Annotated in this window: 109 protein-coding genes and 1 pseudogene (2 of these 110 running past the window's edge); 62 read left to right on the top strand and 48 right to left on the bottom strand. The window is 60.1% G+C overall.

Annotated elements, in window-relative coordinates:
* The 3 genes from gcvT to gcvP all read left to right on the top strand — a co-directional run.
* Positions 1–307, top strand: the final stretch of a protein-coding gene (gene gcvT / locus AC07ZE_RS28570; protein ID WP_207267677.1) for a glycine cleavage system aminomethyltransferase GcvT. The gene continues 776 nt to the left of window position 1, outside the view; only the last 307 of its 1083 coding nucleotides appear in the window; its start codon lies off the left edge, out of view; its stop codon occupies positions 305–307.
* Between the two features lie 49 nt (positions 308–356).
* Positions 357–740, top strand: coding sequence for a glycine cleavage system protein GcvH (gene gcvH / locus AC07ZE_RS28565; RefSeq protein WP_207267676.1), 384 nt, complete (start codon positions 357–359; stop codon positions 738–740).
* A 167-nt stretch (positions 741–907) separates the two neighbouring features.
* Complete coding sequence (gcvP, locus tag AC07ZE_RS28560; RefSeq protein ID WP_207267675.1) at positions 908–3781, top strand: aminomethyl-transferring glycine dehydrogenase; 2874 nt, start codon at positions 908–910, stop codon at positions 3779–3781.
* A gap of 115 nt (positions 3782–3896) precedes the next feature.
* Here the strand turns inward: gcvP and AC07ZE_RS28555 are convergent, their stop codons facing one another.
* The 3 genes from AC07ZE_RS28555 to AC07ZE_RS28545 all read right to left on the bottom strand — a co-directional run bounded on the left by AC07ZE_RS28555 (position 3897) and on the right by AC07ZE_RS28545 (position 6491).
* Positions 3897–4214: a DUF2388 domain-containing protein gene (locus AC07ZE_RS28555; RefSeq protein ID WP_207267674.1), complete on the bottom strand. Its 318-nt coding sequence runs from the start codon at positions 4212–4214 to the stop codon at positions 3897–3899.
* 72 nt (positions 4215–4286) lie between these two features.
* On the bottom strand, positions 4287–6071 hold the full coding sequence (gene tfpB, locus AC07ZE_RS28550; RefSeq protein WP_207267673.1) for a type IV pilus assembly ATPase TfpB: 1785 nt from the start codon (positions 6069–6071) through the stop codon (positions 4287–4289).
* Positions 6072–6161: 90 nt separating this feature from the next.
* Positions 6162–6491 carry an ACT-like domain-containing protein gene (locus AC07ZE_RS28545; protein ID WP_207267672.1) on the bottom strand — a complete coding sequence of 110 codons (330 nt, stop codon included), beginning with the start codon at positions 6489–6491 and terminating at the stop codon, positions 6162–6164.
* Between the two features lie 126 nt (positions 6492–6617).
* On the opposite strand from AC07ZE_RS28545, the gene AC07ZE_RS28540 reads away from it, so the two are divergent.
* Positions 6618–7082 carry an Lrp/AsnC family transcriptional regulator gene (locus tag AC07ZE_RS28540; RefSeq protein ID WP_095196284.1) on the top strand — a complete coding sequence of 155 codons (465 nt, stop codon included), beginning with the start codon at positions 6618–6620 and terminating at the stop codon, positions 7080–7082.
* 108 nt (positions 7083–7190) lie between these two features.
* Here the strand turns inward: AC07ZE_RS28540 and AC07ZE_RS28535 are convergent, their stop codons facing one another.
* Positions 7191–8558: a CYTH domain-containing protein gene (locus tag AC07ZE_RS28535; protein ID WP_207267671.1), complete on the bottom strand. Its 1368-nt coding sequence runs from the start codon at positions 8556–8558 to the stop codon at positions 7191–7193.
* A gap of 157 nt (positions 8559–8715) precedes the next feature.
* Between AC07ZE_RS28535 and argE the strand changes: the two genes are divergently transcribed.
* The 11 genes from argE to AC07ZE_RS28480 all read left to right on the top strand — a co-directional run bounded on the left by argE (position 8716) and on the right by AC07ZE_RS28480 (position 20885).
* A complete protein-coding gene (argE, locus tag AC07ZE_RS28530) occupies positions 8716–9873 on the top strand; it encodes an acetylornithine deacetylase (RefSeq protein WP_207267670.1) in 1158 nt (385 codons plus the stop codon).
* A gap of 204 nt (positions 9874–10077) precedes the next feature.
* Complete coding sequence (gene argA / locus AC07ZE_RS28525; RefSeq protein ID WP_095196287.1) at positions 10078–11376, top strand: amino-acid N-acetyltransferase; 1299 nt, start codon at positions 10078–10080, stop codon at positions 11374–11376.
* 478 nt (positions 11377–11854) lie between these two features.
* Positions 11855–13180: an OprD family porin gene (locus AC07ZE_RS28520; RefSeq protein WP_207267669.1), complete on the top strand. Its 1326-nt coding sequence runs from the start codon at positions 11855–11857 to the stop codon at positions 13178–13180.
* Positions 13181–13564: 384 nt separating this feature from the next.
* Complete coding sequence (locus tag AC07ZE_RS28515; protein ID WP_207267668.1) at positions 13565–14902, top strand: OprD family porin; 1338 nt, start codon at positions 13565–13567, stop codon at positions 14900–14902.
* Between the two features lie 339 nt (positions 14903–15241).
* Positions 15242–15880 (top strand): peroxiredoxin, encoded by a 639-nt coding sequence (locus AC07ZE_RS28510; protein ID WP_207267667.1) that lies wholly within the window; start codon positions 15242–15244, stop codon positions 15878–15880.
* Between the two features lie 296 nt (positions 15881–16176).
* On the top strand, positions 16177–16770 hold the full coding sequence (ssuE, locus tag AC07ZE_RS28505) for an NADPH-dependent FMN reductase (protein ID WP_207267666.1): 594 nt from the start codon (positions 16177–16179) through the stop codon (positions 16768–16770).
* Positions 16771–16875: 105 nt separating this feature from the next.
* A complete protein-coding gene (locus AC07ZE_RS28500; RefSeq protein WP_207267665.1) occupies positions 16876–17841 on the top strand; it encodes a sulfonate ABC transporter substrate-binding protein in 966 nt (321 codons plus the stop codon).
* 53 nt (positions 17842–17894) lie between these two features.
* A complete protein-coding gene (gene ssuD, locus AC07ZE_RS28495; protein WP_207267664.1) occupies positions 17895–19043 on the top strand; it encodes an FMNH2-dependent alkanesulfonate monooxygenase in 1149 nt (382 codons plus the stop codon).
* 8 nt (positions 19044–19051) lie between these two features.
* On the top strand, positions 19052–19834 hold the full coding sequence (gene ssuC / locus AC07ZE_RS28490; protein WP_207267663.1) for an aliphatic sulfonate ABC transporter permease SsuC: 783 nt from the start codon (positions 19052–19054) through the stop codon (positions 19832–19834).
* Entirely contained in the window at positions 19831–20637 is an 807-nt protein-coding gene (gene ssuB / locus AC07ZE_RS28485; RefSeq protein ID WP_207267662.1) for an aliphatic sulfonates ABC transporter ATP-binding protein, read from the top strand. The genes ssuC and ssuB overlap by 4 nt, the downstream gene beginning before the upstream one ends.
* A gap of 32 nt (positions 20638–20669) precedes the next feature.
* On the top strand, positions 20670–20885 hold the full coding sequence (locus AC07ZE_RS28480; protein WP_007967989.1) for a TOBE domain-containing protein: 216 nt from the start codon (positions 20670–20672) through the stop codon (positions 20883–20885).
* Positions 20886–21059: 174 nt separating this feature from the next.
* Here AC07ZE_RS28480 and AC07ZE_RS28475 read toward each other — a convergent pair whose 3' ends face one another.
* Together AC07ZE_RS28475 and AC07ZE_RS28470 are read right to left on the bottom strand one after the other, a co-directional pair.
* Positions 21060–21698 (bottom strand): TetR/AcrR family transcriptional regulator, encoded by a 639-nt coding sequence (locus tag AC07ZE_RS28475; RefSeq protein ID WP_207267661.1) that lies wholly within the window; start codon positions 21696–21698, stop codon positions 21060–21062.
* A gap of 226 nt (positions 21699–21924) precedes the next feature.
* Positions 21925–23301: a glutamine synthetase family protein gene (locus AC07ZE_RS28470; RefSeq protein ID WP_207267660.1), complete on the bottom strand. Its 1377-nt coding sequence runs from the start codon at positions 23299–23301 to the stop codon at positions 21925–21927.
* A 278-nt stretch (positions 23302–23579) separates the two neighbouring features.
* On the opposite strand from AC07ZE_RS28470, the gene AC07ZE_RS28465 reads away from it, so the two are divergent.
* From AC07ZE_RS28465 to AC07ZE_RS28430, 8 genes are all read left to right on the top strand, one after another.
* Positions 23580–23888 (top strand): glutamine amidotransferase, encoded by a 309-nt coding sequence (locus tag AC07ZE_RS28465; protein WP_207267659.1) that lies wholly within the window; start codon positions 23580–23582, stop codon positions 23886–23888.
* Positions 23889–23979: 91 nt separating this feature from the next.
* Positions 23980–25338 (top strand): glutamine synthetase family protein, encoded by a 1359-nt coding sequence (locus AC07ZE_RS28460; protein ID WP_095196299.1) that lies wholly within the window; start codon positions 23980–23982, stop codon positions 25336–25338.
* 60 nt (positions 25339–25398) lie between these two features.
* Positions 25399–26763 (top strand): aspartate aminotransferase family protein, encoded by a 1365-nt coding sequence (locus tag AC07ZE_RS28455; RefSeq protein WP_207267658.1) that lies wholly within the window; start codon positions 25399–25401, stop codon positions 26761–26763.
* A 168-nt stretch (positions 26764–26931) separates the two neighbouring features.
* Entirely contained in the window at positions 26932–28044 is a 1113-nt protein-coding gene (locus tag AC07ZE_RS28450) for a polyamine ABC transporter substrate-binding protein (protein WP_207267657.1), read from the top strand.
* 188 nt (positions 28045–28232) lie between these two features.
* The gene (locus tag AC07ZE_RS28445; RefSeq protein WP_207267656.1) at positions 28233–29330 is read left to right on the top strand and encodes a polyamine ABC transporter substrate-binding protein; all 1098 of its coding nucleotides are present in this window, start codon (positions 28233–28235) and stop codon (positions 29328–29330) included.
* Between the two features lie 71 nt (positions 29331–29401).
* Positions 29402–30544, top strand: a complete 1143-nt coding sequence (locus AC07ZE_RS28440) for an ABC transporter ATP-binding protein (protein WP_207267655.1) — start codon at positions 29402–29404, stop codon at positions 30542–30544.
* Between the two features lie 35 nt (positions 30545–30579).
* On the top strand, positions 30580–31461 hold the full coding sequence (locus AC07ZE_RS28435) for an ABC transporter permease subunit (RefSeq protein ID WP_207267903.1): 882 nt from the start codon (positions 30580–30582) through the stop codon (positions 31459–31461).
* The gene (locus tag AC07ZE_RS28430) at positions 31458–32348 is read left to right on the top strand and encodes an ABC transporter permease subunit (protein WP_137807416.1); all 891 of its coding nucleotides are present in this window, start codon (positions 31458–31460) and stop codon (positions 32346–32348) included. The genes AC07ZE_RS28435 and AC07ZE_RS28430 overlap by 4 nt, the downstream gene beginning before the upstream one ends.
* A 53-nt stretch (positions 32349–32401) precedes the next feature.
* Here the strand turns inward: AC07ZE_RS28430 and AC07ZE_RS28425 are convergent, their stop codons facing one another.
* The gene (locus AC07ZE_RS28425) at positions 32402–33043 is read right to left on the bottom strand and encodes an HD domain-containing protein (protein ID WP_207267654.1); all 642 of its coding nucleotides are present in this window, start codon (positions 33041–33043) and stop codon (positions 32402–32404) included.
* Between the two features lie 276 nt (positions 33044–33319).
* Between AC07ZE_RS28425 and AC07ZE_RS28420 the strand changes: the two genes are divergently transcribed.
* Entirely contained in the window at positions 33320–34285 is a 966-nt protein-coding gene (locus tag AC07ZE_RS28420) for a GlxA family transcriptional regulator (protein ID WP_207267653.1), read from the top strand.
* A gap of 75 nt (positions 34286–34360) precedes the next feature.
* Here AC07ZE_RS28420 and AC07ZE_RS28415 read toward each other — a convergent pair whose 3' ends face one another.
* Positions 34361–36763 carry a penicillin acylase family protein gene (locus AC07ZE_RS28415; RefSeq protein WP_207267652.1) on the bottom strand — a complete coding sequence of 801 codons (2403 nt, stop codon included), beginning with the start codon at positions 36761–36763 and terminating at the stop codon, positions 34361–34363.
* A 110-nt stretch (positions 36764–36873) separates the two neighbouring features.
* Positions 36874–37455: a DUF6436 domain-containing protein gene (locus AC07ZE_RS28410; protein WP_207267651.1), complete on the bottom strand. Its 582-nt coding sequence runs from the start codon at positions 37453–37455 to the stop codon at positions 36874–36876.
* Between the two features lie 96 nt (positions 37456–37551).
* Here AC07ZE_RS28410 and bipL point away from each other — a divergent pair, with 96 nt between their 5' ends.
* Positions 37552–38499, top strand: a complete 948-nt coding sequence (bipL, locus tag AC07ZE_RS28405) for a phospholipase BipL (RefSeq protein ID WP_207267650.1) — start codon at positions 37552–37554, stop codon at positions 38497–38499.
* 88 nt (positions 38500–38587) lie between these two features.
* On the opposite strand, the gene AC07ZE_RS28400 is transcribed toward bipL, so the two are convergent.
* Positions 38588–39340, bottom strand: coding sequence for a DUF2059 domain-containing protein (locus tag AC07ZE_RS28400; RefSeq protein WP_095196311.1), 753 nt, complete (start codon positions 39338–39340; stop codon positions 38588–38590).
* Positions 39341–39448: 108 nt separating this feature from the next.
* Here AC07ZE_RS28400 and AC07ZE_RS28395 point away from each other — a divergent pair, with 108 nt between their 5' ends.
* Together AC07ZE_RS28395 and AC07ZE_RS28390 are read left to right on the top strand one after the other, a co-directional pair.
* Positions 39449–40081, top strand: a complete 633-nt coding sequence (locus AC07ZE_RS28395; protein WP_207267649.1) for a 2OG-Fe(II) oxygenase — start codon at positions 39449–39451, stop codon at positions 40079–40081.
* Positions 40082–40083: 2 nt separating this feature from the next.
* A complete protein-coding gene (locus AC07ZE_RS28390; protein ID WP_207267648.1) occupies positions 40084–40569 on the top strand; it encodes a 2-thiouracil desulfurase family protein in 486 nt (161 codons plus the stop codon).
* 60 nt (positions 40570–40629) lie between these two features.
* Here AC07ZE_RS28390 and AC07ZE_RS28385 read toward each other — a convergent pair whose 3' ends face one another.
* Positions 40630–41217 carry a transporter substrate-binding domain-containing protein gene (locus tag AC07ZE_RS28385; RefSeq protein WP_207267647.1) on the bottom strand — a complete coding sequence of 196 codons (588 nt, stop codon included), beginning with the start codon at positions 41215–41217 and terminating at the stop codon, positions 40630–40632.
* Between the two features lie 135 nt (positions 41218–41352).
* Here AC07ZE_RS28385 and AC07ZE_RS28380 point away from each other — a divergent pair, with 135 nt between their 5' ends.
* A complete protein-coding gene (locus AC07ZE_RS28380; protein ID WP_207267646.1) occupies positions 41353–41778 on the top strand; it encodes a DUF4399 domain-containing protein in 426 nt (141 codons plus the stop codon).
* A gap of 117 nt (positions 41779–41895) precedes the next feature.
* Here AC07ZE_RS28380 and serA read toward each other — a convergent pair whose 3' ends face one another.
* A complete protein-coding gene (gene serA / locus AC07ZE_RS28375; RefSeq protein WP_095196316.1) occupies positions 41896–43125 on the bottom strand; it encodes a phosphoglycerate dehydrogenase in 1230 nt (409 codons plus the stop codon).
* 204 nt (positions 43126–43329) lie between these two features.
* Between serA and AC07ZE_RS28370 the strand changes: the two genes are divergently transcribed.
* From AC07ZE_RS28370 to AC07ZE_RS28355, 4 genes are all read left to right on the top strand, one after another.
* Entirely contained in the window at positions 43330–44724 is a 1395-nt protein-coding gene (locus tag AC07ZE_RS28370; protein WP_137807406.1) for an FAD-binding oxidoreductase, read from the top strand.
* 36 nt (positions 44725–44760) lie between these two features.
* Entirely contained in the window at positions 44761–45426 is a 666-nt protein-coding gene (locus tag AC07ZE_RS28365) for a fumarylacetoacetate hydrolase family protein (protein ID WP_207267645.1), read from the top strand.
* Between the two features lie 268 nt (positions 45427–45694).
* Positions 45695–46621, top strand: coding sequence for an SdiA-regulated domain-containing protein (locus AC07ZE_RS28360; RefSeq protein ID WP_207267644.1), 927 nt, complete (start codon positions 45695–45697; stop codon positions 46619–46621).
* Between the two features lie 116 nt (positions 46622–46737).
* Positions 46738–47655 carry an SdiA-regulated domain-containing protein gene (locus AC07ZE_RS28355; RefSeq protein ID WP_207267643.1) on the top strand — a complete coding sequence of 306 codons (918 nt, stop codon included), beginning with the start codon at positions 46738–46740 and terminating at the stop codon, positions 47653–47655.
* Positions 47656–47784: 129 nt separating this feature from the next.
* On the opposite strand, the gene rpiA is transcribed toward AC07ZE_RS28355, so the two are convergent.
* Positions 47785–48459: a ribose-5-phosphate isomerase RpiA gene (gene rpiA, locus AC07ZE_RS28350; protein ID WP_207267642.1), complete on the bottom strand. Its 675-nt coding sequence runs from the start codon at positions 48457–48459 to the stop codon at positions 47785–47787.
* A gap of 148 nt (positions 48460–48607) precedes the next feature.
* On the opposite strand from rpiA, the gene ilvA reads away from it, so the two are divergent.
* Complete coding sequence (gene ilvA, locus AC07ZE_RS28345; protein ID WP_121104196.1) at positions 48608–50122, top strand: threonine ammonia-lyase, biosynthetic; 1515 nt, start codon at positions 48608–48610, stop codon at positions 50120–50122.
* A 39-nt stretch (positions 50123–50161) separates the two neighbouring features.
* Entirely contained in the window at positions 50162–50587 is a 426-nt protein-coding gene (locus tag AC07ZE_RS28340) for a DUF2269 domain-containing protein (RefSeq protein WP_207267641.1), read from the top strand.
* Positions 50588–50692: 105 nt separating this feature from the next.
* Here AC07ZE_RS28340 and AC07ZE_RS28335 read toward each other — a convergent pair whose 3' ends face one another.
* Positions 50693–51349 carry a histidinol-phosphatase gene (locus AC07ZE_RS28335; protein ID WP_207267640.1) on the bottom strand — a complete coding sequence of 219 codons (657 nt, stop codon included), beginning with the start codon at positions 51347–51349 and terminating at the stop codon, positions 50693–50695.
* A gap of 143 nt (positions 51350–51492) precedes the next feature.
* Here AC07ZE_RS28335 and AC07ZE_RS28330 point away from each other — a divergent pair, with 143 nt between their 5' ends.
* Complete coding sequence (locus tag AC07ZE_RS28330) at positions 51493–51972, top strand: RNA pyrophosphohydrolase (protein ID WP_007897732.1); 480 nt, start codon at positions 51493–51495, stop codon at positions 51970–51972.
* Positions 51973–51994: 22 nt separating this feature from the next.
* A complete protein-coding gene (gene ptsP, locus AC07ZE_RS28325; protein ID WP_207267639.1) occupies positions 51995–54274 on the top strand; it encodes a phosphoenolpyruvate--protein phosphotransferase in 2280 nt (759 codons plus the stop codon).
* A gap of 131 nt (positions 54275–54405) precedes the next feature.
* Here ptsP and AC07ZE_RS28320 read toward each other — a convergent pair whose 3' ends face one another.
* A complete protein-coding gene (locus AC07ZE_RS28320) occupies positions 54406–55152 on the bottom strand; it encodes an NRDE family protein (RefSeq protein ID WP_207267638.1) in 747 nt (248 codons plus the stop codon).
* Positions 55153–55275: 123 nt separating this feature from the next.
* Between AC07ZE_RS28320 and AC07ZE_RS28315 the strand changes: the two genes are divergently transcribed.
* From AC07ZE_RS28315 to AC07ZE_RS28305, 3 genes are all read left to right on the top strand, one after another.
* Entirely contained in the window at positions 55276–56058 is a 783-nt protein-coding gene (locus tag AC07ZE_RS28315; protein WP_207267637.1) for a sulfite exporter TauE/SafE family protein, read from the top strand.
* A 96-nt stretch (positions 56059–56154) separates the two neighbouring features.
* A complete protein-coding gene (gene lgt, locus AC07ZE_RS28310) occupies positions 56155–56967 on the top strand; it encodes a prolipoprotein diacylglyceryl transferase (RefSeq protein ID WP_095196328.1) in 813 nt (270 codons plus the stop codon).
* Positions 56968–57015: 48 nt separating this feature from the next.
* Entirely contained in the window at positions 57016–57987 is a 972-nt protein-coding gene (locus AC07ZE_RS28305) for a thymidylate synthase (RefSeq protein WP_207267636.1), read from the top strand.
* Positions 57988–58049: 62 nt separating this feature from the next.
* Here AC07ZE_RS28305 and cadR read toward each other — a convergent pair whose 3' ends face one another.
* Positions 58050–58499, bottom strand: coding sequence for a Cd(II)/Pb(II)-responsive transcriptional regulator (gene cadR / locus AC07ZE_RS28300; protein ID WP_007987649.1), 450 nt, complete (start codon positions 58497–58499; stop codon positions 58050–58052).
* Positions 58500–58584: 85 nt separating this feature from the next.
* Here cadR and AC07ZE_RS28295 point away from each other — a divergent pair, with 85 nt between their 5' ends.
* From AC07ZE_RS28295 to AC07ZE_RS28270, 6 genes are all read left to right on the top strand, one after another.
* The gene (locus AC07ZE_RS28295) at positions 58585–60840 is read left to right on the top strand and encodes a heavy metal translocating P-type ATPase (protein ID WP_207267635.1); all 2256 of its coding nucleotides are present in this window, start codon (positions 58585–58587) and stop codon (positions 60838–60840) included.
* A gap of 13 nt (positions 60841–60853) precedes the next feature.
* The gene (locus AC07ZE_RS28290; RefSeq protein WP_207267902.1) at positions 60854–61717 is read left to right on the top strand and encodes a LysR family transcriptional regulator; all 864 of its coding nucleotides are present in this window, start codon (positions 60854–60856) and stop codon (positions 61715–61717) included.
* A gap of 155 nt (positions 61718–61872) precedes the next feature.
* Positions 61873–62949 (top strand): putative 2-aminoethylphosphonate ABC transporter ATP-binding protein, encoded by a 1077-nt coding sequence (locus tag AC07ZE_RS28285; RefSeq protein WP_207267634.1) that lies wholly within the window; start codon positions 61873–61875, stop codon positions 62947–62949.
* Complete coding sequence (locus AC07ZE_RS28280; RefSeq protein ID WP_207267633.1) at positions 62949–64673, top strand: putative 2-aminoethylphosphonate ABC transporter permease subunit; 1725 nt, start codon at positions 62949–62951, stop codon at positions 64671–64673. Before AC07ZE_RS28285 ends, AC07ZE_RS28280 begins: the two co-directional genes overlap by 1 nt.
* Before the next feature lie 40 nt (positions 64674–64713).
* The gene (locus AC07ZE_RS28275) at positions 64714–65739 is read left to right on the top strand and encodes a putative 2-aminoethylphosphonate ABC transporter substrate-binding protein (RefSeq protein WP_207267632.1); all 1026 of its coding nucleotides are present in this window, start codon (positions 64714–64716) and stop codon (positions 65737–65739) included.
* Between the two features lie 132 nt (positions 65740–65871).
* A complete protein-coding gene (locus AC07ZE_RS28270) occupies positions 65872–66429 on the top strand; it encodes a phosphonate degradation HD-domain oxygenase (RefSeq protein ID WP_207267631.1) in 558 nt (185 codons plus the stop codon).
* A gap of 68 nt (positions 66430–66497) precedes the next feature.
* Here AC07ZE_RS28270 and AC07ZE_RS28265 read toward each other — a convergent pair whose 3' ends face one another.
* Both AC07ZE_RS28265 and AC07ZE_RS28260 read right to left on the bottom strand, forming a co-directional pair.
* Complete coding sequence (locus tag AC07ZE_RS28265; protein WP_207267630.1) at positions 66498–67874, bottom strand: GTPase/DUF3482 domain-containing protein; 1377 nt, start codon at positions 67872–67874, stop codon at positions 66498–66500.
* Positions 67867–69237, bottom strand: coding sequence for a DUF2868 domain-containing protein (locus tag AC07ZE_RS28260; RefSeq protein ID WP_207267629.1), 1371 nt, complete (start codon positions 69235–69237; stop codon positions 67867–67869). The genes AC07ZE_RS28265 and AC07ZE_RS28260 overlap by 8 nt, the downstream gene beginning before the upstream one ends.
* Positions 69238–69322: 85 nt before the next feature.
* Between AC07ZE_RS28260 and AC07ZE_RS28255 the strand changes: the two genes are divergently transcribed.
* Positions 69323–69835 (top strand): dihydrofolate reductase, encoded by a 513-nt coding sequence (locus AC07ZE_RS28255; RefSeq protein ID WP_207267628.1) that lies wholly within the window; start codon positions 69323–69325, stop codon positions 69833–69835.
* 122 nt (positions 69836–69957) lie between these two features.
* Here the strand turns inward: AC07ZE_RS28255 and AC07ZE_RS28250 are convergent, their stop codons facing one another.
* Positions 69958–71349 (bottom strand): L-cystine transporter, encoded by a 1392-nt coding sequence (locus AC07ZE_RS28250; protein WP_207267627.1) that lies wholly within the window; start codon positions 71347–71349, stop codon positions 69958–69960.
* Positions 71350–71588: 239 nt separating this feature from the next.
* On the opposite strand from AC07ZE_RS28250, the gene AC07ZE_RS28245 reads away from it, so the two are divergent.
* Positions 71589–72644, top strand: coding sequence for an HAD family hydrolase (locus tag AC07ZE_RS28245; protein WP_207267626.1), 1056 nt, complete (start codon positions 71589–71591; stop codon positions 72642–72644).
* A gap of 179 nt (positions 72645–72823) precedes the next feature.
* Here AC07ZE_RS28245 and ilvD read toward each other — a convergent pair whose 3' ends face one another.
* From ilvD to AC07ZE_RS28230, 3 genes are all read right to left on the bottom strand, one after another.
* On the bottom strand, positions 72824–74665 hold the full coding sequence (ilvD, locus tag AC07ZE_RS28240) for a dihydroxy-acid dehydratase (protein WP_175387394.1): 1842 nt from the start codon (positions 74663–74665) through the stop codon (positions 72824–72826).
* A 258-nt stretch (positions 74666–74923) separates the two neighbouring features.
* The gene (locus AC07ZE_RS28235; RefSeq protein ID WP_207267625.1) at positions 74924–76123 is read right to left on the bottom strand and encodes an MFS transporter; all 1200 of its coding nucleotides are present in this window, start codon (positions 76121–76123) and stop codon (positions 74924–74926) included.
* Between the two features lie 131 nt (positions 76124–76254).
* Positions 76255–77451 carry a class I SAM-dependent rRNA methyltransferase gene (locus AC07ZE_RS28230; RefSeq protein WP_137807381.1) on the bottom strand — a complete coding sequence of 399 codons (1197 nt, stop codon included), beginning with the start codon at positions 77449–77451 and terminating at the stop codon, positions 76255–76257.
* Positions 77452–77683: 232 nt separating this feature from the next.
* On the opposite strand from AC07ZE_RS28230, the gene AC07ZE_RS28225 reads away from it, so the two are divergent.
* The 3 genes and pseudogenes from AC07ZE_RS28225 to AC07ZE_RS28215 form a co-directional block, all read left to right on the top strand.
* Positions 77684–78493, top strand: coding sequence for an HDOD domain-containing protein (locus tag AC07ZE_RS28225; protein ID WP_171017128.1), 810 nt, complete (start codon positions 77684–77686; stop codon positions 78491–78493).
* Positions 78486–79298 carry a bifunctional DNA-formamidopyrimidine glycosylase/DNA-(apurinic or apyrimidinic site) lyase gene (mutM, locus tag AC07ZE_RS28220; protein WP_207267624.1) on the top strand — a complete coding sequence of 271 codons (813 nt, stop codon included), beginning with the start codon at positions 78486–78488 and terminating at the stop codon, positions 79296–79298. Before AC07ZE_RS28225 ends, mutM begins: the two co-directional genes overlap by 8 nt.
* Before the next feature lie 29 nt (positions 79299–79327).
* A pseudogene (locus AC07ZE_RS28215) lies at positions 79328–79420 on the top strand (multidrug transporter); the annotation flags it as partial.
* An 18-nt stretch (positions 79421–79438) separates the two neighbouring features.
* Here the strand turns inward: AC07ZE_RS28215 and AC07ZE_RS28210 are convergent.
* The 5 genes from AC07ZE_RS28210 to AC07ZE_RS28190 form a co-directional block, all read right to left on the bottom strand.
* On the bottom strand, positions 79439–79690 hold the full coding sequence (locus AC07ZE_RS28210) for a YfhL family 4Fe-4S dicluster ferredoxin (protein WP_003195146.1): 252 nt from the start codon (positions 79688–79690) through the stop codon (positions 79439–79441).
* 102 nt (positions 79691–79792) lie between these two features.
* A complete protein-coding gene (gene coaD, locus AC07ZE_RS28205) occupies positions 79793–80272 on the bottom strand; it encodes a pantetheine-phosphate adenylyltransferase (RefSeq protein WP_040071510.1) in 480 nt (159 codons plus the stop codon).
* A gap of 115 nt (positions 80273–80387) precedes the next feature.
* Positions 80388–81983 carry a GMC family oxidoreductase gene (locus tag AC07ZE_RS28200; RefSeq protein ID WP_207267623.1) on the bottom strand — a complete coding sequence of 532 codons (1596 nt, stop codon included), beginning with the start codon at positions 81981–81983 and terminating at the stop codon, positions 80388–80390.
* 133 nt (positions 81984–82116) lie between these two features.
* The gene (locus AC07ZE_RS28195; protein WP_207267622.1) at positions 82117–82662 is read right to left on the bottom strand and encodes a twin-arginine translocation pathway signal protein; all 546 of its coding nucleotides are present in this window, start codon (positions 82660–82662) and stop codon (positions 82117–82119) included.
* Positions 82663–82690: 28 nt separating this feature from the next.
* Positions 82691–84121 carry a coniferyl aldehyde dehydrogenase gene (locus AC07ZE_RS28190; protein ID WP_207267621.1) on the bottom strand — a complete coding sequence of 477 codons (1431 nt, stop codon included), beginning with the start codon at positions 84119–84121 and terminating at the stop codon, positions 82691–82693.
* A 146-nt stretch (positions 84122–84267) separates the two neighbouring features.
* Here AC07ZE_RS28190 and AC07ZE_RS28185 point away from each other — a divergent pair, with 146 nt between their 5' ends.
* Both AC07ZE_RS28185 and AC07ZE_RS28180 read left to right on the top strand, forming a co-directional pair.
* Entirely contained in the window at positions 84268–84942 is a 675-nt protein-coding gene (locus AC07ZE_RS28185) for a TetR/AcrR family transcriptional regulator (protein ID WP_207267620.1), read from the top strand.
* Positions 84943–84998: 56 nt separating this feature from the next.
* A complete protein-coding gene (locus AC07ZE_RS28180) occupies positions 84999–85853 on the top strand; it encodes a sulfurtransferase (RefSeq protein ID WP_207267619.1) in 855 nt (284 codons plus the stop codon).
* Positions 85854–85893: 40 nt separating this feature from the next.
* On the opposite strand, the gene AC07ZE_RS28175 is transcribed toward AC07ZE_RS28180, so the two are convergent.
* Genes AC07ZE_RS28175 through AC07ZE_RS28155 form a run of 5 tightly spaced genes read right to left on the bottom strand, consistent with a single transcriptional unit; the run spans position 85894 to position 91257 of the window.
* Positions 85894–86739: an AraC family transcriptional regulator gene (locus tag AC07ZE_RS28175; RefSeq protein ID WP_207267618.1), complete on the bottom strand. Its 846-nt coding sequence runs from the start codon at positions 86737–86739 to the stop codon at positions 85894–85896.
* A gap of 3 nt (positions 86740–86742) precedes the next feature.
* Positions 86743–87774 carry a hydrolase gene (locus AC07ZE_RS28170; RefSeq protein ID WP_219739440.1) on the bottom strand — a complete coding sequence of 344 codons (1032 nt, stop codon included), beginning with the start codon at positions 87772–87774 and terminating at the stop codon, positions 86743–86745.
* Between the two features lie 30 nt (positions 87775–87804).
* A complete protein-coding gene (rsmD, locus tag AC07ZE_RS28165; protein WP_207267616.1) occupies positions 87805–88419 on the bottom strand; it encodes a 16S rRNA (guanine(966)-N(2))-methyltransferase RsmD in 615 nt (204 codons plus the stop codon).
* Positions 88419–89909, bottom strand: coding sequence for a M16 family metallopeptidase (locus tag AC07ZE_RS28160; protein ID WP_207267615.1), 1491 nt, complete (start codon positions 89907–89909; stop codon positions 88419–88421). Before AC07ZE_RS28160 ends, rsmD begins: the two co-directional genes overlap by 1 nt.
* On the bottom strand, positions 89902–91257 hold the full coding sequence (locus AC07ZE_RS28155) for a M16 family metallopeptidase (RefSeq protein ID WP_207267614.1): 1356 nt from the start codon (positions 91255–91257) through the stop codon (positions 89902–89904). Before AC07ZE_RS28155 ends, AC07ZE_RS28160 begins: the two co-directional genes overlap by 8 nt.
* A gap of 343 nt (positions 91258–91600) precedes the next feature.
* On the opposite strand from AC07ZE_RS28155, the gene ftsY reads away from it, so the two are divergent.
* From ftsY to rpoH, 4 genes are all read left to right on the top strand, one after another.
* A complete protein-coding gene (gene ftsY, locus AC07ZE_RS28150; RefSeq protein WP_207267613.1) occupies positions 91601–93100 on the top strand; it encodes a signal recognition particle-docking protein FtsY in 1500 nt (499 codons plus the stop codon).
* Positions 93097–93768, top strand: a complete 672-nt coding sequence (gene ftsE, locus AC07ZE_RS28145) for a cell division ATP-binding protein FtsE (protein ID WP_077046069.1) — start codon at positions 93097–93099, stop codon at positions 93766–93768. Before ftsY ends, ftsE begins: the two co-directional genes overlap by 4 nt.
* Entirely contained in the window at positions 93765–94787 is a 1023-nt protein-coding gene (gene ftsX / locus AC07ZE_RS28140; protein ID WP_207267612.1) for a permease-like cell division protein FtsX, read from the top strand. Before ftsE ends, ftsX begins: the two co-directional genes overlap by 4 nt.
* A 113-nt stretch (positions 94788–94900) precedes the next feature.
* Complete coding sequence (gene rpoH / locus AC07ZE_RS28135; RefSeq protein WP_056853991.1) at positions 94901–95755, top strand: RNA polymerase sigma factor RpoH; 855 nt, start codon at positions 94901–94903, stop codon at positions 95753–95755.
* 100 nt (positions 95756–95855) lie between these two features.
* Here rpoH and mtgA read toward each other — a convergent pair whose 3' ends face one another.
* Positions 95856–96578: a monofunctional biosynthetic peptidoglycan transglycosylase gene (mtgA, locus tag AC07ZE_RS28130; RefSeq protein ID WP_095196357.1), complete on the bottom strand. Its 723-nt coding sequence runs from the start codon at positions 96576–96578 to the stop codon at positions 95856–95858.
* Positions 96579–96652: 74 nt separating this feature from the next.
* Here mtgA and AC07ZE_RS28125 point away from each other — a divergent pair, with 74 nt between their 5' ends.
* The 4 genes from AC07ZE_RS28125 to trmB all read left to right on the top strand — a co-directional run bounded on the left by AC07ZE_RS28125 (position 96653) and on the right by trmB (position 98905).
* A complete protein-coding gene (locus tag AC07ZE_RS28125) occupies positions 96653–97024 on the top strand; it encodes a DUF423 domain-containing protein (RefSeq protein ID WP_207267611.1) in 372 nt (123 codons plus the stop codon).
* A gap of 90 nt (positions 97025–97114) precedes the next feature.
* A complete protein-coding gene (gene thiS / locus AC07ZE_RS28120) occupies positions 97115–97315 on the top strand; it encodes a sulfur carrier protein ThiS (protein ID WP_007953386.1) in 201 nt (66 codons plus the stop codon).
* A gap of 60 nt (positions 97316–97375) precedes the next feature.
* Positions 97376–98170: a thiazole synthase gene (locus tag AC07ZE_RS28115; protein WP_095196359.1), complete on the top strand. Its 795-nt coding sequence runs from the start codon at positions 97376–97378 to the stop codon at positions 98168–98170.
* A gap of 9 nt (positions 98171–98179) precedes the next feature.
* Entirely contained in the window at positions 98180–98905 is a 726-nt protein-coding gene (trmB, locus tag AC07ZE_RS28110; RefSeq protein ID WP_137804902.1) for a tRNA (guanosine(46)-N7)-methyltransferase TrmB, read from the top strand.
* A gap of 132 nt (positions 98906–99037) precedes the next feature.
* Here the strand turns inward: trmB and AC07ZE_RS28105 are convergent, their stop codons facing one another.
* From AC07ZE_RS28105 to AC07ZE_RS28065, 9 genes are all read right to left on the bottom strand, one after another.
* The gene (locus tag AC07ZE_RS28105) at positions 99038–99361 is read right to left on the bottom strand and encodes a DUF3392 domain-containing protein (RefSeq protein WP_075946317.1); all 324 of its coding nucleotides are present in this window, start codon (positions 99359–99361) and stop codon (positions 99038–99040) included.
* Positions 99362–99370: 9 nt separating this feature from the next.
* Positions 99371–100525, bottom strand: coding sequence for a radical SAM family heme chaperone HemW (hemW, locus tag AC07ZE_RS28100; protein WP_207267901.1), 1155 nt, complete (start codon positions 100523–100525; stop codon positions 99371–99373).
* Between the two features lie 44 nt (positions 100526–100569).
* Positions 100570–101166 carry an RdgB/HAM1 family non-canonical purine NTP pyrophosphatase gene (gene rdgB / locus AC07ZE_RS28095; protein WP_095196362.1) on the bottom strand — a complete coding sequence of 199 codons (597 nt, stop codon included), beginning with the start codon at positions 101164–101166 and terminating at the stop codon, positions 100570–100572.
* A complete protein-coding gene (locus AC07ZE_RS28090) occupies positions 101163–101597 on the bottom strand; it encodes a DUF4426 domain-containing protein (RefSeq protein WP_207267610.1) in 435 nt (144 codons plus the stop codon). Before AC07ZE_RS28090 ends, rdgB begins: the two co-directional genes overlap by 4 nt.
* Positions 101598–101622: 25 nt before the next feature.
* The gene (gene metW, locus AC07ZE_RS28085) at positions 101623–102243 is read right to left on the bottom strand and encodes a methionine biosynthesis protein MetW (protein ID WP_060542415.1); all 621 of its coding nucleotides are present in this window, start codon (positions 102241–102243) and stop codon (positions 101623–101625) included.
* A 7-nt stretch (positions 102244–102250) separates the two neighbouring features.
* Positions 102251–103390, bottom strand: coding sequence for a homoserine O-succinyltransferase MetX (gene metX / locus AC07ZE_RS28080; RefSeq protein ID WP_207267609.1), 1140 nt, complete (start codon positions 103388–103390; stop codon positions 102251–102253).
* A gap of 191 nt (positions 103391–103581) precedes the next feature.
* The gene (locus AC07ZE_RS28075; RefSeq protein ID WP_207267608.1) at positions 103582–104169 is read right to left on the bottom strand and encodes a YggT family protein; all 588 of its coding nucleotides are present in this window, start codon (positions 104167–104169) and stop codon (positions 103582–103584) included.
* A 25-nt stretch (positions 104170–104194) separates the two neighbouring features.
* Positions 104195–105013, bottom strand: a complete 819-nt coding sequence (gene proC / locus AC07ZE_RS28070; protein WP_207267607.1) for a pyrroline-5-carboxylate reductase — start codon at positions 105011–105013, stop codon at positions 104195–104197.
* A gap of 24 nt (positions 105014–105037) precedes the next feature.
* Positions 105038–105724 carry a YggS family pyridoxal phosphate-dependent enzyme gene (locus tag AC07ZE_RS28065; protein ID WP_207267606.1) on the bottom strand — a complete coding sequence of 229 codons (687 nt, stop codon included), beginning with the start codon at positions 105722–105724 and terminating at the stop codon, positions 105038–105040.
* A 56-nt stretch (positions 105725–105780) separates the two neighbouring features.
* Between AC07ZE_RS28065 and AC07ZE_RS28060 the strand changes: the two genes are divergently transcribed.
* Positions 105781–106815, top strand: a complete 1035-nt coding sequence (locus AC07ZE_RS28060; RefSeq protein ID WP_207267605.1) for a type IV pilus twitching motility protein PilT — start codon at positions 105781–105783, stop codon at positions 106813–106815.
* A gap of 129 nt (positions 106816–106944) precedes the next feature.
* Here the strand turns inward: AC07ZE_RS28060 and AC07ZE_RS28055 are convergent, their stop codons facing one another.
* Positions 106945–107562 (bottom strand): C40 family peptidase, encoded by a 618-nt coding sequence (locus AC07ZE_RS28055; RefSeq protein ID WP_207267604.1) that lies wholly within the window; start codon positions 107560–107562, stop codon positions 106945–106947.
* A 249-nt stretch (positions 107563–107811) separates the two neighbouring features.
* On the opposite strand from AC07ZE_RS28055, the gene AC07ZE_RS28050 reads away from it, so the two are divergent.
* The gene (locus tag AC07ZE_RS28050; protein WP_207267603.1) at positions 107812–108240 is read left to right on the top strand and encodes an NINE protein; all 429 of its coding nucleotides are present in this window, start codon (positions 107812–107814) and stop codon (positions 108238–108240) included.
* A gap of 101 nt (positions 108241–108341) precedes the next feature.
* Here AC07ZE_RS28050 and AC07ZE_RS28045 read toward each other — a convergent pair whose 3' ends face one another.
* From AC07ZE_RS28045 to AC07ZE_RS28025, 5 genes are all read right to left on the bottom strand, one after another.
* Positions 108342–109613 carry a dihydroorotase gene (locus AC07ZE_RS28045; RefSeq protein WP_207267602.1) on the bottom strand — a complete coding sequence of 424 codons (1272 nt, stop codon included), beginning with the start codon at positions 109611–109613 and terminating at the stop codon, positions 108342–108344.
* The gene (locus AC07ZE_RS28040) at positions 109610–110614 is read right to left on the bottom strand and encodes an aspartate carbamoyltransferase catalytic subunit (RefSeq protein WP_095196372.1); all 1005 of its coding nucleotides are present in this window, start codon (positions 110612–110614) and stop codon (positions 109610–109612) included. Before AC07ZE_RS28040 ends, AC07ZE_RS28045 begins: the two co-directional genes overlap by 4 nt.
* Positions 110615–110641: 27 nt before the next feature.
* Positions 110642–111145 (bottom strand): bifunctional pyr operon transcriptional regulator/uracil phosphoribosyltransferase PyrR, encoded by a 504-nt coding sequence (gene pyrR, locus AC07ZE_RS28035; protein WP_207267601.1) that lies wholly within the window; start codon positions 111143–111145, stop codon positions 110642–110644.
* Between the two features lie 95 nt (positions 111146–111240).
* Entirely contained in the window at positions 111241–111678 is a 438-nt protein-coding gene (ruvX, locus tag AC07ZE_RS28030) for a Holliday junction resolvase RuvX (protein WP_207267600.1), read from the bottom strand.
* Positions 111678–111798, bottom strand: partial view of a YqgE/AlgH family protein gene (locus AC07ZE_RS28025; RefSeq protein ID WP_207267599.1) — the final stretch only. Its footprint extends 452 nt past the window's final position; 121 of the gene's 573 nt are visible here — the last part of the coding sequence; its start codon lies off the right edge, out of view; it ends in the stop codon at positions 111678–111680. Before AC07ZE_RS28025 ends, ruvX begins: the two co-directional genes overlap by 1 nt.

Genomic DNA, 111798 nt, shown 5'->3' with positions numbered 1-111798 from the left:
CGCTCGCCAGTTCATCGGGCGAACCGCGCTGGAAGCCGAACGCAGCGCTGGCGTACAGCACAAACTGGTCGGTCTGGTCCTTGAAGAGCGTGGGGTATTGCGCGCTCATCAAGTGGTCCGTATCGCCGATGTTGGCGAAGGAGAGATCACCAGTGGTAGTTTCTCTCCTACGCTTAGCAAGTCGATTGCACTGGCGCGCGTGCCGATGGCAACGGCCGACCGCGCGGAAGTGGAAATCCGTGGCAAGTGGTACCCGGTCCGAGTGGTCAAACCGACCTTCGTACGCCATGGCAAAACCTTGATCTAACCTTTTCTGGCGGCAATCACCGCTGACAATATCCTTGAGGACACAGAACATGAGCGATATCCCTGCCGACCTGCGTTTTGCCGAAAGTCACGAATGGGCCCGCCTGGAAGCCGATGGCACCGTCACCGTGGGCATCAGCGATCACGCGCAGGAAGCGCTGGGTGATGTGGTGTTCGTCGAACTGACCGAAGTTGGAAAAGTCTTCGCTGCCGGCGATCAATCCGGTGTGGTGGAGTCGGTTAAAGCGGCGTCCGACATCTATGCCCCGGTGTCCGGTGAAGTGATTGCGATCAACGAAGACCTGAGTGCTTCGCCTGAGCTGCTGAACTCCGACCCCTATGGCGCGTGGATCTTCAAGCTCAAGCCAAGCAATACCGCCGAACTGGAAAAACTGCTCGATGCAGCCGGTTACAAGGCCGCCATCGGCGAGTAAGCCATTAGCGTCATCCCCAAGCCCCGATCCGTCGGGGCTTTTTGTTGCCTGCCCAATGTCCCACAAGGGTCAGTAGGCTCTGCCAGAGGTTCGCTGTCGGCATCGACTGCTATGCTGGTTTGACCGTGTTGCATCGACGTTGAGCGCCAGTCAAGAGAGAGCCCGTCATGTCCCAGTTGCCGTCCTTGAGCCAGTTACACGACCCCAATGCCTTTCTTCGCCGCCACCTCGGGCCGGATGCCGCCGAGCAGCAGGCCATGCTCGACAGTCTCGGCCTCGGCAGCCGGGTTGAACTGATCGAGCAGACAGTGCCACCGGGGATTCGCCTGAACCGGGCGCTGGATTTACCGCCGGCCCTCGACGAAGAGGCTGCGTTGGCCAAGCTTCGAGGCTACGCCGAACAGAACCAGGTCTGGACCAGCCTGATCGGCATGGGGTATCACGGCACACTCACGCCAGCTGTCATCCTTCGAAACGTGCTGGAAAATCCTGGTTGGTACACCGCGTACACGCCCTATCAACCGGAAATCGCCCAAGGGCGGCTCGAAGCACTACTGAATTTCCAGCAATTGACCATCGACCTGACCGGGCTGGAACTGGCCAATGCCTCGCTGCTGGATGAAGCCACCGCGGCGGCGGAAGCCATGGCCCTGGCCAAACGGGTGGCCAAGTCGAAAAGCAATGTGTTCTTTGTCGATCAAAACTGCCATCCACAGACCATTTCCGTGGTGCAGACCCGCGCCGAAGGCTTCGGCTTCGAGTTGATCATCGACGCTGTGGATAACTTGAAGCAGCACCAGGTATTCGGCGCGCTGCTGCAATATCCCGACACCCATGGCGAGATCCGTGACCTGCGTCCGTTGATCGATCATCTGCACGCCCAGCAGGCGCTGGCCTGTGTGGCGGTGGATCTGCTGAGCCTGCTGCTGTTGACGCCGCCTGGGGAATTGGGCGCTGACGTGGTGTTTGGCTCTTCCCAGCGTTTCGGCGTGCCCATGGGCTATGGCGGGCCGCACGCGGCTTTTTTTGCCAGCCGCGACGAGTTCAAACGGGCAATTCCCGGGCGGATCATCGGCGTGTCGAAAGATGCTCGCGGCAACGTTGCCCTGCGCATGGCCCTGCAAACCCGTGAGCAACATATTCGTCGTGAAAAGGCCAACTCGAACATCTGTACCGCGCAAGTACTGCTGGCCAATATCGCCAGTTTCTATGCGGTCTACCACGGCCCGGAAGGGCTCAAACGCATTGCCCAGCGCGTCCACCGACTGACCTGCATCCTCGCCGCAGGCCTTGAGCGCAAGGGCATCACGCGCCTCAACCGGCATTTCTTCGATACCCTGACCCTGGAAGTCGGCGGCACCCAGACCGCGATCATCGAAAGCGCCCAGGCCGCGCAGATCAATTTGCGCATTCTGGGGCGCGGGCAATTGGGCTTGAGCCTTGACGAAACCTGCGACGAATCCACCGTAGCCAAGCTGTTCGATGTATTCCTGGGCGCCGATCATGGGCTAAGCGTCGATGAACTCGATGCCGAGGCGCTGGCTCCCGGTATCCCGAGCCCTTTGCAAAGAACCACACCCTATCTGCGCCATCCGGTGTTCAATGCCCACCACAGCGAAACCGAGATGCTGCGCTACCTCAAGCAGCTGGAAAACAAGGACCTTGCGCTCAATCAGTCGATGATCCCGCTGGGCTCTTGCACCATGAAACTCAATGCCACCAGCGAGATGATTCCGATTACCTGGCCGCAGTTCGCCAATCTGCATCCGTTCGCACCTAAAGAGCAGGCGGTGGGTTATTCCTTAATGATCGAAGAGCTGGAGCGCTGGCTCTGCGCGATCACTGGTTTCGATGCAATCTGCATGCAGCCCAATTCCGGTGCCCAGGGCGAGTACGCGGGGCTGCTGGCAATCCGCAAATATCATGAGAGCCGTCAGCAGGGCGGGCGGGATGTCTGCCTGATCCCGTCTTCAGCCCACGGCACCAACCCGGCCTCGGCGCAGATGGCCGGGATGCGTGTGGTGATTGTCGAATGTGACGAAGCAGGCAACGTCGACCTGGATGACCTGAAAGAAAAGGCCGCGGAAGCCGGCGACAAGCTCTCCTGCCTGATGGCGACCTATCCGTCGACCCACGGCGTGTACGAGGAAGGCATCAGCGAGATCTGCGAAGTTATCCACAGCCATGGCGGCCAGGTCTACATGGACGGTGCCAACCTCAATGCCCAGGTAGGGCTGGCGCGGCCGGCGGACATTGGTGCCGATGTGTCCCACATGAACTTGCACAAGACCTTCTGCATTCCCCATGGCGGTGGCGGACCGGGCATGGGCCCGATTGGCGTACGTGCGCACCTGGCGCCGTTCGTCGCCAATCACCCGGTGGTGCCGATCGAGGGGCCGTTGGCGCAGAACGGTGCCGTCAGTGCCGCGCCTTGGGGCAGCGCGAGCATTTTGCCGATCAGTTGGATGTACATCGCCATGATGGGGCCGCAACTGGCCGATGCCAGCGAAGTGGCGATCCTCGCCGCGAATTACCTGGCGCGGCATTTGTCCGGGGCGTTCCCGGTGCTCTACACCGGGCGCAACGAGCGGGTGGCCCATGAATGCATTCTGGACTTGCGACCGCTCAAGACGTTGACCGGTATCAGCGAGGAAGACGTCGCCAAGCGCCTGATGGACTATGGCTTCCATGCACCGACCATGTCGTTCCCCGTGCCGGGCACGCTGATGATCGAACCGACCGAAAGTGAATCGAAGGCGGAGCTGGACCGTTTCATCGGCGCAATGCTGCGCATCCGCGCGGAAATCACCGAGGTACAGAACGGCAACTGGCCGGCCGAGGACAACCCGCTCAAACGAGCGCCGCATACCTTGGCCGATATCACCGGGATTTGGGAGCGTCCCTATAGCATCGAACAAGGTGTGACGCCGGATGCTCACACCAAGGCCCACAAGTACTGGCCGGCGGTGAACCGGGTGGACAATGTGTATGGAGACCGGAATCTGTTTTGTGCCTGTGTGCCGCTGGATGAGTACCGCTGAGACCTTCTGGCGGCGTATAACCCCTGTGTGCGAGCCTGCTCGCTCCCACAGGGGAGTTCTGTATGCCAATAAAAATGCCGCTCAAGTGAGCGGCATTTTCTGTTTGGCTGCAAGCTTATTCCGAAGCCACGGCGTTCTTCGCCAAAATCGCGTTCGCCAACTCCATGTCCGTGGCCTGCAGGCCCGGGTTGTCGGCGCGGACTTTCTGCATCGCGGCTTCCAGATATGGGCCGCGAATGCCGCCGTCACTGGCGACGAAGCTGCCGGCATCGTCCTGGGCTGCAACGATCAGCTTTTGATCCTTGAAGGTCAGGTAGGTCGAACCGGTGGTTGCACCGGAAGTAAGAACGTTACGCCAAAAGCTATCAGCCATCGCCGAACCGACAGGCAGGGACAACAGGGCGATGGTAGCGACAGCAAGTTTGAGACGCATATAAGGTAACTCCACTGGATAAACTACCGCCTTTGATAGCGATTCCCCCAATCGAGTTCCATTGCCCCTTACCTACTTCTGCTCGCTCTGCGGCGTCACGCGCAGGACCTCCTCGACGGTGGTCAAGCCGGCCGCCACCTTCTGTGCGCCCGACAGGCGCAAGCTGCGCATGCCTTCCTTGAACGCCTGACGCCGCACCGCCAGCAAATCGGTGTCGGGACTGATCAGCGCTTTCAGACCGTCGGTCAATTGCATGATTTCGTACACCCCGGCGCGGCCGTGATAGCCGGTGTCGCGACACTCCGGGCAGCCGATGGCGCGTTGTGCGTGGGTGGGCAGGGGGGCTTGCCAGGGCCGGGTCAGTGTTTGCCAGTCTTCTTCCCCCAGGGTGTTCGCAGCCTTGCAGTGGGGGCACAAGGTTCGCACCAGCCGCTGGGCCATGACCCCGAGCACCGTGGCCTTGATCAGGTAATGCGGCACGCCCAGTTCCAACAGGCGGCTGATGGCGCTCGGTGCATCGTTGGTGTGCAGCGTCGACAGCACCAGGTGCCCGGTGAGGGCGGCCTGGATTGCCATCTCGGCGGTTTCGAGGTCGCGGATCTCGCCGATCATGATGATGTCCGGGTCTTGTCGCATCAGTGCGCGCACCCCGGAAGCGAAGGTCAGGTCGATGTTGTGCTGGACCTGCATCTGGTTGAACGCCGGCTCGACCATTTCAATCGGGTCTTCGATGGTGCAGAGGTTGACCTCCGGCGTCGCCAGTTTCTTCAGTGTGGTGTACAGCGTGGTGGTCTTGCCGGAACCGGTCGGCCCGGTGACCAGAATGATGCCGTTGGGCTGACGGGTCATGTCCTGCCAGCGCCGCAGGTCATCGGCTGAAAACCCCAGCTGATCGAAGTCCTTGAGCAACACCTCCGGGTCGAAGATCCGCATGACCATTTTTTCGCCGAAGGCAGTCGGTAGGGTCGACAGCCGCAGCTCCACTTCGCCGCCGTCCGGGGTCTTGGTTTTTACCCGGCCATCCTGGGGTTTGCGTTTCTCCGCGACGTTCATCCGCCCCAGGCTTTTGAGGCGGCTGACGATGGCCATGGTGACTTGCGGCGGGAACTGGTAGACGTTGTGCAACACGCCGTCGATGCGAAAGCGCACCGTGCCTTGTTCACGCCGGGGTTCAATGTGGATATCGCTGGCGCGCTGCTGGAAGGCGTACTGGAACAGCCAGTCGACGATGTTGACGATATGCGCATCGTTGGCATCCGGCTCCTGATCGCTGGCGCCGAGATTGAGCAACTGTTCGAAATTGCCCAGGGTGCTGGTCTGCTGATCGGCGTTGCTCGCCCCCGTGACCGATTTGGCCAGGCGGAAGAACTCAACGCTGAAACGCTGGATATCCGCCGGGTTGGCCACTACACGCTTGATCGGCAGTTTGAGTACGTGCGTCAAGTCGGCTTCCCAGCCATTGACGTAGGGCTGGGCGCTCGCCACCGTCACGGCGTCGCGGTCGATGGAGACCGCGAGAATCTTGTGGCGTTGGGCGAAGGCGTAGGACATCAGCGGTGTCACGGCTGCGACGTTGATTTTCAGCGGGTCTATACGCAGGTAAGGCTGGCCCGCCTGTTGGGACAACCACAGGGTCAGGTTTTCCAGGTCCAGGTGCTTGCCGGGGCGGCTGAGGTCGTTCAGCTGTTGGTTGGCGATGAATTCCAGGGGGTGCATCTGGCCATGAGCGGCGTGGCGGCGACGGGCATTGAGCGCCTGTTCGGCCGAGTCCTGGCTGATGAAGCCCTGGGCGACCAGCTCACGCAGCACATCATTGAGATCCAGCCAGCGGTCCTGAATGGCGAGTTGAACGGACATGCGGGCTCCTTATGAACAACAGTGCGCAAAGGATAGTCGTGGCGCCACAGACCGTTGGGCCACTACCCGACGAAGCCGTATCGGTTTTTTTCAGCCGGTTGCCTGAGCGGCGTTAACCCAGGCAGGGTCGGCACTTTGCAGATCCACCGAGCAGACGCTGATCAGGTTGCGAAGTTTTTCTGCGATCACTTGGGCACGGTGCCAGCTCAACCCGTCGATGACCACCTCGATGGCCAGCAAGTCATCCTGGCGCAGCACATGCACCTCATCCGGCGTCAAGAACTGCAAGGCAAACAGGTTGAGCGCGCGGCACAGCAGGTCGGGCTCGGCTTCGGCCAGTAATTGGTAGCGCACGCGCGAGTGCACGCTACTGACATTCCAGACATCGGCGCGGGTGTTCAGGGCTTCCAGGTGCGGCATGGTTGTTCTCCATCATCAATGGAGAAATTTTTACATTCGGTGGCGGGTATTTCTTATCTATGATGGGCTCAATGGCAGCCAACTCGAATAGAATAATTCATAAAATCATCAATAAAAGGTTTTTCTATGCAAAGCGAACTGGACGGCTACGACCGCAAGATCCTGGCGTTGCTTCAGGAGGACGCATCGCTTTCCAGTGCGCAGATCGCCGAGCAGGTGGGACTTTCGCAGTCGCCCTGCTGGCGGCGGATCCAGCGGATGAAAGAGGAAGGGATCATTCGCGCCCAGGTGACCCTGCTCGACCGCAAGAAAATCGGCCTGAACACGCAGATTTTCGCGCAGGTCAAACTCAACGCCCACGGGCGCTCGAACTTCACCGAATTCACCGAGGCGATTCGTGGGTTTCCCGAGGTGCTGGAGTGTTACGTATTGATGGGGGCGGTGGATTTCATGTTGCGGATCGTCGCGGCGGACATCGAGGCGTATGAGCGTTTCTTCTTCGAGAAGCTGTCGATGGTGCCGGGGATTCAGGAAGTCAACTCGATCGTGGCTTTGTCAGAGATCAAGTCCACGACGAGTTTGCCGGTCTGAGGTTTTGTGGTGAATGTGCTGGCCTCTTCGCGAGCAAGCCCGTTCCCACATTGGATCTGTGTCGTACACAAATCCAATGTGGGAGCGGGCTTGCCCGCGAAGGCGTCCTTACAGGCGCAGCAAAGTCTTCCAGGCTCGATTCTGATACACCGCAATCGCCTGCTGCTTGCGCGCATCCAGGGCTTCGTCGGTGATCGGTTCGTTGGCCAGTTGCGCCAGTTTATTCAGCTCGCCATACAGGCGATCCATTTCCGGGATTTCCAGCACGTTGCGCGCGTGGTGCAGCCAGGCCTGGATACGTTCGATACGCGGCAGTTGCTCGGCCAGGTCTTCCGGTTGTTGCTGGTAGCGCTGCAATTGCAGCGAGTTGGCTTCTTCGCCCAACAGTCGCGGCAACCAACTGCCCAACTGCGCGCCGCCCTGGCGATTGCCACGGGTGTTACGGTCGGCGGTCCAGGTGCGGGCCAGCAACCAGCGTGAAGTACTCAGGGAGAACAGGCCCCAGCGCGGGTCTTCGAGTTCTTCGAGGAACTGTTCCGGCGCGGCTTTACGCACGTCTTCATCATCCATGCCAGCCTGGACCAGCGGGCGCCAGTCTTCCAGCAAGGCATCCAGTGCGGCGCGCAGGTCGTGAGTCGATTGACGCGGCGCGGCTTGGCCGAGGCTGCTGACCAGTGCACGCAACTCGGCGAGGTTTTCCACCCAGTCTTGCAGCAATCGCCAGTGGCCGTTGAAGCGATACTGCTCGGCCAGACGCTGACTGCTGGCCAGCAAATGCCAGCACAGAGCGGCGAAGGCGTCGTCCAGCGGCGTTTCGGCGCTGAGTTGCGGTGCCGGCAAGCTCAACGAGTAGCTGCTGGCGTCGTGCAAACGATAACCGCGTTCGGCCTTGCTGATGTCACACGGCATCAGTGGCAGGGTCGCGGCCAGTTCAGCGGCCAGTTCCAGCAGCGCGGCCGGTTCGCCTTCGCGCAATTCCAGTTCCAGTTCGCAGATTTCTTCTTTCTGCTTGCCGACGATCACCTGGCCCAGGTCCAGCGCGGCTTCGATGACCACTTTGGACTTGCCGCGACCCCAGGCGATCTCGGCGTATTCGCGCACGAAATCGGTGGTGAAAATCGGCTTCAGGGTTTTCTTGTCCAGTTCGGCCAGCGCTTCGGGCCAGCATTCGCCGTCGAGTTTCTTCACATCAAGCTTGGCTTTGGGCAGGTGCCATTCGTACTCGTTGCGCTCGGACAGACCGGCGACGCTCTGGCCACGGGTTTTGAGGGTCTGAATCACGGCATCGCCATCTTTGCGCAGGCGCAGGGCCACCTTGGCGCGGGCCAGGTCGCGTTCGGGCGTGTCGAAGTACTGGTTCATCAACTCACGGCTTTCCCAGCCACTTTTGTTGCGTTTTTTCAGTAACGGGTGCTCGCGCAGGGCGGCGAGGGTTTCGCGGCTGACGCGGAGTTTGATTTCGGTTTCTTTCTGCATGGCCGGAAAATCCAGGATCGGGAGCGCAGCCGGGGGGAATGTGTGGCTGCCAAGGCTGTGCAGTGTACAGGACTGATCGGCGCTGCGTGCCGCAACGGTTTATTCCTGTCATTGGATGGCTCTATGATGGACTTCAATTCGGGAGTTGGAGCCAGCGATGCCTTTGCCATCCATGAAAGATCAGTTCGCTGCACTGATCGCTGCACCGTCCGTCAGTTGCACCCAGGCGAGTCTCGATCAATCCAATCGTCCGGTGATCGACCTGCTGGCTGCCTGGCTCGGCGACCTTGGATTTGCTTGCGACATCCAGCAGGTCAGCCCCGGCAAATTCAATCTGCTGGCCAGTTTCGGCAGCGGCCCCGGTGGTCTGGTGCTCGCCGGTCATAGCGACACAGTGCCGTTCGATGGCGCGCTGTGGCAGACCGATCCGCTGAAGCTCACCGAAGTCGACGGCCGTTGGGTCGGCCTGGGCAGTTGCGACATGAAGGGCTTTTTCGCCCTGGCCATCGAAGCGGTGAAGCCGCTGCTTGATCAACCGTTCAAACAGCCGTTGTTGATCCTTGCCACCTGTGATGAAGAAAGCTCGATGTCCGGTGCCCGGGCGCTGGCTGAAGCGGGGCGCCCTTTGGGACGGGCAGCGGTGATCGGCGAACCGACCGGACTCAAACCGATCCGCATGCACAAGGGCATCATGATGGAGCGCATCAATATCCTTGGGCAGAGCGGTCATTCCTCAGACCCTCGCCTGGGCCATAGCGCCCTGGAGGCCATGCACGATGCCATCGGCGAACTGCGCGGCTTGCGCTTGCTGTGGCAGCGTGAATTTCGCAACCCGCAGTTCAGCGTGCCGACCCCGACCCTGAATCTCGGTTGCATCCATGGTGGCGACAACCCGAACCGCATCTGCGGCCAGTGTTCGCTCGAATTCGACCTGCGACCCTTGCCGGGCATGGACCCCAAGGCGCTACGTGCGGAGATTTTGCAGAGGCTCAGGCCGGTCGCCGAGCGGCATCAGGTCAAGATCGATTACGCGCCTCTGTTCCCCGAAGTGCCGCCGTTCGAGCAGGCCGAGGACGCGGAGCTGGTGCGAATCGCCGAAAAGCTGACCGGCCATCGTGCCGAAGCGGTGGCGTTCGGCACCGAAGCGCCTTATCTTCAGCGACTTGGCTGTGAAACACTGGTGCTCGGCCCTGGCGATATCGCCTGCGCCCACCAACCGGGGGAATTCCTCGAAATGTCACGTTTGCAGCCTACGGTGCATCTATTACGTCAGTTGATTGAACATTACTGCCTGACACCGGCACCGGTGAGTTGATTGCGATCAATGTGGGCGCGAGCCTGCTCGCTTGCACAGGGTTTGTGCCTGGCCCAAAAGGCCGTATAAATTGCCGGTATCCCAACCCGTATTCATGAGGAGAGCGCGCGTGTCGCCAAGCCTGTTCCGACGATAACCATCAGCCCGCTGTGCGTTTTCTGTTTCGCCCTTTTTTCGGCTGCTATTTATTACAGGCCCAGGTTCATGCCCGAATACGTCAATTGGCTTCGTCACGCTTCGCCTTACATCAACGCCCACCGCGATTGCACCTTTGTCGTCATGCTTCCCGGCGACGGTGTTGAGCACTCCAACTTCGGCAATATCGTCCATGACCTGGTGCTTTTGCACAGCCTGGGTGTGCGGCTGGTGCTGGTACACGGCTCCCGTCCGCAAATCGAAGCGCGTCTTGCCGCCCGTGGTCTGACCCCGCATTACCACCACGGTATGCGCATCACCGATGCCGCGACCCTGGAGTGCGTGATCGACGCCGTTGGCCAACTGCGCATCGCCATTGAAGCACGGCTGTCGATGGACATGGCTTCCTCACCCATGCAGGGCTCGCGCCTGCGGGTGGCCAGCGGAAACCTGGTGACCGCACGACCGATCGGTGTGCTTGAAGGCGTCGACTATCACCACACCGGCGAAGTGCGCCGGGTCGACCGCAAGGGCATCAACCGCCTGCTGGACGAGCGTTCCATCGTGCTGCTGTCGCCATTGGGTTACTCGCCGACCGGCGAAATCTTCAACCTCGCCTGTGAAGACGTCGCCACCCGCGCCGCCATCGACCTGGGCGCGGACAAACTGCTGCTGTTCGGTGCTGAAGAAGGCTTGATCGATGAACACGGGCGACTGGTGCGTGAGTTGCGTCCGCAACAGGTGCCAGCGCATCTGCAACGTCTGGGCAGCAACTATCAGGCGGAGCTGCTCGATGCCGCGGCTGAAGCCTGCCGGGGCGGCGTGGCCCGCAGCCACATCGTCAGCTATGCCGAGGATGGCGCGCTGCTGACCGAACTGTTCACCCGCGACGGTGGCGGTACGCTGGTGGCCCAGGAACAGTTCGAAGTGGTGCGCGAAGCGGCCATTGAAGACGTCGGTGGATTGCTGGATTTGATCAGCCCGCTGGAAGAGCAGGGCATTCTGGTGCGGCGTTCCCGTGAAGTGCTGGAGCGCGAGATCGAGCAGTTCAGCGTGGTCGAGCGTGAAGGCATGATCATCGCCTGTGCGGCGTTGTATCAGATTGCCGATTCGGATGCCGGTGAGCTGGCGTGTCTGGCGGTGAACCCGGAGTACCGTCATGGCGGTCGCGGCGATGAACTGCTGGAACGCATCGAAACCCGCGCCCGGGCTCAGGGATTGAAAACCTTGTTTGTCCTTACCACTCGCACGGCCCATTGGTTCCGCGAGCGTGGGTTCGCGCCGAGCAGCGTCGAACGCCTGCCGTCAGCGCGGGCGTCGCTGTACAACTATCAGCGTAACTCGAAGATCTTCGAAAAAGCCCTCTGATCGCCCCACTCACTGCAGGAGCGAGCAAGCTCGTTCCTGCAAGTCCTCCGAAAAATAAAATCGCCGATACATAAACTGTAACAAATGGGCTGGATAGTGCGCGTTTGGTCGGCAGGGCGTTGGCCATTTCGACAGCAATTGTTGCAGGTTTGTGTCAAAGCCGGATCGATCTATAGACCGTTTGTTGAATACCCTTTAGGAATTAGCTAATCAACCGCCGCTCTATTCTGGGCAATCGCCGGAGGGAGAGCTTAATTCCTAAACGGTATGAGAAAAGAATCCATCCATTCTTTTCAGGTTCATGACGAACTCATGACCCTGCATGGACCAAAAATCTGGGTATTAGACTATGGTCGTAGACACACATGGTTACGATTGACTTGTGAGTCACCGTCCGGCGCTAATCGCGCATCTTAGGATTTCGGGCAATGGACCCGGGACCAGGACTACAAGAATTAGAGACGAGAGGAGCTTAACAATGAACAAGTCCACCTTGGCCCTGGCCGTGGCCGTAGGGGTTTTGGCGCAGCAGGCAGGCGCCGCGGGTTTCATCGAAGACAGCAAGGCTTCCATCAGTTCGCGCACCATGTATTACAACGACGATAACCGTGACGGTGGCGCAGATCAGCGCGAGACCGCTCAGGGCTTCAAATTCGATTACCTGTCTGGATTCACTCAGGGTGTCGTCGGTTTCGGTTTCGACGCCCAGGCACTGGTGGGTATCCATCTGGACGGTGGCAAGGGACACCACCCGGACGCCAACACCTTCTTCCCAAGCGACACTGACGGTTCGGCAGTGCACGAGTGGAGCCGTGTGGGGGGGAACGTCAAGGCACGCTTCTCGAAGACCGAAGCCCACTACGGTAGCGCTCTGCAGCCAAACATGCCGATCCTGGTAGCGAACGACAGCCGTCTGCTGCCACAGACCTTTGAAGGCGGCACCATCACCTCCAAGGAAATCGACAACGTCACCTTCAACGTCGGTCAGTTGGAGCATTCGGCCGGTCGCGCCTCGTCGAACTCCACTGGCCTGGCTGTGGCTGGCGGTACCGAGGAGAGCAACAAGTTCCGTTACGCCGGTGCTGACTGGAAGGTCACCAAAGACCTGATGCTGCAGTACTACTACGCGAACCTGGAAGACTACTACAAGCAGAACTTCCTCGGCCTGGTGCACGTTTACCCGATCAGTGCCAATCAGTCTTTCAAGACCGATGTTCGCTACTTCGACAGCAGTTCCGACGGCAAGAACGGTGACGCCGGTTATCGTTTCAACAACAACGGTGGTTTCGCCAAGACCCCGGGCGAGGTCGATAACAAGACCTGGAGCGCCATGTTCACCTACACCCTGGGTGGCAACGCCTTCCTGCTCGGTCATCAACGCGTCAACGATGACGGCGGCTTCGTTTACTTGAACCAGGGCAACGTAGTTGATAGCAACGGTCGCCCTGAGGGCAACGGTGGTACCAGCTTCTACCTGTTCACCGATGCCATGATCAATGGCTTTGTTCGTGCCGGTGAAAACACCACCTTCGGCCAATACACTTACGACTTCGCGGCCGCGGGTGTGCCAGGTCTGAAAGCGTCCGTGGCTTACCTGAAAGGCGAAAACATCAAGTCCGCCACCGGTGGCAGCGATGCGTCCGAGTGGGAGCGCGACATGCGGGTGGACTACACCATCCAGCAGGGCACGCTCAAAGGCCTGGGCGCAACGGTGCGTCATGGCGTCTACCGTGGCGACGCAGCCGGCCTGCCCGACAAGGATCAGACCCGTCTGATCTTCAACTACACCTACGCCTTCAAATAAGCTGTAGCAAAAAAGCCTCGTCCGCGGACGAGGCTTTTTTTCGGGTCGATTTTCTTATTCCATAAATATCGATGCTGATGATTTTTTATTCTTTTTAGATTTTATCCTGAACACCTACAGTAGGCCCACCTGACACATCAGGCCCCGCGCTACCTGCTTCAGTCCTCCAATAAATAACACTTCAGGAATGGGTTTTTGAGCCGATACCGATGTCCCGGCTCAGGCAACTGCTGCGAACTCATATTCCATTACGATATGAATAACGATTCGCTGATTCTTTTTAGATTTATGAACAGGTATCCTGCGCGGCCCAAATTCAAGGATCCAGGGCGTTCGACCCCGGACCAGCAATATAAAAAATTAGAAACGATAGGAGCGAAACACATGAACAAGTCCACTCTGGCCATGGCTGTGGCCGTAGGGGTTCTGGCGCAGCAAGCAAGTGCCGCCGGTTTCATCGAAGACAGCAAGGCTACTTTGGGGCTGCGTAACTTCTACATCAACCAGGACTTCCGTGACGGGAGTGCCGAGCCGAACAAGAACGAAGAATGGGGCCAGGGTTTCGATCTGCGTTTCACTTCCGGCTACACCCAAGGCACTGTCGGCTTTGGTGTTGATGCGATCGGTCTGCTGGGCGTGCGTCTGGATTCGGGCGGCGGCACCAACGGCGCGACTTCGACTTCTTACGGCGGTACTGTATTCCCAAGCAAATCCAACGGCGAAGCAGTTGATAACTTCTCCAGCCTGGGCCTGACAGCCAAGGCCAAGATTTCCCAGACTGAGCTGAAGCTCGGTACTTTGCAGCCGAAACTGCCGGTGATCGTGACCAACGACGGTCGTCTGCTGCCACAAACCTTCCAGGGTGGCCAGATCACCTCGGGCGATATCAAAGACCTGACGCTGATCGGTGGCCAGATTGAGCACGTCAAAGGTCGTAACTCCAGCAACAATGAACAGCTGTCTATCGGCGGTGCGAACGCACGCGTAGCCAATAGCAACAAGTTCATCTACGCCGGTGGTGACTATAAAATCACCAAGGACCTGACGGCCCAGTATTACTACGGCAACCTGGAGGAGTTCTACAAGCAGCACTTCCTGGGCCTGGTGCACAGTTGGGCGATTGGCCCGGGCGTGCTGAAGTCTGACTTGCGTTACTTCAACAGCTCCGACGATGGGGCTAATGCCAACACTTCCGCCTACTTCAGTAACGGTAACTACAACGGCGCGCCTAGCGGTAAAGGCAAGGTCGACAACAACCTGTACAGCGGCCTGTTCCTGTACACCGTTGAAGGTCACACCTTCGGTGGTGGTTATCAGGTCAGCAACGGCAGCAGCGACTTCCCGTTTCTGAACCAGGGTGATGGCTCGTCGGCCTACATCATTACTGACATGCAAATCCAGAAGTTCGCCCGTGCCGGCGAGAAAACCTGGCAAGCACGCTACTCGTTCGACTTCGCCAAAGTCGGCGTTCCTGGCCTGACGGCGGGCGTGATCTACCTGCGCGGTGATGATATCGATACCGTCAACGCGGCCGGTCGACAAGCAGCTAACGGTGCTTCCGAGTGGGAACGCGACCTGACCGTGGGCTACGTCGTCCAGTCGGGCCCGCTGAAGAACCTCGGCCTGCAGTGGAGAAACGCCATGTGGCGTACCGACCTGCCAAACACTCGCTCGCAGGACGAAAACCGCCTGATCGTCAGCTACTCGATTCCGCTGTTGTAATACTGTGGGAGCGAGCCTGCTCGCGAAGCAGTGTGTCATTCAGCTGATGTGCGGCTGATACGACGCTTTCGCGAGCAGGCTCGCTCCCACAGTGGGGTAACGATGCAAAAAAAAGCCGGGCTCACCCCCGTAAACCCGCCTTGAAGTTCCCCCTCTTTTGCAGCAACTCAAGGCCTTCTCGAACCTTGTGGCCGATGTTCAACGGGATGTGAAGTCACGTCCAGTGAACAGATCTTTAATATTTCTATTTGGTCTAAATAAATCGATATTTATTCTTTTTAATAGATAAAAAACGTAGGCACAGTTGAGCTCAACCCGCACTCATCAAGGAGCAGCAGCATGAGCATCAGACTGGGCGATATCGCCCCCGACTTCGAACAGGATTCCAGCGCCGGCACCATCCGTTTCCATCAGTGGCTGGGCGATAGCTGGGGCGTGCTGTTTTCCCATCCGGCGGACTTCACGCCGGTGTGCACCACCGAGCTCGGCTTCACGGCCAAATTGAAAGATGAATTCGCCAAGCGTGGGGTCAAGGCCATTGCGCTATCTGTCGACCCGGTGGATTCGCACCACCGCTGGATCGAAGATATCAACGAAACCCAGAACACCGTCGTTAATTTCCCGATCCTCGACGACGCCGACCGCAAGGTCTCGGACCTCTACGACCTGATCCATCCCAACGCCAACGACACCCTGACTGTGCGCTCGCTGTTTGTAATCGACCCGAACAAGAAGGTGCGGCTGACCATCACCTACCCGGCGAGCACCGGCCGCAACTTCCACGAGATCCTGCGGGTGATCGACTCGCTGCAGCTCACCGACAACTACAAGGTGGCCACCCCGGCCAACTGGCAGGACGGTGATGAGGTGGTCATCGTGCCGTCGCTCAAGGATGAAGAAGACATCAAGCAGCGCTTTCCCAAGGGGTATCGCGCCGTCAAGCCTTACCTGCGCCTGACGCCGCAACCAAACCGTTGAGTCATTGAGCCTTATGGTGTGGCGGATGCCGCGGTCAACTGTGGGAGCGAGCCTGCTCGCGAAGACGATGGACCAGGCGCCGCAAGTTTCAAGGTGAATTGAATCCATGAAGCAGGGGATTTCAGGCCGTTTCGACGGCCTTTTTTTGTCTGGTAAAACCTGACTGGCATATCTCTTAAATGCATAACCAAATGAATAAATATGATTTATGGATATATAAATGAGCTGTTAAGGTCACTCCATCGAAGCGAGATCGCAAACCGCGAATCGCCAACACCGTTCAAGGAATTGTCTGAATGCTGGTCGTCTCACTCGGTGGCAGTCCCAGCCAACGCTCCCGTTCCGGGGTGCTGCTGGAGCGCTCCCAACGTTGGTTGCAAGGGCAAGGCGTGGAAGTGGTGAGTTACCAGGTGCGGGACTTCCCGGCCGAAGACTTGCTGCACGCGCGCTTCGACAGCCCGAAGGTGATCGATCTCCTGCAACAGATTGAAAACGCCGATGGCCTGCTGATCGCCACCCCGGTCTACAAAGCCTCTTTTTCCGGTGCGTTGAAAACCGTGCTGGACCTGCTGCCCGAGCGCGCTCTGGCGCACAAAGTGGTTCTACCAATGGCGACGGGAGGCAGCATCGCCCACATGCTGGCGGTGGATTACGCACTCAAGCCAGTGTTGTCGGCGTTGAAAGCCCAGGAACTGCTACAGGGGATTTTCGCGGTCGACAGCCAGATTGCTTATGGCGAAGGCAGCGCCCAGGCGCAGTTGGCTCCCGAACTGGAAGAGCGGCTGAATGAATCGCTGGAATTGTTTTTGAGTGCCATGGCGCAACGGCCCAAGCCGCTCGATCCGAATCTGTTGAATGATCGTTTGTTGAGTGCTCGCTGGAGCATTTGAGTTTCACCGAAAATAAGCCCCACCCAAAATTGATGTACTGGCCTTACTCGCCCGCCAACGGGCAAGCAGGTGCAGCCAACACCCAACAGCAAAAAGGAGAGCGCCATGCGCCCTGTCATTTTGCGTCGTGGTCTGGTCGCTCTGTTTGCTGCGGCTGTCACCTTCGGCGCCATTACCCAAGCTCAGGCCGAGACGTTACGCATCGGCTATCAGAAATACGGCACCCTGGTGCTGCTCAAAGCCAAAGGCACCCTGGAAAAACGCCTCGCCGCCCAAGGTGTGGACGTGCAATGGACTGAATTCCCCGGCGGCCCGCAACTGCTCGAAGGCCTGAACGTCGGCTCCGTCGACTTCGGCGTGACCGGCGAAACACCGCCAGTGTTCGCTCAAGCGGCAGGCGCCGATCTGCTCTACGTCGCCTACGAACCACCAGCACCCCACAGCGAAGCGATCCTGGTGCCGAAAGGCTCGCCGATCAAATCGGTGGCCGAGCTCAAGGGCAAGAAAGTCGTCCTGAACAAAGGCTCCAACGTGCACTACCTGCTGGTTCGCGCACTGGAAGACGCCGGTCTCAAATACACCGATATCCAGACCGTGTTCTTGCCGCCGGCCGATGCGCGCGCCGCATTCGAGCGTGGCAGCGTCGACGCCTGGGTGATCTGGGACCCGTACCAGGCTGCCGCCGAACAGCAACTGCAAGCGCGCACCCTGCGCGATGGTCAAGGCATCGTGGATAACCATCAGTTCTACCTGGCGACCAAGCCTTACGCACAGAAAAATCCTGAGGTGATCAAGACCCTCGTGGAAGAAGTGCGTGCGGTTGGCGAATGGTCCAAGGCCAATCCTGAAGACGTGACCCAACAGGTTTCACCACTGCTCGGCTTGCCGGCGGACATCACCCTGACCTCGGTGAAACGCCAGGGCTACGGCGCGTTGTTCCTCACCCCGGAAGTGGTCTCCGCCCAACAGAAAATCGCCGACAGCTTCTATCAGCTCAAGCTGATTCCGAAGCCGTTGAGCATCAAAGACGTGATCTGGACGCCGCCGGTGGCCGTTGCCAAAGCTCAGTAACCACGCCTCAGTAACCAAAGCCCAGTCACTCGATTCCCCAAGGAGACCACTCCATGAGCCTCAATATCTTCTGGTTCCTGCCTACCCACGGCGACGGCCATTACCTTGGCACCGCCGAAGGCGCTCGCGCCGTTGACCACGGTTACCTGCAACAGGTCGCGCAAGCGGCTGATCGCCTGGGCTTCGGTGGGGTGCTGATTCCTACCGGTCGTTCCTGCGAAGACTCGTGGCTGGTAGCGGCATCGCTGATTACGGTGACCCAGCGTTTGAAATTCCTTGTCGCCCTGCGCCCCGGGATCATTTCCCCGACGGTGGCCGCGCGTCAGGCGGCGACGCTGGATCGGTTGTCTGGCGGGCGAGCATTGTTCAACCTGGTAACGGGTGGTGATCCGGAAGAATTGGCCGGTGATGGCCTCTTCCTGACTCATGAGGAGCGCTATCAGGCCTCGGTGGAGTTCACCCGTATCTGGCGTCGGGTGCTGGAAGGCGAAACCGTCGATTACGACGGTCAGCACATCAGCGTGAAGGGCGCCAAGCTGCTTTATCCGCCGATCCAGCAGCCGCGTCCGCCGCTGTACTTCGGCGGTTCCTCCGAAGCGGCGCAGGACTTGGCGGCAGAGCAGGTGGAAATGGTCCTGACCTGGGGCGAACCACCGGCGGCCGTGGCGGAAAAAATCGAGCAGGTGCGGGCCAAAGCCACGAAGCTCGGGCGCACCGTTCGCTTCGGTATTCGTCTGCATGTGATCGTTCGTGAAACCAATGCTGAAGCCTGGCAAGCGGCGGATCGCCTGATCTCCCACCTGGACGACGACACCATTGCGCGCGCCCAGGCTTCGCTGGCGCGTTTCGATTCGGTCGGCCAGCAACGCATGGCCGCGCTGCACGGCGGCAGTCGCGACAACCTGGAAGTCAGCCCCAACCTGTGGGCCGGTGTCGGTCTGGTGCGTGGCGGTGCCGGTACGGCGCTGGTGGGCGATGGTCCGACCGTGGCCGCTCGCGTGAAGGAGTACGCGGACCTGGGCATCGACACCTTTATCTTCTCCGGTTATCCACACCTGGAAGAGTCATATCGCGTCGCGGAGCTGCTGTTCCCGCACCTGGATATCGAACGTCCCGAGTTGCCGAAAAGCGCCGGCTACGTCAGCCCGTTTGGCGAGATGGTGGCCAACGATATTCTTCCCAAAGCCGCGTCCCAGAGCTGAGGCGCGCCATGAAGAAAATCATCCACAGCCTCGCGCCCTGGGCGTTGCCGGTATTGCTGTTGGCGGTATGGCAGTTGTCTGTGTCGGCGGGCTGGTTGTCCACGCGGATTCTGCCGGCGCCCATTGCCGTGATCGAAGCCGGTGTAAGCCTGGTGCGCAGCGGTGAAATCTGGACGCATCTGGCCATCAGCGGCTGGCGTGCGGCGCTGGGCTTTGCCATCGGCGGCGGCCTCGGCCTGACCCTGGGCTTTATCACCGGCCTGTCGAAATGGGGAGAACGCTTGCTCGACAGTTCGGTGCAAATGATCCGCAACGTGCCGCACCTGGCGCTGATTCCACTGGTGATCCTGTGGTTCGGCATCGACGAGTCGGCGAAGGTTTTCCTGGTGGCGCTGGGCACGTTGTTCCCGATCTACCTCAACACCTATCACGGCATCCGCAACGTCGACCCGGCGCTGGTGGAGATGTCCCGCAGTTACGGTTTGTCCGGCTTCAGTCTGTTCCGCCAAGTGATCCTGCCGGGTGCGCTGCCTTCGATTCTGGTCGGTGTGCGCTTCGCCCTGGGCTTCATGTGGTTGACGCTGATCGTCGCGGAAACCATTTCCGCCAGATCCGGCATCGGTTATCTGGCGATGAATGCCCGGGAATTCTTGCAGACCGACGTGGTGGTGCTGGCGATTCTGATGTACGCGGTGCTCGGCAAGCTCGCCGATCTCGCGGCCCGTGGACTTGAGCGTGTGTGGCTGCGTTGGCACCCGGCCTATCAAGTCGTTAAAGGAGGTGCCGCATGACGGCTCAGCAACCTCCACGCCTGCTGCGCGGGATACCGCTGGCAGTGCGCAAATTGCAAAAAATCTTCGGTTCGCGGCAGGTGTTGCGCGAGATCGACCTGCATATTCCGGCGGGCCAATTCGTCGCGGTGGTTGGTCGTAGCGGTTGCGGTAAAAGCACCTTGCTGCGCTTGTTGGCCGGTCTCGATCAGCCTACGGGTGGTGAGTTGCTGGCCGGTTCCGCACCGCTGAGTGAGGCGCGGGAAGACACCCGGTTGATGTTCCAGGAAGCGCGTCTGCTGCCGTGGAAAAAGATCATCGATAACGTCGGCCTCGGGCTCAAGGGCAACTGGCGACCAAAGGCACTGCAAGCCCTGGAAGCGGTCGGTCTGGCGGACCGTGCCAACGAGTGGCCGGCGGCCTTGTCCGGTGGGCAGAAGCAGCGTGTGGCGCTGGCCCGTGCGTTGATCCATCAACCGCGCCTGCTGTTACTCGATGAGCCCTTGGGCGCGTTGGATGCCCTGACTCGTATCGAAATGCAGCAACTGATTGAACGGCTCTGGCAGCAGCACGGCTTCACTGTGTTGCTGGTGACCCACGACGTCAGTGAAGCGGTGGCGATTGCCGACAGGGTGATCCTGATCGAAGACGGCGAAGTCGGCCTCGACCTGCACGTGGAACTGCCGCGCCCTCGGGTCCGCGGTTCCCATCGGCTGGCGGCGCTGGAAACCGAAGTCCTCAATCGCGTGCTGTCACTGCCCGGACAACCGCCGGAACCGGAACCTGTTTCACCCTTGCCTACGCAGTTGCGTTGGGCTCAATAACTCAAGCCTTATCCACGACAGGAATCAACATCATGACTATCAAAGCCATCAACGTCCGCAACCAATTCAAAGGCTCCATCAAGGAAATCGTCCTCGGTGACGTGCTGTCGGAAATCGATGTGCAGACCGCTTCCGGCATCGTCACCTCCGTGATCACCACCCGCTCGGTAAAAGAGCTGGAACTGGCCGTGGGCAGTGAAGTGATCGCGTTCGTGAAATCCACCGAGGTGTCGATCGCCAAGTTGTAAGACGGTGCGTAAACGACAACCCCGAAGGGTTTGAGCCCTTCGGGGTTTTTTATGCGCGTGAATCAGTCGGCTCGGTGGTGTGGCCTTCGCGAGCAGGCTCGCTCCCACAAATGGAATGCATTCCCCTGTGAGGGCGAGCCTGCTCGCGAAGAAGCCAGTGAAGCCAATAAAAAGTCAGGCGGGGATAACGCGCTTCGGCAAGTAGGGCGGCAAATACAGCCCCAGATACGCATCAAACACCCGCATCCCTTCCTCGGCCATGCGCGCCGTGATCTGCCCGTGTTGCTGCACCGAGCGTGCATATACCCGGTCGCCGAGCTCCATGGCCAGGGCAAACACATCGACGTCGTTCGGCAATTTCGGTAGCTCGAAGTGGTGATCGAACAGCTTGTGCATCAGGTCGCCCAGTTCGATGTCGTGCTGGCGATCGGCCTGGGTGACTTCGGTGAGGCCATGCTGGGCGAGGATCAGTTGGCGGGCGGCGGCGTCTTCGCTGTAGATCGCCAGCATGCGTTGTTCCACCAATCGCGACAGATCACGCCAGCCGCCCAAGGCGTGGTGGTCGATGGGCGCTTGCAGACAGGCACGGAACGCCGCGTGGACGTCGGCCGTCAGTGCTTCGAGCAGGGCCGGGACGCTGGCAAAAAAGTGATAGACGGAAGAGGGCGGAATCTCGGCGCGCTCGGCGACACTGTAGATCGACAGACTGGCCACGCCTTCGGCCGCCAGCAGCGTGCGCGCCGCATCGAGTATCGAGTCGATCCGGGCCTGGCTGCGTGCACGGGGTTTGCGAACGGTGGCGGTGCGCGTCATTGGAGTCTCCTGCGGGGCAGCGGGCATTGTACGAGCAGGTCACTTCGTTGTCTGCCAGGATGCCTTCACGAGCAGGCTCGCTCCCACAGGGGGTTGCCGGTGTACTCGGAAATCAAGTCCACTGGAGATTAACTGTGGGAGCGGGCTTGCCCGCGATCCGCCGCAGGCGGCCATAAAAAAACGCCGCAGGCCTTATCAGCCAACGGCGTTTTTTCGCTACAACCGCTTAAACGGTATGCAGGTACCAGTTGTACTCAAGGTCGGAGATGGAGTGTTCGAACTCCTCCAGCTCACTCTCTTTGCACGCGACGAAGATATCGATGTATTTCGGATCGATGTACTTGGCCATGACTTCGCTGTCGTCCAGCTCACGCAAGGCATCGCGCAGGTTGTTCGGCAGGCTTTGCTCGTTCTGCTCGTAGCTGTTGCCTTCCACCGGAGCGCTCGGTTCGATCTTGTTGACCAGACCGTGGTGCACGCCCGCCAGGACCGAAGCCATCAGCAGGTACGGGTTGGCATCGGCGCCGGCGACACGGTGTTCGATACGTACGGCATCGGCGGAGCCGGTCGGCACGCGAATCGCCACGGTGCGGTTGTCCAGGCCCCAGCATGGAGAGTTCGGTACGTAGAACTGCGCGCCGAAACGACGGTAGGAGTTGACGTTCGGGCAGAGAAAAGCCATCTGCGCCGGTAGGGTCTCGAGCACACCGCCGATCGCGTGACGCAGCGCGGCGTTCTGCTCGGGATCCTCACTGGCAAAAATATTCTTGCCGTCTTTGTCGAGAATCGAGATATGGACGTGCAGACCGTTACCCGCCTGGCCTGGGTAAGGCTTGGCCATGAAGGTGGTGTCCATCTCATGGTCGTAGGCGATGTTCTTGATCAGACGCTTGAGCAGGACCGCGTAGTCGCAGGCCTTGATCGGGTCGGCCACATGGTGCAGGTTCACTTCGAACTGCGCCGGGGCACTTTCCTTGACGATGGCGTCGGCCGGGATGCCTTGCTCTTTCGCGCCTTCCAGAATGTCCTGGAGGCAGTCGACGTATTCGTCGAGGTCGTCGATCAGGTAGACCTGGGTCGAGTGCGGGCGTTTACCGGAAACCGGCGAACGAGGCGGCTGCGGACGACCGTTCACGTTCTCCTGGTCGATCAGGTAGAACTCCAGTTCGAACGCGGCGCAGATGGTCAGGCCCATTTCGTCGAACTTGCGCACGACATTGGCCAGCACTTCGCGCGGGTCGGCGAAGAACGGCTCGCCTTCGAGTTCGTGCATGGTCATCAACAGTTGCGCGGTCGGGCGCTTCTGCCAGGGTTCATTGCACAGGGTATCGGGGATTGGATAGCAGATTCGGTCAGCATCACCGATGTCCAGGCCCAAGCCGGTGCTTTCCACCGTCGAGCCATTGATATCCAGAGCAAATAGAGAGGCCGGCAGGTTGATGCCTTTCTCGTAAACCTTGTGGAGGCTGGTGCGTTCGATGCGCTTGCCGCGCACCACACCATTCATATCCGCAATCAGAAGGTCAACGTACAGAACCTCAGGATGTTCCTTAAGGAACGCGTTCGCTTCGTTAAGCTGAACGGCACGCGGGGGTACCGACATGATGCAACACCTTTGTTGTTAAAAATATCAATCATTGATCTTTTCAGATTCCAGTCAACCCGAACGGCCTGCCGAAGTCAAGCGAGGCCTTTTTTGCCCTAAAAAAGCGCCGTGACGGCATTTATGGGGCAGTTTGGGGCGTTTTTTTATCCATGGGGGACGCGACACCCGCAGGCTTGAGCAGACCGTGTTGTATTTTTTACGGGGGTGTTGTGTAAAAAAATGAACAAGGCTAAGCTCGAATCAAACCCATAACAGCAATAATACCGGGGTGCTTCATGTCTCGCCTGCCGTTAATCGGCGTCACCGACTGCTCCAGGCAGAACGGTCTGCATGCTTATCACATCAGTGGCGATATCTGCTTCAGCGTTGAGGCTCCAGAGGCTTCGGACCTGTCGGTGATCCTCGCTTCCCTGGCGGATCGAGCCTCCCCGTCCGTTATTCTGGACGGCCTCGATGGCACACCCATTACGGTTACTCCATTCAATATAGAACCTATTCACAATAGCGGCTCGCCCTTCGTGCAGGGTACCGCTCGCGATTCTGCACGCCCGTTGTTGACCGGGGTGTCCAGAAAATCACGATAGCCTTTGCCATACACGTATTTCAACGCGACGCCGACGCGTCAAACATCGCCTGACTCGCAAGGGTCGGGAAACTCAAAGCCTAGAGGCATTTATGAGTAACAACCTCGACCAGCTCACCGATTGGTTGAAAGACCACAAGATCACAGAAGTCGAATGCATGATCGCCGACTTGACCGGGATTACCCGGGGCAAGATTTCGCCGACCAACAAATTCATCGCCGAAAAAGGCATGCGTCTGCCAGAAAGCGTGCTGTTGCAGACCGTGACCGGCGATTACGTCGAAGACGACATCTATTACGAACTGCTCGACCCGGCCGACATCGACATGATCTGCCGTCCCGACCAGAACGCCGTGTACCCGGTGCCATGGGCCATCGAGCCGACCGCCATCGTCATCCACGATACCTACGACAAGCAAGGCAACCCGATCGAGCTGTCGCCGCGCAACGTGCTCAAGAAAGTCCTGAAACTCTATGCCGACAAGGGCTGGCAGCCGATCGTGGCGCCGGAAATGGAGTTCTACCTGACCAAGCGCAGTGACGACCCGGACTATCCATTGCAACCACCGATCGGCCGCTCCGGGCGCCCGGAAATCGGTCGCCAGTCGTTCTCCATCGAAGCGGCGAACGAATTCGATCCGCTGTTCGAAGATGTCTACGATTGGTGTGAATTGCAGGAGCTGGACCTCGACACGCTGATCCACGAGGACGGCACGGCTCAGATGGAAATCAACTTCCGTCACGGTGATGCCCTGTCCCTGGCCGACCAGATTCTGGTGTTCAAACGCACCATGCGCGAAGCCGCGCTCAAGCACGACGTGGCGGCGACCTTCATGGCCAAGCCCATGACCGGCGAGCCGGGCAGTGCGATGCACTTGCACCAGAGCATCATCGACATCGAAACCGGCAAGAACATCTTCTCCAATGAAGACGGGACCATGAGCCAGTTGTTCCTGCAGCATATCGGCGGTCTGCAGAAACTGATTCCCGAGCTGCTGCCGCTGTTTGCACCCAACGTCAACTCGTTCCGCCGCTTCCTGCCGGACACCTCGGCACCGGTGAACGTGGAATGGGGCGAAGAAAACCGCACCGTGGGCTTGCGGGTGCCGGATGCCGGACCGCAAAACCGTCGGGTGGAAAACCGCCTGCCGGGTGCCGATGCCAATCCGTACCTGGCGATCGCCGCGAGCCTGCTCTGCGGTTACATCGGCATGGTCGAAGGCCTGAACCCGAGTGCGCCGGTGGTGGGGCGTGGCTATGAACGCCGCAACCTGCGCCTGCCACTGACCATCGAGGATGCGCTGGAACGCATGGAAAACAGCGCCACCATCGAGAAGTACCTGGGCAAAAATTTCATCACTGGCTACGTCGCGGTCAAGCGAGCCGAGCATGAAAACTTCAAGCGCGTCATCAGCTCGTGGGAACGGGAGTTCCTGCTGTTTGCCGTCTGATGCGCCGGGCGCTGCCGTTGCCTGGCGGCGCTCTCACCTGGATTTTTTAGGAGATTCGTAATGACCAGCAACAATCCGCAAACCCGTGAATGGCAAACCCTGAGCAGCGATCACCACCTGGCCCCGTTCAGCGACTTCAAACAGCTGAAAGAGAAAGGCCCGCGGATCATCACCAACGCCAAGGGCGTCTACCTGTGGGACAGCGAAGGCAACAAGATCCTCGACGGTATGGCCGGCCTGTGGTGTGTGGCGATCGGTTACGGTCGTGATGAGCTGGCCGATGCCGCCAGCAAGCAAATGCGCGAGCTGCCGTATTACAACCTGTTTTTCCAGACCGCCCACCCGCCGGTGCTGGAATTGGCCAAGGCCATCGCCGACATCGCGCCAGAAGGCATGAATCACGTGTTCTTCACCGGCTCCGGTTCCGAAGGCAACGACACCATGCTGCGTATGGTTCGTCACTACTGGGCGATCAAGGGCCAGCCGAAGAAGAAAGTCATCATCAGCCGCAAGAACGGCTATCACGGTTCCACCGTGGCCGGCGCGAGTCTGGGCGGCATGACCTACATGCACGAACAGGGCGACTTGCCGATCCCGGGCATTGTCCATATTGCCCAGCCTTATTGGTTTGCCGAAGGCGGCAACATGACCCCGGAAGAATTCGGTGTCTGGGCGGCCAATCAACTGGAAGAGAAAATCCTGGAAATCGGCGTTGATAACGTCGGTGCCTTTATTGCCGAGCCGATCCAGGGCGCCGGTGGCGTGATCATTCCGCCAGACAGCTACTGGCCGCGCATCAAGGAAATCCTCGCCAAGTACGACATCCTGTTCGTGGCTGACGAAGTGATTTGTGGTTTCGGTCGTACCGGTGAGTGGTTCGGTAGCGATTTCTACGACCTCAAGCCCGACATGATGACCATCGCCAAAGGCCTGACCTCCGGCTACATCCCGATGGGTGGCCTGATCGTGCGTGATGAAGTGGTCGACGTGCTCAATGAAGGCGGTGACTTCAACCACGGTTTCACCTATTCCGGACACCCGGTGGCGGCGGCTGTGGGCCTGGAAAACATCCGTATCCTGCGCGACGAAAAAATTGTCGAGCGCGTCAAGGCAGAAACGGCACCGTATTTGCAGAAACGCCTGCGGGAACTGAACGATCACCCGTTGGTGGGCGAAGTTCGTGGGGTGGGTCTGTTGGGGGCCATTGAACTGGTTCAGGACAAGGCCACACGCAAGCGCTACGAAGGCAAGGGCGTCGGCATGATCTGCCGGCAGTTCTGCTTCGATAACGGGCTGATCATGCGTGCCGTGGGGGACACCATGATCATCGCGCCACCGCTGGTGATTACACCGGCGGAAATCGATGAGCTGGTGACCAAGGCACGCAAGTGCCTGGACCTGACGCTCAGTGCATTGAAGGGCTAAGTGCTAGGCTCTGAGCGGAAGCATGAAACTTTCGCTCGGGCAGTCATAAAGGGCGGCCTTTCCTTGAAAGACCGCCTCTGATCTTGCCAGACTAGCCGCGGTTCCAGTTGTCCGGGTTCGGCCGCTGAACAAAGTGGTTCAAAAAAGAAAAATTTGGAGCATTAACGCATGAAGGCATTAGGAAAAAAGCTTGCTGGCAAGACACTCCTCGCCATGTCCCTGATGGGCATTATGGCGGGTGCGGTTCAGGCGGACGACAAGGTGTTGCACGTCTATAACTGGTCCGACTACATCGCTCCGGATACCATCAAGAAATTCGAAACGGAATCTGGCATCAAAGTCGTTTACGACGTCTTCGACAGTAACGAAACGCTCGAAGCCAAATTGCTGGCAGGCAAGTCCGGTTATGACATCGTCGTACCGTCGAACAACTTCCTGGCCAAGCAGATCAAGGCCGGCGTCTACCAGAAGCTGGACAAGTCCAAGCTGCCTAACTGGAAAAACCTGAACACCGACCTGCTCAAGGCCGTATCGGTCAGCGACCCGGGCAACGAACACGCCTTCCCGTACATGTGGGGTTCGATCGGCATTGGTTTCAACGCCGAGAAGGTCAAGGCTGCACTGGGTGCCGATGCACCGACCAACTCCTGGGACCTGCTGTTCAAACCTGAAAACGCCGCGAAGTTGAAATCGTGCGGTATCAGTTTCCTCGACTCGCCAACCGAGATGATTCCGGTGGCGTTGCACTACCTGGGCTATCCAACCGACAGCCAGGACAAGAAACAACTGGCCGAAGCCGAAGCGCTGTTCCTGAAGATCCGTCCTTCGATTGGCTACTTCCACTCGTCCAAGTACATCTCCGACCTGGCTAACGGCAACATCTGCGTGGCCGTGGGTTACTCCGGTGACATCTACCAGGCCAAGGCGCGTGCCGCCGAAGCCGGCGACAAGGTGAAAGTCAGCTACAACATTCCGAAAGAAGGTGCCGGCAGTTTCTACGACATGGTCGCTATCCCTAAAGATGCCGAAAACGTCGAAGGCGCCTACAAGTTCATGACCTTCCTGCAGAAGCCGGAAATCATGGCTGAAATCACCAACGCCGTACGCTTCCCGAACGGTAACGCGGCGGCCACGCCTCTGGTCGAAAAAGAAATCACCGCCGACCCAGGCATCTACCCGCCGGCGGACGTGCTCGCCAAGCTGTACGCGATTGCCGACTTGCCGGCCGCGACCCAGCGGATCCTGACTCGCAGCTGGACCAAAATCAAATCGGGTAAATAATCCCGTTTGAGGCAACAACCTGTTGTCGTCGTCAGCGCGGCGGCGGCAACAGGATTAATTAAATGACAGAAAGTTTTGCTGGAACGGTTTTTCGAGGGTAAGTTGCGCGCCGGTTTTGTTGTCAGGCAGCCATGGCTGTCATGTAACACGGGGCAACTTGGGCCCAACTAATTTTAGAGGACCTCCACTTGCCTATTTCTTCTTTGTTGCGCAATGCCATGCTGTTCGGCGCCGGACTGACGCTTGCCGCCAGTGTCCAGGCCGCCGGCACCGTGCATATTTATAACTGGTCCGATTACATCGGCGAGACCACTCTGGCCGATTTTCAGAAAGAGACCGGTATCAAGCCGGTCTATGACGTGTTCGATTCCAACGAAACCCTGGAAGGCAAGTTGCTGGCCGGGCGTACCGGTTACGACGTGGTCGTGCCGTCCAACCACTTCCTTGGCAAGCAGATCAAGGCCGGTGCTTTCCAGAAGCTCGACAAGTCTCAATTGCCGAACTACAAGAACCTCGACCCTGTACTGCTCAAGCGCCTGGAACAGAACGATCCGGGTAACCTGTACGCCGTGCCGTATCTGTGGGGCACCAATGGCATCGGTTACAACGTCGACAAGGTCAAGGCGGTACTGGGCGTCGACAAGATCGACTCCTGGGCGGTGGTGTTCGAACCGGAGAACATCAAGAAGCTGCAAAGCTGCGGTGTGGCGTTCCTCGATTCCGCCGATGAAATGATGCCCGCGATCCTCAATTACATGGGCCTGAACGCCAACAGCACGAATCCTGAAGACTACAAAAAGGCCGAAGCCAAGTTGCTGGCAGTGCGGCCTTACGTAACTTACTTCCACTCGTCCAAGTACATCGCGGATCTGGCCAATGGTGATATCTGCGTGGCCATCGGTTTCTCCGGCGACATGTTCCAGGCCCGTAATCGCGCGACTGAAGCGAAGAAGGGCGTGAACATCGAATATTCGATTCCCAAGGAAGGCGGCGCGCTGTGGTTCGACATGCTGGCGATTCCAAAGGACTCGGCCAACGTGAAAGAGGCGCACGCGTTCATCAACTATTTGCTGAAACCTGAGGTGATCGCCCAGGTCAGTGATTACGTCGGCTACGCCAACCCTAACCCCGGGTCGGACTCACTGATGGAACAGTCCATTCGCACCGACGAAGCGGTTTATCCACCGCAAGCCGTGCTCGACAAGACTTACGTGTCCATCGAGCTGCCACCCAACATACAACGCTTGATGACCCGCAGCTGGACCAAGGTCAAGTCGGGTAAATAGCTTCAAGGCTCAAACTATCCAAGGTTGGCTCACCTTGAGCGAACTGCACTCTTTTTTTGGGAGTTTCGTAAATGGCAGTTGCCTCCGGCGCCTATAAGAAAGCCCTCGAGGGCGACCAGTCACCTAAACAGGTGCTGGTCAAAATCGACCGGGTCACGAAGAAGTTCGACGAGACGATTGCCGTGGACGATGTGTCCCTGGAAATCAAGAAGGGCGAGATTTTCGCTTTGCTCGGCGGTTCGGGATCGGGCAAATCCACCTTGCTGCGCATGCTCGCCGGCTTCGAGCGACCGACCGAAGGACGGATCTTCCTTGATGGCGTAGACATCACCGACATGCCGCCCTACGAGCGGCCGATCAACATGATGTTCCAGTCCTATGCCTTGTTCCCGCACATGACCGTGGCGCAGAACATCGCCTTCGGCCTCAAGCAGGACAAGCTGCCCGCCGCTGAAATCGATGCGCGGGTGGCCGATATGCTCAAGCTGGTGCAGATGACCCAGTACGCCAAGCGCAAGCCGCATCAGTTGTCCGGCGGCCAGCGTCAGCGTGTGGCCCTGGCCCGCTCGCTGGCCAAACGGCCGAAGTTGCTGCTGCTCGACGAGCCGATGGGCGCGCTGGACAAGAAGCTGCGTTCGCAAATGCAGCTGGAGCTGGTAGAGATCATCGAGCGCGTGGGCGTGACCTGCGTCATGGTGACCCACGACCAGGAAGAGGCCATGACCATGGCCGAGCGCATCGCGATCATGCACCTGGGCTGGATCGCCCAGATCGGCAGCCCGATCGACATCTACGAAACACCGACCAGCCGTCTGGTCTGCGAATTCATCGGCAACGTGAACATCTTTGATGGCGAAGTGATCGACGATGCCGAAGGTCATGCGATCATCACTTGCAAGGACCTCGACCGCCAGATCTACGTCGGCCACGGCATCAGCACCTCGGTGCAGGACAAGTCCGTAACCTATGCGATCCGCCCGGAAAAACTGCTGGTGACGCCGGACATGCCGACCTGCGAATACAACTGGTCCAGCGGCAAGGTGCACGACATCGCCTACCTGGGCGGGCACTCGGTGTTCTACGTCGAACTGCCGAGCGGCAAGATCGTCCAGTCCTTCGTCGCCAACGCGGAACGCCGTGGCGCGCGTCCGACCTGGGGTGACCAGGTCTACGTGTGGTGGGAAGACGATAGCGGCGTGGTGCTTCGCTCATGAACATGCGCAAATTCAAACGCCGCCTCAATCGAATAATTCCCGGTGGCCGTCAGCTGGTCATCGGGGTTCCCTTCATCTGGCTGTTCCTGTTCTTCATGTTGCCGTTCTTCATCGTTCTGAAGATCAGCTTCGCCGAAGCCGACGTGGCCATTCCGCCGTACACCGAAATCTACAGCTACGCCGAACAGAAACTGCAGGTGCTGCTGAACCTGGGCAACTACGCGATTCTGGGCGACGATGAGCTGTACATCGCCGCTTACCTGGGCTCGTTGAAGATGGCGTTTTTCAGCACCATCCTCTGCCTGCTGATCGGCTACCCGATGGCCTATGCCATCGCCAGCGCCCGCAAAGAGCTGCAAACGGTGCTGGTGCTGCTGATCATGATGCCGACCTGGACCGCGATCCTGATCCGCGTCTACGCCTGGATGGGCATCCTCAGCAACAACGGCCTGCTCAATGGCTTCCTGATGACCATGGGCTGGATCAGCGAGCCGCTGCAGATTCTCAACACCAACCTCGCCGTGTATATCGGCGTGGTTTATTCCTACCTGCCGTTCATGATCCTGCCGCTGTACGCCAACCTGGTGAAACACGACACCAGCCTGCTGGAAGCCGCATCGGACCTGGGTTCGAGTACCTTCAACAGCTTCTGGAAAATCACTGTGCCGCTGTCGAAAAACGGCATCATCGCCGGCTGCATGCTGGTGTTCATCCCGGTGGTAGGTGAGTTCGTGATCCCTGAACTGTTGGGCGGTCCGGAAACCCTGATGATCGGTAAGGTGCTCTGGCAAGAGTTCTTCAACAACCGTGACTGGCCGGTGGCGTCTGCCCTGGCGGTGGTGATGCTGGCAATCCTGATTGTGCCGATCATCCTGTTCAACCGCAGTCAGGCCAAGGAAATGGAGGGTAAAGAATGAAGCGCTTCCGTTTCTCCAGCCTGATGCTGGTACTGGGTCTGCTGTTTATCTATCTGCCGATGCTGATCCTGGTGATCTACTCGTTCAACGCCTCGAAACTGGTGACGGTCTGGGGCGGCTGGTCGATCAAGTGGTACGTCGGCCTGATGGACAACACGCAGCTGATGGGTTCGGTGGTGCGCTCGCTGGAAATTGCCTGCTACACGGCGGTGGCCGCCGTGGCGCTGGGCACCCTGGCCGCGTTCGTGCTGACCCGGATCACCCACTTCAAGGGCCGTACGCTGTTCGGTGGCCTGGTCACCGCGCCATTGGTAATGCCGGAAGTGATCACCGGTCTGTCGCTGTTGCTGCTGTTCGTGGCCATGGCGCAGATGATCGGCTGGCCGCAGGAGCGCGGCATCGTGACGATCTGGATCGCCCACACCACGTTCTGTGCCGCGTATGTGGCGGTGGTGGTGTCGGCGCGCTTGCGTGAGCTGGACCTGTCCATCGAAGAAGCGGCCATGGACCTCGGTGCACGGCCGTGGAAGGTGTTCTTCCTGATCACCATCCCGATGATCGCGCCATCCCTGGGGGCCGGCGGCATGATGTCCTTTGCGCTATCCCTGGATGACCTGGTGTTGGCCAGCTTCGTGTCGGGTCCGGGCTCCACGACGCTGCCGATGGAAGTGTTCTCGGCGGTGCGCCTGGGCGTGAAGCCAGAGATCAACGCCGTGGCCAGCCTGATTTTGCTGGCGGTGTCGCTGATGACCTTCCTGGTCTGGTTCTTCAGCCGCCGCGCCGAAGAAGCGCGCAAGCGTGCGATCCAGCAAGCCATCGAAGAAAGCGCTGCCGACTCCTGGAAACAACCGGACGTGCGTCGCGCGCAGGCGCCGGAAGCGGCTTGAGTCTCAAGTTGGGTTGACCACCATTGGGTGGCCAACCCTAACCCACATTTGGTTTATGCAGCCCACGGAGATTGGCGGATGACCTCGACAAAGTTCATCGGCTTGAATCCCGGCTCCTGATCCATCAACACATCGGTCTTCACGTTGCCGAATGTGGTCTGCGGACGATGACGCAAGCCATCGGCGAAGGCGCAGATGATGCACTCCTTGAATCCTTCACCCCGTGGATGCGCATGCACCACCGCTTCGCGCTGCACCGTGGAAAACGCCGCGTAGTCCATGCCCAGCACATCCATTTCGACACCAGCGGTCACCAGCGCCACGGTCGGCCGCAAGTGCTGCGGTACACCCGGCGTGGTATGCAGGGCAATCGACAGCCAGACCTGCTCGATATCGTCATCGCTCAACCGGTAAGACTTGAGGAACGCCGCCGCTGCGTTGGCGCCATCGACTTCGAAACGCTCGTTGTCGCTGCGGTGACCTTCCACCAGGCCCAGGTCATGGAACATCGCACCGACGTACAGCAGCTCCGGATTGTAGGCCAGTTGCTTGCGCTCGCCGCTCAACGCACCGAACAGAAACACCCGGCGCGAGTGGTGGTAGAGCAGGTCGGATTCGATGTCGCGGATGTATTCGGTGGTGGCTCTGGCCAATGCGCTGTCGGGGATTTTGATACCGGCGATGGTGGTGCTCATGGGAGTTTCCTCGGGGTAAACGCCGTGGCGGCGCTGAGGTGTCCAGTCTGTTCGTGCCCTCCCAACCGGACAATCGATCCATGGCTGCGATCCCGGCCAATGAGCATGCATATCGCGCCAGCCTCGCTTCCACCGTGCATATTGGCTACGGTGTGGGAGCGAGCCTGTTCGCGAAAGGAGCAACACGGTTTTCTGCGCAGTTCGCGTCATCGTTCTTCGCGAAGGCTCGCTCCCACAGGTAAGTGTTGATCCAGCTCCGTTGAGGCGTTTCGAACCATGCACAAAACCGTCGCCATCGTGGTGTTCGCCGGCGTCCAGTCGCTGGATGTCACCGGTCCCATGGATGTGTTTTGCGAAGCCAATCGCTTCCTTGCGCCCGAGGACCACTATCGGCTGGAAGTGATTGGCGTGGAGCACGGGGTGATGGCGTGCTCCAACGGTCTGGCGCTGAACGCCCACCGGCATTACAGCGAAGCCTTGCAGGCCTATGACCTCCTGCTGGTCGCCGGCGGGCCGCAGTTACCGTTCATGGATTTCGGCGGCGCGTTCCATGCCTGGCTGCGCGATGCCTGTGCACGGGCGCAGCGCTTTGGTTCGATCTGCAATGGCGCATTCATGCTCGCCCGTGCGGGATTGCTGCAGGGGCGAACGGTGACCACCCATTGGGGCGATGCGGCGGCGTTGGCGGCGTTATGCCCGTCAACGCAGGTCGAGGCTGATCGCTTGTATGTGCAGGATGCCGAGCTCTACACCTCGGCTGGGGTCACGGCAGGGATCGACCTGTCGTTGTACCTGCTGGGTCGCGATCACGGCCCGGACGTGGCGTTGAACGTGGCCAAGCGGCTGGTAGTGTTCACCCAGCGCTCGGGTGGCCAGTCACAGTTCAGCCCGTTTCTCACGCCCCACGCCGAGCCGACTTCGGCCGTGGCGATGGTCCAGCACTACGTGTTGGCCAACCTGACCGGTGACCTGACCATCGCCGACCTGGCCAACGCCGCCAACATGAGCCCGCGCAACTTTTCCCGGGTGTTCGCCAAGGAAGCGAAAATCACCCCGGCCGAGTTCGTCGAACGGGCAAGGGTGGATGCGGCGCGAGTACTGCTGGAAAGCACGAGCGCGCCGCTCAAGACAGTGGCGTACCAATGCGGTTTCCGCGATGCCCAGCACATGCGCAGCGTGTTCAATCGCAGGCTGGGGGTGACGCCGCAGCAGTTCCGGCTGAATTTTGCGGCGATGGTTTGAGGCATGAATATGCGTAGTTCTTGAGGGTCTCATCGCCAGCCTGCTGGCGATGAGGTCATTCCAGCCAGTACAAATTTACTGAGCTGACCGCGCCGGCAACAACTTCAACGTATTGCGCGTATTCGCCGTCACCTCTTCATCATTGAGATGCGCCTGGTAGTAAACCCCTTCGATGTACGCTTCGGCCTGATCGTCATAGTGACGGTCGAACAGCACGCCGCTCTGGCCGACCGGGTTGACGGTCAAACTGTGGGCCGGGTCGGCGAAGTCGATCAGGCGCCGGGTCGACGGGCCGTAAGTCACTGGCCAGGGAGCAGGGCCGATCTTGGCCGACAGGTTGTTTGGTACTTCATGAGTGCCGGGAGCAGCGAACGGACCGACGTTGAAGAGGCGGTCCAGCGGTTTCTGCTGGCCCAATGGATGAGCGTGGGTCAGGGTGTGCGCCTTGCCCCACTGCCATTGCGCGAAGTCCGCACCAAGCGTGGCCTTGAGGTGGGTGATGCTGGCCTGCCACGCCACCTTGACCGTATCGGCGCGGGTTTCCTTGGCGAGGGTACTGCGGTTGTCCCACCACGGTGAATCTGCATTTGCCGCCAAGCGCGGCAGCGCTGCATCGATCACCCGGGTCGAGAGCAGTGTCTCGAAGAAATCGTTGCCCAATTCATCGCGCATCGCCGCGTCCGCCAGGTTGAACAGCAACTGGTTGAACACCGTGGCGCTGGTGGAATCGAGGGGGTAATCGCCTTTCCACTGGGCCAGTTGCTCCACCAGTTTCAGCTCGGCAGGATCGCTCACCACGCTGCGCAACACCGGCAGCAGCGGCGCCAACAGACGCGGGCCATAGGCGGTGGTGGTGCCCAGTTGCAGCTTCTGGCTGGATTCCAGATCCCACTTGATGCTCTTGTCGCCGAGCTGATGATCGAGCTGCTGGCCACGGTCGGCCAGGTTGTAATAGCCGGGAATGTCTATACCCACCGACGACACAGGCTGGAAGTTGGCCGAGACGATATAACCCCGTGCCGGGTTCTCTTCCTGGGGGTTGGCGCTGAAGGGGTAGAAGCCGTCCTTGTCCGCTTCAGCGCTGCTGCCGTCCAGTATGAACCACGGACGTACACCGGCAGGGCGTTTCGGCAATTGCGCGGCCGCCCACCAGCCGATATCACCCTTGGCGTTGGCCCAGACGATGTTCAGGCCGGGCGCCTGGACTTTCGCGGCAGCGCTGCGCGCCTTGGCCAGGGTGTCGGCGCGGTTGAGCTGGTAGAAGCCTTCAAGTATCGGGTTCTGGCTTTCGAGAAAACCCCACCACATGGCAATCGGCGTTTTGCCGACGCTGTTGCCCAGCGCATCGTTGACGATCGGGCCGTGGGGTGACTGACGCAACACCAGGGTGACGGGAACCTGGCCCTTGACCGCGATCTGCTGCTCGCTGCTCACCATGTCCACCCACTTGCCCCGGTACCAGACCTGATTAGGATTGTCCGGGTTGACCTTCTCGGCAATCAGGTCGAGATCATCGTTCTGGAACATGGTGATGCTCCAGCCGAAGTCGCGGTTCATGCCCAGCGAGGCGAACGGCATCAAGGCCTGATAGTGACCGTAGAGTTCGAAGCCCGGTGCCGAGAGCTGCGCCTCGTACCACACCGAGGGCGCGGAGAAGCGAATGTGCGGGTCACCCGCCAGCAGTGGCTTGCCACTTTTGGTACGGCTACCGGAAACGGCCCAGGCGTTGCTGCCCTCGAACTGTGGCAGGCCGTTGTCGGCCAATGCCTGTTCGCTCAGGCGGGCGAGGGCGTTGAGGTCCTTCCAGTCGGCGCTGGCCAGCGTCGGTGCCGTGCGGTCCGTCAACACGCCCTTGGGCTGCCAGTCGAGATCGAACACGCTCAGGTAGTCGACACCCAGTTGATCACGCACGAAGGTCAGCAATGGTTCGGTACGAAACGCTGCGGCAAAACTGTAGGCCATGTAGCCGGCGATGCTGATGGTGTCCTGGGCGGTGAACGGGCGCTTCTGAATGCCCAGCACGTCGAACTCCACGGGTCTTGCGTGGCTGTCCTGATACTGGTTGATGCCATCCAGATAAGCTTGCATGGCGATGAAGGCGGGCGATTGTTTGTCCAGATTTGCCAGGTAGGTTTCGGCGCGTTCGCGAATGCGCAGGCTGCGCATCAGTTTGTCGGTGTCCAGCAGTTTGGGGCCGAGTACCTCGGCCAGTTCGCCACGGGCCAGGCGACGCAGCACTTCCATCTGGAACAGCCGGTCCTGGGCGTGGACGTAGCCGAGCGCGCGGTACAGGTCGGGTTCGTTTTCGGCGCGGATGTGCGGGATGCCGCGCTCGTCGTAGCGCACAGTGACCGAACCTTGCAGGTGTTGCAGTTCCACCATGCCCTGGCGTGTCGGCTGCTTGCTGTAGACGTACCAGCCACCAACGGCGGCGAGGGTGACGATCAACGAGCCGAGAGCGGTCAGGCTGCGTTTCATGGTGACTCCTTGTTGTTATGAGCGGCTTCAGTTCCCTGGTGCCACTGTTTAACACGGCTCACCGAATTGGCCCATCGCCCGTAGGAGGGATTCGTATTGCAACGTTTTTACTACTTCGCAGGGTCGACAGGCCACGGGCAGTAACACCCCACCGCCAGTGTGTGCGTGGCACTCACCGCGCGACCTTCGTTTAACGCTTGCAGGATCGGTTCGATAAAACTGTTGCTGGAATTGCAGGTCAGGCCTTCGCTGTACGGGCCGAAGTACGCCAGTTTGCCGCTGCGATCCCAGATCGCCACGGCAGGGCTGGCGGGGATCTGCTCGGAACCGGGCAGGACAGTGAGGCTTTTCAGGTTGCTCAAGGTACTCGGCAACTGGCCGTGGCTACCAGGTTTTTGCACCGAGTAGAACTCGACGCCTTGTGGCCCGTACTGTTCGACCAACTCACTGAGGTGTTGCTGATTGCCGACGTTGCAAGGGCAGGCCGGGTCCCAGAAGTGGACGAGACGGATGGCGCCGGGCCCGGCAAGCGTATCGGGCAGGCGCAGCGGGTCACCGGAGAACACGGCCGTATGTTCGCTGAATGCGCGCAGGTAGCGGCCCTGGAACCAGTCGTAAGCCGCCCACAGCACGCCGGCGCACATCAGGGCGAGCAGGCTGGCAAACAGGGTGGCGCGCAAGGGCGATCGCATGGGTTCAATCCTCGAAGGGCCGCTAGCTTGCCATGCTTGCCGCGACAGATGAATATCGCAGGTCCATTAAGTCGGTTTAACGCTCTGGAATCGCCCATGTCTGTCACCTTCAACCCTGATCATCTGCGCGCCAGCCTGCGGCCATTGGCCGAAGGGCAGCCACTGTCAGCGGAGGCACAGGCCTATCAGCGGTTTTACGGATTGGATTTTTCTTCGCGCAACGTACGCAGTGGCCTGGGGCGTTTTCAGGTCGACGGTTATGAAGTGGTCAGCCAGGTCTGGTGGCCGGAACGGGTGAAGGCGACGTTGTTTGTCTTCCACGGCTTCTACGATCACACCGGGCTCTACCGACACGTCATCGAGTGGGCGCTGGAGCAGGGCTTTGCGGTGATTGCCTGCGACTTGCCGGGCCATGGACTGTCCAGCGGCGAGCGGGCGAGCATCAAGGATTTCGCCGAGTATCAGGACACCTTGCAAGGGCTGTTTGCCGAAGCGCGGTCCCTCGATCTGCCGCAACCGTGGCACCTGTGCGGGCAGAGTACCGGAGGTGCGATCGTGATCGACCATGTGCTCAATGCGGGGGCGAGCAGTCCGGCCCAGGGTCAGGTGATTCTGTTGGCACCGCTGGTGCGGCCACGAGCGTGGGGCTGGTCGCAACTGAGCTACTACCTGCTCAAGCCTTTCGTCAAAGCCATTGCCCGACGCTTCAGCGAAAACTCCAGCGACCCGGACTTTCTGCCTTTCCTGCAAGCCGATCCATTGCAGCCGCTACGATTGCCGACGGCGTGGGTGGGAGCATTGGCGCGCTGGATCAAGCGCGTCGAAGCCGCACCGGCCAGTCCCCGGCGACCGTTAATTGTGCAGGGGCAGGCGGACATGACCGTGGATTGGCAGCACAACCTTGAGGTGCTGCGTGCGAAATTCGACCGGCCTCAGGTCTTGATGTTGCCCGAGGCACGGCATCACCTGGCGAATGAGGCATTGGTGTTACGAGGGGAGTATTTCGGGTTTTTGAGCAAGCGGATCAAGGGCAGGAACCTTTAGCAGACGCTGTTGGCCTCTTCGCGAGCAGGAGGATGCGGTCAACCGTGGGAGCGAGCCTGCTCGCGAAAGCGATTAATCTGACGACCAATTACTGGGTGAGACTCGAAGTACTCTGCCCCACCGCCAACCCCGCCCGAATCGCCGCCAGCGCCGCCTGGTAATACGCCTTGCCTTCTGCCGACTCGGCAAAAGTGGCGAATTCTTCCAGCTCTTCATCCGACAGGTCGCGATAGACGTACAGCAAGGTGTTGTTCAGGTCGCTGCCGATCTGGTCCATCAAGCGCTGACGCTGCCCGTTCAGCATGCCTTGGGCCTGACCCGCACCGAGCAGGCCGGGGATCATCGAACTCAAGCTGTCGGCGGCGACGCCGGCAATCGCCAGGCTGACTTCGGCACCGGCCTCGCGCGCAGGCAGCGCCTGGGCCAGGTGGCCGATGATCAGCAGGCGGCTGTCGCTGGCTTGCATTTTCGGCAAGCCCTTGGCGTTTTTCGCCAGTTGATCGCGGCGGGTCGCGAGCAATTCGGCGGCGACGATTTTCTTGCCCAGCGGGGATTGAAAGAACGCCAGGGCAGGCTTTGGATCAGCGAGATTCTTGCGTAACTGAGCTTCGGCGCGTTGGTCTACGGCCTTGGGGTCAAAGCGCTGGTTGCTGTTGTTGACCAGGGCCTGGAACACTGCCGGTGGCAGGCTGCTTTCGTAGCGTTTTTGCGCGGCTGAAAGGGCGTCGTTGAAATGCGCGCGTTGTTCCGGCCAGCCGGCGACCTTGTACAACTGGTCGTGGCCGTCTGCCCAGGCGGGCAAAACGCAGAACATCAGCAGGGAGAAAAGCAAACGGCGCATAGGGACTCCTGTCAGCAGGCGACTATTCTCCGTGTGGCATACGGTCTTGTCGAGAATTCGTATCAACCCGCTGCGTGGCTCTGTCGGATTTTCAGGCGCAGGAATACTATGCGCGCCATGCGAATATCTTCTGATCACCCACTGCTGTTACGAATCGTCGATGACCTGGCTGCCAATGGCTGGTCGCAGCAAAATATTTTCCTGCCTCTGGATTTGACCCGGGCGCTGGCGGCTGAGTGCCGTAAACGTGCTGCTGAGGGCGAACTGGCTCCGGCAGCGGTGGGGCGCGGGCCTTCCTCGGAGATTCGCGAGGGGATTCGCGGCGATCATATCCAGTGGATCGAACCCGGCCAGGCCGAGGCGTGCGACGGCTATCTGCGATTGATGGACAGTCTGCGCGAGGCGATGAACCGTGGTCTGTTCCTGGGCCTGGAAGATTTCGAAAGCCATTTCGCGCTGTACCCGCCCGGTGCGTTTTACCTCAAGCATGTCGACCGCTTTCGTGATGACGATCGGCGCATGGTGTCAGCGGTGGTCTACCTCAACGACGCCTGGCTGCCCGAGCACGGCGGTCAGTTGCGCATGTACCTGGATGAAGGCGCGCAATACGATGTGGTACCGACCGGTGGATGCCTGGTGGTGTTCCTGTCGGGTGAGGTCCCCCATGAAGTCCTGCCCGCGACCCGTGAGCGGCTGTCATTGACAGGCTGGTTCCGGCGTCGGGGCAATGAGCCGTTCTGAACATGCAGAAAATTCTGGTAAGCCGCTGTCTGTTGGGCCACCGCGTACGCTACGACGGCGGGGCCAGCGGGCCATTCGACCCGCTTCAGCGGTGGCTTGATGAGGGTCGGGTCGTGCCGCTGTGCCCGGAAGTCGCCGGTGGTTTGCCGACGCCCCGGGCGGCTGCGGAAATTCCGGGTGGGCAGGGCGCGCAAGTGCTGGAGGGTGAGGCCTCGGTCATGACGGCCGAGGGCGAGGATGTCAGTGCGCAGTTTCTGTCCGGGGCTTATCAAGCGCTGGAGCTGGTGCGAAAGCACGGCATCCGCATTGCCATACTCAAGGCCAACAGCCCGTCCTGCGGTAATCTGCTGACCTATGACGGTACGTTCAGCGGGGTGAAGGTCAGTGGCGAAGGGGTGACGGCGGCGTTGCTCAAGCGCAATGGCGTTCAAGTCTTCAGCGAACTGGAGTTGGCCGAAGCGGCGATAGCTGTTGCTGCGCAGGACTAACACCCAACACAAAACAAAATGTGGGGGCGGGCTTGCTCCCACAGTTGATCTCCATTGCCTTCAGGGTTTTGGTGCCAGACCCGAATCCGCCCCGAACCACTTCTTCTCCAGCGCCTCAAGCCGCCCATCCGCCTTGATCCGCTGCAACGCGTTTTCCAGGCTGACATGAAACGCCGGGTTACCCTTCTGAAACGGAATCGCCAGGTTCACCGTCGTGGCGGCTTTCGGCTTTTCTTCCGTCAGCGACTGCACCAGCAGAATTGAACGCGGCTCTTCGTCTTTTTGCGCGATCAATTGCGCATCGGCTCGAATATAAGGCTCGCTGAAGTCGAAACGATCCTGAAGCGCCGGGGTCTGTGCAATGTGATTGATGGCGATGTCGTATTTGCCGCTTTCGACACCGGTCAGCAGATCGGTGGCGTCCGTGATGACAAAGTCGGCGCGTACATCCAGTTCGTTGGCCAGCATCTGACCCAATTCGACTTCGAAGCCTGCAAGATTGCCGTCTTCCTTGAAATTGAACGGTGGGGTATTAGCCTCAAGGGCAATGCGCAATTCGCCGCGGTCGTTTACGTCGTCAATCAGTTCGGCATGGGCCAAAGGGCTCAGAAGGGGTAGCAGGCAGATCAGGCCAGGCAGAAAGCGCATGGTCACTCCTTGAATTCATTATTTGCGATGCTCTGGTTCAGGCTCGCTTTGCTATGGTTGTCGAGTGCCTTCGACAACGATTGACCATGAAGTTGTGATGGTCACGCGAATTTTACGGAAAAACTGGAGAAGAGAATGAAAACCTTTATGTCACGTGCTGCTTTGGCTGGCCTGCTGATGGGTGTTTCGGTATTGGCCAGTGCGGCTACGCCGGCACCCAAGGGTGCTGAAGTGTCCATCGTTTCTCCCAAGGACGGCGGCACGGTTCCACAGACCTTCATGGTCAAATTCGCTGTCGAGAATATTGCGCTGGCGCCGGCGGGTGATGCCACCAAGAACACCGGGCATCATCATTTGCTGATTGACGTTGACGAGTTGCCTGGCGCCGGGCAGACGATCCCGGCCGATGCCAATCACGTGCACTTCGGCAAGGCACAAACCCAGGCTGAAGTCACACTGACACCGGGCAAGCACACGCTGCAACTGATACTGGGCGACAAAAATCACGGCTCGTTCGATCCACCGATTGTTTCCGAGAAAATCACGGTCAACGTTAAATAAAAAAGGGAGCCCCGAGGGGCTCCCTTTTTTTCAGCTGCAAGCTTCAAGCTGTAAGCCGCAAGTTAAAGCAAAAGCAAACTCAACTTGCCGCTTGAAGTTTGTCGCCTGCAGCCGCTCTTAGAACAGTACGCGACTACGGATGGTGCCGTTGACGTGTTGCAGCTTCTGTTGTGCCAGGTCCGAGTATTCGGCGTCTACGTCGATCACCACGTAGCCGACTTTCTCGTTGGTCTGCAGGAACTGGCCGGAGATGTTGATGCCGTTTTCGGCGAAGACCTTGTTGATCTCGCTCATCACGCCCGGGATGTTCTCGTGGATGTGCAGCAGGCGGTGCTTGCCAGGGTGAGCCGGCAGGGCCACTTCCGGGAAGTTCACGGACGATACCGAAGTACCATTGTCGCTGTACTTGACCAGCTTCTCGGCCACTTCCAGGCCGATGTTGGCTTGCGCCTCGGCGGTGGAACCACCGATGTGCGGGGTCAGGATCACGTTGTCCAGGCCACGCAGCGGGCTTTCGAACTCTTCGTCGTTGGAGCGTGGCTCCACCGGGAATACGTCGATGGCCGCGCCGATCAGGTGTTTGTCCTTGATGGCAGCCGCCAGGTGGTCCAGCTCGACCACGGTGCCGCGGGCGGCGTTGATCAGGATGCCGCCCTTCTTGATGGCGCGGATCTCCTTCTCGCCGATCATCCACTGGGTGGCAGCGGTTTCCGGAACGTGCAGGGTCACGATGTCGGACATGCCGAGCAGTTCGTGCAGGTTGCCGACCTGGGTGGCGTTACCCAGTGGCAGCTTGGTCACGGTGTCGTAGAAGTAAACCTGCATGCCCAGGCCTTCAGCCAGGACCGACAGTTGAGTGCCGATCGAGCCGTAACCGACGATGCCCAGCTTCTTGCCGCGGATTTCGAAGGAATTGGCCGCGCTCTTGATCCAGCCGCCACGGTGGCAGGAAGCGTTCTTCTCAGGGATGCCGCGCAGCAACAGGATCGCTTCGGCCAGCACCAGCTCGGCAACGGAGCGGGTGTTGGAGTACGGGGCGTTGAACACGGCGATACCGCGCTCGCGTGCCGCGTCCAGGTCGACCTGGTTGGTGCCGATGCAGAAACAACCGACAGCCACCAGCTTCTTCGCGTGATCGAAGATCTCTTCGGTCAGTTGAGTGCGCGAACGAATGCCGATGAAGTGAGCATCAGCGATCTTTTCCTTGAGCTGGGCTTCCGGCAGAGAACCTGTGAGGTACTCGATGCTGGTGTAGCCCGCCGCCTTGAGGACGTCGACAGCCGATTGGTGGACGCCTTCGAGAAGAAGGAACTTGATCTTGCTCTTATCGAGAGAAGTCTTGCTCATCTGCGTAAACCTGTATCCCGGAGAAAAATGGCAGGAAATGGTCAACAGACGCTGACCCGAGCGGCGTGACAGCCGTCGCCGCAGAATAGCCGTTGGGCACTATGCTGCGGGGTCGGTATGCTAGCATATGCGCCCCGCTAAACACTCATTCCTGCGACGTGAAGCGTTCTCAGGATGACCATGAATTGTTCGAGAGTTCTGTCGATGACCAATCCTGCCCTGATTGATGAGCTGAAGACCTTGGTTGAGCCTGGCAAGGTACTGACCGATGCCGACTCCCTGAACGCTTACGGTAAGGATTGGACCAAGCATTTCGCCCCGGCTCCGACCGCCATTGTGTTCCCGAAGACCACCGAACAAGTCCAGGCCATTGTCCTGTGGGCCAATAAACACAAGGTAGCGCTGGTGCCATCGGGCGGTCGCACCGGACTATCGGCCGCCGCAGTGGCAGCCAATGGCGAAGTGGTCGTGTCCTTCGACTACATGAATCAGATCCTCGACGTGAACCTGACCGACCGCACGGCCGTTTGTCAGCCAGGGGTGGTCACAGAGCATTTGCAGAACGTGGCCGAGGAAAAGGGCCTGTACTACCCGGTGGACTTCGCTTCGGCAGGATCGAGCCAGATTGGTGGCAATATCGGCACCAATGCCGGCGGGATCAAGGTTATTCGCTATGGCATGACCCGCAACTGGGTTGCCGGCATGAAAGTGGTCACCGGCAAGGGTGACGTGCTGGAACTGAACCGCGACCTGATCAAAAACGCCACCGGCTACGACATGCGTCAGCTGTTCATTGGCGCCGAAGGCACCCTCGGCTTTGTGGTTGAAGCCACCATGCGACTGGATCGCGCCCCGAAAAACCTCACAGCGATGGTTCTGGGTACTGCCGATTTCGACTCGATCATGCCGGTGCTGCACGCGTTCCAGAGCAAACTCGACCTGACCGCCTTCGAATTTTTCTCCGACAAAGCCTTGGCCAAGGTCCTGGCGCGCGGCGACGTGCCGGCACCGTTCGAAACCGATTGCCCGTTCTACGCGCTGCTGGAATTCGAAGCGACCACCGAAGACGTGGCCAATCACGCCCTCGAAACGTTCGAACACTGCGTAGAGCAAGGCTGGGTGCTGGATGGCGTGATGAGCCAGAGTGAGACCCAACTGCAGAACCTGTGGAAGCTGCGCGAATACATCTCCGAAACCATTTCCCACTGGACGCCGTACAAGAACGACATCTCGGTCACCGTGTCGAAAGTGCCGGCGTTCCTCAAGGAAATCGACGCGATCGTCGGCGAACACTACCCCGACTTCGAAATCGTCTGGTTCGGCCACATCGGCGACGGCAACCTGCACTTGAACATTCTCAAGCCGGATAACCTGAGCAAGGACGAGTTCTTCGCCAAGTGCGCCACCGTCAACAAGTGGGTGTTCGAAACCGTCGAGAAGTACAACGGTTCGATTTCCGCCGAACACGGCGTGGGCATGACAAAGCGTGATTACTTGACCTACAGCCGCTCCCCGGTTGAGATCGAGTACATGAAAGCCGTCAAAGCGGTGTTCGACCCGAACGGCATCATGAACCCGGGCAAGATTTTTGCTGTTTGACTTTCGAATTTAAGCGTTACGAACAGGAGTCGGTCCATGAGCTATCAGCACCAGTATGTCGACGGCACGCGTATTCACTTCCCGCTGGGGAAAGTGGTGTGCATCGGCCGTAACTACGCCGAACACGCCAAGGAGCTGGACAATCCGGTGCCTACCGAGCCGTTGCTGTTCATCAAGCCCGGCAGCTGCGTCGTTCCACTGGAGGGTGGTTTCAGCATTCCGACCGAGCGTGGTTCGGTGCATTACGAAGCGGAAATCGCGGTGCTGATCGGCAAGCCATTGTCGACCCGGCCGAGTCGTGAGGAAGTGCTCGACGCCATCTCCGGTTTCGCCCCGGCATTGGATCTGACCCTGCGCGACAAGCAGGCCGAACTGAAATCCAAGGGCCTGCCCTGGGAAATCGCCAAGTCCTTCGACGGCGCGGCGGTGATTGCTCCGTTCGTGTCCGGCAGCACATTCGCAGACCTGACCGACATCGGCATCCGCCTGACCATCAACGGCGAAGTTCGTCAGGATGGCAATAGCAGCGCCATGCTCAACCCGATCGTGCCAATGATCCAGCACATGGCCGGCTGCTTCTCGCTACAGGCCGGTGATGTGATCCTGACCGGTACGCCAGTTGGCGTCGGCCCGTTGAATGTCGGGGATGAAATTGTCCTGGAGCTCCCAGGCGTCAGCAGTTTCACCAGCAGCGTCCGCTGACCTGAACACCGCATAAGCCTGTGGGAGCGAGCCTGCTCGCGAAAGTGGTCTGTCGTTCAACATCAATGTTGGATGTGCCTGCCTCTTCGTCGGAACGCCGCCCGGAGCCGGTTCGCTCCCACATTGGTTTTTGTGATTGTCCCAAAGGGCTTTCCCGCCATTTCCCGTTTTTTTCACATCCCATCTGGATAATTTCCGGGCTTTCGGCGTCTGAGCCGATCCCAATTGTGCTATTACCCATAGCCTGAATTTCTGGATGCATTCGCCGATGGCCACCCAACCGCTACCTTCGCTTGAAACCGCTCGCCGTTCGCGCTTTGCCCTGCGTTGGTATGTCTGGCTTTTGCTGGTGGTTGCCGCTGCCTACGGACTCGCGTTTGCCATGCATTGGGATGACCGGGGTGCACTATGGCTGCAAGAGAGTTTTGAAAGCCCCTCTGAGCGCCAGGAGAGTGTCTGGCTGCCGGACTATCAGGTGGTGATTGATGCCAAACCGCTGCCGGGCATGGAAAAGGATGAAGCGTCTGACCTGGCCTACGATCCTCAGAGCAAAACCCTGTATTCGGTGATGGGCAATAAACCGTTCCTGGTCGAGCTGACATTGCAGGGTGATGTGCTGCGCAAGATTCCTCTGGTGGGCTGGAGCAATCCTGAAGGGGTGACCGTGTTGGGCAACGGTCTGCTGGCGATTGTCGATGAACGTGACCACTTGCTAACCGTCGTCAAGGTCAATGCCGATACCCGTGAGCTGAACGTCGCCAATTTCCCGAAGTGCGACCTGGGCGTTTCGGAAAACCAGAACAAGGCGTTTGAAGCCATTGCCTGGGACTCGCGCAATCAACAGTTGCTGCTGGGTGAGGAGCGTCCACCGGCGCTGTTTACATGGAAGAGCGATGGTCAGACGCTGATTGGCGATAAACAGAAGCTCGCCAGTAACGAGCTGGACTTGCGCAATCTGTCAGCCTTGGCGATCGACCCTCGAACCGGCCACACACTGGTCCTGTCAGCCGATTCCCACTTGCTGCTGGAATTGGACGAGAAGGGAGAGCAAGTCAGTTTCATGACCCTGCTGCGAGGCTTCAATGGCCTGAAAAAGACCATTCCCCGTGCAGAGGGCGTGGCCCTGGACGAAGCCGGTACGCTCTACATCGTGAGCGAGCCAAACCTGTTTTATCGCTTCGAAAAACAGCGCTGAACCGATCTTGTAGGACTTTCGGCGCTCGATTGTAGGAGCGGGCAAGTGGCCATTAAGCTTTAATTCAGCCAGTCGTGATATTTCATCCGCCTGTTTTGATTCCGAGCCTGCCCCCAATGCGCCGATTTGCCCGCCCCAAGCCGCTGATTCTCATCGTCTCGATGATCGCATTGTTTGTGTTGATCGCGTTCGGCCAGCACCTGCGTCTGTTCGAGCGTGGCTGGTTCAACCTGCGCACGCTGTGGCAGCCGATGAGCACCCAGTCTATCGGCCTGGACCAGTACCGGGTGGTGGTGGAGGGGCAGGTCATTGAAGGGCTGGACGACGATGTTTCAGCGCTGACTTACGATCCGGTGCGCAAAAGCCTGTTTACCGTCACCAACAAGAACGCCGAGCTGATCGAGCTTTCCCTTGATGGCAAGATTGTGCGCCGCATCGCGCTGGTCGGTTTCGGCGATCCGGAAGCGGTGGAATTTATCAGTGCCGATACCTACGTGATTACGGATGAGCGCGAACAGCGGCTGATCAAGATCCATCTGGAGCCGGACACCACTTTTCTCGATTCCGCCGATGCTGAACAGATGACCCTTGGTGTGCACATGGCAGGCAACAAAGGTTTTGAAGGTCTGGCTTACGATTCGGTGGGCAAACGCCTGTTTGTCGCCAAAGAGCGTGACCCAATGCTGATCTACGAAGTGCACGGCTTTCCGCATTTCAATCCGGAAAAATCCTACGCGGTACACGTTGTGAACAATCCCAGGCGGGACGCCGGGATGTTCGTGCGCGATCTGTCGAGCCTGCAATATGACGAACGTAGCGGGCACTTGATGGCACTGTCCGACGAGTCGCGGCTGATTCTGGAGCTGGATGTGGACGGGCGACCGCTGAGCACCATGTCGCTGAGCAAGGGACGTCAGGGGCTGCAAAAGACCGTGCCGCAAGCGGAAGGGATCGCCATGGATGACGACGGCACGATGTACCTGGTGAGTGAGCCGAATCTGTTCTACGTCTTCAAGAAGCCAGCACAACCCTGACCCCCCCCCAAAAAACAACTGTGGGAGCGAGCCTGCTCGCCAAAGCGGTCTGCCAGTCAACATCTCTATCGACTGACAGGACCCGTTCGCGAGCAGGCTCGCTCCCACAGGTTTATCGGCGTGCCTGGCTTACTCGGCGCGCAGGGTCTTCACACCTTCACTGGTCCCCAGCAACAACAGATCCGCCGGGCGCGCCGCGAACAAGCCGTTGGTGACCACGCCGACGATCGCATTGATCTGTGTCTCCAGCTCCACCGGGTTGGTGATTTGCAGGTTGTAAACATCAAGGATGATGTTGCCGTTGTCGGTCAGCACGCCTTCACGGTAGACCGGGTCGCCGCCGAGCTTCACCAGTTGGCGGGCCACGTGACTGCGGGCCATCGGAATCACTTCCACCGGCAGCGGGAACGCGCCAAGTACCGGCACCAGTTTGCTGGCGTCGGCGATGCAGATGAAAGTCTTGGCCACGGCCGCGACAATCTTCTCGCGGGTCAGGGCCGCGCCGCCGCCCTTGATCAGGTTCAGGTGCTCGTCGCTTTCATCGGCGCCATCGACGTAGAACTCCAGGTCGCTGACCGTGTTGAGTTCGTACACCGGAATGCCATGGCCCTTGAGGCGGGCAGCGGTGGCCTCGGAACTGGCGACCGCGCCATCGAAGGCACCCTTGTGTTGCGCCAGGGCATCGATGAAGCAGTTGGCAGTGGAGCCGGTGCCGACCCCGACGATGCTCTTGTCGTCGAGTTTCGGAAGGATGAAGTCGACGGCGGCCTGAGCCACTGCCTGTTTGAGTTGATCCTGGGTCATGCGGGCTCCGGAAGCGGGCAAGGTAAGAACGGAAAGGCCGGCATTATAGCTCCATGTCGAGCTAAAACCTCTTGATTCGTGTGGTCGCCCGCCCAAAAGCCGGGTTAGACTCCGTGGTCCTGCCCAACCCGCTCAGTGATGCTTTCCGATGCTTGAACAGTACGTCAAAAAGATCCTCACCTCGCGCGTTTATGACGTTGCCGTAGAAACCCCATTGCAGACTGCCCGTCAGCTCTCCGAGCGGCTGGGCAACGAGATTTGGCTCAAGCGTGAAGACTTGCAGCCGGTGTTCTCGTTCAAGATTCGCGGCGCCTACAACAAGCTGACCCAATTGAGCGATGAAGAGCGCGCCCGTGGCGTGGTTACGGCTTCAGCCGGCAACCATGCGCAAGGCCTGGCCCTGGCGGCGAAGGTATTGGGTGTGAAAGCGACCATCGTCATGCCCAAGACCACCCCCGAGATCAAGGTTGAAGGCGTGCGTTCGCGCGGTGGCAAAGTGGTGCTGCACGGTGATTCGTTTCCCGAGGCCCTGGCCTACTCGCTGAAACTGGTCGACGAAAAAGGCTACGTCTACATTCACCCCTATGACGATCCCCATACTATTGCCGGGCAGGGCACGGTGGCCATGGAGATTCTGCGTCAGCATCCGGGACGCCTGGACGCTATTTTCGTCCCGGTGGGCGGCGGCGGCTTGATTGCCGGCATCGCGGCGTACGTCAAATACCTGCGTCCGGATATCAAGATCATCGGTGTCGAGCCGGACGATTCCAATTGCCTGCAAGCGGCCATGGCCGCGGGCGAGCGCGTGGTGCTGCCGACCGTGGGTATCTTCGCCGACGGCGTGGCGGTGGCCCAGATCGGCCAGCATACGTTCGATATCTGCAAAGATCATGTCGATGAAGTCATCACTGTCAGCACCGACGAGATCTGTGCGGCGATCAAGGACATCTACGACGATACCCGCTCGATCACCGAACCTGCCGGCGCCCTGGGCGTGGCCGGGATCAAGAAGTACGTGGAGCAGCGTGGCGTGACCGGCCACACGTTTGTGGCCATCGATTCCGGCGCCAACGTCAACTTCGATCGCCTGCGTCATGTGGCCGAGCGCGCCGAACTCGGCGAAGGCCGCGAAGCCATCATTGCCGTGACCATTCCCGAAAAACCGGGTAGCTTCAAGGCATTCTGCGAAGCCATCGGCAAGCGCCAGATCACTGAATTCAACTACCGCTACAACACCGGCAGCGAAGCGCACATCTTCGTTGGCGTGCAGACGCACCCCGACACGGACCCGCGCAGTGCATTGATCGCCAGCCTCGGTGAGCAGGGCTTCCCGGTAGTCGACCTGACTGACAACGAACTGGCCAAATTGCACATCCGTCACATGGTCGGCGGTCGCGCGGCGCATGTGGTGGATGAAGTGATCCTGCGTTTCGAATTCCCGGAGCGTCCGGGAGCGCTGTTCAACTTCCTCAACAAGCTGGGGGGGCGCTGGAACATCTCGATGTTCCACTACCGCAATCATGGTGCGGCGGATGGCCGCGTGGTCGCGGGCCTGCAAGTGCCTCACGACGAACGCCACCTGGTGCCGGCGGCGCTGGAAGAAATCGGCTACCCGTACTGGGATGAAAGCGACAACCCGGCCTATCAGCTGTTTCTTGGCTGAACGGCTACGCTGATGAGCACGGCATAAGGAAATCGAACCATGGAAACGTTAACGGCCCTGAAAGTGGCGCACATGGTGGCGACGGTGGTGGTGCTGCTGTGTGCGCTGGGCTTGGGGATCTGGGTGTGGCGAACCCGGCGTAATGGCGATGCAACGGCGGCAAGCCGCACCCTGCAATCGCCGCGAGTGTTCGTCTGGCTATTGATGGGGCTGGCGCTGCTGAGCATGCCGTTTACTGGCTGGTGGATGGTGCACCTGGTGGGCTGGCCGCTGGGGCAGGCCTGGCTGCTGGCGTCGAGCGTGCTCTACACCGTGGCGGCGCTGGCGTGGTTCTGGTTGCTGGTGCGGCTGAACAAAGTGCGCAAGACGCCGGGTGGCGTGGGCAAATTTACTTTTGCCTTGGCGTTGTTCAGCTTTGTCTGCTTCGTCGCGATTGCAGGGTTGATGGGCGCTAAACCGGTTTAACTCTTCAAACCAAGTTGCCCCATTCGCGAGCAGGCTCGCTCCCACAGGGAAGTTTGTGATGATCACACATCCACTGTGGAAGCGAGCCTGCTCGCGAAAGCGATTTCAATCGCGCAACGAAATTACCGGCCAGCCGCGCTTCTCGGCTTCGGCGCGCAGATTCGGATCCGGATCAACCGCAATCGGATTCGTCACCTGTTCCAGCAGCGGCAAGTCATTCATCGAGTCGCTGTAGAAGTAACTGTCTTCCAGGTTGTGCCCTGTCTCTTCCAGCCAACGATTCAACCGCGTCACCTTGCCTTCACGGAAGCACGGCACATCGGTGCTGCGCCCGGTGTAGCGGCCATCGATCATTTCGCATTCAGTGGCGATCAGGGTGTCGACGCCCAGGCGCTCGGCAATGGGACCTGTAACGAAGCGGTTGGTCGCCGTGATGATCACCAGTTTGTCGCCAGCATCGCGGTGTTGGGCCAGCAGTTCGAAGGCTTTGGGCAGCATGAGTTGGTCGATGCAATCGCGCATGAACTCGTTGTGCCATTGGTCCAGCGTGGCCATTTCGGTACGGCCAAGCACTTGCAGGCAGAAGTTCAGGTAGGCGTCGTTATCCAGCTTGCCAGCCAGGTAATCCTGATAGAACTCGTCGTTGCGCGCCTTGTAAGCAACGGCGTCGAGGAAGCCGCGCTCACAAAGATAGTCGCCCCAGGCGTGGTCGCTGTCGCCGCCCAGAAGGGTGTTGTCCAAGTCGAATAAAGCCAGCCGCATTGCAGTTACTCGCTGAAAAGTCTGTAGAGAGGCATCCAGAATACGGACTTTTCACAAGAGTGCACATAACGTAGTCCGGCGCGTTGCTGCCCTCACAACCTTTGTGGAACAATGCGGCGACATGCGTTTGCGAGGTTGTTGCCGTGATCGACCCCGATGGTTTCCGTCCTAATGTCGGGATCATTCTTACGAATGATGCTGGCCAGGTGCTATGGGCTCGCCGAATCAATCAAGATGCCTGGCAGTTTCCTCAAGGCGGGATCAACCCCCAGGAGACGCCGGAAGACGCCTTGTACCGCGAGTTGAACGAAGAAGTGGGCCTGGAGCGCGAAGATGTTGAAATACTCGCCTGCACCCGGGGCTGGTTGCGCTATCGTTTGCCGCAACGTCTGGTCAGGACCCACAGCCAACCGCTGTGCATCGGCCAGAAACAGAAATGGTTTCTCCTGCGCCTGATCTCCAACGAGCAGCGGGTGCGGATGGATTTGACCGGTAAACCGGAATTCGATGGCTGGCGCTGGGTCAGCTATTGGTATCCGTTGGGCCAGGTGGTGACATTCAAGCGCGAGGTGTATCGCCGCGCTCTCAAAGAGCTTGCCCCGCGCCTTTTAGCGCGCGACTGACGACGGAGTTCGACCCCGAGCCATGCTCAATACGCTGCGCAAGATCGTCCAGGAAGTTAACTCCGCCAAGGATCTCAAGGCGGCGTTGGGGATTATTGTGTTGCGCGTCAAAGAGGCCATGGGCAGCCAGGTCTGCTCGGTCTACCTGCTCGATCCCGAGACCAACCGTTTCGTGCTGATGGCCACCGAGGGCTTGAACAAGCGCTCGATCGGCAAGGTCAGCATGGCCCCCAATGAAGGTCTGGTCGGCCTGGTCGGCACGCGTGAAGAACCCCTGAACCTCGAAAACGCCGCGGATCACCCGCGCTACCGCTACTTTGCCGAAACCGGCGAAGAGCGCTACGCCTCGTTCCTCGGGGCGCCGATCATCCACCACCGTCGCGTCGTCGGCGTGTTGGTCATTCAGCAGAAAGAACGCCGCCAGTTCGATGAAGGTGAAGAGGCCTTCCTCGTGACCATGAGCGCGCAACTCGCCGGGGTAATCGCCCACGCCGAGGCCACCGGTTCGATCCGTGGCCTGGGCCGTCAGGGCAAAGGGATTCAAGAAGCCAAGTTCGTCGGCGTGCCAGGGTCACCGGGTGCGGCGGTCGGCACCGCAGTGGTCATGCTGCCACCGGCCGACCTGGATGTGGTTCCCGACAAGACCATCAGCGACATTGAAGCCGAACTCGGGTTGTTCAAGACCGCGATCGAAGGTGTGCGCGCTGACATGCGCACCCTGTCCGCCAAGCTCGCCACGCAATTGCGCCCCGAAGAGCGCGCCCTGTTTGACGTCTACCTGATGATGCTCGCCGACGAGGCGTTGGGCAGCGAAGTGACCACTGTGATCAAGACCGGGCAGTGGGCGCAAGGCGCCTTGCGCCAGGTGGTCACCGATCACGTCAACCGTTTCGAACTGATGGACGACGCCTATCTGCGTGAGCGTGCGTCGGACGTCAAGGACCTGGGGCGTCGCCTGCTCGCTTATTTGCAGGAAGAGCGTCAGCAAACCCTGGTCTACCCCGACAACACTATTCTGGTCAGCGAAGAGCTGACGCCGGCGATGCTTGGCGAGGTGCCGGAAGGCAAGCTGGCCGGTCTGGTTTCGGTACTCGGTTCCGGCAACTCCCACGTGGCGATCCTGGCACGCGCCATGGGCATTCCGACGGTGATGGGCCTGGTCGACCTGCCGTACTCCAAGGTCGACGGCATCCAGATGATCGTCGACGGCTACCACGGCGAGGTCTATACCAACCCGAGCGACGTGCTGCGCAAGCAGTTCGCCGAAATCGTCGAGGAAGAAAAACAACTGGCCCTGGGGCTCGATGCGCTGCGCGATCTGCCCTGCATCACGGTCGATGGGCATCGCATGCCGTTGTGGGTCAACACCGGCCTGCTGGCGGACGTGGCGCGGGCACAGAAGCGCGGCGCCGAAGGTGTCGGCCTGTACCGCACCGAAGTGCCGTTCATGATCAATCAGCGTTTCCCGAGTGAAAAGGAACAACTGGCGATCTACCGGGAGCAACTCGCCGCGTTCCACCCGCAACCGGTGACCATGCGTACCCTGGACATCGGCGGCGACAAGTCGCTGTCGTACTTCCCGATCAAGGAAGACAACCCGTTCCTCGGCTGGCGCGGCATACGCGTGACCCTGGACCACCCGGAAATCTTCCTGGTGCAGACCCGTGCCATGCTCAAGGCCAGTGAAGGCCTGAACAACCTGCGGATTCTGCTGCCGATGATCTCCGGCACCCATGAACTGGAAGAAGCCCTGCACCTGATCCACCGGGCCTGGGGTGAAGTGCGCGACGAAGGCTGCGACGTGCCGATGCCGCCGATTGGCGTGATGATCGAGATTCCGGCGGCGGTGTATCAGACCAAGGAACTGGCGCGGCAGGTGGACTTCCTGTCGGTCGGCTCCAATGACCTGACCCAGTATCTACTGGCCGTGGACCGGAACAACCCGCGGGTGGCCGACCTCTACGACTACCTGCACCCGGCGGTGCTGCAAGCCCTGCAAACCGTGGTGCGTGACGCCCATGCCGAAGGCAAGCCGGTGAGTATCTGCGGCGAGATGGCCGGTGATCCGGCGGCGGCCGTGCTGTTGATGGCGATGGGTTTCGACAGCTTGTCGATGAACGCCACCAACTTGCCGAAAGTGAAGTGGATGTTGCGCCAGATCAATCTGAGCAAGGCCAGGGAATTACTGGCTGAGCTAATGACCATCGACAACCCGCAAGTGATCCACAGCTCGCTGCAACTGGCGCTGAAGAACCTCGGGTTGGCGCGGATGATCAATCCGGCGGCGATCAAGCCTCACTAACCCTGCGGCGCCCTATTCGCGAGCAGGCTCGCTCCCACAGGGATCTCGAGTGAACACAAATTTTGTGACCGATCGAGAACTCCTGTGGGAGCGAGCCTGCTCGCGAAGAAGTCCGAGCTGACAGCAACGATCTAAAGCAGAATCTCCACTTCCCCAAGATGCCCGCCATACGGCCCGAAACTTCTTTCAACCATTTGCAGCGTGCCGTCCGCCTGCACAATCAACGCCGTACTTGCCCGAGTCCCATAACTCTGGCTGGCAATGAACACGCTCGACAGCAGCGTCTCGGTGGCCAGCCCCACGCCGGTGTCCGGCAGATCGGTAAACGGTGCTTGCTGGGCATCGCTGAGCAACGCCAACAGTGCCTGAGGGTGCGGATCGTCCAGCACTTCGTTCAATGCGGCCTTGGCCTTGAGCAGTTTTGGCCATGGCGTATCCAGCCCGGCGTTCGACAGCCCATAAACCCCGGGAGGCAGCGTCACGGCTTCCGATTCCCGGGCATTGAAGTGCCAGAGCTCATGGGAATTTCCAACCAGCAGGTTAAATCCGCTGTATTCCGGTGAACGTGCGACAACGTCGGCTAAATAGTCATCGATCGGTATTTCACCAGTGAGGAAGCGTGCCACCAGTTCACCCCGGGATTTGCGCCCTGGGGGGCGATGGGGATCGCGGATGTTGGTCAGTGCGGCAAACCGCCCTTTGGCGCTGACGCCGAGCCAGGTGCCCCCGGCCTCCAGGTCGCGCCCGGCGTGCACCTGTGGTGCTTCGGGCCATGGCGCCAGCGGCAGGCTGGGGCGGGCATAGAACTCGTCGCGGTTGGCCGCCACGATCAGCGGCTGGGCATGACCCGGTCGCCAGGCGAAAACAATCAGGCACATAAGGTGGTCCTTGTGTGTTTTTTTACCCACTCTACGCAGTCAGGGGGCGGGTATCCATCGTCATCCAGTGGAGCCGGAGGCCATGCATCCGTTACCATGCCGCTCCGGTTTTGGGGATGCACCATGGAATTTCTGCTCTATCTGGCGCTAGGCGCCTGCGCAGGCGTGCTGGCCGGGCTGTTCGGGGTCGGTGGCGGGATCATTATCGTCCCGGTGCTGGTATTCAGTTTCAAGGCGCAAGGTTTCGATCCGTCGATCCTGACGCACCTCGCGGTCGGTACATCACTGGCGACGATCATCTTTACCTCGGTCAACGCCGTGCGCGAGCACCATCGCCGTGGCGCCGTGCGCTGGCCGATATTCGTGTGGATGACCGCCGGCATTCTGATCGGTGCCGGATTCGGCGCCCTGACCGCCGAAGCGATTTCCGGACCCAACCTGCAAAAGATCATCGGTGTGTTCGCCCTGGTGATCGCCGCGCAGCTGGCGCTGGACCTCAAACCCCGGTCCAGTCGAACCGTACCGGGTAAAGTCGGGCTGACCGTGGCCGGTAGCGTGATCGGTTGGGCCTCGGCGATTTTCGGGATTGGCGGTGGTTCGCTGACTGTGCCGTTCCTGACCTGGCGCAGCGTGCCGATGCAACAGGCGGTGGCGACCTCGTCGGCGTGCGGCCTGCCGATCGCGTTGGCAAGTGCATTAAGTTTCATGATTCTAGGCTGGCACGATCCCCTGTTGCCGGCCCATAGTCTCGGTTTTGTTTATTTGCCGGCAGTGCTGGGCATTGCCCTGACCAGCATGGTCTTTGCCCGCTTCGGTGCGCGACTGGCACACAATTTGTCGCCAAAGTTGCTGAAAAGACTGTTTGCGGCTTTGCTGTTCTGCGTTGGTCTGAGCTTTCTAGCCTAAAGCATCTGCTCTGACGCGCGGCGCAATCCTGGCTTAATCCTGAGGTGACAGCGTCGCCCGGGAATTTGAAGATTTGAACGCTAATAAGGAGTCGCAATGCTGCCTTACCCGCAGATCGACCCGGTGGCCCTGGCCATTGGTCCGCTGAAAATTCACTGGTACGGCTTGATGTACCTGATCGGCATCGGCGGCGCCTGGTGGCTGGCGTCACGCCGGTTGAACCGCTTCGACCCGACCTGGACCAAGGAAAAACTCTCCGACATGGTGTTCTGGATGTCGATGGGGGTAATCGTCGGTGGGCGCCTGGGGTATGTGCTGTTCTACGATCTGCATGCCTACCTGGCCAACCCGACGCTGATATTTGAAGTGTGGAAGGGCGGCATGTCATTCCACGGCGGCTTCATCGGCGTGATGCTGGCAGCGCTCTGGTTCGGCAAGAAGAACAACAAGTCGTTCTTCCAGCTGATGGACTTCGTTGCACCGATGGTGCCGATCGGCCTGGGCGCCGGGCGCATCGGCAACTTCATCAATGCAGAGCTGTGGGGCAAGGCGACCGACGTGCCATGGGCGATGATTTTCCCGCCGTTCAGCGACCCGGCGCAGTTGCCGCGTCACCCGTCGCAGCTGTATCAGTTTGCACTGGAAGGCGTGGCGCTGTTTCTGATCCTGTGGCTGTTCTCGCGCAAACCTCGGCCAACCATGGCGGTGTCGGGCATGTTCGCGCTGTTCTATGGCATTTTCCGTTTCATCGTCGAATTCGTCCGCGTGCCGGACGCGCAACTGGGCTATCTGGCCTGGAACTGGCTGACCATGGGTCAGGTCTTGTGCGTGCCGATGATCGTCGGTGGTCTGTTCCTGATCTGGCTGGCGTATCACCGCGCTCCGGCCACTCCAGCGGCAGCCGTATAAATTCGAACCCCGCAGCGATGGCTGCGGGTTCAAGGACACAGGTAACTCATGAAGCAATATCTCGAACTGGTCGCCCACGTCATCAAGAACGGCACCAAACAAGCCAACCGCACCGGCGTGAATACCATCAGCTTTCCTGGCGCGATGCTGCGTTATGACCTGCAGGAAGGTTTCCCGGCGATCACCACGCGCAAGATGGCCTTCAAATCGGCCATCGGCGAGATGTGCGGTTTTCTGCGTGGCGTGAACAACGCTGCCGAGTTCCGTGCGCTGGGCTGCAAGGTCTGGGACCAGAACGCCAACGAAAACGCCCAGTGGCTGGCCAACCCGTTCCGTCAGGGCGAAGACGACCTCGGCGAAATCTACGGCGTGCAATGGCGCAAATGGCCAGCGTACAAGCAGATTCCGGTCAGCAACCCGGCCGCCATCGAACAGACCCTGAAGCAAGGCTACCGTCAGATCGCCGAAGGCGAGGAAAACGGCCAGGCCTACGTGGTGCTGTACAAGGCCATCGATCAGGTTCGCCAGTGCGTCGACACCATCATCAAGGACCCGGGCAGCCGCCGCATCCTGTTCCACGGCTGGAACGTCGCCCAACTCGATGAAATGGCCCTGCCGCCGTGCCACTTGCTGTACCAGTTCCACCCGAATGTCGAGACCAAAGAGATCTCTTTAACGCTCTACATCCGCTCCAACGACCTGGGCCTGGGCACGCCGTTCAACCTCACCGAAGGCGCCGCGCTGTTGAGCCTGATCGGTCGCCTGACCGGTTACACGCCGCGCTGGTTCACCTATTTCATCGGCGACGCCCACGTCTACGAAAACCACCTGGACATGCTCAACGAACAGCTTAAGCGCGAGCCGTTCCCGATGCCGAAACTGAAGATTTCCGACCGTGTGCCGGAGTTTGCCAAGACTGGTGATTATCAGCCTGAGTGGCTGGAACGGGTCGAGCCGAGCGATTTTTCGCTGGAAGGCTACGAGCACCATGCGCCGATGACGGCGCCGATGGCGGTCTGAAGACAAATCGTAAAACCTGTGGGAGCGAGCAGGCTTGCTCCCACAGTGGTTTTATAGTGCTCTCAGTGGCCGTGGCTGCGGCCCACATGGGAATGCTCCACCTCGGTCGCAACAACCCCGCCACTCACTTCCAGTCGCTGCAAAATCCCGCATTGATCGATATCCGGTCCTTCGCTGCAGCGTTGGCGCAGGTCGAGCAGTTGGGTCTGGAGCGCCAGCAACCCATCGATCCGCGCCTTGACGTGATGGATGTGCTCGTCGATCAGCGCGTTGACGCTTTCGCACTGGTCCTGCGGGCTGTCGCGAAAGGCCAGCAGGCTGCGGATTTCTTCGAGGGTCATGTCGAGGGTGCGGCAGTTGCGGATGAAGGTCAGGCGCTCGGCGTGGGCCTGGGTGTAGACACGATAGTTGCCATCGCTGCGTGCCGGTTCCGGCAGCAGGTTTTCGCGTTCGTAATAGCGGATTGTTTCAACCGCACAATCCGTGAGTTTCGCCAGCTCTCCGATCTTCATGACGACGATCTCCAAAAAGGGTGCTTGACCCTATAGTGGCTACAGGGTCTTTACTTGGCAACAGGCACTTTTATGGACGAAACCCATGAGCGATTCCCTGCACACCCACAAACCCGAAGATGCTTGCTGCAGCACATTCAAACCCGTGAAGCCTCATGTACAGGGTGGCCATGGTGATACTTGCTGTTCGTCGAAAGTCGCAGCGCCCGCGCTGATCCAGTTGAGCGAGGCGCCCAGTGCCGATGCGCGGCTGAGCAGTTTCCGCATCGAAGCGATGGACTGCCCCACCGAGCAAACGCTGATTCAGAACAAGTTAGGAAAACTGACCGGTGTGCAGCAGCTGGAGTTCAATCTGATTAATCGGGTGCTGGGTGTCACGCACAACCTGACGAGTACCGCGCCGATCATCGACGCCATCAAGTCCCTTGGCATGCAGGCCGAGCCGCTGGAGCAGGGCGCCGAAGCACCGGCAACGACACCGGGGAAAAAGCCCTGGTGGCCGTTGGCACTGTCCGGCGCCGGTGCTCTGGTGGCGGAAGTGATCCACTTCACCAGCGCCGCGCCGAACTGGGTAGTCGCGGTTATCGCTTTGATCTCAATCCTCAGTGGCGGCCTTGGCACCTATAAAAAGGGCTGGATCGCCCTGAAGAACCTCAACCTGAACATCAACGCGCTGATGAGCATCGCGGTGACGGGGGCGATCTTGATCGGGCAGTGGCCAGAAGCAGCGATGGTGATGTTCCTGTTCACCGTGGCCGAGTTGATCGAAGCCAAATCCCTGGATCGCGCACGCAACGCCATCAGCGGCCTGATGCAGATGACCCCGGAACAGGCGACGGTGCTGCAGGCCGACGGTAGTTGGGCCGCGCAAGACGTGAAAGCCATCGACCTTGGTGCGCGGGTACGGGTGCGACCCGGCGAGCGAATCGGCCTGGATGGCGAGGTGTTGGTGGGCAATTCGACCATCGATCAGGCGCCGATTACCGGTGAAAGCCTGCCGGTGGAGAAAACCGTTGGCGACAAAGTGTTCGCCGGCACGATCAATCAGGCCGGTTCACTGGAATATGCCGTGACCGCCGCGGCGAACCATTCGACCCTGGCGCGGATCATCCACGCCGTTGAACAAGCCCAGGGCGCGCGAGCGCCGACTCAGAGATTCGTCGACAGTTTCTCGAAAATCTACACCCCGGCGGTGTTCCTCCTGGCCCTGGCGGTGGCGATGATTCCGCCGCTGTTCATGAATGCACTGTGGTTTGACTGGATCTACCGCGCCCTGGTGTTGTTGGTCGTCGCCTGCCCCTGTGCCTTGGTGATCTCCACTCCGGTGACCATCGTCAGCGGCCTCGCGGCGGCGGCGCGCAAGGGCATTCTGGTAAAGGGCGGCGTTTATCTGGAAGGCGGCTACAAGCTCGATTACCTGGCCCTGGACAAGACCGGCACCCTTACCCATGGCAAGCCGGTGCAGACCGATTACCTTTCGCTCGATCCCACCGCCGATGCATTGGCCCCGGTGATTGCCGCGGCGTTGGCCGCTCGTTCGGATCACCCGGTGTCGCGGGCCATCGCCAACGAGGTTGTGGATAAACAATCGGCGCCGCTGGCTGTGGATAACTTCGAGGCCCTGGGCGGGCGCGGGGTGCGCGGCGAGATTAACGGCAAGCTCTACCACTTGGGCAACCATCGCTTGGTCGAAGACCTGGGTCTGTGCTCGCCGGCGCTGGAAGACAAGCTGTTCGCCCTGGAAAAACAGGGCAAGTCGGTGGTGCTGTTGCTCGACCAGTACGGCCCGTTGGCGCTGTTCGCCGTGGCGGACACGGTGAAGGCGTCCAGCCGCGAAGCGATCCAGCAACTGCACGAGCTGGGCGTCAAAACCCTGATGCTGACCGGCGATAATGTCCACACCGCGCAGGCGATTGCCGCGCAGGTCGGCATCGACCAGGCACAGGGTGACTTGCTTCCGACCGATAAGCTGCAAGCCATCGAAGCGCTTTATGCACAGGGCCATCACGTCGGGATGGTCGGCGACGGCATCAACGACGCCCCGGCGCTGGCGCGTTCGCAGATTGGTTTCGCCATGGCCGCTGCCGGCACCGATACCGCCATCGAGACCGCCGATGTCGCCCTGATGGACGACGATCTCCGCAAAATCCCAACCTTCATCCGTCTGTCGCGGCAGACCTCGAGCATCCTCAAACAGAACATCGCCCTGGCATTGATCATCAAGGCGATCTTTCTTGGGGTAACCTTCGCCGGGCTCGCTACCATGTGGATGGCAGTGTTTGCCGACATGGGCGTGAGCCTGTTGGTGGTGTTCAACGGTTTGCGCCTGCTGCGCAAATAGAAGAGGGATGGTTGTGCTGAGTGCCGAGCTGAAGGCGTTTTACATGGTTGCCCGCCTGGGCAGCATTACCCTGGCAGCGAAAAAGCTCGGCCTGAGCCAGCCGACGGTGACGACTCAGATTCGCAACCTCGAAAGCCAGTACTCGGTGGAACTGTTCTACCGTGGCGGGCGCCGTCTCAGCGTCAGCGAAGAAGGGGCGCGCCTGCTGCCGATGGTCAAGGCGTTGATGCAGCAGGAAGCCGACATCGAGTTTTTCCTGCGTAACAGCGGCCAGGTTCAAGGTACATTGCGCATCGCCGCCACGGCGCCGTATTACATCCTCGATCTGGTGAAAACCTTTCGCGAGCGTCTGCCGCAGGTGGCGGTGTCGGTGGAAATCGGCAACTCCCAGCAGGTGCTCGAAGCGCTGGAGGAATACCGGGTCGATGTCGCGGCGTCGTCGCAGTTGCTGGAGGATGCGCGGTTGATTCGACGGGTACTCGGCCGCGATCCGCTGGTGCTGGCGGTGCATCGCAACCATCCGTTGGCGTTCCACGACCACGTGCCGCTCAGCGCGCTGGCCGGACACACCTTGTTGATGCGCGAACCGGGCTCGACCACCCGGCGCTTGACCGAAGAGTTGCTGGCCGGCGCCGGAGTGGGTGTCGGGCCATTGCTGGAGATCGGCAGCCGCGAGTCAATCCGCGAAGCGGTGCTGCGCAACATCGGCATCAGCCTCATCGCCCGCCAGGAAGTGCCCCACGATCCACAGTTGCGGGTGCTTACCATCGAGAATGCGCCCTTGCTGCCGGAGTATTTGTATTGCCTCAAGGAGCGCAAAAACGCGCGGTTACCAGCGGCGTTTTTGGGGGTGGCGCAGGAAATGTCCCCGGCCTGAGATCTGCGTTGGCTGTACCGGCGCCTTCGCGAGCAGACAGCGCATCATTTAACCAAAATCCGCGAATACCACTATCGGCCGATTTTGCCTCACTGCCATATGACGGACGCATTGCAACCCTAGGATGGCTTTCATCTGCCAGATGAGGTCCGTCCATGAACAACTCGATCGCCACTGCCCTGACCAACCCCGGCGCGCCAATGACAGTGCGCGGCGTGCACAAGCGTTTCGGTGCCTTCACCGCACTGGATAACGTGTCCCTCGACGTGACGGCCGGTGAGCTGGTCTGTCTGCTCGGGCCGTCCGGTTGTGGCAAAACCACGTTGTTGCGTTGCATCGCTGGTCTTGAACGGCAGGACCGCGGCGAGTTGTACCTGGGCGACCGCGACGTTTCCCACCTGGCCCCACAAGCTCGGGACTACGGCATTCTGTTTCAGTCCTACGCGCTGTTTCCCAATCTCACTGTCGAAGCGAACATCGCCTACGGCCTGGCCGGCAGGGGGCGCGATGAAGTGCGTCAGCGCGTCGGGCAGATGCTCGAACTGGTCGGCCTGAGCGGCAGTGAGAAAAAGTACCCAGGCCAATTGTCCGGTGGTCAGCAGCAACGGGTCGCGCTGGCACGGGCCTTGGCACCGGCGCCGTCGTTGTTGCTGCTGGATGAACCGATGTCGGCCCTCGACGCCCGTGTCCGTGAGCACCTGTGTACCGAACTGCGTCAACTGCAACGGGAGCTCGGCGTCACCACCCTGATGGTCACCCACAATCAGGACGAGGCCATGTTGATGGCGGACCGCATCGCTGTGATGAACAACGGCAAGGTCGAGCAATACGCCACGCCGCAGGAAATCTATAACCGCCCGGCGACGCCATTCGTGGCGGAGTTCGTCGGCCAGGGCAACTGGTTGCCATTCCACAGCGGCAGCGACAGTCACGCCCGGGTCGGTGGGATGAACCTGCGCCTGGCCGAGGGCAGCGCCAAGACCGCCTCGGGCCGTTTGTTCTGCCGTCCCGAAGCCATCAACGTCAACCCTGTGGTACACGAAGAAAACCTGTTCCCGGCCAAGGTTCGTGAAATCACCTTCCTCGGCAACCGCTGCCGCATGAGCTTCGAGCTCGATCAACTGCCGGGTCACGCTTTGCTGGCCGAACTGGCACCGGACGCCATGCCGCGTCTCGGTGCGCAGCAGATCATGGTTGCCTTGCCACCGCGCAGCCTGCAGGTGTTTGCCTGATGAGCGCGAACATCGCGCTGCCGCTGCCGCGCAAGCAGGTGCGGCCAGTCTCTCGTGCCGAGATCGGTGATCGGTTGTTTGTGGTCGGCGGCAAAGTCCTGTTGCTGGTGTTGCTTGGCGTCGCTGTATTGATGCCGTTGCTGGCCATCTTCTGGCGCGGCTTCAGTTCCGAAGCCGGGCAGGGCGGTGGCTGGCTGGCGGCGCGGGAATTGATGACCAGTGCCAACTTCCACTGGCTGCTGGGTAACAGCCTCAAGGTTTCTCTCAGCGTTGCGGCCATTGTCGTTCCGCTGGCCTACCTGTTTGCCTACGCCCTGCAACGCACGCTGATTCCGGGCAAAGGCATCTGGCGCGGGATCTCGTTGCTGCCACTGATGGCGCCATCGATGCTGCCGGGCATTGCGCTGGTTTATCTGTTTGGCAACCAGGGCATGCTGCGTGGGTTGCTCTCGGACAATATCTACGGCTTCTGGGGCATTGTGCTGGGGGAGGTCATCTACACCTTCCCACACGCGTTGATGATTCTGCTGTCAGCCCTGGCCCTGGCGGATGCGCGTCTGTTCGATGCCGCGTCCAGCATGGGCGCCGGTCCGGTTAAAGCGTTTCGCAGCATCACCTGGCCGGCGACGCGCCAGGCAGTATTCGCCGCGTTCTGCCTGGTGTTCACCTTGACCATTACCGACTTCGGCGTGCCCGTGGTGGTCGGTGGCGACTATCAAGTGCTGGCGCTGGAAGCCTACAAAGCTGTGGTCGGTCAACAGCAATTCGGTCGAGGTGCCTTGATCGGCATGGTGTTGCTGCTGCCGGCGCTGTGCAGCTTCGGCGTCGACGCCTGGTTGCGTCGCCGTCATGGCGATTCCATGAGCGGTCGGGCGCAAGTTTTCAAACCGGCGCCGTCGAAGCTGCGTGACGGCTGTTACCTGGTCATCGTGCTGCTGATTTGCGCTGCGTTGCTGATGGTGTTCGGCATGGCAGTGTTCTCGTCGCTGGTGAAATTCTGGCCATACAACCTGTCGTTGTCTTTGAACCACTACCAGTTCAACGACACGGCGGGCGGTGGCTGGCTGGCCTACGGCAACAGCGTGAAGATGGCGTTGTGCACGGCGCTGATCGGCAGTGTGCTGATCTTCACCGGTGCCTACCTGATGGAAAAAACCAAGGGCCAGCGGGGACTGAATCTGACGCTGCGCATGCTCAGTTTCGTACCGATGGCGGTACCGGGTCTGGTGCTTGGCCTGGGTTATGTCTTCTTCTTCAACCTCACCAGCAATCCGCTACACGTGCTCTACGGGACCATGACCCTGCTGGTTGTCTGCACCATTGCTCACTATTTGACCACCGCGCAAATGACCGCGACCACCGCATTGCGCCAGCTCGACGCCGAGTTCGAAGCAGCCGCGCTGTCGCTAAAGGCGCCGCTTTACCGGCATTACCTGCGGGTCACCGTGCCGATTTGCCTGCCGGCGCTGCTGGACATCGTGCGCTATCTGTTCGTTTCTGCCATGACCACCGTCTCGGCAGCGATCTTCCTTTACAGCCCCGACACCATCCTCGCGGCGGTGGCGGTACTGAACATGGACGACGCCGGCAACGTCGGCGGCGCGGCGGCGATGTCGACCCTGATTCTATTCACCTCGGCAGGCGTGTCCCTGCTGCTGGCCTGGGCTTCGCGTGGCCTGCTGCGCCGCTCACAGGCTTGGCGACAGACCACGCCCGGTCATTGACTCCGTACAAACCCCCTCAACTCAAAAACAGGAAAAGATCATGTTCAAGCCTATGGCCCTGGCCGCTGCTGTCCTCACCGCTTTCAGCCTGAACGCCTTTGCGGCGAACACCGAGTTGACGGTGTACACCGCCCTCGAAGCCGAGCAACTCAAGACCTACAAGCAGGCCTTCGAAAAAGCCAACCCGGACGTCGAGATCAAATGGGTGCGCGACTCCACCGGCATCATCACCGCCAAATTGCTCGCCGAAAAAGACCGCCCACAAGCCGACGCCGTATGGGGCTTAGCGGCTTCAAGCCTGGCCATCCTCGACCAGCAAGGCATGCTGCAAAGCTATGCACCTAAGGACCTGGGCAAAATCGGCGGCAACTACCGCGATGCCGCCAACCCGCCGGCGTGGGTCGGCATGGATGTGTGGGCCGCGACCATTTGCTTCAATACCGTCGAAGCCGAAAAGCAAGGCCTGACCAAACCTGTGAGCTGGCAAGACCTGACCAAGCCTGAGTACAAAGGCAAGATCGTCATGCCTAACCCAGCCTCGTCCGGTACCGGTTTCCTCGACGTCAGCGCCTGGTTGCAGACCTTCGGCGAGAAGCAGGGCTGGCAGTACATGGACGACCTGCACCAGAACATCGGCCAGTATGTTCACTCCGGCTCCAAACCCTGCAAACTGGCAGCGGCGGGTGAATTCCCGATTGGTATTTCCTTTGAATACCCGGCTGTACAACTGAAGCGCCAGGGCGCGCCGCTGGACATCATCCTGCCGAAAGAAGGGCTGGGCTGGGAGATCGAAGCGACTGCCGTGATCAAAGGCACACCCCATGAAGACGCCGCAAAGAAGCTCGCGGACTTCTCGGCCAGTCCTGAGGCAATGGAGTTGTACAAACAGAACTTCGCTGTGCTCGCCCAACCGGGTATCGCCAAGCCACAGACCGAATTGCCGGCTGACTATGAGCAGCGTTTGATCAAGAACGACTTTGCCTGGGCGTCGAAGAACCGCGACGAAATCCTGGCCGAGTGGCGCAAGCGCTATGACGGCAAGTCCGAGAAAGTGGCGGCTAAGTAAGATCTTCAGTGCCTGATCGGGCCTCTTCGCGGGCCCGCTCCCACAGGGGGATGTGGTCACCTGGGGGAGCGAGCCTGTTCGCGAAAGCGGTCTACCATTCAACGCAAATCCCACTTCATCGAGAGATTTCTGATGAACCACAACGAACAGGTGGTCGCTAAGGTGTTCGCCCTGTACGAACGCTTCGGCGACAGCGATTACATCGGTGAACCGGTGTCGCAGATCGAACACATGTCCCAGGCCGCGCAGTGTGCGATGGCCGAAGGCTTCGATGACGAAGTGGTGCTCGCCGCGTTTTTCCACGACATCGGGCATATCTGCGCTGAAGGTGCCGAGAACATGGGCGGCTTTGGTGTGGTCAGCCATGAACGGCTGGGCGCCGATTACCTGCGCAGCGCTGGTTTCAGCGAGCGCATGGCGCGTTTGGTGGAGTATCACGTTCAGGCCAAGCGCTACCTGACGCTCAGGGAGCCGGGGTATCACGAGCGTTTGAGCGAGGCCAGCCGCCGGACGTTGGCGTATCAGGGTGGGGTGATGACGGCTGCCGAAGCTGCGGCCTTCGAACAGGACCCGCTGTGCGAAGTCAGTCTGCGCATGCGGCAGTGGGATGAGCAGGCCAAGGAGATGCATGTGCCGGTCATTGATCTTGGCATCTTGAAGGAAAAAGCGGCGCGTCTGCTGGATGCATAGCATTGCTGGACCGAGGTGCGGCCTTCGCGAGCCCGCTCGCGAAGGGGCCGGCCCATACAACGCCGCCCCTACAGTTGCTGCGCCAATGCTTCAATCTGCTCCTGCCGCTCCGCCTGATTCAACTTCGCATGCGTATTGAGCGACGACCACTGCGGATGCGCGCGCGCCTTGTTCAGGGCTTCGGGCAACTTGCCTTCGCGCCAGGATTTGTCCTGGGGCGTGGCCACCTGGATGCTGTCTATCGCCGCGTGCCCACGGGCGTCCAGCGCTTGCAGCAGTTGCCGCTGGCGTAGCGCCAGCAGCCGCAGCACCTGATCATCGACAGTCAGTTCACGCTGGCCTTTGATCTTGCCCAACAACCGGCTGCCATAACTGCGCGCGGTTTGCAGGGCGCCACCGGCGATGGCCCCGGCCAGTGCGGCGGCGCCAAGCGTAATGCCACCGACCAGCAAGTCGACTCCAGCCCCGGCTGCCGCGCCAGCCGCGATCCCGCCGCCGACCCGCACGCCCAGTTGCTTGAGGGTTTCGGGGTTGAACAGGTCATCGCCCCAACGGCCGTCGAGCAGCGGCAAGTCGCTGGCCGCCGCGTCTTGTGGGCGGAAGGCATAGAGCTTGAGCAGGGCTTCGACGCAACGCTGCTCCCGTTGGCGAACGGCTTTGCGCAGGTCGCCAATGGCTTGCTGCTCCTGCTCGGCCTCGCTGACCACGCTGCGACGGCAGGCGGCGCAATCGATCAATAATTCGGCTATCAGACGCGCCGCACTTTGTTGGCGGGCCAGGCGTTGAGCCTGTTGATCGGCAATCAACCGCTCAAGTTGTGGACGAGCATGTTCCAACAGAAGTGCGAGGCTTTCATAGAGTCGGCGCTCGCCATCCTCCGGCGGCGCGACGCTGTCGAATCGCACCAACGCATGCAGGCCCAGGCGCGCCAGTGCTTCACGCCACGCCGGTTCGCGGTGATTGGCGCTGCTGACGAAATTCAGCACCGGCAGCAGCGGCTTGCCACACCCAGCCAGCACTTCCAGTTCGTCGCGGTACTTGGCCAGCACCGGTTCGCGGGCGTCGATCACGTAGAGGCCGGCATCGCAGGTCAGCAGCTGTCGCAGTACTTTGGCTTCCTGTTCGAAACGCTGCCGCGCTTCACTGCCTTCCAGGAATCGCGTCAGTCGCGCCGGGCCGTCGAGGCGTTCGCCGGGGCGCTCCAGGCGTTCGAGGTAATCGAGCAGGGCGATGGCGTCTTCCAGGCCGGGTGTGTCGAACAAGTCGAGCAAGGGTTCGCCGTCCACCGACAAGCGCGCACCCTCGACATGGCGCGTGGTGCTGGGACGATGGGAGACTTCGCCGAAGCCGACATCCCGGGTCAGGGTTCGCAGCAACGAGGTTTTGCCGACGTTGGTGTGGCCGACCACGGCGAGTTTGAGAGGCCCGCTTCTGATATTAGTCATGACCCGTCTCCAGCCAACTCAGCGGCGCACAATCGGCAAACGGCAGCTCCAACTGTTGCAGTGCTGCATGCCAATCACCAAGGCGGTCGGCATCCAGCGCTTCGCCGGGCGGCGGTTGCAGCAGCCATACGCGAGTGGCGCTGGCGCTACGGGCCAGTTCGGCGATCAGCGCCAGGCTGCCGCGATCTGGCGAACGCTGTGGATCGCAAGCGATGGCCAGGCGGGCCGGGGGGAAACGGCTGAGCTGTTCGAGGAGTTTGTGTCGCGATTCACGGCTGTCGAGAATGCCGGCGTTGCTCACATTCTTCGGCAATTGCGGCGGCCATGGGCGTTGGTCATCCAGCTCGATGGCCACCAGCAATGCGCCGTCGCTTTGTTGGTCGCTGACGCCGCTTTGAACCCGATGCAGTTGCGCAGGCGCTTCATCGCTAATACCCAGGCGTTCGCTGGTGGGCATCAGACGCTCACGCAACTGCGCATAACCGGGCAGGTTCAAATCCAGATGCAGCTTTGCTTGACCGCTTTTCCAACGCCACAGGCAAAACACCGCCAGCAGCAGTCGCGGTATAACGCCAAAGACCAGCAGCACACCGACCAGCCAGGCAGCCCAGGCCTGGCGGGCGCTTTCGATGTTCAGCGCGGCATCGCCACTGGCACGGATCATTTCTTCGGTCGGTACGCTGAAACCGAGCGCTGCCGGCAGGGCGCCGAGGCCTTGGGTCATGGTGATAAAGGTGTTCGCACCCAGCAGGGTCGTTTCCCAGACGAAACCGTAGCGCCGGGTGGCCATCAGGGTCAGCAGCATCACCAGCGCACTGAGCATGGCCAGCAACCATAAACCGTTGACCAGTGCGCCGATGGCCCACCGATTGAGTTTCTGTCGTTGCAACAACAAGAGCAGGGCAGGCGCCAACTGTGCGGCCTTGGCGTCGCGGGCGAGCTTTTCGCTGAGCCATAACCACAGGCGTCCAAGGCTGGCGCCGTGCTCGCCGGCAAACACCAGACCTATCGCCCAGCTCAGCAGCAAAATCAGATTGAGCCCGAGCAGACTCCCCAAAGCCCAGAACACATTCACCGGTGTCTGCCCATCGCCCAGCGCGGCAAACGCCAGGCCGGTGCCGCTGACCACGGCTAGCACCGCCAGTACGATCAACGCCAGTCGTGCCCCTTGTAGCCAGTGCTTGAGCGCGTCGCCCAAACCATCCCGTTCGGCCAGCCACAGGGCCCGGCGTTGAATGCGTGTCGGCAGGTCGCCGCCCGCGCTGCGGGCCAGGCGATTGGCTTCCAGGTCTTCCAGGGGACCTGCATGTTCTTCGCGCAGGCGAATGGTTTCTGTCAGCCAGAGGTTATTCAGTTCAGTCACGCGGCATCCCGTCGCTTAATTGAGCTGTGAGCATAACCGCTGTGGCGCTTATCGGGGTAAGCGAGGCTCTGGTATCCTCGCCGGCATGACTAAATCACTCCCCCTCAGCTTGATCGCAGCCCTCGGTGAAAACCGTGTGATCGGCATCGACAACAGCATGCCCTGGCACTTGCCGGGGGACTTCAAATACTTCAAGGCCACTACCCTGGGCAAGCCGATCATCATGGGGCGCAAGACCTGGGATTCCCTCGGTCGTCCGTTGCCGGGTCGCTTGAACATCGTGGTCAGCCGTCAGGCGGATCTGGTGCTGGAAGGCGCGGAGGTTTATCCGTCGCTGGAAGCCGCCGTGGTTCGCGCCGAGCAATGGGCGAAAGAGCAGGGTGTCGATGAGCTGATGCTGATTGGCGGGGCGCAGTTGTATGCGCAGGGGCTGGCGCAGGCTGATCGGTTGTATTTGACGCGCGTGGCGTTGAGCCCGGAAGGGGATGCGTGGTTTCCGGAGTTTGATTTGAAGGAATGGAAGCTGGTTTCCAACATCGAGAATCCGGCAGTAGATGACAAACCGGCGTACAACTTCGAAGTCTGGGAAAAAGCCTAAAAGCATCGCCAGCAGGCTGGCTCCCACAGTGGGTTTGAGCTGAAACACAGATTGTGTGAACACCCAAAATCCCTGTGGAAGCCAGCCTGCTGGCGATGAGGCCAGATCAGACGCTAAAGAATTTAAGCGTGCGCCAACGCCGAATGCTCATCCGCCTCCAGCAGCGCTTTATCCGTCTGCTGCATCACCTGGCTGGTAATCGCACCGGCCGTGATCGAACCACTGACGTTCAGCGCCGTACGCCCCATATCGATCAACGGCTCGACCGAGATGAGCAACGCCACGAGTGAAACCGGCAAACCCATCGCCGGCAACACGATCAGGGCGGCGAAGGTCGCACCGCCGCCTACCCCGGCCACACCCGCCGAACTCAAGGTCACAATCGCCACCAGCGTCGCGATCCACAGCGGGTCCAGTGGATTGATGCCCACGGTCGGCGCCACCATTACCGCCAACATCGCCGGGTACAGACCGGCACAACCGTTCTGGCCAATGGTCGCGCCGAACGATGCGGCGAAGCTGGCGACGGACTGCGCAATACCCAAACGACGGGTCTGCGCTTCAATGCTCAACGGGATCGTCGCCGCGCTCGACCGGCTGGTGAAAGCAAATGTCAGCACCGGCCAGATCTTGCGGAAGAAGCGCAGCGGATTGATCCCCGCAGCCGACACCAGCAGGCCATGGACGACAAACATCAGGCCAAGGCCGATGTAGGAAACCACCACGAAACTGCCGAGCTTGATGATGTCCTGCAGGTTGGAACCCGCGACCACTTTGGTCATCAGCGCCAAGACGCCGTAGGGGGTCAGCTTCATCACCAAGCGCACCAGGCGCATCACCCAGGCTTGCAGGGTGTCGATGGCGTTGATCACTTTCTGACCTTTTTCCACGTCATCCTTGAGCAGTTGCAGAGCCGCGATGCCGAGGAAGGCGGCGAAGATCACCACGCTGATGATCGACGTCGGTTTGGCCCGCGCCAGATCGGCGAACGGGTTTTGCGGAATGAACGACAGCAGCAATTGCGGCACATTCAGGTCTGCGACCTTGCCCGCATAGTCAGTCTGAATGGTTTGCAGACGCGCCATTTCCTGGGTGCCGGCCACCAGGCCTTCGGCGGTCAGGCCGAACAGGTTGGTCAGGCCGATGCCGATCAGCGCCGCGATGGACGTGGTGAACAGCAACGTGCCGATGGTCAGGAAGCTGATCTTGCCCAGCGACGAGGCGCTGTGCAGACGTGCCACGGCACTGAGGATCGAGGCGAACACCAGCGGGATGACGATCATTTGCAGCAGCTGTACATAACCGTTACCCACCAGATCGAACCAGCCGATCGAGGCTTTGAGCACCGGATTGCCGGTGCCGTAAACAGTGTGCAGCGACACACCGAACACCACGCCCAGCACCAGTGCGAGCAGGACCTTTTTTGCCAGGCTAAATGTAGTCTGGCGGGTTTGCGCCAGGACGAAGAGCAAAGCGAGGAACACCAGCAAGTTGAGAATCAGCGGCAGATTCATTGGAACTCCCATTAGACATATGCCAACTGCCTTGCGGGGCAGCTGCGAACCGGCAAGCCTAACAGCTTGATTTCCAATGAATTAATATCGAAAACGTCTTGAAACTGTCGTTTTTGGAATAAGCGTGTGTCGCTTTTGGGAATACGGCTGGCGCGATAGGCACGTTGGCGGTCGCTGACGGACGAGGACTGTCACACTTATTTGTTAGCGTCGATGTCTTTCACTCAGGGAGAAAGTCGATGAAGTTAGCACCGAAATTACTGGCTGCAGCTCTTTGCCTGGGCCTTGCCGGCCAGGTACTCGCCACGGATCTGAAACACTGGCCTGCCGATCAGGCCAAGGCGCTGGACGCGATGATCGCCGCCAACGCCAACAAAGGTAACTACGCGGTGTTCGATATGGACAACACCAGTTACCGCTACGACCTCGAAGAGTCGTTGCTGCCGTTCATGGAGAACAAGGGCCTGATCACCCGCGACAAACTCGACCCCTCCCTGAAACTGATGCCGTTCAAGGACACCGCCGACCATAAGGAAAGCCTGTTCAGCTACTACTACCGCCTCTGCGAACTCGACGACATGGTTTGCTATCCATGGGTCGCCCAGGTGTTTTCCGGCTTCACGCTCAAGGAACTCAAGGGCTATGTCGATGAGTTGATGGCTTCCGGTAAACCGGTGCCGGCCACTTACTACGAAGGCGATGTGGTCAAGAAGCTCGACGTCAACCCACCGAAAATCTTCACTGGCCAGCAAGAGCTGTACAACAAGCTGATGGAGAACGGCATCGAGGTCTACGTGATGACCGCCGCCTCTGAAGAACTGGTGCGCATGGTCGCGGCCGATCCGAAGTACGGCTACAACGTCAAACCGCAGAACGTGATCGGCGTGTCATTGCTGCTCAAGGACCAAAAGACTGGCGAACTGACCACCGCGCGCAAGCAGATCACCGCCGGCAAGTATGACCAGAAGGCCAACCTCGGCCTGGAACTGACCCCGTACCTGTGGACTCCGGCGACCTGGATGGCCGGCAAGCATGCCGCGATCCTGACCTACATCGATGAATGGAAAAAACCGGTCCTCGTCGGTGGCGACACCCCGACCAGTGACGGCTACATGCTGTTCCACGGTGTCGACGTGGCCAAGGGCGGCATCCACCTGTGGGTCAACCGCAAGGACAAGTACATGACCCAGATCAACGGCATGATGGCCAAGAACGCCGCGGCCCAGGCCAAGGAAGGGCTGCCGGTGACGGCGGACAAGAATTGGGTGATCGTAAAACCTGAAGATATTCAGTAAAACCTGTGGGAGCGAGCCTGCTCGCGAAGGGGGCGTCACATTCAGCACTGATGTTGAATGACACACCGCTTTCGCGAGCAGGCTCGCTCCCACAGTTGATCTTCAGCATTTGGGAGATTTCTACCGGGCAAAAAAATACCCCGCACTTGGCGGGGTATTTTTTGTTCAACAGTTAAGCATCAAAGCCCGTCAAGCATCGCCTTGTTACGCACAGCACCCTTGTCAGCACTGGTCGCCAGCAGGGCGTAGGCTTTCAGGGCAGTGGTCACTTTACGTGGGCGCACTTCCACCGGCTTCCAGCCTTTCTTGTCCTGCTCGACGCGGCGCGCGGCCAGTTCTTCGTCGCTGATCAACAGGTTGATCGAGCGGTTCGGAATGTCGATCAGCACTTTGTCGCCGTCCTGCACCAGGCCAATCGCGCCACCGGCAGCGGCTTCAGGCGAAGCGTGGCCGATGGACAGGCCCGAGGTGCCGCCGGAGAAACGACCGTCGGTGAGCAGGGCGCAGGCTTTGCCCAGGCCTTTGGATTTCAGGTACGAAGTCGGATAGAGCATTTCCTGCATGCCCGGGCCGCCTTTCGGGCCTTCGTAGCGAATGATGACGATGTCGCCTTCTTTCACTTCGTCGGCGAGGATCCCGCGCACGGCGCTGTCCTGGCTTTCGAAGATCTTGGCGTTGCCTTCGAACACGTGGATCGACTCGTCGACGCCGGCGGTTTTCACCACGCAGCCGTCCAGGGCGATGTTGCCGTAGAGAACGGCCAGGCCGCCTTCTTGCGAGTAGGCGTGCTCGACACTGCGGATGCAGCCGTTTTCACGGTCGTCGTCCAGGGTTTCCCAACGGGTCGACTGGCTGAACGCGGTTTGGGTCGGGATGCCCGCAGGGCCGGCCTTGAAGAAGTGATGCACCGCTTCGTCGTCGGTCTGGGTGATGTCCCATTTGGCGATGGCTTCTTCCATGCTGCGGCTGTGCACGGTCGGCAACTGGGTGTGCAGCAGGCCGCCACGGGCCAGGGAGCCGAGGATGCTGAAGATCCCGCCGGCACGGTGCACGTCTTCCATGTGGTACTTCTGGATGTTCGGCGCGACCTTGCACAGTTGCGGCACGTTGCGCGAAAGGCGGTCGATGTCGCGCAGGTCGAAATCGATCTCGGCTTCCTGGGCGGCGGCCAGCAAGTGCAGGATGGTGTTGGTGGAACCGCCCATGGCGATGTCCAGGGTCATGGCGTTTTCGAACGCCTGGAAGTTGGCGATGTTGCGCGGCAGTACCGACTGGTCGTTTTCGCCGTAGTAACGCTTGCACAGCTCGACGATGGTGCGACCGGCCTGCAGGAACAGCTGTTCGCGGTCGCTGTGGGTGGCCAGGGTCGAACCGTTGCCCGGCAAGGCCAGGCCCAGGGCTTCGACCAGGCAGTTCATCGAGTTGGCGGTGAACATGCCGGAACACGAACCGCAGGTCGGGCAGGCGCTGCGCTCGTACTCGGCAACCTTCTCGTCAGAAGCGCTGGAGTCGGCGGCGATCACCATGGCGTCGACCAGGTCGAGACCGTGGCTGGCCAGTTTGGTCTTGCCGGCTTCCATCGGGCCGCCGGAAACGAAGATCACCGGAATGTTCAGGCGCAGGGCAGCCATCAGCATGCCCGGGGTGATCTTGTCGCAGTTGGAGATGCAGACAATGGCGTCGGCGCAATGGGCGTTGACCATGTACTCGACGGAGTCGGCGATGATCTCGCGGCTCGGCAGCGAATACAGCATGCCGTCGTGGCCCATGGCGATGCCGTCATCGACCGCGATGGTGTTGAATTCTTTTGCCACACCGCCGGCGCGTTCGATCTCGCGGGCGACCAGTTGGCCCAGGTCCTTGAGGTGGACGTGGCCCGGTACGAACTGGGTGAAGGAGTTGGCAATGGCGATGATCGGCTTTTTGAAGTCGTCATCTTTCATCCCCGTGGCGCGCCACAGTGCGCGGGCGCCGGCCATGTTGCGGCCATGGGTGGATGTTTTCGAGCGGTAATCAGGCATGAAGCACTCCGGGCGGCTAATCAGGTATCAAAAGGGAAGTGAGCTTCTATTGACGTCTGGATCACCCGGAAATGGCCGTGTGTCCGGAAGCTGCCGATAACTTTGCGGGATCGCCGCGCGCTTCAGCTTGAGCTCATAAACCCGCCGGGGGATGACTGGCGATGAATGTCGCGATTCTACACGGCTGGCGGCTGGAGGGAATGCCGGGAAGTGTTGATCCAGTGTTGACGAAGCGTGTGGGATGACGACTGGCAGGTATCAGCTCACTTTCGCCGCCAGACTCCGCTGCATGATCAATGTGTTCAAGCCAAGACCCGCTGCGCTCAAGATAAGGAAACACAAGGCCAGCGCGGTAGTCAGGTTCTCTGAGGCGAAATTGATCACGGCGCTAATCACACCTCCGCAGATGAAGATCATTAGGCCGCCGACCGAGGAGGACGTACCGCCATCATGTGGATAGAGGGTCATGGCTTTGGAGTTGGCGATAGGCCTGGCAATGGTGGTGCCGGCCGTACAAATGAGCATGGGAATCAGCACCGCAGCGGCAGTGAGACCGAATTGATTCGCCAGCCACAGCATGACCAGCCCCGACAGTGCGATCAGCCCCAGGCCGACAATAATCTGCGTATTGGCCTGCAGACGCCGATGCAGCGCGCTGGCGACTATCCCGCCGAACACATAAGCCACGCCATACAGCAACAATGCCCAGGCGAATTCGTATGATGAGAGCCCCAGACGCTCCATGAAAATGATGGGCGATATGACGATGAATGAAAAATGACAGGCAAAAGCCAGGGCCGAAATCAGCCAGTAACCCATGAAGCTAAAATCGGAACACAACCGCCAGTAGGCACTGAAAAAGCCGCCGGACGACATATTGCGACTGCGCGAAGTTTCCTTGAGCAGGGCACTGGCCCTTATCCAGACAATGGCCGCCAACGCCATAAAGACATAAAAGCTGCCTTGCCAGCCCAGATGCATTTGCAGCCAGGTGCCAAGTAGCGGCGATATGGAAATGAACACCCCGCTGCCGGTCGTCATCCAGATCCTGATTCGCTCCTGTTCCCTGCCGACGAACAAATCCTGAATCAGCGCCTGTGACAACGCAAAGGATCCGCACCCCACTGCCTGGATGACCCGAAAGAACAGAAACCAGCTGTATTCGCTGGAAACCAGGCAGCCCGCGGCGCCAATCGCAGCGATGGCGATACCGCCGAGCAGCAGTCTCTTGCGTCCCCACAGGTCGGAAAACGGTCCGATCAGCAGCACGGACAACGCCAGGCCAATGGCAAATAAACTGACGGACAGGGTAATGTCGGACGGTGATGTCTGGTAGTAGTCAGAGAGAGCGGGAAAGGAAGGAAGTACGACGTCCAGCGGAAAAACGCCCAGTAGCGTCATGGTCATCAACAGCAGGATGAGCGACGATTTTTTCGCGGCGTGCGTGGAAGGGTTCATCAACAACGCTCTCGATCCGTGAGGGGGGTCGAGAGTCGACTTGATGAACAGGGAAGTCAATGCAGCAAGTGTGGGACTGTTCTGAATCTGTTGCGGGAACGAGCTGACTCGCTCCCGCAATCAGATAGCGGTTAGCTGTTAGGCAGCAACCGACAAGTAATGCTCTTGATGTAGCGTGTCTCTGCAATCGCCGGATGCACCGGATGATCCGGGCCCTGGCCGCCACGTTCCAGCATCTGGATGTTGCGGTCCAGATGACGGGCGCTGGTCAGCAGGATGTTCTGCAGGTCGTCTTCCGGCAGGTGCATCGAGCAGGAGGCGCTGAACAGGATGCCGTCCTTGGTCAGCAGGCGCATGGCTTGCTCGTTCAGGCGGCGGTAGGCGCCTTCGCCGTTTTTCATGTCTTTTTTGCGTTTGATGAACGCCGGTGGGTCGGCCACGATCACGTCGAAACGTTCTTCGCTGGCTTTGAGCTCTTTGAGGGCTTCGAATACGTCGCCTTCGATGCAGGTCATTTTCTCGGCGAAACCGTTCAGCGCGGCGTTGCGCTCGACGCCGTCGAGGGCGAAGGCCGATGCGTCGACGCAGAACACTTCGCTGGCGCCGAACGCCGCCGCTTGCACGCCCCAGCCGCCGATGTAGCTGTACAGGTCCAGTACGCGCTTGCCCTTGGCATACGGTGCCAGGCGTGCGCGGTTCATGCGGTGGTCGTAGAACCAGCCGGTTTTCTGGCCCTGAATGACCGGTGCTTCGAACTTCACGCCGTTCTCTTCCAGTGCCACCCATTCCGGCACCAGGCCGAACACGGTTTCGACGTAGCGGTTCAGGCCTTCGGCGTCACGGGCCGCAGAGTCGTTCTTGAACAGAATGCCGCTCGGCTTGAGCACCTGGGTCAGCGCCGCGATCACGTCGTCCTTGTGGGCTTCCATGGTCGCCGAGGCGATCTGCACCACCAGAATGTCGCCGAAACGATCGACCACCAGACCCGGCAGCAGGTCGGAATCGCCGTAGACCAGGCGATAGAACGGCTTGTCGAACAGGCGATCGCGCAGCGACAGGGCCACGTTCAGGCGATGCACCAGCAGCGACTTGTCCAGCGGCAACTTGATGTCGCGCGACAGCAGGCGGGCGCAGATGAGGTTGTTCGGGCTCATGGCGACGATGCCCAGCGGCTTGCCGCCGGCGGCTTCGAGGATCGCCTGATCGCCGGCCTTGAAACCGTGCAAAGGGGTCGCCGCTACATCGATTTCGTTGCTATAGACCCACAAATGACCGTTGCGCAGACGGCGGTCGGCGTTGGCTTTGAGGCGCAGGCTAGGCAGGGACATGACGTCGCTCCGGAAAAAAGAGCGGGAGTATAGCGTGTTGCACAAGGCCACGGCGCGGCGGATAGACATGCGGTGGATCAAGCCCGGGGTTAGATGAAACTTCAGCCGATGGACCGGCCAAGGTGTCGGATCCAATTTTTAGAAGCTAGAATCTGCGCCTGGCCCAGAGTGCGTACCTATGTCCCAAGAGTTGACTCCCGAACAAATCCAGCAATCCCTGCAAGGTATCAGTGTGCCGGCCCAACCGCAGATCATGGTGGATCTGCAGATGGAGCAGTACATGCCAGACCCGGATCTGGACGTGATCGCGAAGCTGATTTCCCAGGACCCGGGTCTCTCCGGTGCCTTGCTGAAAATCGTCAACTCGCCGTATTACGGTTTGACCAACAAGATCGCCTCGATCCAGCGCGCGGTGAATCTGCTGGGCAGCCGCTCGATCATCAACCTGATCAACGCGCAGTCGATCAAGGGTGAGATGAACGACGAAACCATCGTCACCTTGAACCGTTTCTGGGACACCGCGCAGGACGTCGCGATGACCTGCCTGACCCTGGCCAAGCGCATCGGGGTCCAGGCCGGCGACGAAGCGTACGCCCTGGGTCTGTTCCACGACTGTGGCGTGCCGCTGATGCTCCAGCGTTTTCCCGAATACATGACGGTGCTGGAACAGGCCTACGCCAACGCCGGTCCCGATTGTCGGGTGGTGGACACCGAAAACCAGGCGTTCAACACCAACCACGCGGTGGTCGGCTATTACACGGCCAAATCCTGGCGCCTGCCGGACCACGTCACGGCTGCGATCGCCAATCACCACAATGCCCTGGCGATCTTCAGCGATGAGTCGTCGCGCAACAGTTCGCTGAAAAACCTGTTGGCGATCCTGAAGATGGCCGAGCACATTTGTGCGTCCTACCGGGTGCTGGGCAACCAGACCGAAGACCATGAATGGAACAGCATCGCGCATCTGGTGCTCGATTACGTCGGCCTCTCGGATTACGATTTCGAGACCCTCAAACAGACGATCCGCGACCTCCATGCCTGAACTGCCAGAAGTCGAAACCACCCGCCGTGGCATTGCCCCACACCTGGAGGGGCAGCGCGTCAGCCGGGTGATCGTGCGCGATCGCCGCCTGCGTTGGCCGATTCCCGAAGATCTTGATGTGCGCCTGTCCGGCCAGCGCATCGTGCTGGTGGAGCGGCGCGCCAAGTACCTGCTGATCAATGCTGAAGTCGGCACCTTGATCAGCCATTTGGGCATGTCGGGGAATTTGCGTCTGGTGGAAGTCGGCCTGCCGGCGGCCAAGCACGAGCATGTGGACATCGAACTGGAGTCGGGCCTGGCCTTGCGATACACCGACCCACGTCGGTTTGGCGCGATGCTCTGGAGTCTCGACCCGCTCAATCATGAACTGTTGATTCGCCTGGGGCCGGAGCCGCTGACCGACCTGTTCGACGGCGAACGCTTGTTCCAGCTGTCTCGCGGGCGTTCGATGGCGGTCAAGCCGTTCATCATGGACAACGCGGTGGTGGTCGGCGTCGGCAATATCTACGCGACCGAAGCGCTGTTCGCCGCTGGTATCGACCCGCGGCGGGAGGCCAAGAGCATTTCCCGGACTCGATATCTGAAGCTGGCGATCGAGATCAAACGCATCCTGGCCGCCGCCATCGAGCGCGGTGGTACCACGTTGCGGGACTTTATCGGGGGTGATGGTCAGCCTGGCTATTTCCAGCAGGAGCTGTTCGTGTACGGCCGAGGCGCCGAGCACTGCAAGGTCTGCGGTGCGCAATTGCGCGAAGTGAAACTCGGGCAGCGCGCCAGCGTCTTTTGCCCGCGCTGCCAGAGCTGAAACGCCGACGGTCTATAGTCAGTGTTCTGGGAGCGTTTGTGGTGTCGCTACCCTTTACCGCGTTTGGCGGTGGAGTGGGTGACGCGGGGCAGGCGCTGGTGGTCGATCCGGCGAAGGCGTCGGCACAGGTAATTGAAGACTCAAGCCTTGCCGGTAATCTTCCGGTACTTCTCCATCAACTGCTCTTCAGTCTCCGGATGGGCTTCGTCCAGCGGAATGCAATCCACCGGGCAGACCTGCTGGCACTGCGGTTCATCGTAGTGGCCGACGCACTGTGTGCACAGGTTCGGATCGATCACATAGATCTCTTCGCCTTGGGAAATGGCGGCGTTCGGGCACTCGGGTTCGCAGACGTCGCAGTTGATGCAATCGTCGGTGATGATCAGGGACATGCTAACTCCAGCCGGGGCGGCAAGCCCGGGCGCAATAAATCAATGCGCGTAATTGTGCCGCATTGGCGCCCGCAGTGCACGCGGGCGCCGATTAAGCGGTGGTTACTTCTTGAATCGCAGGGTCAGGGCGTCGGCGACCGCTGGGTGGACAAACTTGGTGATATCACCACCCAGGGCTGCAATTTCACGGACCAGCGTCGAGGAAATGAACGAATAACGTTCGGATGGGGTTAGAAACAGACTTTCCACATCCGGGGCCAGTTGCCGGTTCATGTTGGCCAACTGGAACTCGTACTCGAAGTCCGAAACCGCGCGCAAACCACGCAGGAACACGTTGGCGTTCTGCTCTTTGGCGAAATGCGCCAGCAGTGTGGAGAAGCCGACGACTTCAACGTTCGGCAAATGTTTGGTGACCTCGCGGGCCAGCTCCACACGTTGTTCCAGAGGAAACAACGGGTTTTTCTTCGGGCTGGCGGCGACAGCAATGATCACGTGATCGAACAGGCGCGCGGCGCGTTCGACCAGATCGCCATGGCCCTTGGTAATAGGGTCGAAGGTACCTGGGTACAACACTCGGTTCATCGCGTCGTCCTGGCGGGAGTGCGTTGGGGAGTCGGATGGTATCGCAGCATTACCGGTCGGCCAAGTCGCCTGTTGGGTAAGAAAGCACTATAGACGATGAGAATGTTCGTCGTTTTCATGGGGTTTTTAAACGTTCAGCCAGAGAAGTGGCCAGTTGCGCCGTCAGACCATACACCGATAATTGCGGGTTTGCGCCAATGCTGGTGGGGAACAGCGAGCCGTCGTGGATCGACAGATTACCCAGTTGATGATGCCGGCCTAGGCTGTCGGTCACGGCGGTTTTCGGGTCTTCGCCCATGGCACAACCGCCCATCACATGGGCGCTGCCCAGCCGCGTGCGAAACAGCTCCAGGCTGAGTCCATCAATCAATTTGCGCGCTTCGCCAAGGCTTTTTACATAGTGCGCATCAGCGTGCATGGGCATCACGGCTTTGGCGCCACCGGCGAACTGGATCTCGGCCATGCTGTGGAACGCCCGGCGCAGGCCCTCCCAGACATAGGGTGAAACCTGGTAATCGAGCACCGGCGTTCCGTCCCCGCGCAGTTCGACACTGCCGCCGGGGCTGTCCGGGTGGAAACCATCGCGCAGCAGCGCGAGCATGGCGTGGGTGTGCGGCAGGGCGGCCATGTGCTGCGCATTCTCCTGGCCGAAACCGCCGAGCAGCGTCGCCGCCAGCGCGGGGTGCAGCGGTGGAACCTCCAATTTGTAGCCCATCTTGCCGGTGGTGCCGTCCAGCCATTGGAAGTGGTCGGAATAGATCGACTGCGGCGCCCCGTAAAACGGGTTGATCACCTCGTCGAACAGCCCTGCGGACATGTTCACCACATGCAGAAAGGTCCGTTTGCCCAGCCGTTGGTGGGGATCAGGCGCGTTGGAGCGCAATAGCAGCGCCGGGCTGTTGATCCCGCCGCCGGCCAGCACGTAATGCCGGGCTTTGACCGTAATGCTACGGCCAGTGGGCTCAACACAGCGTTCGTCCATCGCCACGCATTGCAGTCCAGTGACCTTGTCGCCGGAGATCATGATTTTTTCGGCGCGGGCCAGGTACAGCAACTCGCCACCCTTTTCCAGGGTGGCGGGAATGGTGGTGACCAGCATCGATTGCTTGGCGTTGGTCGGGCAGCCCATGCCGCAGTAACCGATGTTCCAGCAGCCGCGCACATTGCGCGGGATCACGTGCCAGCTGTAGCCGAGCTTTTCACAGCCCTTGCGGATCACATCGTTGTTGGCGTTGGGTGGAACCATCCACGGCGCGATGCCCAGGCGTTGCTCCATTTTCTCGAACCACGGGGCCATTTCAGCCGTACTGTGACCCTTCACATTGTGTTCTTTGGCCCAGTGCTCCAGGGTCGGTTCGGGGGTGCGGAAACTGGAAGTCCAGTTGATCAACGTGGTACCGCCCACCGCCCGTCCCTGGAGGATGGTGATCGCTCCATCCTTGCTCATTCGGCCGATGCCTTCCTGATAGAGGCTGGCGTAGGCCTGGTCTTCGAGCAGCTTGAAGTCACCGCTGGTCTTGAGCGGGCCTTCTTCGATCAGCAGCACCTTGTACCCGGCAGCGCTGAGGATTTCGGCCGTGGTCCCGCCACCGGCGCCGCTGCCGATGATTGCCACATCCGCTTCGAGGATCAGGTCCTGGGTCAGTCGGGAGCCGTCATGGGTTTTCCAGCCACGGGCCATGCCTTCGCGGAACGGGTCGGGTACGGGCATCTTCAGGTTCTCTTGTTGTTATGGTTTGAATGAGCGCTGTTCATTCGGCTGACTTCGCCAGCAGGCTAGCTCCCATAAGGGATCGCATCGCTTTTTGTGGGAGCGAGCCCGCTCGCGAAGGGGCGACAGGGTTTTAAACGGTGGGCGGTCCGGGATACCCGCATTGCGCCCAAGACTCCTTGCGCCCATACCAGGCCATCATCACCAGTTGCAGTAATGAGCTGTGACCCATGCGGAACAGGCTCAGAGAACTATTTTCCCAGCGATCGAGAAAATGCCGGATCTCATCACTGCTGGCGTTTTCCCAACTGCCCCAGATGCCGGTCAGCGGGCCCCGAGTCACAGTCATTCCCAGCACATCGAACAACTGACGGGTCAGCTTGAGCATTTCCGGCGACAAGTGATCGAGGTTGAAGTCCAGGCTTTTCAAAGTGCCTTCGGCAGCGTCGGGCATCTGTTGAACAGACACGGCACCCTCAAGCATCACCGGAATCAGTGCACGCAAAAACAGCAGGTCGCCACTGCGCAACGCCGAAAAACCGCTGGCCGGGATGTTCGACGAGCAGCCGCTGAGACTGGCCCCCAACCCGGCGGTGGCGAGAAAGGCACTGGCGCCCAGGCTGAATTTGAGCAGGCCGCGCCGTGACAGCGCGGGGGAATCGGACAGGCTTGGGCTCATTATTGTTTTTACCCGATGGCGTTGAGCGTTAGCGGATGAACAGCTTCTGGATCAGTTTCTGGATGGATTTGCCGTACGGTGGGTAAATCAGTTTCGCCGCGTTGAAGCGCTGTTTGATCAGCACGCCCTTGGCCTTGCTGAAAGTCAGGAACCCCTCGTGGCCGTGGTAATGGCCCATTCCCGAAGCGCCGATGCCGCCGAAGGGCATGTCATCCTGGGCGACGTGCAGCAGGGTGTCGTTCAGGCATACGCCACCGGAATGGGTTTCGTGCAGCACGCGGTTTTGCTCGCGTTTGTCGTAACCGAAGTAATACAGCGCCAGTGGGCGAGGGCGCTGATTGATGTAGGCAAACGCCTGATCCAGGTCCTTGTACGGCACGATTGGCAGCAGCGGGCCGAAGATTTCATCCTGCATCACGGTCATATCGTCGCTGACGTTGAGCAGCAGGCTATGTCCCATGCGGCGTCCCTGGCCTTGTTCGAACAGCGGGATCAGCAGCGCGCCCTTGCTGGTGGCGTCGCTGAGGTAGGCGTTGAGTCGTGCCAGTTGTCGGTCATTGATGATTGCGGTGTAGTCCGGGTTGTCGGCCAGCGTGGGATAAAAGCCACGCACCGCCTGACGATAGGCCTCGACGAACGCACCGACACGATCTTCCGGCACCAACACATAGTCCGGGGCCACGCAGGTTTGCCCCGCATTGAGCGTCTTGCCGAAAGCAATGCGCTCGGCGGCATCTTTGAGCGGAACATCGGCGGATACGATGGCGGGGGACTTGCCGCCCAGTTCCAGGGTGACCGGCGTCAGGTTTTCCGCCGCCGCGCGCATGATGTGTTTGCCAATGCTGGTGGCTCCGGTGAACAGCAAGTGATCGAAACGCAGCCTCGAAAACGCCACGCCGATATCAGCCTCGCCCAGTACTACGCAAACCAGGTCTTCGGGAAAGATTCGCCCCAGCAGTTCCTTGAGCAGCACACCGGTGGCAGGGGTCGATTCGCTGAGCTTGAGCATCACCCGGTTGCCTGCCGACAAGGCACCGACCAAAGGCCCGATGGCCAGGTACAACGGGTAGTTCCACGGCACGATCACGCCGACCACGCCCAACGGCTGATAAACCACTTTGGCCGAGGCCGGCTGGAAAGCCACGCCGACCTTGCGCCGTGACGGACGCATCCAGCCCTTGAGGTGCCGACTGGCGTAATGGATGCCGTGCAGGCTGGGCATCAGCTCGGCGAGCAAGGTTTCATCAGCGCTGCGATGGCTGAAGTCCTGGCTGATCACATCGATCAGAGCCTGGCGCTCGCTGTTCAACAAATCACGCAGCGCCTTGAGCCATTGCTGGCGCTGGGCGGCAGGCGGCGTGGGGTTGGCGGCATAGGCGGTGCGCTGTGCGTCAAACAGGGCCTGGAGTTCATCCAGAGGACGCTGCAGGTCTTGCAGGTAGGAAATTTCGGCAGTCATGGTCGGCACCGGTTTTATTGTAATGAGGCACTTTTTAGAGTCTATACTCTATAAAGTCAAATGGCATCCTTACACAGCTTTGTTTTATCCATGTCCGGATAGGTCGTAAGATGCCCGTCAACGCACTCTGAATTTAAGCTCAAGCCATGGCCCCACGGATAAAAACCAGCGAGCGCATCGTGCAGAACAGCCTCGAGCTGTTCAATCAGCAGGGCGAGCGCAGCGTCAGCACCAACCACATTGCTGCCCACATGGAAATTTCCCCGGGCAACCTGTACTACCACTTCCCCAACAAGCAGGCGATCATCTCTGTATTGTTCGGCGAGTATGAAAGCCTGGTGGACAGCTTCTTGCGCCCGCCCCAGGGCCGAGCCGCCACAGTGGAAGACAAGCGCTTCTACCTCAAGGAATTGCTGTCAGCGATGTGGCGATACCGCTTTTTGCATCGCGATCTTGAGCACTTGCTCGACAGCGATCCGGAACTGGCCGCCCGCTATCGACGTTTTTCCCAGCGCTGCGTGATTCAGGGCACACACATCTACGAAGGCTTCGTCGAAGCTGGCATCCTGAAGATGGATCGGGTGCAGATCGAATCCCTGACGATCAACGCCTGGATCATCCTTACCTCCTGGGTGCGCTTTTTGTGCACTACGCGGGAAAACTCCAGCCACCTCAGCGAGCAGGCGATCAAGCGCGGTGTCTACCAGGTGCTGGTGCTAGAGGCCGGGTTCGTCACGGATCAAGCGCGCGAGGCGGTCAACACGTTGTTCGAAGAATTTTATGTCCCGCTGGCCCAGGCGCTGGAAGAAACCGCGAGTTAACCGACGTGAGTTGAAAAGTGCAGTAGGATCAAACCCGGTTTAAACAGGAGCCCGTTATGCCCATTGCGCAATTGATCAGCCCGCAAGCGTTGGACCTGAAAAAGGAGCAACCGGGGCTGGTGATTCTGGATTGTCGTTTTGCCCTCGAAGACCCGGATTACGGTCAACGCAGCTATGCCGAAGGCCACATCGCCGGGTCGAGTTTTGCCGATCTTGAGCGTGATCTCAGCGGGAAAGTTGAAAAGGGCGTGACCGGGCGTCATCCATTGCCCGAGCCGGCCGACCTGATCGAGCGCCTGCGAGCCTGGGGCGTCAACAGCGACAGTGAAGTGGTTTTGTACGACGACGGCCCGGGTGCCTACGCGGCACGGGCCTGGTGGTTGCTGGCCTGGCTGGGCAAGCGTGACGGTGTGTTCATCCTCGATGGCGGGCTCAAGGCCTGGCATGCGGCCGGTCTGCCCTTGAGCCTTGATCCGCCGTCAATCACTCGCGGCACCTTTACCGGCACCCCGGATGCTTCGTTGTTGCTCAGCGCCGAGCAGTTGCTCAAACGACTCGACAAGCCCGAGCTGACCTTGCTAGACGCCCGCGCTTTGCCGCGCTTCAAAGGCGAAGTCGAGCCGATCGACCCAATCGCCGGGCACATTCCCGGTGCGCAATGCGCGGCCTTCACCGACAACTTGGGCAGCGACGGGCGTTTCCTGCCGGCCGATCAGCTCAAGCAGCGATTTGCCGCGAAACTGGGTGATCGTTCTCCGGATGATCTGGTGGCGTATTGCGGGTCCGGCGTGACGGCGTGTCACAACCTGTTTGCCCTGTGCCTGGCGGGTTACCCGTTAGGTTCGCTGTATGCCGGATCCTGGAGTGAGTGGATCAATGATCCTGCGCGTGGGATCGCCACCGGCGAGTAAACACTGATCCCCTGTGGGAGCGAGCAGGCTCGCTCCCACATTAGAGATGTCTAGTCAGTGATTGCCGCGCACTGCGATACGCCCCCGGCCCCACCCCATACACCTGCTTGAACTGCCGGCTCAAATGGCTCTGGTCGGCAAAACCCAATTGTGTCGCCACTTCCAACGGTAAACACCCGCCTTGCAACAACCCGCGCGCGCGGGCGATGCGCTGTTGCATCAGCCAGGTGTGCGGCGGCATGCCGGTGGCGCGGCGGAACACTCGGGCGAAATGAAAGGGTGACAGATTGACTGCCGCCGCCAGTTCCTCCAGCGAAGGCGGTGCCGCCAGCCGCGCGTGCAGCAACTCCTTGGCCAGCGTCACCGCGCGGTGTTCCTTGCCCGGTTGTCCGGCATCCGCAACGGCCGCATGACGCTGCAACAGTGACAGCATCAGCTCTCGCCAGGCCGTCTGCTGTTGCAAGGCGGTGGACGGGCTTTCCAGCAAGCGATGCAATTGGCAGAAACCGTTCACCAGGTCCGGGTCGCGATACAGCGTGGCACCAAAGGCCGGTAGGTGCTGAGTCGGCAGTTCGAGTTCGGCCAGCAGTGACAGAATTTGCCCGCTGTCCGGATAAAACGCTCGATACAGCCAACCGTCCTCCGTGCCCTTGTGGCCGGTGTGCAGTTCGTCGGGATTGATCAACACCAGCGTGCCGCTGCCCGCCAGATGTTCAGCGCCGCGATAGCGGTAACGCTGGGCGCCGGCCATGATCATGCCGATCACAAAGCCGTCGTGCACATGGGGTGCGAAACGGTGTTCAATGTAGCGTGCCGACAACAATTCGACCCCGGCCAACGGCACTGTTTGCCAGAAGTGAATCGATTCGCCCTGATCGACGTCCATGTATTATTCGCGTCCCACGGTGGCCAGCCATTGAGGAATGCGCCGCTCCAGGTAGTAGCCCGGCTGCCTGACTGAGCCGTCGACAAACCCGACATGTCCGCCTTTGGCCTGCAGTTCGAACTGAGTGCAAGCAGATAACTCATCCGCCTGCGGCAGGCTGTGGGGAAAGACAAAGGGATCGTCAGCGGCCTGAATAACCAGGGTCGGCGTACGAATTTCCCCGAGGAAGTAACGGCTCGACGCGCGACGATAGTAATCCTCGGCATCGACGAATCCGTTCAGCGGCGCGGTCACCCGACCATCGAAATCCCAGAACGTGCGCATGTTTTCCAGCGAGCCCAGCGCCGCCAGTGCCGCCAGGCCATCCTCGCGCCCGTCATGCTGGAATTGGCGCTGCTTGTTCTTGATGTAGGCCAGCATCTCGCGCATGAAATGCGCCTGATAGACCTTGGAAAAGCCCTGGCCGATCCGGTCGGCGCATTGATCCAGGCGAAACGGCACGGACACCGCCACCGCGCCGAGCACGCCGCTGTTACTGCCGGTCTCGCCCAAGTGCTTGAGCAGCACATTGCCACCCAGGGAATAACCCACCGCATACAGCGGTGCGAGAGGCCGTTTGGCCCGCAGGTGCCTGATGGTTTCGGCCAGGTCTTCGCTGGCGCCGGAATGGTAGCTGCGTGGCAAAAGATTCGGTTCGCCGGAACAGCCACGCCAGTTCAGCGCGACGCTGGCCCAGCCCCGGTTGCCCAGCGCTTTTTGCATCCCGGCCACGTAAGGTGAATTAGACGAACCGGTCAGTCCGTGCAAGACCAGCACCAAGGGTGTATCGACGCTGTGCGGGCCATGCCAATCGAGGTCGAGGAAATCACCGTCCTCAAGCCACAAGCGTTCACGTTCGCGTTGGATATGGGTGGTTTTGCGCCACAGCGGTCCCCACAAGGTTTGCAAGTGCGGATTGCCGAGGCCGAGGGCGGGGGTAAAGCGTTCTGACGGAGGGTGCACGATTGCTCTCGAAGCAGTGGCGCATATCTGCATGGAGGTATGCGCCTTGTTCAGGCTGGTCGATTAACCAGCGATCTCTGCCATGCGTTGCCACAAAGAATAGTAGACCCGGCCGGATTTTTGCTCCCGGTGCAGGCGCCAGTTGCCCGGCAGGCCGAGTGTCGACGGCGCGGTTTCGCTCTCGGTGTAGACCCAGGCATCTTCGGCCAGCCACTGGCGCTCTTCGAGCAACTTGCAAACGGCCGGCAGCAGGTTCTGGTTGAACGGCGGGTCGAGGAACACCAGGTCATAAGCCGTTGCCGTCTGGGTTTCCAGGTAGCGCAGGGCGTCGGCGGTCTGCACTTGGCCAGTGGTGCAGCGCAGCGTGCCCAGGTGCTCCTTGAGGCTGGACACTGCAAGGCTGCTGGCATCCAGTGCCTGACCCATGGCAGCGCCACGGGACAACGCTTCGAGAAACAGTGCGCCACTGCCGGTGAACGGATCGAACACCTTGGCACCGGGAACGTAGGGCGCGAGCCAATTGAACAGAGTTTCACGCACCCGGTCCGGCGTCGGGCGCAGGCCCGGGGCATCGGGGAAGCTCAGTTTACGGCTGCGCCATTGGCCGCCGATGATGCGCAGTTGGTTCACGCCGTTATGCACGTTGTGAACCGGTTTTTTCGGGCGAGAGGTGGCCATTAATGCTCCGGAACCCCGAGCGGTTGCTCGGCAGGTTTATCAGTAGGGGCCGGTAACGGCTTTTGCGGCACGGTCGGGCCAGCGCTGACGATGACCATTTTGTCCGTGCTCAGGTGTTTGTTCAGTGCGGCCCTGACTTGCTCCACGGTCAGGCCCTGGGACTGCTGCATGAAGTCTTCCAGATGGCTCAACGGCAGATTATAGAAGCCAATCGCACCCAACTGACCGACGATATCAGCGTTGCTCGCGGTGGACAGCGGGAAGCTGCCAGCCAGTTCGCGTTTGGCATCGTCCAGTTCTTTTTGGGTCGGGCCGGTCTTGAGGTAATCGGCGAGGACGTCCTGCACCAGTTTCAAGGTGCCTTCGCTCATTTCGGCGCGGGTCTGCAGGTTGATCATGAACGGGCCGCGCGCCTGCATCGGGGAGAAGCCCGAGTACACGCCATAAGCTAACCCACGTTTCTCGCGCACTTCGCTCATCAGTCGGGTACCGAAGCCACCCCCACCGAGGATCTGGTTACCCATGGACAGTGCCGCGTAGTCCGGGTCATCCCGGTCGATACCCAATTGCGCGAGCATCAGGTTGGTCTGCTTGGACGGGAACTCGATATGGCCAATGCTGGCCTTGGGTTCGCCTGGTTGCGCGATTTTCGGCAGGGCCGGCCCTTTCGGCAGGGCGGCGGATACCTGCGCGGCAATGGCTTCGGCTTCGGCACGGGACAAGTCGCCGACCAGCGCGATCACCACGTTGCCCGCCGCATAGGCTTTCTCATGGAACGCACGCAGCTGGGCGAGGGTGACGGCGGGAACGGTTTTCGCCGTGCCATCGCTGGCATGGGCGTACGGATGATCGCCATACAAGCGGTTCATCAGTTCAAGGCTGGCCAGTTTGCCGGGATTCTGTTTCTGGTATTCGAAGCCGGCCAGCATCTGGTTTTTGATACGGGTAAACGAATCGGCGGGGAAGGTCGGTTTGCCGACGACTTCGGCGAACAACTTCAAGGCCGGTTCACGCTTGTCCGCGGCGCTGAGGCTGCGCAGGGACGCAACAGCCATGTCTTTGTAGGCACCGTTGCCGAAATCGGCGCCCAGGCCTTCGAAGCCCTGGGCGATGGCGCTGACATCTTTACCGGCCACGCCTTCGTTGAGCATGGCGTTGGTCAGTAGCGCCAGCCCAGGGGCGTCGCCGTCCTGGCTGCTGCCGGCGGCAAAGATCAGGCGCATGTCGAACATTGGCAGCTCACGGGCTTCGACGAACAGCACCTTGGCGCCTTCGGTGGTGCTCCAGGTCTGCACGTCGAGTTTGCGGTGGCTCGGCGCCTTGCCGTTGAGTTCAGTCAGCGATTGCAGCTTCTGGCTGGCCTTGGCCTTGTCCAGTGCTTCGCTGGCAACGGACTCATCGGTCCTGGAGAAATAGAACGCAGCTGAGCCGATCAGGGCCACGGCGATCAGGCCTAGCAGGGCCAGGCGCGGTTTTTTATGTTCACTCATGAGTCGTCTCCTCCGGCAGTACATGGGCGACGCTGAGACGTTCGCGGGTGAAATACAGCTTGGCGGCTTTCTGGATGTCTTCCGGGGTCACGCTTTCCAGCTCGGCGAGCTCGGTGTCCATCAGCTTCCAGGACAGGCCGACGGTCTCCAGTTGGCCGATGGCTGTGGCCTGGCTGGTGATCGAGTCGCGTTCGAAAACCAGGCCGGCGATGACCTGTGCGCGTACGCGTTCCAGTTCTTCAGTGGATGGTGCGGTGGTTTTCAACTGCTCAAGCAACTTCCACAAACCGGCTTCAGCCTGGTCGATGGTTTTGTTTTTCTGGCTGTTGGGCGTTGCCGACAGGGTGAACAGGCTATCGCCACGGGTGTAGGCGTCGTAACTCGACGAGCCGCCGGACACCAGTTCTTCACCGCGCTCCAGTTGCGTCGGGATGCGTGCGCTGTAGCCGCCGTCAAGCAGGGCCGAGATCAGGCGCAAGGCATTCACCGAGCGCTTGTCTTCGGCGGTGGTAATGCTCGGCACGTTGAACGCCAGCATCAGGCTGGGCAATTGGGTCTTGACGTGCAAAGTGATCTTGCGTTCCCCGGGTTCGGCCAGTTCCAGCGGAATCTTCGCCGACGGTACGTCACGCTTGGCGATCGGGCCGAAGTAACGCTGGGCCAAGGTTCTGACTTCGTCCGGGGTCACGTCGCCGACCACCACCAGGGTAGCGTTGTTCGGTACGTACCAGGATTCATACCAGCGACGCAGCTCTTCGACCTTCATGCGGTCAAGATCGGCCATCCAGCCGATGGTCGGCGTGTGGTAGCCGCTGGCGGGGTAAGCCATCGCCTTGAAGCGTTCGTAAGCCTTGGCCATCGGTTTGTCGTCGGTACGCAGGCGACGTTCTTCCTTGATGACTTCGATCTCTCGGGCGAATTCGTCGGGCGGCAGGCGCAGGCTGGCCATGCGGTCGGCTTCCAGCTCAAAGGCGACCCCCAGGCGGTCGCGGGCCAGCACCTGGTAATACGCGGTGAAATCGTCGCTGGTGAAGGCGTTTTCTTCGGCACCCAGGTCGCGCAGGATCAGCGACGCTTCGCCAGGACCGACTTTTTCGCTGCCCTTGAACATCATGTGTTCCAGGGCGTGGGACAAGCCGGTCTGCCCTGGCGTCTCGTAACTGGAGCCCACTTTATACCAGACCTGGGAAACCACCACGGGCGCACGATGATCTTCGCGCACGACAACCTTCAAGCCATTGTCGAGGGTGAATTCGTGGGTGGGTTGTGGGTCGGCGGCCAAGGCCGAGAGTGGCAGACAAACTGTGCCGAGCAGCAGGCCTGCGGCGCGGCGGGCTAGAGCATTCATTCGTTTTTAAACCTGTTGGGCTGCCCGCTTGTTCTTAGCGTCAGCGGGCGAGAGGGTGCTAGGATACTGATCCGTTTTAGCGGCGGCCACGCCTATCAGGCCTTTATGCTTGATCAGGTTGCATGGGTTTTCGACGGAAGGTGGATATTTATCAACTGATTTCCGCTTTTTCGCCGATTTTGCTGCTTTAGTCCTATGAGAAATCGATTCCTTGAGGTGCCGTTCGCACCTCGACAAAATGTTGCGCGTGAACAAGCTGGATCAATCGCAGTCTGTTCTGCATCGAATATTTATTTGCCGGGGCGCCCGTTGGCGCGTCGCTACCGTGAGATAGCCGTCCTCCATGTTTGGTTCCAACGACGACAAGAAGACCCCAGCTGCGGCTGGCGAGAAAAAAAGCCTGTTCGGATGGCTGCGCAAAAAGCCGCAGGAACCCGTCGTCGAACAGCCACAGCCACTTCCTGAGCCAACGCCCGCGCCGGTAATAGAAGCAACGCCTGCGCCGGTTGTGTTGCCGATCGCCGAGCCGGAGCCACAGCCCGCCGCCGAGCCTGTAAACGACGTCACCGCCGAGTTACCGCTGACCCCGGTCGCCGAACCCTGGCTGACCTTACCGGTGGCGGAAGAGGCGGTTGCCCTGGTTGAAGATGAGCAGGTGCCACATGTGACGCCGCCGATTCCTGCGCCGACTGCGCAGGTTTCCGAGCCGCTTCAGGTACCCGTTGTTGAGCCGGTTGTTGCTCCGGTCGCGCTGGCGACGCCTGAACCTGCCGCTCCCGCATTCGTTCCGCCGGTTGCGCCGATTGTTCAAGCGCCAGAGCCTGCACCTGCACCTATCGTCGCTCCTGTGGCCGCCGTACCGGCAGCTCCCGTTGAAACCCTGCCCGAGCCTGTGCGCACCGAAGAAACCAAGGCCGGTTTCTTCGCCCGTCTCAAGCAAGGTCTGTCCAAGACCAGCGCCAGCATTGGCGAAGGCATGGCCAGCCTGTTCCTGGGCAAGAAAGCCATCGATGATGAGTTGCTGGATGACCTCGAAACCCGTCTGCTGACCGCCGATGTCGGTGTGGAGGCTACTTCGGTGATCATCCAGCGCCTGACCCAGAAGGTCGCACGTAAAGAGCTGGCCGATTCCGATGCGCTGTACAAGTCCTTGCAGGGCGAGCTGTCGGCGATGCTCAAACCCGTCGAGCAACCGCTGAAAATCGTCTCGCAGAACAAACCGTTCGTGATTCTCGTCGTCGGCGTCAACGGTGCCGGCAAGACCACCACTATCGGCAAGCTGGCGAAGAAGCTGCAGCTGGAAGGCAAGAAAGTCATGCTCGCCGCCGGTGACACCTTCCGCGCGGCGGCGGTCGAGCAACTGCAGGTCTGGGGCGAGCGCAACAAGATCCCGGTCATTGCCCAACACACCGGTGCCGATTCGGCTTCGGTGATCTTCGACGCCGTGCAGGCCGCCAAGGCACGCGGCATCGATGTGTTGATCGCCGACACCGCCGGTCGCCTGCATACCAAAGACAACCTGATGGAAGAGCTGAAAAAGGTTCGCCGGGTGATCGGCAAGCTCGACGCCGACGCGCCGCACGAAGTGTTGCTGGTACTCGACGCCGGCACCGGCCAGAACGCCATCAACCAGGCCAAGCAATTCAACCAGACCGTCGAACTGACCGGCCTGGCGCTGACCAAGCTCGATGGCACCGCCAAGGGCGGGGTTATTTTCGCCCTGGCCAAGCAGTTTGGCCTGCCGATTCGCTATATCGGCGTCGGTGAAGGCATCGACGATTTGCGCACTTTTGAAGCTGAACCCTTTGTCCAGGCACTGTTTGCCGAGCGGGAGCGTTCATGATTCGTTTCGAACAGGTCGGTAAACGCTACCCGAACGGTCACGTCGGCTTGCATGAGCTGAGCTTTCGAGTCCGTCGTGGCGAGTTTCTGTTTGTCACTGGCCATTCCGGCGCCGGTAAAAGCACCTTGTTGCGGCTATTGCTGGCCATGGAGCGACCAACCAGCGGCAAGCTGCTGCTCGCCGGGCAAGACTTGAGCACCATCAGCAACGCGCAGATTCCATTTTTGCGTCGGCAGATCGGCGTGGTGTTCCAGAACCACCAGTTGCTGTTCGATCGCACCGTATTCAACAACGTCGCGCTGCCGTTGCAGATTCTTGGCCTGTCCAAGGCCGAGGTCGCCAAGCGTGTGGATTCGGCCCTGGAGCGCGTGGCGCTGTCGGACAAGACCGATCTGTATCCCGGTGATTTGTCCACGGGTCAGCAACAGCGCGTCGGCATCGCCCGCGCTATCGTTCACCGCCCGGCCTTGCTGCTGGCGGACGAACCGACAGGTAACCTCGACCCGCGCCTGGCGGCGGAAATCATGGGTGTGTTCGAAGATATCAACCGTCTGGGCACCAGCGTGCTGATCGCCAGTCACGACCTGGCCCTGATCGCGCGCATGCGTCACCGCATGCTGACCTTGCAACGCGGTCGATTGATCGGCGACGGGGAGGCCGGCGTATGAGTGCGACACGCAGTCCAAAGGTTTCCGAACGCGTGGCTCCAAAAGCAGCGGATCCGCAGCCACAGAAGAAAAAGCACGACGATGACGATGGACCGGACTTTGCCACGCTGTTCCGTGCCTGGGTCGAAAGCCATCGCGCCAGCCTGCTGGACAGTTTGCGTCGACTGGGCAAGCAACCTATCGGCAGTTTTTTCACCTGCATGGTGATGGCGGTGGCCCTGAGCTTGCCCATGGGGCTGTCACTTTTGCTAAGTAACGTCGAGCGTCTGGGTGGTTCATGGCAGCGTGCGGCGCAGATTTCCCTGTACCTGCAGCTCGAAGCCAGCTCGTCGGACGGCGAGGCGTTGCGCGAGCAGATCAAGGGTATGCCTGGTGTGGCGGAAGCCGAGTACGTCGGTCGCGATCAGGCGCTGGAAGAGTTCCAGCAGCAATCCGGTCTGGGGGAAGCGCTCAAGGAGCTGCCGGAAAACCCGCTGCCCGGCGTAGTGCTGGTGACGCCGAAGGAAGTCGACAAGTCGACGCTTGAAGCATTAAGACAAAAACTTTCCGAGTTGCCCAGGGTACAACAGGCGCAGCTTGATCTAGTCTGGGTCGAGCGTCTGGCAGCGATCCTCAAGCTGGGTGACCGTTTCGTCTTCGGTCTGACCGTGCTTCTGGTTTCTGCATTACTTTTGGTGATAGGCAATACCATTCGTCTTCATATTGAAAACCGCCGCACAGAGATAGAAGTGATTAAACTCGTCGGCGGCACTGACAGTTATGTGCGCAGGCCCTTCCTTTATATGGGCGCGCTTTATGGCTTTGGTGCGGGGATTCTTTCCTGGGGCGTGCTGGCGTTCGGCTTGAACTGGCTGAACGACGCGGTGGTCGGGCTGGCCGGTTTGTACGGCAGCGATTTTGCGCTGGCCGGCGTGCCGTCAGCCGACGGTCTGTCTCTCTTGCTTGGCGCGGTGCTGTTGGGGTATATCGGTGCATGGATTGCAGTCGCACGCCACCTGAGGGAGCTTGCGCCAAAGTAATATCATTTTGCTCGTATTGACCTTTCAGCGTTTATGGGAACTTGCCCTACGGTTCCCGGTCAATTTTCGCAGTGCTGAACTGCACGAGTTATGTAAGTCGGAGGTTTTTTCGTATGACCAATTCTTTGCAGCCTGCATATGCTCTGGTCCCGGGTGCGAACCTAGAGGCCTATGTGCACACGGTGAACAGCATTCCATTGCTGACGCCGGAGCAGGAGCGTGAACTGGCCGAGAGTCTCTATTATGAGCAGGATCTTGAGGCAGCTCGGCAGATGGTGCTTGCCCACCTGCGTTTTGTCGTACATATCGCCCGTAGCTATTCCGGCTACGGTCTGGCTCAGGCTGACCTGATCCAGGAAGGTAACGTCGGTCTGATGAAGGCCGTGAAGCGCTTCAACCCGGAAATGGGCGTACGCCTGGTGTCCTTTGCCGTGCACTGGATCAAGGCTGAAATCCACGAGTTCATCCTGCGTAACTGGCGGATCGTGAAAGTCGCGACCACCAAGGCGCAGCGCAAGCTGTTCTTCAACCTGCGCAGCCAGAAGAAGCGTCTGGCCTGGCTGAACAACGAGGAAGTCCATCGCGTGGCGGAAAGCCTCGGCGTGGAACCGCGGGAAGTGCGCGAGATGGAAAGTCGCCTGACCGGCCATGACATGGCCTTCGATCCGGCTGCCGAAGCCGACGACGACAGCGCTTTCCAATCGCCGGCCAACTATCTGGAAGACCACCGGTATGACCCGGCCCGTCAACTGGAAGACGCCGACTGGAGCGACAACTCCAACCACAACCTGCACGAAGCGCTTGAAGTGCTGGACGACCGCAGCCGTGACATCCTCTACCAGCGCTGGCTGGCAGAAGAAAAGGCCACGCTGCACGACCTGGCGCAGAAGTACAACGTGTCGGCCGAGCGTATTCGCCAGCTCGAAAAGAGTGCGATGAACAAGCTCAAGGTGTCGATCGCCGCCTAACCTGCGCGAAGGCAATAAAAAACGCCCCGGTCATTGATCGGGGCTTTTTTGTTTCTGGCCTCTCACAGGGGATCTTCAGTGTCTGGAAATTTGTGATCGATTATTGAGACCATGGTGCTCGACGCGAATCGTTGAGCCCCGCCAGATAGCTGTCACCACCGAGCTGGCTCATTTGCCGCCGTATCCAGCCTGCACGCCGCGCAACGTAAGAGGTCGGATGGCTGGCGCTCCACACTCGCGGGTTCGGCAGCACTGCCGCCAGCAAGCTGGCCTGTTGGCGGGACAGTTTGCCCGCGCTTACGCCGAAGTGATGCCTGGCCGCCGCTTCTGCGCCAAACACCCCTTCATCCCACTCGACGCTGTTGAGGTACACCTCGAGAATCCGCTGCTTGGGCCAGAATACTTCGATCAAGGCGGTAAACCAGGCTTCCAGGCCTTTGCGCAACCAGCTGCGGCCGGACCACAGGAACAGGTTTTTCGAAACCTGCTGGCTGAGGGTACTGGCGCCGCGAATCGAGCCGCCGAGTTCGTTGTGGGCCAGTGCCGCCTTGATCGCATTGACGTCGAACCCCCAGTGTTCGGGGAATTTCTGGTCCTCGCCAGCAATCACCGCGACTTTCAGGTCGTCGGAGATTTCCTCCCAAGGCTTCCAGGTGCGTTGCAGGTCGATGGGCTCGCCGTTGAACCAGGATTCGATCTTGCGCTCGACCATCAGCGCCGTCCCCGGTGGTGGCACCACGCGAAAGATCAGCACCAGCAATACGCTGCCGCCCATGAACCAGAGCACGGCCTTCGTGAAACGACGGAAATATAAACGCAGCATAGAGATGGCTTGGCCGAACCCGTTGAGCGGGCCATTATACAGACCCTGTTGATTGCGTCTGACTGGAGTTCTTCATGCTGCGTGGCTTTCTGATGCTGGCCGCTTTCTTTGGCTTTACAGGTGTCGGCCTTGGGGCCTTTGCCGCCCACGGACTGAAAAGCCGTCTGACACCTGAATACCTGGCGATTTTTCATACCGGCGTCACTTATCAGCTGGTGCACACCCTGGCGCTGTTGGGTGTGGCGCTGTTGGCCACACAGATTCCCGGTCGGCTGGTCACCTGGGCCGGCGCGTCCTTTGCCATCGGCATCCTGCTGTTCTCCGGCAGCCTGTACGTGCTTACGCTGACGGGCGTCAGCAAGCTCGGCATCATCACGCCCTTCGGCGGTCTGGCGTTTCTGGTGGGCTGGCTCTGTTTGGGGCTTGCCGCCTGGCGGTTGAGCTGACCACGCGGTCCATTTCGTGACGAATGGCTTGGGTCGGCCTGACTGATCGGGCTAGAATGCCAGCCCCTAAAAATGATGGCGGCATCCGGCATGCGCATTCAGTTGAACGGCGAATCCTTTGAACTGCCCGACGGTGAAACCGTTGCGGCCCTGCTGACCCGTCTGGACCTGACCGGACGCCGGGTGGCGGTTGAACTCAATCTGGATATCGTCCCACGCAGCCAGCATGCCGATACCACACTCAATGACGGCGATAACGTCGAAGTCGTGCACGCCATCGGCGGCGGCTAGCCGTCAGGCCCGCATGGGCCGAGAATTCTGCAAGACCCTCACTCCTACAGAGGATTTCCCATGAGCATCGTTCGTAACGACAAGCCTTTCGTCCTGGCCGGTCGTACTTACCAGTCGCGTTTGCTGGTAGGTACCGGCAAGTACCGCGACATGGAAGAAACCCGCCTGGCCATCGAAGCCTCGGGTGCCGAGATTGTCACGTTTGCCGTGCGCCGCACCAACCTCGGCCAGAATCAGGGCGAACCGAACCTGCTGGATTTCCTCTCGCCGGATCGCTACACCTTCCTGCCAAACACTGCCGGTTGCTACGACGCCATCGAAGCCGTGCGCACCTGCCGCTTGGCCCGTGAGCTGCTCGATGGCCACAATCTGGTGAAGCTGGAAGTGCTGGCGGATCAGAAAACCCTGTTCCCCAACGTGATCGAAACCCTCAAGGCCGCCGAATCGCTGGTCAAGGAAGGCTTCGACGTGATGGTCTACACCAGCGATGACCCGATCATCGCCCGGCAACTGGCGGAAATCGGCTGTATCGCGGTGATGCCGCTGGCCGGACTGATTGGCTCGGGCCTGGGGATCTGCAACCCGTACAACCTGCAGATCATCCTCGAAGAAGCGAAAATCCCGGTGCTGGTGGATGCTGGTGTCGGCACAGCTTCCGACGCCACCATCTCCATGGAGCTGGGCTGTGACGCGGTGCTGATGAACTCGGCCATCGCTCACGCGCAGCAACCGATCATGATGGCCGAAGCCATGAAGCACGCCATTGTTGCCGGTCGCCTGGCGTACCTCGCCGGCCGTATGCCGAAAAAACTCTATGCCAGCGCTTCTTCGCCGCTGGATGGTCTGATCAAGTAAGAGCCATTGATGACTGAATCGAAAGACACGCCAATCCAGACGGAAGAAGGCGACGAGCGCCAACACCGCCGCATCAAGAGTTTTGTGATGCGCGCCGGGCGCATGACCGAAGGCCAGCAACGTGGCCTGGAGCAGGGCGCGCCCTTGTTCGTGTTGCCCCTGGCCGACGCGCCGGTGGACTTCGACCAGGTATTTGGCCGCTCGGCACCGCGCTCGCTGGAAATCGGTTTCGGCATGGGCCATTCGCTGCTGGAAATGGCCGCCGCTGCGCCGGAGCAGGATTTCATCGGCGTGGAAGTGCACCGTCCGGGGGTTGGTGCGCTGCTCAATGGTGTGCTGACCCAGGGCCTGACCAACCTGCGGGTGTACGATTGCGACGCGATCGAAGTGCTTAACCGCTGCGTAGCCGACAACAGCCTCGATCGTCTGATGCTGTTTTTCCCGGACCCTTGGCACAAGAGCCGTCACCACAAGCGTCGCATCGTTCAGGCGTCGTTCGCTGAGCTGGTGCGCAGCAAGTTGAAGGTAGGCGGCATTCTGCACATGGCCACCGACTGGGAGCCGTATGCCGAATACATGCTGGAAGTGATGAACGTCGCACCGGGTTATCGAAACCTGGCCGAAGACGGTAAGTGCGTGCCACGCCCGGCCGAGCGCCCGATTACCAAGTTCGAACGCCGCGGTGAACGGCTTGGGCATGGGGTGTGGGATTTGAAGTTCGAAAAACAGTCCTAAGCCACACCGCAATAAAAACTGTGGGAGCGAGCCTGCTCGCGAAAGCGTCATAACATTCAACATCTTCGTTGACTGTCAGACCGTATTCGCGAGCAGGCTTGCTCCCACAGTTGTTTTAGGGCGTCGCTGAGATCAGCGGCGGTCGGCGACGACGCCGATGAGCACCAACACCACCAACAACACCGGCGCCAGGCTGTAGTTGTTGAACTGGCTCAAGCCCTTGACGATCCACGGTGTGGCATAGATCAACGCGGCACCGCTGCCGATCATGCACAGCAGGGCCATCAGCGGAACGCGCAAGGCGCCGGCGATGCTGCCCAGGCGTTGCTCGACCCAGCCTTTGAAGTCCGCACCGAACAGCACCAGCAGGCAGCCCACCAGGGCCAGGGCAATTTCCGAGAGATTGCTGCGGCTCCAGCGAGAGACGGTGGCGAGCAGGTCGAGTACCAAGTCCATTCGATTTCCTTATGTCAGAAAATTCTGCAGCAAGTCGTTGAGAAATAGCTGTCCGCGCTCGGTGGCCGCCAGACGTGACGGTTCGACCTGCAACAGGCCACTTTGTTCGGCTTCACGGCGCCCTTGGGCAAGGCTTTCCAGGGACATCCCGGTACGTTCCTGATACAAGCGCGATTCGACTCCCGCGGTCAGGCGCAGGGCGTTCATCAGGAACTCGAACGGCATTTCATCATTGGTCAGTGTTTTCTCGCCAGCCTGAAAGCGTTTTGCAGGGTTCAGGTAGTCTTTCGGCAGCCGGGTTTTCCAGGTGCGGATGATGCGCCCGTCCGGATGGCTGAGCTTGCCGTGGGCACCGGCGCCGATGCCGATGAAATCGCCAAAGCTCCAGTAATTGAGGTTATGCCGTGCCGGACGTCCGGGCTGGGCATAGGCCGAGACTTCATATTGGGCGTAACCGTGTTCGGCGAGCAGCGCCTGACCCGCTTCCTGAATGTCCCATAGCATGTCGTCTTCCGGCAGCGTCGGCGGCTGGTTCCAGAACACTGTGTTCGGCTCCAGGGTCAGCTGGTACCAGGACAAATGGGTCGGCTTCAGGGCGATGGCCTGGCGCAGATCGCTCAGCGCATCGTCCAGGGATTGATCGGGCAAACCGTGCATCAAGTCCAGGTTGAAGTTATCGAACCCGGCCTGGCGCGCCATGCCGGCGGCTCGCACCGCTTCGTCGCCATTGTGAATCCGTCCCAGTGCTTTGAGTTTCTCTTGCTGAAAACTCTGGATGCCGATCGACAGGCGATTGATCCCCAGCGCACGGTAGGCGACGAATTTCTCTTGTTCGAATGTCCCCGGATTGGCTTCCAGGGTGATTTCGATGTCGCTGGCAAACCGGATGCGCTGCTCGACCCCCTTGAGCAAACGGCCCAATGCCTCGGCACTGAACAGACTAGGCGTGCCGCCACCGAAGAAGATCGAACTCAACTCGCGACCGTAGACGGCGTGCAGGTCCAGATCGAGGTCGGCCAGCAGCGCGTCCACGTACTCTTCTTCCGGCAGCACGGGGCTGGCGGTGTGGGAGTTGAAATCGCAATAAGGGCATTTGCGCACGCACCACGGGATGTGGATGTACAGCGCCAGGGGCGGCAGCACTGGCAAGGCCGCCCGAGGCATTTGCGCGCCGCCGAAGATCAGCGGCGGCGCGGATGATTCAATGGTCATTTCAAGCCCAGACGCTGGCGCAGCAGATCCATTGCACGGGCGCGGTGACTGATCTGGTTCTTGTCGCTCGGGCTTAGCTCGGCGCTGGAGCAATCCCGCTCCGGGACCCAGAACAACGGGTCGTAGCCAAAACCGTGCTCGCCGCTGGCCTGGGTCAGAATACGCCCGTGCCACAGGCCTTCGCAGAGAATCGGCAGTGGGTCGTCGGCATGCCGCACCAGCGCCAGCACGCAGACGAACTGCGCGCCGCGTTCGGCTTGCGGTACGTCCTTCAACACATCGAGCAGTTTGGCGTTGTTGGCTGCATCGCCCTTGCCGTCGGCATAACGCGCCGAGTAGATGCCCGGTGCGCCGCCCAGGAAGTCCACCGCCAACCCCGAATCGTCAGCCAGTGCCGGCAGGCCGGAAATGCGCGCGGCATTGCGGGCCTTGAGGATGGCGTTCTCGACGAACGACAGGCCGGTTTCTTCAGGCTCCACGCTGCTGAACTCGCCGATCGAGCGCAGTTGCACCGATTCGCCGAGCATGGCCTGGAGCTCCTTGAGTTTGCCGGCGTTATGGCTGGCGAGTACGAGTTGCGTGAAGTTGATCATTCGCCGGGAAAAAGCTCTTGGTTGAAGTTGATGGTGTTGATTTTGTCACCGGTCTGCACCTTGATGTCGAAGGTGCGGGTTTCCTGCTGGGGTATCGGGAACTGGGCGATATAGTAGATCGCGCCTTGCTCGGTGATCTGTTTGAATTTCAGGTTCACGCTTTGGCTGGTGAGGTCTTTGACTGTGCCGCTGACCTGGGCCATCTGCGGCTTGCCGTCCTTGAGCACCGAAATGTTGATCACGCCCTGATTCTTGCTGCGGGTGAGTTCCGCGGCCTTGGCGATGTCCGGCGTCAGGAAGGTGGAGTTGAAGGTGTTGTAGTGCACCGTCGTGTCGCCAAAGACTTCCTTGCGATCACCTTTGATCGCATCAGCGGCCATGGCCGTGACGCTCAGGCAGGCGGTGAGTAGAAACAGCGCTAGACGACCCATGATCGTTCTCCTCGAATAAAGGTGTTCAGACCGCGACCTTGTGGTCTGCAAGCCCCGGGCTGCTGACGCGGTAAATGCCGATCTCACCTAACAGATTAGGCCATAGCTTGCTGGCCCACCCGTGCCGATGCTGTTGATCCACGGCAAGCCGATCAATGACCTTCGCTTCACGTTCGCGGCACAAGGCTTCAAAGTCGGCGAAGGTGCAGAAGTGGATGTTCGGCGTGTTGTACCAGGTATACGGCAGAAACTCGGAAACCGGCATCCGGCCCTTGCTGGCCAGGTACCAGCGGCAGCGCCAGTGACCGAAATTCGGGAACGTGATGATGCACTGGCGGCCCACCCGCAGCATTTCGTCGAGGATCTTGTCCGGGTAGTGCACCGCTTGCAGCGCCTGGGTCATGACCACGATGTCGAAACTGTTGCTGGCGAAGTTGCCCAGGCCCTTGTCCAGGTCCTGCTCGATGACGTTGATGCCCTTGGCCACGCACTCGGCGATGTTGTCCGCGTCGTTTTCCAGGCCGTAACCGGTGACTTGCTTGTTGTCGCGCAGCCAGGTCAGCAGTTCGCCGTCGCCGCAACCGAGGTCGAGCACGCGGCTGCCGGCGGGGATCCATTCCTGGATGATTTCCAGATCGGCTCTCATGTCTTCCTCAAAACGTAATGCGGTTCATGTAATTGCCGAACGCCTGCAAGTAACGCGGGATCGGAATCAGGAAGGCGTCGTGGCCTTGCGGTGCGTCGATTTCCAGGTAGCAGACGTCCTTGCGCGCCGCCATCAACGCGTCCACCAGTTCCCGTGAACGCGCCGGGGAGAAGCGCCAGTCGGTGGTGAACGACATCACGCAGAACTTGGCGGTGGCATTGGCGAAGGTCTTGGCCAGGTCATCGTCGAAGCTGGCTGCCGGGTCGAAATAGTCCAGGGCCTTGGTCATCAGCAGGTAAGTGTTGGCGTCGAAACGCCCGGAGAACTCTTCACCCTGATAGCGCAGGTAGCTTTCGACCTGGAACTCGACGCTGTGGAAGTCGTAGTTGAGCTTCTCGCTTTTGAGGCCGCGACCGAATTTCTCGCCCATGGAGTCGTCGGACAGGTAAGTGATGTGCCCGACCATCCGCGCGAGCATCAGCCCGCGCTTGGGGATTACGCCTTGCTCCTGGAACGAACCGCCGTGGAAGTCGGGGTCGGTGAGGATCGCCTGGCGCGCCACTTCGTTGAAAGCGATGTTCTGCGCCGACAGCTTGGGTGCCGAGGCGATGGCCAGGCAATGGCGCACACGGTCCGGGTAAGTAATGGTCCACTGCAACGCCTGCATGCCGCCCAGGCTGCCGCCGATGACAGCGGCCCATTGGCCGATGCCGAGCCGGTCCGCCAGGCGCGCCTGGCTGTGCACCCAGTCTTCCACGGTCAGCACCGGGAAGTCGGCGCCGAATGGCTTGCCGGTTTCCGGGTTGGTGCTGCTCGGGCCGGTGGAGCCGTTGCAGCCGCCGAGGTTGTTCAGGCTGACGACAAAGAACTTGTTGGTGTCGATGGGCTTGCCGGGGCCGATGCAGCTGTCCCACCAACCGGGCTTGCGGTCGTCGGGGCTGTGGAAACCGGCTGCGTGGTGGTGGCCGGACAAGGCGTGGCAGATCAGCACGGCATTGCTCGCCGTGGCGTTCAGCGTGCCGTAGGTTTCGTAAATCAGGTCATAGGCCGCGAGCGAACGACCGCAGGCCAACGCCAGGGGTTCACTGAAGTGCGCCGTTTGCGGCGTCACCAGACCAACAGAATCGGGGGGGAAGGCAGCTGGCATCGACCCTGCTCTCGTTGAAATGAGGCGTAAGTCTAAAGACCGCTGGGGTTAGCGGCAAGCAAAGGCCGGGCCTGTTTTTTCCCGGGAAGACCGAGGTGTGCCATTCGCGAGCAGGCTCGCTCCCACAGGGGGATGCATTCCCATGTGGGAGCGAGCCTGCTCGCGAAGAACGATGACGCGGTTAGCCAGAATCAGATCAGGCCGAACAGTTCCTTGGGCATCAGCGCGTAGTACGCCAGGCGCGGAATCAGCCAGCTTTGCAGCAATTGCAGGGCGATAAACGCGAAGATCGGCGAGATGTCGAGGCCGCCCAGGTTCGGAATGATCCGGCGAAACGGCGCGAGTACCGGTTCAGAAATCTGCTGGACCAGTTCCGCACCCGGGTTATGGCTACCCGGAGCAACCCAGGACAGGATCACGCTGATGATCATCGCCCAGAACAGGATCTTCAAAAACAGCGCGAAGATACCGATCAGCGCCCATGGCGCCAGTAACAGCAGATCGATGTCGTAGCCTCTGAGCAGCAGGATGACCGCGAACAGTGCCATCTGCACCAGCAGCGCCAATACCAGCGAAGACATGTCCAGGCCGAACATGCTCGGGATGACCCGGCGCAGTGGCTTGAGCAGTGGTTGGGTAGCCTTCACGGCGAACTGGCAGAGCGGGTTGTAGAAGTTCGCCCGCACCAATTGCAGGATGAAGCGCAACAACACGATCAGCAGATACAGGCTGCCCAGGGTTTGAATCACAAAAATGGCAGCGTCATTGAGTCCGAGCATTATTGATTCCTTTTTTAAGTGCTGATTAGCGACCGAGTTGCTCAGCCATCTCGGCGGAGCGGTGCGCGGCGGCGCCGAGTGCTTTTTCGACCAGTGCTTCGAAGCCATCGGCCTGGAACGACTTGATGGCTGCTTCCGTAGTGCCCGCGGGCGAAGTGACGCGACGACGCAACTCAGCGGCGTCGACGTCGCTGGCCACGGCCATGTGCGCGGCGCCCAGGGCGGTTTGCACGGTCAGTCGGGCGGCGATGTCCGCCGGCAGGCCGAGCTTCACGCCGGCGGCGGTCATGGCTTCGATCAGCAGGAAGAAGTACGCAGGGCCGGAACCGGAAACGGCGGTGACCGCGTCCAGTTGCTGCTCTTCGTTCAACCACAGCGCGATGCCAACGGCTGACAGCAGGTCTTGCGCCTGCTGACGTTGTTCGACGGAGACCTCAGCGGTGGCAAACAAACCGCTCACACCCTGACGTAGCAGTGCGGGGGTGTTGGGCATGCAGCGCACGATCGGCTGAGCGCCGAGCCAGTTGTTCATGCTGGCGCAGGTGATGCCGGCCGCGATCGAAACCACCAGTTGCCCAGGTTTCAGGCTTGGGCGGATGGCTTCGCAGACGGCTTTCATCGCCTGGGGTTTGACCGCCAGCACGACCACATCGGCGCCTTCAATGGCTTGGGCGTTATCGGCGAACACCTCAATACCGTGTTCGGCGCTCACGCGGGCTCGGGTTTCTTCACCCGGATCGCTGGCGCGGATCTGCGCGGCGTCCAGACCTTTGGCCCGCAGGCCGCCGATCAGGCTGGCGGCCATGTTGCCGGCACCGATAAAGGCAATACGCGTCTTGCTCATGTCAGGTCCTTATAAAGAAAGTATTTAAGGCTGGCCGTAGTCGCGGGCACCGAATAAAGCCGTGCCGATACGGACCCAAGTGGCACCCTGGGCGATGGCCGATTCGAGATCGTGGCTCATGCCCATGGAAAGTGTGTCGAGCGGTAGATTGAGGCTGGCTTGCAGGCTTTGCACGGCAGCAAAAGCGGCATCCTGGGCGGCGCGATCTTCCGTTGGCTCGGGAATGGCCATCAACCCGCGCAATTTCAGGCGTGGCAGGGTGTTGATAGCGTTGGCCAGAGCCGGCAGGTCGGCCGGGCTGCAGCCGGACTTGCTGGCTTCACCGCTGACGTTGACCTGGATGCAAATGTTCAATGGCGGCAGTTCGGCGGGACGTTGTTCGGACAGACGCTGTGCGATTTTCAGACGATCCACGGAATGCACCCAGTCGAAGTGCTCGGCGATGGCACGAGTCTTGTTCGACTGAATGGGGCCGATGAAGTGCCAGATCAAGGGCAAGTCGGCCAATTCGAGCTGTTTGCCCAGAGCCTCCTGCAGGTAGTTTTCACCAAAGTCACGCAGGCCGGCAGCATAGGCTTCGCGCAGGTCCTGGGCGGGTTTGGTCTTGCTCACGGCCAGCAATTGGACGCTGTTTTCGTCACGATTGGCGGCGAGTGTTGCGGCATGTATGCGCGAACTAACCAGTTCAATGTTGTCTGCTATGGTGGACATCAAAGGGTGCCAGCGGTCTGAAGGTTCGCGGCATTCTACTGGAATTGGGGAGCGCTATGGATATCACTGAACTGCTGGCCTTCAGCGCAAAACAGGGCGCATCCGATCTGCATCTGTCCGCCGGCCTGCCACCGATGATCCGAGTCGATGGCGATGTGCGGCGAATCAATCTGCCGCCCCTGGACCACAAGGAAGTGCAGGCACTGATCTACGACATCATGAGCGACACCCAGCGGGTGGACTTCGAAAAGCATCTGGAAACCGACTTTTCCTTCGACGTGCCCGGTGTCGCGCGTTTCCGGGTCAACGCGTTCAATCAGAGCCGCGGTGCCGGCGCAGTGTTCCGCACGATCCCGTCCAGGGTCCTGAGCATGGATGAACTGGGCATGGGCGACGTGTTCCGCAAGATGACCGACGCGCCTCGGGGTCTGGTGCTGGTGACCGGGCCGACCGGTTCCGGTAAATCCACCACATTGGCGGCGATGATCGACTACCTGAACAACCATCGTCATCACCACATCCTCACCATCGAAGATCCGATCGAGTTCGTTCACGAGTCGCGCAAATGCCTGATCAATCAGCGCGAAGTCCACCGCGATACCCGCAGCTTCGCCACTGCCCTGCGCTCGGCCCTGCGCGAGGACCCGGATGTGATTCTGGTGGGCGAGATGCGCGACCTGGAGACCATTCGCCTGGCACTGACCGCCGCCGAAACCGGTCATTTGGTGTTCGGTACGCTGCACACCACATCGGCGGCGAAAACCATCGACCGGATCGTCGACGTGTTTCCGGGGGACGAGAAATCCATGGTGCGCTCGATGCTCTCGGAATCGTTGCTGGCGGTGGTGTCGCAGACGCTGGTCAAGAAAATCGGTGGCGGGCGTATAGCTGCCCACGAAATCATGCTGGGTACGTCGGCGATCCGTAACCTGATCCGCGAAGACAAGGTGGCGCAGATGTACTCATCGATTCAGGCGGGCGGGTCGTTGGGGATGCAGACGCTGGATATGGGCTTGAAGGATTTGGTTGCCCGGGGGGTGGTCAGTCGTGAGCTGGCTCGGGAGAAGGCGCGGTCGCCGGATAATTTCTGAGGGGGGTGCGGTGGTTTCAAGGACGCCTTCGCGAGCAGGCTCGCTCCCTCAGTGAAATGCATGCCACTGTGGGAGCGAGCCTGCTCGCGAAGAGGGCGTTATGTCCGAAGAGGATTCAAAACGCTGAAATCAGCGCTGAACAACCTGCAACGCTTTCGGTTCTTTCGGCAGAACCCGTTTGGCAACCACGTAGTTCTTTTCCCAATACGGTTTCTTCAAGGTATCGATGGTCACCGACTTGCCACGGCGAGGCGCGTGGATGAAGCGGTCGTTGCCCAGGTAGATGGCAACGTGATTGACTCGACGGCTCTTGAGGTTGAAGAAAATCAGATCGCCCGGCTTGAGGTCCTTGCGATCGACTTTCTCGCCATGACCGCTGGCCATGGCGTTGGATGTGCGTGGCAGGTCAAACGAGGCGTCATTGAACGCGTATTTCACCAGGCCGCTGCAGTCGAAACCTTTGCTTGGGCTGCTGCCGCCCCAACGGTAAGGCGTACCGAGGACGTTGACGGCGCGGCTCAGGACGTTGCTGCTTTCCTTGGTTCCCATTGGCGGAACCAGGCTGCTCTTGCTGATCAGCTGAGGAGCGCTCTTGAGCGATTTCTTGCTTTTGCTCGAAGGAGCCGAAGCATGGGATTTTGGGGTGTAACCATTAACGTTCGGAAGACGTTGCTCACGATTGGTGGCGTGGGCGGCCAGTGGCAATAATAGGCAAATGGTTAGCCATGTCTTGAAAAATGGACGCATTAGGCAAGGCTCGTATGGGTTAGCGCGCAACTTTATAACAGCTTTTTTTGGCATTCCGAGGCCGTTTGTCGATTCCATCGGGGTCTAACGGAACCAAATAAGCGGTAAATTGACGCAATTGTCCGACAGAAGTCAGGCGCCATAAGGGTTTGGCGGAAGGGACAGTAGCAGTTGCCATACGTCGGCTGCTCGTAAAAAAGTCACAAAGATTTAAAGAATATTTATCTATCGTGTGAATCGAGGTCCTCCATGAACACCTATCAACCGCCCGTCCCGCACCAAGACACACACAGCAAAGTGATCGGTTACTTGCTGTGGATTTTCGGTTTTACCGGTGCTCACCGCTTCTATTACGGCAAGCCGGTGACCGGGACGATCTGGTTCTTTACCTTCGGATTGCTGGGGATTGGCTGGTTGATCGACTTGTTCCTGATCCCGGCCATGGACCGCGAAGCGGACCTGCGGTTCACCGCCGGGCCGATCGAATACAACGTTGCGTGGATTCTGCTGACGTTTCTCGGGGTATTCGGCATACACCGGATGTATCAGGGGAAATGGATCAGCGGATTGGTGTACCTGCTGACCGGCGGGCTGTTCTTCCTGGGAGTGTTGTATGACTTCTGGACGCTCAATGATCAGGTTTCCCTGCGTAACGCTCAGAAAAGAGGCGCCTACTAAGACGCCATCGCTGCGGTGCTGCGACCCGACAACCCAGCTCCCACAGGGATTACCTGAATCCTGTGGGAGCGAGCCTGCTCGCGAATGCAGGCAATGCGGTCTTACGCCTGGTGGCTGATCCGGCCGTCCACCAGGGTATAGCGCACCACGCCCGGCAGAGTGTGGCCTATGAACGGGCAGTTCTCGCCCTTGGACAGCCAGGTCTCACCGGCCACGGTCGAAGCCGCAGGATCGAACAGCACGATATCCGCCGCCCCACCCACCGCCAGTTTGCCGGCCGGCAGGCGCAACGCCTCGGCAGGGCCGGCGCTCAAACGTGCCAGCAACGTCGGCAAGTCCAACAAACCATCTTCCACCAGCGTCATCGCCAATGGCAGCAGCAATTCAACGCTGCTGATCCCAGGCTCGGTGGCACCGAATGGCGCCAGTTTAGCGTCTCGCTCGTGGGGTTGATGATGGCTGGAGATGGCCGAAACCACGCCCGATTTAACCGCTTCACGCAGACCGTCGCGGTCGGCGCGGGTACGCAGCGGCGGCTGGACGTGATACAGGCTGCTGAAGTCGATCAGGGCTTCGTCGGTGAGGATCAGCTGATACAGCGCCACGTCGGCCGTGACCTTCAAGCCACGGGCCTGTGCCTGGGCGATCAGGGCCACGCCGCGTGCGCTGGTGAGCTGGCTGAAGTGCGCGCGCACGCCGGTTTGTTCAACCAGCAGCAGATCCCGGGCCAGGGCCACGGTTTCGGCGGTTTCCGGAATGCCCGGCAGGCCGAGGAAGCTCGCGGTCGGGCCTTCATGGGCCAGACCGCCTTCAGCGAGGTCGTGATCCTGGGAGTTGAAAATCACCGTCAGGTCGAAGGTGGCCGCGTAGTCCAGCGCCCGGCACAGGGTACGGGTGTTGCGGAAACTCTCCAGGCCGTTGCCGAAGGCCACGCAACCGGCATCGCGCAGGGCGACCAGTTCGGCCAGCTGTTCGCCGTCCAGACCTTTGCTCAGCGCGCCGATCGGGAACACTTTGGTATTGCCGGCTTCGCGGGCGCGGTCGAGGATCAATTCGGCCACCGCCGAAGTATCCAGGACCGGTTTGGTTTTCGGCGGGCAGCACAGGCTGGTGATGCCACCGGCCGCGGCGGCACGGGTTTCGCTGGCGATCGAGCCTTTGCGGCTGTAGCCCGGTTCGCGCAGGGCGACGTTGAGGTCGACCAGGCCAGGGGCAGCCACCAGCCCTTTGGCGTCGAGGGTGTCGACGGCGACAAAGCCGGCGGGCGCGGCGCCGATGGCGACGATCTTGCAGGCTTCAATATGGATATCGGTGACTTGATCCAGGCCGCTGGCCGGATCGATGACGCGGGCGCCGAGGATGCTGAGCTTCACTGAAGGTTCTCCTGCTCGAATTGGCGCTGCGCAGTCTGCCCGCTCATGGCCATGGACAAAACGGCCATGCGAATCGCGATGCCGTAGGTCACCTGGTTGAGGATCACCGAGTGCGGGCCGTCGGCCACCGCCGACTCAATTTCCACGCCACGGTTGATCGGTCCCGGGTGCATGACGATGGCATCGGGCTTGGCGCCGGCCAGGCGCGCGGTGGTCAGGCCGAACAGGCGGTAGAACTCGCCTTCGCTGGGCAGCAGGCCGCCGGTCATGCGCTCACGCTGAAGACGCAGCATGATCACCACGTCGACGTCTTTCAGGCCTTCGGTCATGTCGGTGTAGACCTTCACGCCGTACTGCTCGATGCCGATCGGCAACAGGGTTTTCGGCGCGATGACGCGGATGTCCGGGCAACCCAGGGTTTTCAGCGCCAGCATGTTCGAGCGCGCCACCCGCGAATGCAGGATGTCGCCGACGATGGCCACCGAGAGGTTTTCGAAACCGCCCTTGTGCCGGCGGATGGTGAGCATGTCGAGCATGCCCTGGGTCGGGTGGGCGTGACGGCCGTCGCCGCCGTTGATGATCGCCACTTGCGGGCAAACGTGTTCGGCGATGAAGTGCGCGGCGCCGGAATCACCGTGACGCACGACGAACATATCGGCGGCCATGGCTTCCAGGTTGCGCAGGGTGTCGAGCAGGGTTTCGCCCTTGCTTGCCGACGATGTCGACACGTTCAGGGTGATCACGTCCGCCGACAGGCGCTGGGCCGCCAGTTCGAAGGTCGTGCGGGTGCGGGTGGAGTTCTCGAAGAACACGTTGCACACGGTTTTGCCGCGCAACAACGGGACCTTTTTGACTGCCCGGGCGCCGACTTCAAGGAAGGAGTCGGCGGTGTCGAGGATTTCCGTCAGCAACTCGCGGCGCAAACCGTCGAGCGAGAGGAAGTGGCGCAGCTGGCCCTGATCATTGAGCTGCAGCGGGCGCTTGGTTTCTAGAGGCGTCATCGCAAGGGGGACTCTCAATAGGGCGAATTAAAGGGCGAGGTCTTGCAGTTCGAGCGCAAGCTCCGGGCCGGACAGCTTCACCCGTTCGTGGGCCGCCAGAGACAGGGTCGCGCCCAGCACGTTCGGGCGGATCGGCAGCTCGCCGGCGTCCAGGTCCAGCAGGCACACCAGTGTCACGCTGGCCGGGCGGCCGTAGTCGAAGAGTTCGTTCATGGCGGCGCGAATGGTCCGGCCGCTCATCAACACGTCGTCGATCAGCACCAGGTGTTGGCCTTCGATTTCGAACGGCAGGGCTGAGGGACGCACTTGTGGGTGCAGGCCGTTCTGGCTGAAGTCGTCGCGGTAAAAGGAAACGTCGAGCGTGCCGAGGGGCTCATTGTTGCCCATCTCTTTGAGCAAGGCTTGGGCGACCCATACGCCGCCGGTACGAATACCGATGTAGCGCGGTTCGCTGATGCCGCGTTTGGCCAGGTAGGCTTCAAGCTGGATCGCCATCTGGCTGATCAGTTCGGCTGGATTTGGCAGGCTCATGATTGCTCCTTCTTGGGCCCGAGACGGGTGTCGCTTGAGAGGGCTCGGGTTGCAGCTATAAAGAGACGCTTGGCGGTTCTTCAGGATTAGTGACGTCAGGATTCGAACAGCGCGCTGTTTTCGTCGAGCCAGCCTTGCAGCAGCAAGGCGGCGGCGATGGCGTCGACCGGGTTGTCGCGGTAGCTGCCTTTCTGCCCGCCACGGGCCAGGCGTTCGCCCTTGGCTTCGAAAGTGGTCAGGCGCTCATCGTGGGTGTAGAAGGGCAGGTTGAAGCGGCCGTTCAGGCGGCGGGCGAATTTTTCCGCACGCACGCACATGTCGCTGGGCGTGCCATCCATGTTCAGCGGCAGGCCGACCACCACGGCATCGGGCTTCCATTCTTTGATCAGCGCTTCGACCTGATCCCAGTCGGGAATGCCGTTCTGCGCTTTCAAGGTGCACAGCTCGCGGGCCTGGCCGGTAATCACCTGGCCGACCGCGACGCCGATCTGTTTGGTGCCGTAGTCAAAACCCAGAATCAGGCGCAGGCCCATCAGGCGTGACCCGCCTGACTGGTGAGCAGGCTGAGGTTGACACCCAGGTGCTTGGCCGCCGCTTCCAGGCGCAGTTCGCTGCTGGTGTTGAACAGGATGTTGGCGTCGAACGGGCAGGTC

It is taken from the genome of Pseudomonas sp. GW101-3H06 (assembly GCF_059424605.1).
Note: the sequence above shows the minus strand (reverse complement) of the source record. Positions and strands in the feature narration are given on the sequence as shown.

Coding starts and splice junctions, on each gene's coding strand:
- gcvH (WP_207267676.1), top strand. CDS start 357: ATGAGCGATATCCCTGCCGACCTGCGTTTTGCCGAAAGTCACGAATGG.
- gcvP (WP_207267675.1), top strand. CDS start 908: ATGTCCCAGTTGCCGTCCTTGAGCCAGTTACACGACCCCAATGCCTTT.
- AC07ZE_RS28555 (WP_207267674.1), bottom strand. CDS start 4,214: ATGCGTCTCAAACTTGCTGTCGCTACCATCGCCCTGTTGTCCCTGCCT.
- tfpB (WP_207267673.1), bottom strand. CDS start 6,071: ATGTCCGTTCAACTCGCCATTCAGGACCGCTGGCTGGATCTCAATGAT.
- AC07ZE_RS28545 (WP_207267672.1), bottom strand. CDS start 6,491: ATGCCGCACCTGGAAGCCCTGAACACCCGCGCCGATGTCTGGAATGTC.
- AC07ZE_RS28540 (WP_095196284.1), top strand. CDS start 6,618: ATGCAAAGCGAACTGGACGGCTACGACCGCAAGATCCTGGCGTTGCTT.
- AC07ZE_RS28535 (WP_207267671.1), bottom strand. CDS start 8,558: ATGCAGAAAGAAACCGAAATCAAACTCCGCGTCAGCCGCGAAACCCTC.
- argE (WP_207267670.1), top strand. CDS start 8,716: ATGCCTTTGCCATCCATGAAAGATCAGTTCGCTGCACTGATCGCTGCA.
- argA (WP_095196287.1), top strand. CDS start 10,078: ATGCCCGAATACGTCAATTGGCTTCGTCACGCTTCGCCTTACATCAAC.
- AC07ZE_RS28520 (WP_207267669.1), top strand. CDS start 11,855: ATGAACAAGTCCACCTTGGCCCTGGCCGTGGCCGTAGGGGTTTTGGCG.
- AC07ZE_RS28515 (WP_207267668.1), top strand. CDS start 13,565: ATGAACAAGTCCACTCTGGCCATGGCTGTGGCCGTAGGGGTTCTGGCG.
- AC07ZE_RS28510 (WP_207267667.1), top strand. CDS start 15,242: ATGAGCATCAGACTGGGCGATATCGCCCCCGACTTCGAACAGGATTCC.
- ssuE (WP_207267666.1), top strand. CDS start 16,177: ATGCTGGTCGTCTCACTCGGTGGCAGTCCCAGCCAACGCTCCCGTTCC.
- AC07ZE_RS28500 (WP_207267665.1), top strand. CDS start 16,876: ATGCGCCCTGTCATTTTGCGTCGTGGTCTGGTCGCTCTGTTTGCTGCG.
- ssuD (WP_207267664.1), top strand. CDS start 17,895: ATGAGCCTCAATATCTTCTGGTTCCTGCCTACCCACGGCGACGGCCAT.
- ssuC (WP_207267663.1), top strand. CDS start 19,052: ATGAAGAAAATCATCCACAGCCTCGCGCCCTGGGCGTTGCCGGTATTG.
- ssuB (WP_207267662.1), top strand. CDS start 19,831: ATGACGGCTCAGCAACCTCCACGCCTGCTGCGCGGGATACCGCTGGCA.
- AC07ZE_RS28480 (WP_007967989.1), top strand. CDS start 20,670: ATGACTATCAAAGCCATCAACGTCCGCAACCAATTCAAAGGCTCCATC.
- AC07ZE_RS28475 (WP_207267661.1), bottom strand. CDS start 21,698: ATGACGCGCACCGCCACCGTTCGCAAACCCCGTGCACGCAGCCAGGCC.
- AC07ZE_RS28470 (WP_207267660.1), bottom strand. CDS start 23,301: ATGTCGGTACCCCCGCGTGCCGTTCAGCTTAACGAAGCGAACGCGTTC.
- AC07ZE_RS28465 (WP_207267659.1), top strand. CDS start 23,580: ATGTCTCGCCTGCCGTTAATCGGCGTCACCGACTGCTCCAGGCAGAAC.
- AC07ZE_RS28460 (WP_095196299.1), top strand. CDS start 23,980: ATGAGTAACAACCTCGACCAGCTCACCGATTGGTTGAAAGACCACAAG.
- AC07ZE_RS28455 (WP_207267658.1), top strand. CDS start 25,399: ATGACCAGCAACAATCCGCAAACCCGTGAATGGCAAACCCTGAGCAGC.
- AC07ZE_RS28450 (WP_207267657.1), top strand. CDS start 26,932: ATGAAGGCATTAGGAAAAAAGCTTGCTGGCAAGACACTCCTCGCCATG.
- AC07ZE_RS28440 (WP_207267655.1), top strand. CDS start 29,402: ATGGCAGTTGCCTCCGGCGCCTATAAGAAAGCCCTCGAGGGCGACCAG.
- AC07ZE_RS28430 (WP_137807416.1), top strand. CDS start 31,458: ATGAAGCGCTTCCGTTTCTCCAGCCTGATGCTGGTACTGGGTCTGCTG.
- AC07ZE_RS28425 (WP_207267654.1), bottom strand. CDS start 33,043: ATGAGCACCACCATCGCCGGTATCAAAATCCCCGACAGCGCATTGGCC.
- AC07ZE_RS28420 (WP_207267653.1), top strand. CDS start 33,320: ATGCACAAAACCGTCGCCATCGTGGTGTTCGCCGGCGTCCAGTCGCTG.
- AC07ZE_RS28415 (WP_207267652.1), bottom strand. CDS start 36,763: ATGAAACGCAGCCTGACCGCTCTCGGCTCGTTGATCGTCACCCTCGCC.
- AC07ZE_RS28410 (WP_207267651.1), bottom strand. CDS start 37,455: ATGCGATCGCCCTTGCGCGCCACCCTGTTTGCCAGCCTGCTCGCCCTG.
- bipL (WP_207267650.1), top strand. CDS start 37,552: ATGTCTGTCACCTTCAACCCTGATCATCTGCGCGCCAGCCTGCGGCCA.
- AC07ZE_RS28400 (WP_095196311.1), bottom strand. CDS start 39,340: ATGCGCCGTTTGCTTTTCTCCCTGCTGATGTTCTGCGTTTTGCCCGCC.
- AC07ZE_RS28395 (WP_207267649.1), top strand. CDS start 39,449: ATGCGCGCCATGCGAATATCTTCTGATCACCCACTGCTGTTACGAATC.
- AC07ZE_RS28390 (WP_207267648.1), top strand. CDS start 40,084: ATGCAGAAAATTCTGGTAAGCCGCTGTCTGTTGGGCCACCGCGTACGC.
- AC07ZE_RS28385 (WP_207267647.1), bottom strand. CDS start 41,217: ATGCGCTTTCTGCCTGGCCTGATCTGCCTGCTACCCCTTCTGAGCCCT.
- AC07ZE_RS28380 (WP_207267646.1), top strand. CDS start 41,353: ATGAAAACCTTTATGTCACGTGCTGCTTTGGCTGGCCTGCTGATGGGT.
- serA (WP_095196316.1), bottom strand. CDS start 43,125: ATGAGCAAGACTTCTCTCGATAAGAGCAAGATCAAGTTCCTTCTTCTC.
- AC07ZE_RS28370 (WP_137807406.1), top strand. CDS start 43,330: ATGACCAATCCTGCCCTGATTGATGAGCTGAAGACCTTGGTTGAGCCT.
- AC07ZE_RS28365 (WP_207267645.1), top strand. CDS start 44,761: ATGAGCTATCAGCACCAGTATGTCGACGGCACGCGTATTCACTTCCCG.
- AC07ZE_RS28360 (WP_207267644.1), top strand. CDS start 45,695: ATGGCCACCCAACCGCTACCTTCGCTTGAAACCGCTCGCCGTTCGCGC.
- AC07ZE_RS28355 (WP_207267643.1), top strand. CDS start 46,738: ATGCGCCGATTTGCCCGCCCCAAGCCGCTGATTCTCATCGTCTCGATG.
- rpiA (WP_207267642.1), bottom strand. CDS start 48,459: ATGACCCAGGATCAACTCAAACAGGCAGTGGCTCAGGCCGCCGTCGAC.
- ilvA (WP_121104196.1), top strand. CDS start 48,608: ATGCTTGAACAGTACGTCAAAAAGATCCTCACCTCGCGCGTTTATGAC.
- AC07ZE_RS28340 (WP_207267641.1), top strand. CDS start 50,162: ATGGAAACGTTAACGGCCCTGAAAGTGGCGCACATGGTGGCGACGGTG.
- AC07ZE_RS28335 (WP_207267640.1), bottom strand. CDS start 51,349: ATGCGGCTGGCTTTATTCGACTTGGACAACACCCTTCTGGGCGGCGAC.
- ptsP (WP_207267639.1), top strand. CDS start 51,995: ATGCTCAATACGCTGCGCAAGATCGTCCAGGAAGTTAACTCCGCCAAG.
- AC07ZE_RS28320 (WP_207267638.1), bottom strand. CDS start 55,152: ATGTGCCTGATTGTTTTCGCCTGGCGACCGGGTCATGCCCAGCCGCTG.
- AC07ZE_RS28315 (WP_207267637.1), top strand. CDS start 55,276: ATGGAATTTCTGCTCTATCTGGCGCTAGGCGCCTGCGCAGGCGTGCTG.
- lgt (WP_095196328.1), top strand. CDS start 56,155: ATGCTGCCTTACCCGCAGATCGACCCGGTGGCCCTGGCCATTGGTCCG.
- AC07ZE_RS28305 (WP_207267636.1), top strand. CDS start 57,016: ATGAAGCAATATCTCGAACTGGTCGCCCACGTCATCAAGAACGGCACC.
- cadR (WP_007987649.1), bottom strand. CDS start 58,499: ATGAAGATCGGAGAGCTGGCGAAACTCACGGATTGTGCGGTTGAAACA.
- AC07ZE_RS28295 (WP_207267635.1), top strand. CDS start 58,585: ATGAGCGATTCCCTGCACACCCACAAACCCGAAGATGCTTGCTGCAGC.
- AC07ZE_RS28285 (WP_207267634.1), top strand. CDS start 61,873: ATGAACAACTCGATCGCCACTGCCCTGACCAACCCCGGCGCGCCAATG.
- AC07ZE_RS28280 (WP_207267633.1), top strand. CDS start 62,949: ATGAGCGCGAACATCGCGCTGCCGCTGCCGCGCAAGCAGGTGCGGCCA.
- AC07ZE_RS28275 (WP_207267632.1), top strand. CDS start 64,714: ATGTTCAAGCCTATGGCCCTGGCCGCTGCTGTCCTCACCGCTTTCAGC.
- AC07ZE_RS28270 (WP_207267631.1), top strand. CDS start 65,872: ATGAACCACAACGAACAGGTGGTCGCTAAGGTGTTCGCCCTGTACGAA.
- AC07ZE_RS28265 (WP_207267630.1), bottom strand. CDS start 67,874: ATGACTAATATCAGAAGCGGGCCTCTCAAACTCGCCGTGGTCGGCCAC.
- AC07ZE_RS28255 (WP_207267628.1), top strand. CDS start 69,323: ATGACTAAATCACTCCCCCTCAGCTTGATCGCAGCCCTCGGTGAAAAC.
- AC07ZE_RS28250 (WP_207267627.1), bottom strand. CDS start 71,349: ATGAATCTGCCGCTGATTCTCAACTTGCTGGTGTTCCTCGCTTTGCTC.
- AC07ZE_RS28245 (WP_207267626.1), top strand. CDS start 71,589: ATGAAGTTAGCACCGAAATTACTGGCTGCAGCTCTTTGCCTGGGCCTT.
- ilvD (WP_175387394.1), bottom strand. CDS start 74,665: ATGCCTGATTACCGCTCGAAAACATCCACCCATGGCCGCAACATGGCC.
- AC07ZE_RS28235 (WP_207267625.1), bottom strand. CDS start 76,123: ATGAACCCTTCCACGCACGCCGCGAAAAAATCGTCGCTCATCCTGCTG.
- AC07ZE_RS28230 (WP_137807381.1), bottom strand. CDS start 77,451: ATGTCCCTGCCTAGCCTGCGCCTCAAAGCCAACGCCGACCGCCGTCTG.
- mutM (WP_207267624.1), top strand. CDS start 78,486: ATGCCTGAACTGCCAGAAGTCGAAACCACCCGCCGTGGCATTGCCCCA.
- AC07ZE_RS28210 (WP_003195146.1), bottom strand. CDS start 79,690: ATGTCCCTGATCATCACCGACGATTGCATCAACTGCGACGTCTGCGAA.
- coaD (WP_040071510.1), bottom strand. CDS start 80,272: ATGAACCGAGTGTTGTACCCAGGTACCTTCGACCCTATTACCAAGGGC.
- AC07ZE_RS28200 (WP_207267623.1), bottom strand. CDS start 81,983: ATGCCCGTACCCGACCCGTTCCGCGAAGGCATGGCCCGTGGCTGGAAA.
- AC07ZE_RS28195 (WP_207267622.1), bottom strand. CDS start 82,662: ATGAGCCCAAGCCTGTCCGATTCCCCCGCGCTGTCACGGCGCGGCCTG.
- AC07ZE_RS28190 (WP_207267621.1), bottom strand. CDS start 84,121: ATGACTGCCGAAATTTCCTACCTGCAAGACCTGCAGCGTCCTCTGGAT.
- AC07ZE_RS28185 (WP_207267620.1), top strand. CDS start 84,268: ATGGCCCCACGGATAAAAACCAGCGAGCGCATCGTGCAGAACAGCCTC.
- AC07ZE_RS28180 (WP_207267619.1), top strand. CDS start 84,999: ATGCCCATTGCGCAATTGATCAGCCCGCAAGCGTTGGACCTGAAAAAG.
- AC07ZE_RS28175 (WP_207267618.1), bottom strand. CDS start 86,739: ATGGACGTCGATCAGGGCGAATCGATTCACTTCTGGCAAACAGTGCCG.
- AC07ZE_RS28170 (WP_219739440.1), bottom strand. CDS start 87,774: ATGCAGATATGCGCCACTGCTTCGAGAGCAATCGTGCACCCTCCGTCA.
- rsmD (WP_207267616.1), bottom strand. CDS start 88,419: ATGGCCACCTCTCGCCCGAAAAAACCGGTTCACAACGTGCATAACGGC.
- AC07ZE_RS28160 (WP_207267615.1), bottom strand. CDS start 89,909: ATGAGTGAACATAAAAAACCGCGCCTGGCCCTGCTAGGCCTGATCGCC.
- AC07ZE_RS28155 (WP_207267614.1), bottom strand. CDS start 91,257: ATGAATGCTCTAGCCCGCCGCGCCGCAGGCCTGCTGCTCGGCACAGTT.
- ftsY (WP_207267613.1), top strand. CDS start 91,601: ATGTTTGGTTCCAACGACGACAAGAAGACCCCAGCTGCGGCTGGCGAG.
- ftsE (WP_077046069.1), top strand. CDS start 93,097: ATGATTCGTTTCGAACAGGTCGGTAAACGCTACCCGAACGGTCACGTC.
- ftsX (WP_207267612.1), top strand. CDS start 93,765: ATGAGTGCGACACGCAGTCCAAAGGTTTCCGAACGCGTGGCTCCAAAA.
- rpoH (WP_056853991.1), top strand. CDS start 94,901: ATGACCAATTCTTTGCAGCCTGCATATGCTCTGGTCCCGGGTGCGAAC.
- mtgA (WP_095196357.1), bottom strand. CDS start 96,578: ATGCTGCGTTTATATTTCCGTCGTTTCACGAAGGCCGTGCTCTGGTTC.
- AC07ZE_RS28125 (WP_207267611.1), top strand. CDS start 96,653: ATGCTGCGTGGCTTTCTGATGCTGGCCGCTTTCTTTGGCTTTACAGGT.
- thiS (WP_007953386.1), top strand. CDS start 97,115: ATGCGCATTCAGTTGAACGGCGAATCCTTTGAACTGCCCGACGGTGAA.
- AC07ZE_RS28115 (WP_095196359.1), top strand. CDS start 97,376: ATGAGCATCGTTCGTAACGACAAGCCTTTCGTCCTGGCCGGTCGTACT.
- trmB (WP_137804902.1), top strand. CDS start 98,180: ATGACTGAATCGAAAGACACGCCAATCCAGACGGAAGAAGGCGACGAG.
- AC07ZE_RS28105 (WP_075946317.1), bottom strand. CDS start 99,361: ATGGACTTGGTACTCGACCTGCTCGCCACCGTCTCTCGCTGGAGCCGC.
- hemW (WP_207267901.1), bottom strand. CDS start 100,525: ATGCCTCGGGCGGCCTTGCCAGTGCTGCCGCCCCTGGCGCTGTACATC.
- rdgB (WP_095196362.1), bottom strand. CDS start 101,166: ATGATCAACTTCACGCAACTCGTACTCGCCAGCCATAACGCCGGCAAA.
- AC07ZE_RS28090 (WP_207267610.1), bottom strand. CDS start 101,597: ATGGGTCGTCTAGCGCTGTTTCTACTCACCGCCTGCCTGAGCGTCACG.
- metW (WP_060542415.1), bottom strand. CDS start 102,243: ATGAGAGCCGATCTGGAAATCATCCAGGAATGGATCCCCGCCGGCAGC.
- metX (WP_207267609.1), bottom strand. CDS start 103,390: ATGCCAGCTGCCTTCCCCCCCGATTCTGTTGGTCTGGTGACGCCGCAA.
- AC07ZE_RS28075 (WP_207267608.1), bottom strand. CDS start 104,169: ATGCTCGGACTCAATGACGCTGCCATTTTTGTGATTCAAACCCTGGGC.
- proC (WP_207267607.1), bottom strand. CDS start 105,013: ATGAGCAAGACGCGTATTGCCTTTATCGGTGCCGGCAACATGGCCGCC.
- AC07ZE_RS28065 (WP_207267606.1), bottom strand. CDS start 105,724: ATGTCCACCATAGCAGACAACATTGAACTGGTTAGTTCGCGCATACAT.
- AC07ZE_RS28060 (WP_207267605.1), top strand. CDS start 105,781: ATGGATATCACTGAACTGCTGGCCTTCAGCGCAAAACAGGGCGCATCC.
- AC07ZE_RS28055 (WP_207267604.1), bottom strand. CDS start 107,562: ATGCGTCCATTTTTCAAGACATGGCTAACCATTTGCCTATTATTGCCA.
- AC07ZE_RS28050 (WP_207267603.1), top strand. CDS start 107,812: ATGAACACCTATCAACCGCCCGTCCCGCACCAAGACACACACAGCAAA.
- AC07ZE_RS28040 (WP_095196372.1), bottom strand. CDS start 110,614: ATGACGCCTCTAGAAACCAAGCGCCCGCTGCAGCTCAATGATCAGGGC.
- pyrR (WP_207267601.1), bottom strand. CDS start 111,145: ATGAGCCTGCCAAATCCAGCCGAACTGATCAGCCAGATGGCGATCCAG.
- ruvX (WP_207267600.1), bottom strand. CDS start 111,678: ATGGGCCTGCGCCTGATTCTGGGTTTTGACTACGGCACCAAACAGATC.